Annotated in this window: 72 protein-coding genes and 1 pseudogene (2 of these 73 cut by a window edge); 45 read left to right on the forward strand and 28 right to left on the reverse strand. The window is 66.9% G+C overall.

Annotated elements, in window-relative coordinates; all coding sequences use genetic code 11:
* The 4 genes in view from ACIA8C_RS21360 to ACIA8C_RS21375 are tightly spaced (at most 41 nt apart) and all read left to right on the forward strand, a layout consistent with a single transcriptional unit that may run on beyond the window.
* On the forward strand, positions 1–876 hold the 3' portion of the coding sequence (locus ACIA8C_RS21360) for a cytochrome P450 (RefSeq protein WP_397137206.1). It extends 282 nt beyond the left edge of the window; the window shows 876 of its 1,158 coding nt (coding positions 283–1,158); its start codon lies beyond the left edge, outside the window; its stop codon occupies positions 874–876.
* Between the two features lie 41 nt (positions 877–917).
* Positions 918–13,298 carry an SDR family NAD(P)-dependent oxidoreductase gene (locus ACIA8C_RS21365; protein WP_397137208.1) on the forward strand — a complete coding sequence of 4,127 codons (12,381 nt, stop codon included), beginning with the start codon at positions 918–920 and terminating at the stop codon, positions 13,296–13,298.
* Positions 13,298–14,053 (forward strand): thioesterase II family protein, encoded by a 756-nt coding sequence (locus tag ACIA8C_RS21370; protein ID WP_397137210.1) that lies wholly within the window; start codon positions 13,298–13,300, stop codon positions 14,051–14,053. Before ACIA8C_RS21365 ends, ACIA8C_RS21370 begins: the two co-directional genes overlap by 1 nt.
* Before the next feature lie 10 nt (positions 14,054–14,063).
* Positions 14,064–15,230: an alpha-hydroxy-acid oxidizing protein gene (locus ACIA8C_RS21375; RefSeq protein ID WP_397137212.1), complete on the forward strand. Its 1,167-nt coding sequence runs from the start codon at positions 14,064–14,066 to the stop codon at positions 15,228–15,230.
* 53 nt (positions 15,231–15,283) lie between these two features.
* On the opposite strand, the gene ACIA8C_RS21380 is transcribed toward ACIA8C_RS21375, so the two are convergent.
* From ACIA8C_RS21380 to ACIA8C_RS21400, 5 genes are read right to left on the reverse strand one after another with little or no spacing between them, the layout of a single operon-like run.
* Positions 15,284–16,285: an SAM-dependent methyltransferase gene (locus ACIA8C_RS21380; RefSeq protein ID WP_397137214.1), complete on the reverse strand. Its 1,002-nt coding sequence runs from the start codon at positions 16,283–16,285 to the stop codon at positions 15,284–15,286.
* Between the two features lie 11 nt (positions 16,286–16,296).
* On the reverse strand, positions 16,297–17,469 hold the full coding sequence (locus ACIA8C_RS21385) for a pyridoxal phosphate-dependent aminotransferase (protein WP_397137216.1): 1,173 nt from the start codon (positions 17,467–17,469) through the stop codon (positions 16,297–16,299).
* Positions 17,466–18,101: a 3-isopropylmalate dehydratase small subunit gene (gene leuD / locus ACIA8C_RS21390; protein WP_397137218.1), complete on the reverse strand. Its 636-nt coding sequence runs from the start codon at positions 18,099–18,101 to the stop codon at positions 17,466–17,468. Before leuD ends, ACIA8C_RS21385 begins: the two co-directional genes overlap by 4 nt.
* The gene (gene leuC / locus ACIA8C_RS21395) at positions 18,089–19,510 is read right to left on the reverse strand and encodes a 3-isopropylmalate dehydratase large subunit (protein WP_397137220.1); all 1,422 of its coding nucleotides are present in this window, start codon (positions 19,508–19,510) and stop codon (positions 18,089–18,091) included. Before leuC ends, leuD begins: the two co-directional genes overlap by 13 nt.
* Positions 19,510–20,697 (reverse strand): LeuA family protein, encoded by a 1,188-nt coding sequence (locus ACIA8C_RS21400; RefSeq protein ID WP_397137223.1) that lies wholly within the window; start codon positions 20,695–20,697, stop codon positions 19,510–19,512. The genes leuC and ACIA8C_RS21400 overlap by 1 nt, the downstream gene beginning before the upstream one ends.
* Before the next feature lie 274 nt (positions 20,698–20,971).
* Here ACIA8C_RS21400 and ACIA8C_RS21405 point away from each other — a divergent pair, with 274 nt between their 5' ends.
* The 4 genes from ACIA8C_RS21405 to ACIA8C_RS21420 are packed head-to-tail and all read left to right on the forward strand — an operon-like array spanning position 20,972 to position 48,502.
* Positions 20,972–38,887 (forward strand): amino acid adenylation domain-containing protein, encoded by a 17,916-nt coding sequence (locus ACIA8C_RS21405; RefSeq protein ID WP_397137225.1) that lies wholly within the window; start codon positions 20,972–20,974, stop codon positions 38,885–38,887.
* Between the two features lies 1 nt (position 38,888).
* The gene (locus ACIA8C_RS21410) at positions 38,889–46,985 is read left to right on the forward strand and encodes an amino acid adenylation domain-containing protein (protein ID WP_397137227.1); all 8,097 of its coding nucleotides are present in this window, start codon (positions 38,889–38,891) and stop codon (positions 46,983–46,985) included.
* Between the two features lie 9 nt (positions 46,986–46,994).
* Positions 46,995–47,216 (forward strand): MbtH family protein, encoded by a 222-nt coding sequence (locus tag ACIA8C_RS21415; protein ID WP_397137230.1) that lies wholly within the window; start codon positions 46,995–46,997, stop codon positions 47,214–47,216.
* Between the two features lie 59 nt (positions 47,217–47,275).
* Positions 47,276–48,502, forward strand: coding sequence for a cytochrome P450 (locus ACIA8C_RS21420; RefSeq protein ID WP_397137232.1), 1,227 nt, complete (start codon positions 47,276–47,278; stop codon positions 48,500–48,502).
* Positions 48,503–48,578: 76 nt separating this feature from the next.
* Here the strand turns inward: ACIA8C_RS21420 and ACIA8C_RS21425 are convergent, their stop codons facing one another.
* On the reverse strand, positions 48,579–49,487 hold the full coding sequence (locus ACIA8C_RS21425) for a phytanoyl-CoA dioxygenase family protein (RefSeq protein ID WP_397137234.1): 909 nt from the start codon (positions 49,485–49,487) through the stop codon (positions 48,579–48,581).
* Between the two features lie 286 nt (positions 49,488–49,773).
* Between ACIA8C_RS21425 and ACIA8C_RS21430 the strand changes: the two genes are divergently transcribed.
* The 9 genes from ACIA8C_RS21430 (at position 49,774) to ACIA8C_RS21470 (ending at position 59,218) form a co-directional block, all read left to right on the forward strand.
* Positions 49,774–50,967, forward strand: a complete 1,194-nt coding sequence (locus ACIA8C_RS21430; protein ID WP_397137235.1) for a cytochrome P450 — start codon at positions 49,774–49,776, stop codon at positions 50,965–50,967.
* Positions 50,968–50,993: 26 nt separating this feature from the next.
* On the forward strand, positions 50,994–53,258 hold the full coding sequence (locus ACIA8C_RS21435; protein ID WP_397137237.1) for a DPP IV N-terminal domain-containing protein: 2,265 nt from the start codon (positions 50,994–50,996) through the stop codon (positions 53,256–53,258).
* 12 nt (positions 53,259–53,270) lie between these two features.
* Positions 53,271–54,485: a cytochrome P450 gene (locus ACIA8C_RS21440; protein WP_397137239.1), complete on the forward strand. Its 1,215-nt coding sequence runs from the start codon at positions 53,271–53,273 to the stop codon at positions 54,483–54,485.
* Positions 54,476–54,667 carry a ferredoxin gene (locus ACIA8C_RS21445; protein WP_397137242.1) on the forward strand — a complete coding sequence of 64 codons (192 nt, stop codon included), beginning with the start codon at positions 54,476–54,478 and terminating at the stop codon, positions 54,665–54,667. The genes ACIA8C_RS21440 and ACIA8C_RS21445 overlap by 10 nt, the downstream gene beginning before the upstream one ends.
* Before the next feature lie 107 nt (positions 54,668–54,774).
* Entirely contained in the window at positions 54,775–55,887 is a 1,113-nt protein-coding gene (locus tag ACIA8C_RS21450; protein WP_397137244.1) for an alpha/beta fold hydrolase, read from the forward strand.
* A 138-nt stretch (positions 55,888–56,025) separates the two neighbouring features.
* Positions 56,026–56,535 carry a hypothetical protein gene (locus ACIA8C_RS21455; protein ID WP_397137246.1) on the forward strand — a complete coding sequence of 170 codons (510 nt, stop codon included), beginning with the start codon at positions 56,026–56,028 and terminating at the stop codon, positions 56,533–56,535.
* Positions 56,536–56,582: 47 nt separating this feature from the next.
* Complete coding sequence (locus ACIA8C_RS21460) at positions 56,583–57,428, forward strand: DUF4097 family beta strand repeat-containing protein (RefSeq protein WP_397137249.1); 846 nt, start codon at positions 56,583–56,585, stop codon at positions 57,426–57,428.
* Positions 57,429–57,473: 45 nt separating this feature from the next.
* Positions 57,474–58,448, forward strand: a complete 975-nt coding sequence (locus tag ACIA8C_RS21465) for an ATP-binding cassette domain-containing protein (protein WP_397137251.1) — start codon at positions 57,474–57,476, stop codon at positions 58,446–58,448.
* Complete coding sequence (locus tag ACIA8C_RS21470; protein ID WP_397137253.1) at positions 58,445–59,218, forward strand: ABC transporter permease; 774 nt, start codon at positions 58,445–58,447, stop codon at positions 59,216–59,218. Before ACIA8C_RS21465 ends, ACIA8C_RS21470 begins: the two co-directional genes overlap by 4 nt.
* A gap of 65 nt (positions 59,219–59,283) precedes the next feature.
* Here ACIA8C_RS21470 and ACIA8C_RS21475 read toward each other — a convergent pair whose 3' ends face one another.
* A complete protein-coding gene (locus ACIA8C_RS21475) occupies positions 59,284–59,928 on the reverse strand; it encodes an FMN-binding negative transcriptional regulator (RefSeq protein ID WP_397137255.1) in 645 nt (214 codons plus the stop codon).
* 285 nt (positions 59,929–60,213) lie between these two features.
* Here ACIA8C_RS21475 and ACIA8C_RS21480 point away from each other — a divergent pair, with 285 nt between their 5' ends.
* The 4 genes from ACIA8C_RS21480 (at position 60,214) to ACIA8C_RS21495 (ending at position 64,268) form a co-directional block, all read left to right on the forward strand.
* Positions 60,214–60,573 (forward strand): phosphopantetheine-binding protein, encoded by a 360-nt coding sequence (locus tag ACIA8C_RS21480; RefSeq protein ID WP_397137257.1) that lies wholly within the window; start codon positions 60,214–60,216, stop codon positions 60,571–60,573.
* 41 nt (positions 60,574–60,614) lie between these two features.
* A complete protein-coding gene (locus tag ACIA8C_RS21485; RefSeq protein WP_397137259.1) occupies positions 60,615–61,382 on the forward strand; it encodes a hypothetical protein in 768 nt (255 codons plus the stop codon).
* A complete protein-coding gene (locus ACIA8C_RS21490) occupies positions 61,383–62,990 on the forward strand; it encodes an amino acid adenylation domain-containing protein (protein WP_397137261.1) in 1,608 nt (535 codons plus the stop codon).
* 321 nt (positions 62,991–63,311) lie between these two features.
* On the forward strand, positions 63,312–64,268 hold the full coding sequence (locus ACIA8C_RS21495) for a hypothetical protein (RefSeq protein WP_397137263.1): 957 nt from the start codon (positions 63,312–63,314) through the stop codon (positions 64,266–64,268).
* Positions 64,269–64,324: 56 nt separating this feature from the next.
* On the opposite strand, the gene ACIA8C_RS21500 is transcribed toward ACIA8C_RS21495, so the two are convergent.
* The 3 genes from ACIA8C_RS21500 to ACIA8C_RS21510 all read right to left on the reverse strand — a co-directional run bounded on the left by ACIA8C_RS21500 (position 64,325) and on the right by ACIA8C_RS21510 (position 66,149).
* Positions 64,325–64,897: an LmbU family transcriptional regulator gene (locus ACIA8C_RS21500; RefSeq protein WP_397137265.1), complete on the reverse strand. Its 573-nt coding sequence runs from the start codon at positions 64,895–64,897 to the stop codon at positions 64,325–64,327.
* A 566-nt stretch (positions 64,898–65,463) separates the two neighbouring features.
* A complete protein-coding gene (locus ACIA8C_RS21505; protein ID WP_397137267.1) occupies positions 65,464–65,934 on the reverse strand; it encodes a DUF1360 domain-containing protein in 471 nt (156 codons plus the stop codon).
* The gene (locus tag ACIA8C_RS21510; RefSeq protein WP_397137269.1) at positions 65,931–66,149 is read right to left on the reverse strand and encodes a hypothetical protein; all 219 of its coding nucleotides are present in this window, start codon (positions 66,147–66,149) and stop codon (positions 65,931–65,933) included. The genes ACIA8C_RS21505 and ACIA8C_RS21510 overlap by 4 nt, the downstream gene beginning before the upstream one ends.
* A gap of 231 nt (positions 66,150–66,380) precedes the next feature.
* Here ACIA8C_RS21510 and ACIA8C_RS21515 point away from each other — a divergent pair, with 231 nt between their 5' ends.
* Complete coding sequence (locus ACIA8C_RS21515) at positions 66,381–66,944, forward strand: DUF4142 domain-containing protein (protein ID WP_397137271.1); 564 nt, start codon at positions 66,381–66,383, stop codon at positions 66,942–66,944.
* Between the two features lie 116 nt (positions 66,945–67,060).
* On the opposite strand, the gene ACIA8C_RS21520 is transcribed toward ACIA8C_RS21515, so the two are convergent.
* Genes ACIA8C_RS21520 through ACIA8C_RS21535 form a run of 4 tightly spaced genes read right to left on the reverse strand, consistent with a single transcriptional unit; the run spans position 67,061 to position 70,436 of the window.
* Complete coding sequence (locus ACIA8C_RS21520; RefSeq protein WP_397137273.1) at positions 67,061–67,222, reverse strand: hypothetical protein; 162 nt, start codon at positions 67,220–67,222, stop codon at positions 67,061–67,063.
* Positions 67,223–67,250: 28 nt separating this feature from the next.
* Complete coding sequence (locus ACIA8C_RS21525) at positions 67,251–68,732, reverse strand: FAD-dependent oxidoreductase (protein WP_397137275.1); 1,482 nt, start codon at positions 68,730–68,732, stop codon at positions 67,251–67,253.
* Positions 68,733–68,790: 58 nt separating this feature from the next.
* A complete protein-coding gene (locus tag ACIA8C_RS21530) occupies positions 68,791–69,822 on the reverse strand; it encodes a sodium:calcium antiporter (RefSeq protein ID WP_397137277.1) in 1,032 nt (343 codons plus the stop codon).
* Positions 69,823–69,851: 29 nt separating this feature from the next.
* Positions 69,852–70,436, reverse strand: coding sequence for a hemerythrin domain-containing protein (locus ACIA8C_RS21535; protein ID WP_397137279.1), 585 nt, complete (start codon positions 70,434–70,436; stop codon positions 69,852–69,854).
* Positions 70,437–70,977: 541 nt separating this feature from the next.
* Here ACIA8C_RS21535 and ACIA8C_RS21540 point away from each other — a divergent pair.
* Complete coding sequence (locus tag ACIA8C_RS21540) at positions 70,978–71,826, forward strand: hypothetical protein (RefSeq protein ID WP_397137281.1); 849 nt, start codon at positions 70,978–70,980, stop codon at positions 71,824–71,826.
* A gap of 418 nt (positions 71,827–72,244) precedes the next feature.
* On the opposite strand, the gene ACIA8C_RS21545 is transcribed toward ACIA8C_RS21540, so the two are convergent.
* From ACIA8C_RS21545 to ACIA8C_RS21575, 7 genes are all read right to left on the reverse strand, one after another.
* A complete protein-coding gene (locus ACIA8C_RS21545) occupies positions 72,245–73,477 on the reverse strand; it encodes a VWA-like domain-containing protein (RefSeq protein ID WP_397137283.1) in 1,233 nt (410 codons plus the stop codon).
* Positions 73,474–74,715, reverse strand: a complete 1,242-nt coding sequence (locus ACIA8C_RS21550; RefSeq protein ID WP_397137285.1) for an AAA family ATPase — start codon at positions 74,713–74,715, stop codon at positions 73,474–73,476. Before ACIA8C_RS21550 ends, ACIA8C_RS21545 begins: the two co-directional genes overlap by 4 nt.
* A 45-nt stretch (positions 74,716–74,760) precedes the next feature.
* Positions 74,761–76,104 (reverse strand): hypothetical protein, encoded by a 1,344-nt coding sequence (locus tag ACIA8C_RS21555; protein ID WP_397137287.1) that lies wholly within the window; start codon positions 76,102–76,104, stop codon positions 74,761–74,763.
* Between the two features lie 400 nt (positions 76,105–76,504).
* Entirely contained in the window at positions 76,505–76,834 is a 330-nt protein-coding gene (locus tag ACIA8C_RS21560; RefSeq protein WP_397137289.1) for a hypothetical protein, read from the reverse strand.
* A 130-nt stretch (positions 76,835–76,964) separates the two neighbouring features.
* Entirely contained in the window at positions 76,965–78,224 is a 1,260-nt protein-coding gene (locus tag ACIA8C_RS21565; RefSeq protein ID WP_397137443.1) for an APC family permease, read from the reverse strand.
* Between the two features lie 349 nt (positions 78,225–78,573).
* Positions 78,574–79,359, reverse strand: a complete 786-nt coding sequence (locus ACIA8C_RS21570) for a GAF and ANTAR domain-containing protein (protein WP_397137291.1) — start codon at positions 79,357–79,359, stop codon at positions 78,574–78,576.
* Between the two features lie 1,116 nt (positions 79,360–80,475).
* Positions 80,476–80,808, reverse strand: a complete 333-nt coding sequence (locus ACIA8C_RS21575; RefSeq protein WP_397137445.1) for an LLM class flavin-dependent oxidoreductase — start codon at positions 80,806–80,808, stop codon at positions 80,476–80,478.
* Positions 80,809–81,195: 387 nt separating this feature from the next.
* On the opposite strand from ACIA8C_RS21575, the gene ACIA8C_RS21580 reads away from it, so the two are divergent.
* On the forward strand, positions 81,196–81,633 hold the full coding sequence (locus ACIA8C_RS21580; protein ID WP_397137293.1) for a ParB/RepB/Spo0J family partition protein: 438 nt from the start codon (positions 81,196–81,198) through the stop codon (positions 81,631–81,633).
* Between the two features lie 74 nt (positions 81,634–81,707).
* On the opposite strand, the gene ACIA8C_RS21585 is transcribed toward ACIA8C_RS21580, so the two are convergent.
* Both ACIA8C_RS21585 and ACIA8C_RS21590 read right to left on the reverse strand, forming a co-directional pair.
* Positions 81,708–82,055, reverse strand: a complete 348-nt coding sequence (locus ACIA8C_RS21585) for a hypothetical protein (RefSeq protein ID WP_397137295.1) — start codon at positions 82,053–82,055, stop codon at positions 81,708–81,710.
* A 213-nt stretch (positions 82,056–82,268) separates the two neighbouring features.
* The gene (locus tag ACIA8C_RS21590) at positions 82,269–83,138 is read right to left on the reverse strand and encodes a polyprenyl synthetase family protein (protein ID WP_397137297.1); all 870 of its coding nucleotides are present in this window, start codon (positions 83,136–83,138) and stop codon (positions 82,269–82,271) included.
* Between the two features lie 1,151 nt (positions 83,139–84,289).
* Between ACIA8C_RS21590 and ACIA8C_RS21595 the strand changes: the two genes are divergently transcribed.
* The 10 genes from ACIA8C_RS21595 (at position 84,290) to ACIA8C_RS21640 (ending at position 99,720) form a co-directional block, all read left to right on the forward strand.
* Positions 84,290–85,885, forward strand: coding sequence for a hypothetical protein (locus tag ACIA8C_RS21595; protein WP_397137299.1), 1,596 nt, complete (start codon positions 84,290–84,292; stop codon positions 85,883–85,885).
* Positions 85,882–88,674: an ATP-binding protein gene (locus ACIA8C_RS21600; protein WP_397137301.1), complete on the forward strand. Its 2,793-nt coding sequence runs from the start codon at positions 85,882–85,884 to the stop codon at positions 88,672–88,674. The genes ACIA8C_RS21595 and ACIA8C_RS21600 overlap by 4 nt, the downstream gene beginning before the upstream one ends.
* Before the next feature lie 374 nt (positions 88,675–89,048).
* Entirely contained in the window at positions 89,049–90,350 is a 1,302-nt protein-coding gene (locus ACIA8C_RS21605; protein ID WP_397137303.1) for a hypothetical protein, read from the forward strand.
* A complete protein-coding gene (locus ACIA8C_RS21610; RefSeq protein WP_397137305.1) occupies positions 90,343–91,344 on the forward strand; it encodes a nucleoside hydrolase in 1,002 nt (333 codons plus the stop codon). Before ACIA8C_RS21605 ends, ACIA8C_RS21610 begins: the two co-directional genes overlap by 8 nt.
* Positions 91,345–91,555: 211 nt before the next feature.
* Positions 91,556–92,617: a hypothetical protein gene (locus ACIA8C_RS21615; protein ID WP_397137307.1), complete on the forward strand. Its 1,062-nt coding sequence runs from the start codon at positions 91,556–91,558 to the stop codon at positions 92,615–92,617.
* A gap of 109 nt (positions 92,618–92,726) precedes the next feature.
* Positions 92,727–93,383 (forward strand): histidine phosphatase family protein, encoded by a 657-nt coding sequence (locus tag ACIA8C_RS21620; protein ID WP_397137309.1) that lies wholly within the window; start codon positions 92,727–92,729, stop codon positions 93,381–93,383.
* 757 nt (positions 93,384–94,140) lie between these two features.
* Entirely contained in the window at positions 94,141–95,334 is a 1,194-nt protein-coding gene (locus tag ACIA8C_RS21625) for a hypothetical protein (protein WP_397137312.1), read from the forward strand.
* Between the two features lie 841 nt (positions 95,335–96,175).
* Positions 96,176–98,095, forward strand: a complete 1,920-nt coding sequence (locus tag ACIA8C_RS21630) for an AfsR/SARP family transcriptional regulator (protein WP_397137314.1) — start codon at positions 96,176–96,178, stop codon at positions 98,093–98,095.
* Positions 98,096–98,124: 29 nt separating this feature from the next.
* Positions 98,125–98,328 carry a hypothetical protein gene (locus tag ACIA8C_RS21635; protein ID WP_397137316.1) on the forward strand — a complete coding sequence of 68 codons (204 nt, stop codon included), beginning with the start codon at positions 98,125–98,127 and terminating at the stop codon, positions 98,326–98,328.
* A gap of 774 nt (positions 98,329–99,102) precedes the next feature.
* Positions 99,103–99,720 carry a DUF4360 domain-containing protein gene (locus ACIA8C_RS21640; protein WP_397137318.1) on the forward strand — a complete coding sequence of 206 codons (618 nt, stop codon included), beginning with the start codon at positions 99,103–99,105 and terminating at the stop codon, positions 99,718–99,720.
* Positions 99,721–99,733: 13 nt separating this feature from the next.
* On the opposite strand, the gene ACIA8C_RS21645 is transcribed toward ACIA8C_RS21640, so the two are convergent.
* A complete protein-coding gene (locus tag ACIA8C_RS21645) occupies positions 99,734–100,042 on the reverse strand; it encodes a hypothetical protein (RefSeq protein ID WP_397137320.1) in 309 nt (102 codons plus the stop codon).
* 630 nt (positions 100,043–100,672) lie between these two features.
* Between ACIA8C_RS21645 and ACIA8C_RS21650 the strand changes: the two are divergent.
* The 3 genes and pseudogenes from ACIA8C_RS21650 to ACIA8C_RS21660 all read left to right on the forward strand — a co-directional run.
* Positions 100,673–100,849 (forward strand): annotated as a pseudogene (locus ACIA8C_RS21650) (DUF1214 domain-containing protein); the annotation flags it as partial.
* A 209-nt stretch (positions 100,850–101,058) separates the two neighbouring features.
* On the forward strand, positions 101,059–101,430 hold the full coding sequence (locus ACIA8C_RS21655) for a hypothetical protein (protein ID WP_397137322.1): 372 nt from the start codon (positions 101,059–101,061) through the stop codon (positions 101,428–101,430).
* Positions 101,427–101,822 carry a hypothetical protein gene (locus ACIA8C_RS21660; protein ID WP_397137324.1) on the forward strand — a complete coding sequence of 132 codons (396 nt, stop codon included), beginning with the start codon at positions 101,427–101,429 and terminating at the stop codon, positions 101,820–101,822. Before ACIA8C_RS21655 ends, ACIA8C_RS21660 begins: the two co-directional genes overlap by 4 nt.
* Positions 101,823–102,166: 344 nt before the next feature.
* Here ACIA8C_RS21660 and ACIA8C_RS21665 read toward each other — a convergent pair whose 3' ends face one another.
* Entirely contained in the window at positions 102,167–102,730 is a 564-nt protein-coding gene (locus ACIA8C_RS21665) for a superoxide dismutase family protein (RefSeq protein WP_397137326.1), read from the reverse strand.
* Between the two features lie 168 nt (positions 102,731–102,898).
* Here ACIA8C_RS21665 and ACIA8C_RS21670 point away from each other — a divergent pair, with 168 nt between their 5' ends.
* The 3 genes from ACIA8C_RS21670 to ACIA8C_RS21680 all read left to right on the forward strand — a co-directional run bounded on the left by ACIA8C_RS21670 (position 102,899) and on the right by ACIA8C_RS21680 (position 106,039).
* The gene (locus ACIA8C_RS21670; RefSeq protein ID WP_397137328.1) at positions 102,899–103,789 is read left to right on the forward strand and encodes an alkaline phosphatase family protein; all 891 of its coding nucleotides are present in this window, start codon (positions 102,899–102,901) and stop codon (positions 103,787–103,789) included.
* A gap of 265 nt (positions 103,790–104,054) precedes the next feature.
* Entirely contained in the window at positions 104,055–104,228 is a 174-nt protein-coding gene (locus tag ACIA8C_RS21675; RefSeq protein ID WP_397137330.1) for a hypothetical protein, read from the forward strand.
* A 305-nt stretch (positions 104,229–104,533) separates the two neighbouring features.
* Positions 104,534–106,039: an alpha/beta hydrolase gene (locus ACIA8C_RS21680; protein WP_397137332.1), complete on the forward strand. Its 1,506-nt coding sequence runs from the start codon at positions 104,534–104,536 to the stop codon at positions 106,037–106,039.
* A gap of 412 nt (positions 106,040–106,451) precedes the next feature.
* Here the strand turns inward: ACIA8C_RS21680 and ACIA8C_RS21685 are convergent, their stop codons facing one another.
* Positions 106,452–106,907 carry a MarR family winged helix-turn-helix transcriptional regulator gene (locus ACIA8C_RS21685; RefSeq protein WP_397137334.1) on the reverse strand — a complete coding sequence of 152 codons (456 nt, stop codon included), beginning with the start codon at positions 106,905–106,907 and terminating at the stop codon, positions 106,452–106,454.
* 371 nt (positions 106,908–107,278) lie between these two features.
* Here ACIA8C_RS21685 and ACIA8C_RS21690 point away from each other — a divergent pair, with 371 nt between their 5' ends.
* Both ACIA8C_RS21690 and ACIA8C_RS21695 read left to right on the forward strand, forming a co-directional pair.
* Positions 107,279–108,019, forward strand: coding sequence for a MerR family transcriptional regulator (locus ACIA8C_RS21690; protein WP_397137336.1), 741 nt, complete (start codon positions 107,279–107,281; stop codon positions 108,017–108,019).
* Between the two features lie 49 nt (positions 108,020–108,068).
* A complete protein-coding gene (locus ACIA8C_RS21695; RefSeq protein ID WP_397137338.1) occupies positions 108,069–108,584 on the forward strand; it encodes a pyridoxamine 5'-phosphate oxidase family protein in 516 nt (171 codons plus the stop codon).
* A 137-nt stretch (positions 108,585–108,721) separates the two neighbouring features.
* Here ACIA8C_RS21695 and ACIA8C_RS21700 read toward each other — a convergent pair whose 3' ends face one another.
* Both ACIA8C_RS21700 and ACIA8C_RS21705 read right to left on the reverse strand, forming a co-directional pair.
* A complete protein-coding gene (locus ACIA8C_RS21700; RefSeq protein ID WP_397137340.1) occupies positions 108,722–109,837 on the reverse strand; it encodes a serine hydrolase domain-containing protein in 1,116 nt (371 codons plus the stop codon).
* 250 nt (positions 109,838–110,087) lie between these two features.
* Positions 110,088–111,422, reverse strand: a complete 1,335-nt coding sequence (locus ACIA8C_RS21705) for an NAD(P)/FAD-dependent oxidoreductase (protein ID WP_397137342.1) — start codon at positions 111,420–111,422, stop codon at positions 110,088–110,090.
* A 440-nt stretch (positions 111,423–111,862) separates the two neighbouring features.
* On the opposite strand from ACIA8C_RS21705, the gene ACIA8C_RS21710 reads away from it, so the two are divergent.
* The 3 genes from ACIA8C_RS21710 to ACIA8C_RS21720 all read left to right on the forward strand — a co-directional run.
* The gene (locus ACIA8C_RS21710) at positions 111,863–112,321 is read left to right on the forward strand and encodes a cupin domain-containing protein (protein WP_397137344.1); all 459 of its coding nucleotides are present in this window, start codon (positions 111,863–111,865) and stop codon (positions 112,319–112,321) included.
* 316 nt (positions 112,322–112,637) lie between these two features.
* Complete coding sequence (locus ACIA8C_RS21715) at positions 112,638–113,864, forward strand: NAD(P)/FAD-dependent oxidoreductase (protein ID WP_397137346.1); 1,227 nt, start codon at positions 112,638–112,640, stop codon at positions 113,862–113,864.
* A gap of 12 nt (positions 113,865–113,876) precedes the next feature.
* On the forward strand, positions 113,877–115,343 hold the 5' portion of the coding sequence (locus ACIA8C_RS21720) for an LLM class flavin-dependent oxidoreductase (protein WP_397137348.1). The gene runs 447 nt beyond the window's last position; 1,467 of the gene's 1,914 nt are visible here — the first part of the coding sequence; its start codon is at positions 113,877–113,879; its stop codon lies off the right edge, out of view.

Raw genomic sequence — 115,343 nt, forward strand, 5'->3', positions numbered from 1 at the left:
GCCTTCACCGCCAAGCGGGTGGCCGATCTTGCCCCGTTCATCGAGCGGACCGCCGCCGAACTGCTGGATGCGGTCGCGGCCGGTGCGCGCCCGGCCGACCTGGTTTCCGGGTACACCGCACCGCTGCCGGTGGCCACCCTCGGTGCGCTGCTCGGGGTGCCCGCCGCGGATCGCCCGCGCTTCGAGGACTCGGTCGTCGCGCTGTTCGGCGTGGCCGACCCGGTTCCCGACGGCGAAATCCACCGCGCCAGACACGAATTGATTCTGGTCGACTACATGTCCGCACTGATCAGCCGGAAGCGCAGGGAACCGAAGGACGATTTCCTGAGCGTGCTGATCCGCGCCAATGACGGCGGCACGCTGTCGCAGGCCGAACTGATCAACTTCGGCCTCGCGCTGCTGATGGCCGGATACGAGACCACCGCGGGTCAGCTGAGCATGTCGGTGCTCGCGCTGCTGTCCGGCGGGGCGGCCCGGGACGCGTTGGACGAGAAGACCATCGAGGAGTTGATCCGCACCACACCGACCACGCCGGTGAGCTTCCCTCGGGTGGCTGTCGAGGATGTGTCGTTGGGGGAGACGGTGATTCGCGCGGGTGAGGCGGTGATCGTGTCGCTGCTGCACTGCAACCACGACGACAGCGTGTTCGCCGAGCCGGACCCGGTCGGCGGGCGGCGCCCGGCCCAGCACCTCACCTTCGGACACGGCGTGCATCACTGTCTCGGTGCTCCGCTGGCCCGATTGCAGCTGAGAATCGCCCTGCCCAGGCTGTGGCAACGGTTTCCGGGGCTGCGGCTGGCCGAAGGAGCCGGGTCGGTGCGGTGGAAGGACGGCCTGGTGACCCGCGGCCTGGCCCGGCTCGATGTCACATGCTGAGCGGGAAATCACAAGGAACGCAAGGAAGTCGAGGAGATCGGGTGACTGACGTCGTACGGGCGGCCGAGTTACGCGAGGCGGTGCTGGCCGAGGTCGCCGCGCTGCTGGACGGCGCGTTCGACGCGTCGGCCACCTTCGCGGACTTGGGCATCGATTCACTGATGGCGACGCGGCTGCGCAACCGGCTGGTCGCGGCCACCGGCGTGCGGCTACCGGTCGCGGTGGTGTTCGATCACCCGACGCCCGCCGCACTGAGTGCACACCTGGCCGCGCAGGGCGCCGCGGTGGCGGCGGCCGAAACGGCGGACCCGCCGATGAGCGATGAACCGGTCGCGATCGTGGCGATGGCGTGCCGGTATCCGGGCGGGGTCCGGTCGCCGGAGGATTTGTGGCGCTTGGTGATCGAGGGCGTCGACGCGGTGTCGGAGTTTCCGGACAATCGGGGCTGGAACCTCACGACCCTGTTCGACGAGTCGGGCGGCGCGGGGACGAGTCAGCAGCGGGCGGCCGGTTTCCTGTCCGAGGCCGATCGCTTCGACGCGGGGTTCTTCGGCCTGACACCGCGCGAGGCGCTGGCCATGGATCCGCAGCAGCGGTTGGTGCTCGAGTGCGTGTGGGAGACCTTCGAGCGTGCCGGTGTCGATCCGACGTCGTTGCGCGGCAGTCGAACCGGGGTGTTCGTCGGCGCGATGGCCCAGGAGTACGGGCCACGCTGGATGGCGGCGGGGGAGTCGGGCGGATACGCGTTCACCGGCAATACCGCCAGCGTGCTGTCGGGGCGGGTGGCCTATACCTTCGGTTTCGAGGGGCCCGCGGTCACGCTGGATACCGCGTGCTCGTCCTCGCTGGTTGCCATCCACACCGCCCGTCGCGCATTGCAGACGGGGGACTGCGAACTGGCGGTCGCCGGTGGGGTGACGGTGATGTCGTCGGCGGGCATGTTCACCGAATTCTCCCGGCTCGGCGCACTGTCGGCGGACGGCCGCTGCCGGGCGTTCGCGGCGGCGGCCGACGGTTTCGGCCTCGGCGAAGGGGCCGGTGTCGTGCTGCTGGAACGACTGTCGGACGCGGTGCGGGCCGGGCATCCGGTGCTCGCGGTGCTGCGCGGGTCGGCGATCAATCAAGACGGCGCGAGCAACGGGCTCACCGCGCCGAGCGGCCCGGCTCAGCGGCGCCTCATCCAGCAGGCCCTTCGGTCGGGCGGCGTGACCGCGGCGGAGGTGGACGCCGTCGAGGCGCACGGCACCGGGACCACACTGGGCGACCCGATCGAGGCCGAAGCACTGCTGGCCACCTACGGACGGGAACGGGAGCGGCCACTGTGGCTCGGGTCGCTGAAATCCAATATCGGGCATGCCCAGGCGGCCGCCGGTGTCGGCGGGGTCATCAAGATGGTGCTGGCGCTGCGCCACGAGCTGTTACCGCCGACCCTGCACGTGAACGAGCCGACGCCGCACGTGGATTGGGCGTCCGGCGCGATTCGCCTGCTGACCGAACCGGTCGCCTGGCCACGGCAAGAGCGGCCGCGGCTGGCCGGGGTGTCCTCGTTCGGGGTGTCCGGCACCAACGCGCACGCCATCGTGGCACAAGCGCCAGTCGCCAAGGCTGCCACGGCACGGGCGCGGCTGCCGCTGCTTGTGTCGGCGAAAACAGAAGCGGCTCTACGGGATCAGGCACAGCAGGTGCGCGCTCTGCTGGCGAACCGGCCGGATATCGACACCGCCGAGGTGGCAACGGCTTTGGCGACCACCCGGACGCACTTCGCGCATCGCGCGGTCATCACCGATACCGAGGACCCGCGCGAGCTGCTTCGCGTGCTGGCCGACGGAGATACCGATCCACGCGTACTGACCGGCGCGGCCGAGGAGAACGGCCGCACGGTCTTCGTCTTTCCGGGCCAGGGCGCGCAATGGCAGCAGATGGGCCGCCGATTGGCCGCCGCCTCACCAGTTTTCGCGAGTCACCTGCGGGCGTGCGCGGACGCGTTGCGCCCCCATATCGGCTGCGACGTGGTCGAGGTGCTGGAACGTGAGCAAGCCGACGAGCTGGCCCGCGTCGAGCTCGTGCAGCCGATCCTGTTCGCGGTCATGGTGAGCCTGGCGCGCTGGTGGCAGGCGTACGGGGTGCAACCGGACGCGGTGATCGGGCATTCGCAGGGCGAGATCGCCGCCGCGCATATCGCGGGCGCCTTGAGCTTGGCCGATGCGGCGTTCGTCAGTGCGGTGCGGGCCAAGGCGCTGACCAGTCTGTCCGGCACCGGGACCATGGGGTCGGTGCCGCTGCCGCACGAGCAGGTGCGCGCGGCGCTCGCCGGCCACCCCGGCGTGTACGTCGCGTGCGTGAACAGCCCACTGCAGACGGTTGTTTCGGGAGATCGGGCTACCGTCGAGGAGCTGATCGGGCACTGGCAGGACGCGGGTGTGCACGCCAAAGCTATTGCGGTGGACTACGCCTCGCACTGCCCGCACGTGGACGGTATTCGCGACGAACTGCTGAGCGCGTTGGCTCAGGTGACGCCGATGCCGTCGACGGTGGCGTTCCATTCCTCGGTGTACGGCAAGGCGATCGACACCACCGAGCTGACGGCGGAGTACTGGTGGCGGAATCTGCGCGAGCCGGTTCAACTGGACGCGACCGTCCGTGGGCTGCTTGCCTCCGGGCATCGCACCTTCATCGAGACGAGCCCGCATCCGGTGCTGACCATCGCGGTCGAGCAGATCGCCGAAACCGTGCCCGATATCCGGGTAGCCTCGCTGGCCACGATGCACCGGGATCGGGACACGCTCGCGGACAGCTACGAAACGCTCGGCCACGCGTACCGCGCGGGCCGATCCATCGATTGGGCAGCGGTGCACCGCGATCTGTCGGGTGCGCTGGCGCGGACGGTCTTCGTGTTTCCCGGCCACGGCTCGCAGTGGGTCGGCATGGGGCGCGAGTTGTACTCGACCGCACCGATTTTCGCGCGATGCGTGCGAGAGTGCGCGGACGCGCTCGGCGCCCACCTCGACTGGGACGTGCTGGACATGCTGCGGCACGGGCAGATCGAGGACTTCGAGCGCGACGAGATCGTGCAGCCGCTGATGTTCGCGGTCATGGTCGCTCTGGCGCGCATGTGGCAGGCGCACGGCGTGCAACCCGATGCGGTGGCCGGTCATTCGATCGGCGAGATCGTGGCGGCGCATATCGCGGGCGCGCTGACCTTGGCCGACGCGGCGGCGGTCAGCGCGGCGATGGCAAAGGCCATGGGCAGCGTCGACGGAACCATGGGGACGGTGCCGTTGCCCGAGGATCAGGTGCGTCAGCGGTTGGCCGACTACCCGGAGGTGTCGGTCGGTTGTCTGAACAGCCCGACACAGACCGTCGTGTCGGGTCCACGCTCGATGGTGGCGGAGTTGGTCGCGCGATGGCGCGCCGAGGGGGTGAGCGCCAGGACGGTGGCGATCAATTGCGCGGCGCACTCCCCGCATCTCGATGTCGCGCGCGACGACCTACTCGCGGCGTTGGCGGGCGTGACTCCCCGTCCGTCGGCGATCCCGTTCTACTCGTCGGTGGTCGGCGAGCGCATCGATACCACCCGGCTGACGGCCGAGTACTGGTGGCGTAACCTGCGCAGGCCGGTGCGGTGGGCGGCGGCGGTGCGCGAACTGGTCGTGGACGGGCACAGCCGGTTCATCGAGATCGGCGCCCATCCGGTGCTGACCGTCACCGTCGAGCAGACCGCCGAAACCGTGCCGGGGAGCCGAGTCGGTACCGTTGCGACCGCGCATCGGGGGCGGGCCGGGCTCGACGATTTCTACGCCGCGCTCAGCAGCGCCGACGCGGTGGAGATTCCGGCGGCCACGGTGCCGCACGTCGAGCTGCCCACGTATCCGTTTCAGCGGCAACGGTTCTGGCTCAACGAGCCGAGCCAGCGGGCGCAGGGCCATCCGCTGTTGCCATCCCACACCGCGCCCGCCGGGCGCGATGAATTCATTTGGGGCGGCACCATCGAGGTCGATGGCCAGCCGTGGCTTCGCGATCACGTCGTGGATGAGACGGTGCTGCTGCCGGGGACGCTTTTCCTGGCCGCGGCCACGCATGCGGCGACCGCCATCGGGTACGCGGGCGTCGACGAACTTACTCTCCAGGCATCGGCGGTGTTCGACGGTCCGCTGGAACTGCAAGTCATGGTCGCGGCGCCCGACGAGGGCGGCAGGCGTGCGCTGACCGTGCATACCCGGTCCGCCACGAAGGAGTCGGGCGTCGGCGAGGCATGGCGAACGAATGCGATAGGTCAACTGTCGCACCAGGATACGAACACGCCTGACCCTGCGCCCGAGGTGTGGCCACCGGCCGGGCAGCCGGTCGCTGTCGAGGATATCTACGACGCGCTGGCAGATCTCGGCTACGCGTACGGCCCGGCCTTTCAAGGAATCCGGGGTGTTTGGCGGGCGGAGCGCACGGTTTATCTGTCGCTCGCGCTGCCCGAGGGTGTCGAAACACGGGGCTACGACGTGCATCCGGCCTTGCTCGATGCGGCGATTCAGGTGGCCGCGTTGGACGCCGCGACCTCGGCCGGGCGAATATGCCTGCCCTTCAATTGGTCCGGGGTGCGGGTGGCCGCGACGGCGTCGACCACGCTGCGTGCTCGTCTTACGTTCGCCCGCGACGACATGGTGTCGGTCGCGGTATGGGACGAGCAGGGTCGTCCGGTGGTCACCGGCGACGAGCTGACCCTGCGGCCACTGCCCGCCCAGCCCGCTGCTCGCTCGGCGGAGGTCGTGCGGCGCAACCTTTTCCGAGTCGGCTGGGAAACGCTGCCGACGGCGCCGGGAACTGCGCTGCGCGATATCGTCGTCGTCGGCGACCCGGTGGGTCTTGCGGAGCTGGCCGATGTCACGACCGTCGCGGACCTGGCCGCCCTTGGCGATCTGATCGACGCCGGTGCGATACGGGTGCCGCGGACCGTGCTGATGTCGCTGGTCAGCGCCGAGTTGCCCGAAAAGATGTCGACCGCAACGCTTCCCGCGGACACCAGGGCGCAATTGCACACCGCCCTTCGCACGATTCAGCAGTTTCTGGCCGACCAACGGTTCGCGCAAAGCCAGCTGATGTTGCTGACCAGCCGGGCTGTCGGCGTGGTCGATGAACCCCTCGACCTCCGGCGAGCGCCGCTGTGGGGACTTGTTCGGTCCGCGCAATCGGAGCACCCCGACCGCTTCGTCCTGCTCGACGTGGACGAATCCAGCACCGGGGCCGCGCTCGCCAGGGCCATCGACAGCGGCGAGCCTGAACTCGCAGTTCGCGAAAACCAGGTTCTGGTACCACGATTGGGCCGATATCAGCCCACCGCGGATCGCACGCCACCGTTCGACCGCGATACCAGTGTCCTCATCACCGGCGGCTTGGGTGCGCTCGGCGTGCTTGTCGCCAAGCACCTCGCCCGGCGCCACGGCGTGCGTCGGCTGATCCTGGTCGGGCGTGGCGGGCCGGACAGCCCGCATGCCGACCGGGTGGTCGCCGAACTCGCGGAGCTCGGCGCGACGGCCGAGGTGCACGCCTGCGATGTGGCGGACCGGAACGCGTTGGCGCGGTTGCTGTCCGAGGTGGGTGCGCGCGGTCCGCTCGGCGCGGTCGTGCACGCGGCAGGCGTGCTGCGGGACGCGACGGTGCAGCGACTGACGCCAGAGCTGCTCGACGACGTCCTGCGGCCGAAGGTGACCGCCGCCTGGAACCTGCACGAACTCACCAGGGATCTGCCGCTGCGCGCGTTCATCCTGTTCTCGTCGATCGCCGCCACCCTCGGCAATGCCGGTCAGGCGAATTACGCGGCGGCCAATACCTTCCTCGACGCGCTGGCACAGCACCGTCGCCACCTCGGCCTGCCCGCCGGTTCCGCCGCGTGGGGCGTGTGGGGGGTCGACGACGGAATGGTCGCCGGGCTCGGCGAGGCGGATCTGCGCAGGCTGGCCCGCGCCGGATGGCTGCCGCTCAGCCCGCAGGACGGGCTCGACCTCTTCGATGCCGCCGCGGCGGCCGAGCTACCGGCGGTGGTCGCGGCTCGGTTCGATCTCGCGGCGCTGCGGCAGCGCCGAGCGCTACGGCCGATCTTCGCCGGGCTGGTCCGACGTTCCGCGCGGCACCGAGGTGGCGTCGGCGCCGACAACTCCGCATGGGTGCGCCGCGTCCTGGAGCACCCGGCCGACCGGCGCGCGGCGGTGGTGCAGCGGGCGGTACTCGCCGAGGCCGCGACCGTGGCGGGTGGCGAGCTGGCCGACCCGGCGGTGTCGTTCCGGGACTCGGGCTTCGGTTCACTGATGGCGGTGGAGTTGCGCAATCGACTGGCCTCGGTGACCGGTCTGCGGCTGTCGTCGACGGTGGTGTTCGACTACCCGACTCCGGCCGGGTTGAGCGAACACCTGCTGTCGCTGATCGGCGACGCGCCGGTCACGGCGACGGAATCAGCGGCAGCTCAGGAGAATACGCCGCCATCCGAGGATCCGATCGTGATTGTCGCGATGGCCTGCCGCTACCCGGGTGGCGTGCGCTCGCCGGAGGATCTGTGGCGGCTGGTGGCCGACGGGGTCGACGCGGTCGGGGAATTCCCGGCCGATCGAGGCTGGGACCTGAGCACCCTCTTCGATGACGGAATCGGCTCGAGTTCGGCGCGGCAAGGCGGTTTCGTCGACGGGGTCGACCGGTTCGACGCGGCGTTCTTCGGTGTGTCACCGCGCGAAGCGGCGGCCATGGACCCGCAGCAGCGTCTCGTCCTGGAAACGGCGTGGGAGGTGCTGGAACGTGCCGACATCGTGCCGGAGACATTGCGCGGGACGCAGACCGGTGTGTTCATCGGCGCGGTCGCCAGCGATTACGGGCCGCGCCTGCACGAACCGACCCGGGAGTCCGCCGGATATCTGTTGACCGGCACGTCCGGGAGTGTGCTTTCGGGCCGAGTCGCCTATTCGCTCGGCTTGGAGGGCCCGGCGATCACCGTGGATACGGCATGCTCCTCCTCGCTGGTGGCGCTGCATCTGGCCGCCCAGGCGCTGCGGTCGGGCGAATGCTCGCTGGCCATGGCCGGCGGCGTGACGATCATGTCGTCGCCGGGTCTGTTCGCCGAGTTCTCCCGGCAGCAGGGTTTGGCGGCCGACGGCCGATGCCGGGCCTTCGCCGCCGACGCCGACGGTACCGGGTGGGGCGAAGGCGTCGGCCTCCTGCTAGTCGAAAAGCTCTCGCGGGCACAGCGTTTCGGACACCCGGTGCTTGCCGTGCTGCGGGGCTCGGCGATCAATCAGGATGGCGCGAGCAACGGCCTGACCGCACCGAACGGGCTGTCGCAGCAGCGCGTCATCGCACAGGCACTCACGTCGGGCGGACTACGCGCCGCCGACGTTGACGTCGTGGAAGCGCACGGCACCGGCACCCGACTCGGTGACCCGATCGAGGCGCAAGCCCTACAGGCCGCCTACGGGCGCGACCGGGACCGGCCGCTGTGGCTCGGCTCGCTGAAATCCAATATCGGGCACGCGCAGGCGGCGGCCGGGGTCGGTGGCGTCATCAAAATGGTGCTGGCACTGCGGCATCGACTGCTGCCCAAGACCTTGCACGTCGGCGCGCCGACCCCGCAGGTGGACTGGGCGGCCGCGCCGGTGCGGCTGCTCACCGAACCGGTGGCCTGGACCGGCGCGGAACGGGTGCGCCGGGCCGCGGTCTCGTCGTTCGGCATTTCCGGCACCAACGCGCACGTGCTCATCGAGCAGGCGCCGCACGCCGACGTCCCGCGCGCGGATGGCCAACGGCCGTCGGTTCCGCTGCCGATATTGTTGTCCGCCAAAACAGATTCGGCGTTGCGGGACCAGGCCCGGCGGTTGCGCGACCTGCTCGGCGCGCGACCGGACATCGACATGGCCGATGTGGCAACGACATTGGCGACGGCCCGGACCCACTTCCCCCATCGAGTGGCGCTCACCGCCGCCGACCGCGCCGAACTCGTCGAGCAACTGGCTGCGCTGAGCGAACACGGCGCCGGTGAACCGCCGATTCGCGGCAACCGGCGCACCGCGGTAACCGTCATGTTCGCCGGGCAGGGCACGCAACGACCAGGGATGGGCGCGGAACTCTACGCGGAGTTCCCCGCCTTCGCCGAGGCGTTCGACCTGGCCTGTGCGGCATTCGACCCGCACTTGGACCATCGCCTCGCGGATATTGTCTTCGCCGAGAAGGATTCGGCCGCGGCGAAGCTGCTGCGCGATACCGCCTACGCGCAGCCCGCACTGTTCGCCCTCGAGGTCGCGCTCTATAGCCTTGGGCACGCATGGGGGCTGCGACCGGACACGGTCATCGGCCACTCGATCGGGGAACTGGTGGCCGCCCACGTGGCCGGCGTGCTGACCCTCGAGGACGCTGCGACACTGGTCGCGGCGCGCGGCAAGCTGATGGGAGCTGCGCCTGGGTCCGGCGCCATGGTGTCGGTCCGGGCTGGAATGGCCGTCGTGCAACAGGCTTTGGCCGAGGCGGCCGACCGGGCCGATATCGCGGCCGTCAACGGGGACCGGTCCATCGTCATCTCCGGCGCGGCCGATGTGGTCGCCGATATCGCACAGCGGTTGGGGGAGCAGGGTTTCCAGACCTCGACGCTCGACGTGAGTCACGCTTTCCACTCCGCGCTGATGGATCCCGTTGTCGGCGACTTCGAACGCGTCGCCGCGGGCCTGACTTATCAACCGCCGCAGCTGCGGATCATCTCCAATGTCACCGGCCGGGTGGTCGGCGGCGCCGAGCCGATGGATGCTGGGTACTGGGTGCGGCAGCTGCGGGAGCCGGTGCTGTTCGGCGCGGGCATCCGCGCGGCCGAGGCGGCCGGCGCCACCGGATTCGTCGAGATCGGGCCGGACGGCACCCTGTCCGGGTTGGCCACGGCCGCATTGCGGGATCACGACGCGGTCATTGTGCCGTTGCAACGTCGCGACCGACCGCAGGCCCGCACACTGCTCGCCGCGATCGCGCACGCGCATATCGCCGGGATCGCTATCGATTGGCAGCAGGTGGTCGCAGGCTGGCACGGGCGGCGAATTCCGTTGCCGACCTATCCATTCCAGGGCAGTCGATACTGGCTGGAGCCCGGCTCCGCGCCCGCGCGTGGTCCGCGCCGGCATCCGATTCTCGGTGCCGCCGTTGATGTTCCCGACACCGATCGGATCGTCTGGACCGGCGAGGTATCGCTGCGGGATCACCCGTGGCTGTCCGCCCACGTGGTCGGGGGACGGGTGATCCTGCCCGGCTCGGTGTATGTGGACCTGGCCGACCATGCCGCCACCGCGACCTGCTGCCACGGGGTGGCCGAGCTTGCCATCGAACGGCCGCTGCCGATTTCGCCGAGCGAGACCGTGCCACTGCGGGTCGTCGTGCACGGCGATGCCACGAAAGCCATTGCCATCTACGCGAAGTCGGATGCCGACTGGGTGCGGCACGCGAGCGGCACCCTGGCCGCCGTCGCCACACCGCCGCCCGACGCCGACGCCGCGTGGCAACCGGATTCGGTTCCGGTAAGCCGCGACGACATCTATCGCGGGCTCGCCGCGCACGGCCTGGCCTACGGTGCGGAGCTGCGGGCCGTCGCCGCGATGTGGCGCAGCGGCACCGACATCTGTGCCGAGGTCGAACTGCCTGGACTCTGGCCGCCGGATTCGTACGGACTGCATCCGGCCCTGTTGGATGCCGCGCTGCACGCTATCGAGGCCGCCGAGGTGATCTGGTCGGCCAGCGCCGGTGTGGTCCGGCTGCCATTCGTGTGGACCGGCTATCACCGGTATGCCCGCGTCACCGGGAAGATCCGCGTCCGGATCGCGCGGCGCGGGCCCGACGACTACCGGCTGGAATTGCGTGACCACACGAATTCCATTGTGGCGACGATCGATTCGCTGGTTCTCGCGCCCGCGGCCGGACTACCTGGCCGACCGGCGACGGCCGCGCTGCGCGAGTGGGCCTGCACACCCGTCGCGGCGAGCGCCGACCCCGGCAGCCCGCCGCGGGCCGTGGTGATCACCAAATCCGGCGGTGACGCGGTCGCCAGGCTCGGCGAAGCGCTGCGGGCCGAAATCCACGCCGACGTGACCGGGCTGCTCTCGGCACTCGGCGACAATGGCCGCGGCCTGCCCGACCGCATCGTGGTGCCGTACGCCGTCGACGGCCGGGCGGTGACGGAGCTGCTCACCGATCTGCGCGAGCAGGTCGAGCAGGTGCTCGCCGCACCGGAATTGGCCCACTGCCGCATCATCGTCCTCACCCGCGACGCGCTGGCGACCGGTACCGGCGCAACCAGGGTGGTGCCCGCGGCCCGCGCGGCATGGGGTCTGATTCGGGCACTGCGCGGCGAGCACGGGCGGCTGGCGCTGGTCGACGAGGACGGTGGCGCGGCCTCGGCGGGTGCGCTCGCCGCGGCTGTCGGCAGCACGGAACCTGAGCTGATCCTGCGCGACGGGCAGTCCTACCGCGCTGAGCTTGTCGACTATTCCGGTGCGGCACTGGAGATTCCGTCGGATCCGTACTGGCGGCTCGACTATGCCGGTGTCGGATCCCCGGATAACATCCGTCCGGTCGTCGCACCGTCATCAGGCCGCCGATTGCGACCCGACGAGGTTCGGGTCGCCGTGCACACCGTCGGATTGAACTTCCGCGACGTGCTGACCACCCTGGGTGTGGTCTCGCCGCGCGCGGGCACGCCGGCGGATTCGGTCGTGCAGAACGTCGAGGGAGCCGGCGTGGTCCTGGCGATCGGGGCGGAGGTGGACCGGCTTCGCGTCGGCGATCGGGTGATGGGCCTGTTCGATGTGATGAGCCCGGTTGCGGTCGGCGATCACCGGCTGCTGACCCGGGTACCCGACGGCTGGTCGTTCGCCGAGGCCGCCTCGGTGCCGATCGCCTTCCTCACCGCCTACTACGGCCTGCACAGGCTGGCCGCGCTGACCGCGGGGGAGCGCGTCCTGGTGCACACCGCCACCGGAGCCGTCGGGATGGCGGCCATCCAGGTGGCTCGTCATCTGGGTGCGGACGTCTACGCCACGGCGAGTCCGGGCAAGTGGGAAACCCTGCGCGCATGGCAGATACCCGACGATCACATCGCCTCGTCCAGGGACGGCGGCTTCGAGGACCGGTTCCGGGCGAACTCACCTGGGCATCCGGCCGTCGACGTGGTGCTGAACTCCCTGGCCGGTCCGTTGACAGACGCCTCGCTGCGCCTGCTTGCCCCTGGTGGCCGGTTCCTGGACATGGGTAAGACAGACGCCCGTGACCCGAGGGAGGTCGCCGCCCGCTACGACGGTGTCACCTACGCGCAATTCGACATTCGCGACCCGGGACCAGACGGTGTCCGTGCCGTGCTCGACGAACTGATCGACCTGTTCGACGCCGGGGTCCTCACGCCGATTCCGACCACGGTCCGGCATGTCACCGAGGCGCCGCAGGTGTTCCGCCACATGGCCGAGGCGCGGCATATCGGCAAACTGGTACTGCGCATGCGGGATTGGCGAGCCGATCGAGCGGTGCTGCTCACCGACGGGCCGGGCGCGCCGTCGATCGCGCGCCATCTCATCGGCGCGCACGGGGTGCGAACCCTCGTGCTCGTCGGCGACGCCGACCCGGATCTGGTCCAGGAACTGCGCGCGCAAGGCGCCCGAATCATCACTCGCAGCGGTGATCTGGGTAGCCGGTCGGCGGTGGCGAGGCTGCTGGCCGAGCTCGATCGGGATGGCATCCGGCTCGGTGGCATCGTGCACACGGTCGGCGCGAATGGCATCGAAACAGACTCGTCAACAGTGGGTTTCGACAGCGCCTGGCAATCGAAGGCGCTTGCGGCGGCGCACTTGGACGAATTGACGAAGCCGCTCGACCTGTCGGCGTTCGTCATTGCCACGTCCAGCCCGGGGCCTGCCGTCCATGCGGCCGTGAACGGTTACCTGGACGGCCTTGCCCAACTGCGTAATACGCGATCCCAACCGGGCGTTGCGATCACCTGGGAACCATCCGGCGAGGCGATCGCCGAGGACCTCCTGGTGCGCTTGTTCGATCGTGCGGTCGCCCGCGGCACCGGCGCCCTGGTCGCGTCGGACACCAGCGTGATCGCCCCACCCATCGCGGCACCGGAAGTTACCGTGGCCGAGGCGAAATTCGTTGCTGCCCAGAGTGACTCGGCGGATGGGCTACTCCGGCTGGTCCGTACCGCCGCGGCCGAGGTGCTCGGCATGCGAGCGCCGGACGCGATCGAACCAGGGTCACAATTCCGGGAACTGGGCCTCGACTCCCTCGGCGCCATCGAGTTGCGCGACAAGGTATCGCAGGCCACCGGCGTGCCACTGCCCGCGACGCTGATCTTCGACTTCCCGACCCCGCAGGATCTGGTCGATCACCTGCGTAGCCAGCCGACCGGCGCAGAAGGGACAGCGTGATGCGTGACAACGGATGGACCACCGTCTTCCATCGGAAACCGGACGCACGATATCGGGTGCTGTACTTCCCGCACGCCGGGGGTTCGGCCGGTTCCGCGATGCCGCTGTCGGTGGCCGCGCCACCGGAGGTCGAGATCGTCGCGATCCAGTATCCCGGCAGGCAGTGGCGGCAGGCCGAACCGGCGGCCACCGATATCGTGGCGATGGCGCGCGAGGTCGCCGGGGCACTGACGACCCTGGACGACAAACCCAGCGTGATCCTCGGCCACAGCATGGGGGCGATCGTCGGTTTCGAGGTCACCCGGCTGCTCGAGATCGCCGAACCAGGCTTGGTCACCCGGCTTTTCGCCTCCGGCAGCAATGCGCCGTCGCGCCCGCGCCGGCTGCTGTTCAGCGCGGGTGCGAGCGACGACGAGCTGATCGAGGAGCTGCGGCTGATGGGCGGCACCGTCGACGCGTTGTTCGCCGACCCGGATGTGTTGCGGCTCAGCCTGTCCGCGCTGCGCGACGACTATCAGGCGATGGCGGCCTACCGCTGTGCACCGGATACCGCGGTTTCGGTGCCGATCACCGCACTGCTCGGCCGCGACGACCCGGCCACCGACCACGCCGATGCCGCTGCGTGGCAGGCGCATACGAACGACAGCTTCGCCATGCGCGAATTCCCCGGCGGCCATTTCTATCTCGGCCAGTGCCGACACGACGTGCTCGACGCTGTCGGCGATCATTTCGCGCTGCTGGCCGGCGCCGAGTAGCGGGAGAGTCATGGCATACGGCGAGCTGACCGGCGAGATCTATCGGGCCGGTGTTTCGGGCACGCGGCCGGAATTACCTACCGACCCAACCAAATTGGCGGCAGTAGCGCGCCGCGTGCTGTCCGAGGAGGTCTTCGGATACATCGCCGGCGCGGCGGGCACCGAGGCCACCGCGGCGGCCAACCGGGCCGCCTTCGAACGCTGGCGGCTGCTGCCGCGGATCCTGCGTGATGTGCGCGAGCGCGACCTCACGGTGGAACTGTTCGGTCACCCGCTGCCCGCGCCGGTGCTGTTGGCGCCGATCGGCTCGCAGGGCCTGGTTCATCCGGCGGGCGAGGTCGAGAGTTCGCTTGCCGCAGCAAAACTCGGGCTGCCGTTCGTGCTCTCCACCGTCAGCTCGGTAAGCCTGGAGGAGGTCGCGGCGGCCGCACCGACCGCGTCCCGCTGGTTCCAGCTGTACTTCCCGTCCGACCGGGACGTGGCGACGTCGCTGGTCGGTCGCGCCGAGGCCGCCGGATACGGTGCCATCGTCGTTACGGTAGACACCCCGGTCGTCGGCTATCGTCCCACCGATCTGGACAACGCGTTCCTGCCGGTGCTGCACGGGCACGGCGCGGTGAATATCGCCGACGACCCGGTCTTCCGGGCCGGACTGCCCGAGCACGCCGACCACGCCGCCGTCATGGCCCGCTGGTCGCAGGTCTTCGCCAATCCCGGACTGTCCTGGGATGATATCCGCTGGCTGCGTGGGCAGACCGGGCTGCCGGTGCTGCTCAAAGGCGTGCTGCATCCGCGAGATGGCCTGCAGGCCAAGAATGTCGGTGTCGACGCAGTGATCGTGTCCACGCACGGCGGGCGGCAGGTGGACGGCACCATCGCCGCACTCGACGCGCTACCGGAGGTCCGCGCCGAGGTCGGCCGTGACTTCCCGGTGCTGTTCGACTCCGGCGTGCGCTCGGGTGTCGACGTCCTCAAGGCGCTCGCCCTCGGCGCGGACGCCATCCTCTACGGTCGGCCATACATCTATGGGTTGGCGCTGGCCGGGCGCCGGGGCGTCGAACACGTATTGCGTTGCCTGCTCGCCGAATTGGATCTCGCACTGGCCACCGCCGGTTACCGTGCGATCGGGGAGCTGACCGAGGAAGCGTTGCGGCACAGCGGCTCACCGGGCCGCTGACGGACAACGCGAGAGCGGGCCGGCCCATGGACCGGCCCGCTCTCGCGTTCCACTCAGTCCGGCTTCTTCGCCAAGATGATCCTGGCCTCCGGCAGTTCGGGCCGAATGACCTGTCGCACTTCGAAACCGGCGTCGGTGAAGGCCCGTCGCCAGCCGTCCTCATCGAGCAGTTTCTGCTCCATCAGCGCCTGGGTGAGCGCGTACTCCGGGGTGAACAGTTCGGGGCTGTCCTTGTCGAACTCGGGCGGGCCGACCTCGGCGGTGAGCATGTGCGCACCCTTGGGCAGGCTCTCCTGGATCTGCCGCAGGTAGGCGACGAGCACGTCGTAGCCGTGCTCGAGCACCTCGTGCAGGAAGAAGAAGGTGATCACCAGGTCGATGTCGTCGATACCCGGCACCGCCTTGAGGTTGCCCGCGTCGGCCTCGATGATCCGGATGCGGTCGCTGAGACCCGCTTTCGACACCTCGCGTTCGGCCTCGGCGCAGGCGTCCGGGCTGATGTCGACGCCCATGCCCGCCACGCCGACCTCATGGCACAGCGAGATCAGGTAGTGGCCGTTGCCGCAGCCGAGATCGGCGATGTGGTGGAACTCGAACTCGCGCACCACATCGGCGACATGCGGCCAGAGGTCCTGCTTGCCGATGATCGCGGAGCCGACCGCGACCCAGCGGACGTTGCGGTCGATGTCCTTGCCGAAGGTCTGCTTGTCGGTGAGCAGATCCGCGAACGCGGTGAGCGCCTCGCCGTAGCCGCCGGTCAGCCACACCAGGTAGCCGCGATCGGCGTGCACGGCGCGGCCGAACTCGGTCAGCCGGTAGCGGTCGCCGTCGTCGGTGCTGACGACGCCGCGCTGGGCCAGGTACTCGAACGTCGCCGTGGTGAGGAATTTGTTCGAGCCGACCTCGCTCGGCCGCAAGCCGGTGGCCGCCAGGTCGTCGAGCACCCCCGCCGACTCCAGCGCGGCGAACAGCGAGCACATGAGGTAGCCCTGCATATAGTCGAAGACACGCCGATCGGTGTCCAAAGTTGTTGTCGCCGAGGATTCGTTCGACATATTGCCTCTCCTTATCGTGCGGTGAAATGGTGGTCTCGGGCCGGATACACCGAAAGCCGGTGCCGGACCTCGTCGAGGGTTTCCAGGCGTCGGTTGAATGCGATGCGGACGAGGTGGGCACCGTCCGCCTCGGTCGCGAAGAAGAACTTTCCCGGCGCGACCATCACCCCGGTTTCCCGCAGCAGGCGGTAGGCGAACGACTCGCAGTCCTCGTCGGTGCACGCCCGGATGTCGGCCATCGTGTAGCACCCGCCGTCCGGTGGCAGGCACCGGAGGCCGAGATCGTCGAAGATCGAGACGACCAGATCCCGTTGCGCACCGAGGTTTTCGGTTGCCCGCAAGAAGCCTGGCTCGGCGGCGGCGCGAGCGACCGCCTCCTGCAACGGTGCTGGGCCGCCACCGCACACCGCCGCGTGCACGCGGCGCATGGCATGGGTCAGCGCGGGACTCGCGCGCAGGTAGCCGATCCGCCACCCGCTCACCGCGTGGCTCTTGGACAGGCTGCCGATCACGATGCTGCGCTCGCGCAGCGCGGGCAGGTCGGCGGCCGACACGTGGTTGGTGCCGTCGTAGACGTAGGACGAGTAGATCTCGTCGGAGATGACGATGGCGTTCCATTGCTCGCAGAGTCGCGCGATCTCGGCGAACTCCGCGCGGGTCAGCAGGTGACCGGTGGGGTTGTTCGGTGTGCAGACCACGATCGCCTTCGTCCGCGGGCCGAACGCGGCCCGCAACTCGGTGCTGTCGAATCGCCAGCCGGGGGCGCGCATGGCGACCAATCGCGGGACGCCGCCCGCCAGGACGATCGCGCTGAGGAAATTCTCGTAGACCGGTTCGAAGACGATGACCTCGTCACCGGGGTCGATGGTGGCCAGCACGGCCGAGGTGAGTGCCTCGCTGGCGCCGACGGTGATGGTCAGCTCGGTGTCCGGGTCGGTCGGCACCGACAGCTCGGCCGAGAGCCGTTGCCGCAGTTCGGCATTGCCCTCCGGCAGCGCGTACTGGTGGTGGCCGTCCCTGAGCGCGGCGCAGGCCAGCTCGATCAGGCCGGGTGGGGTCGCAGGCGCGGCGGGGATGCCGAGGGCGAGGTCGATCACCTCCTGGTCCCGACCCTCGGCGAGCAACCGGAACAGCCCGCTGCGGGCCAGCTTGCCGACCCGCTCGGCCGCCGGGATGCCGGTCATCGTTGCCGCGTCTCGGCGGCGCCGGTGTAGGCCAGCGGCGCGGTCGCGTTGACGCTCGGCAGCCAGTCCAGTCTGGTGCGCTCGTAGGCGCTGATGCGGCTGTCCCGGATGAGCGTCATCGCGATTTCGTCGAGTCCACCGACCAGCAGCCGACGGGCCCGGTGGTCGATGGCGAAGCCGTAACGCAGGGCGGCGCACTGGATTTCCTGACCGACCAGGTCGACGGTGAGTTCGATATCCGGCTCGGCGTCGACCTGGTCGGCGAGTGCGGCGACGGCGGGCGCGGGCAGTTCGACCGGGATGAGGCCGTTCTTCAACGCGTTGCGCCGGAAGATGTCGCCGAAACTGCTGGCGACGACCGCGACGAAACCCCAGTCCCGCAGGGCCCAGACCGCGTGTTCGCGGGAACTTCCGGTGCCGAAATTATGTGCGGCGATGAGGAATTCGGCGTCCGCGCTGGACGGCCGGTTCAGGATGAAGTCCGGCTCGGTGCGCCACTCGGCGAACAGCGCGTCCGCGTAGCCGGTCTTGGTGAGTCGTTTGCAGTACTCGGCCGGGATGATTTGATCGGTGTCGATATCGCCGCGGCGCAGCGTGATACCGCGTCCGGTATGTTGAATCAGCGGCTGCACGATGTCTCCAGTGGGGGCAGATCGCCTGGGGCGGTGAGTTTTCCGGTAATGGCGCTGGCCGCCGCGACCGCGGGTGCGGCCAGATGGGTGCGGACCCCAGCGCCCTGCCTGCCCTCGTAGTTGCGGTTCGAGGTCGACACGCAGCGTGCCGAACCGGTGAGCCGGTCGTCGTTCATGCCGAGGCAGATCGAGCAGCCCGACAATCGCCACTCCGCGCCCGCTTCGATGAAAACCTTGTGCAGGCCCATGTTTTCGGCACGCTGCCGGACTTCGATCGAGCCGGGTACCACGAGCATGCGGACGCCGGGCGCCACCGTGCGGCCGCGCAGCACCTCGGCCGCGGACTCGAGATCCGCCATGCGCCCGTTGGTGCACGAGCCGACGAAGACGGTGTCGATCTCGATCGAGTCCATTCGTGTGCCCGGCTCGAGGCCCATGTAGTCGAGCGCGCGCTCGGCGGCCGCGCGTTGCGCGTCGGTACCCGTCGCTGGGTCGGGCACCCGCCCGCCGATGGGCACGGCCTGGCCAGGGTTGGTGCCCCAGGTGACATACGGGGTCAGCGTCGAGACGTCGATGCGCACCGTTTCGTCGAAGACCGCGTCGAGGTCGGTGCGCAGTGTTTCCCAGTACGCGACGGCATCGTCGAAGTCCTTGCCGTCCGGCATGCCTGGCAGGCCTTGTAAGTACTCGTAGGTTTGTTTGTCCGGCGCAATCATCCCGGCCCGCGCGCCGAGCTCGACGCTCATATTGCACACGGTCATCCGGCCTTCCATCGACATCTGCTCGATGGGCCCACCCCGATACTCGATGACGTGGCCGTGCGCGCCGTTGGCCCCGATGCGTGCGTTCAACGCGAGGACCAGGTCCTTGGGCGTCACGTCCGGCGGCAGTTCGCCGGTGAACTCCACGGCCATGGTGCGCGGCCGGGGAAGTGACAGGGTCTGGGTCGCCAGCACGTGTTCCACGTCGGTGGTGCCGATGCCGAAGGCCAGCGCGCCGAACGCGCCGTGCGTCGAGGTGTGGCTGTCGCCGCAGACCACCGACATGCCAGGCCGGATGAAGCCGCGTTCGGGCGCGACCACGTGCACGATGCCCTGCCTGCGGTCACCGAGGCGGAACAGCTCGATGCCGTGTTCGGCGCAGTTGCGCCGCAACGCCTCGACCTGCTGTTTGCCCATCGGGTCGAGCACGAGCAGCGAGTCGGTCGGTACGTTGTGGTCCTCGACGGCGAGGGTGAGTTCCGGGCGGCGCACCGTGCGCCCGGACAGGCGAAGACCGTCGAACGCCTGCGGCGAACTCACCTCGTGGATCAGGTGCAGATCGATGTAGAGCAGATCCGGCTCGCCGGTGCGGTGGTCGACGAGGTGGCTGCGCCAGACCTTCTCGAAAAGTGTGCTGGCCCCGCCCATCAAGCCGCGCCTCCCGCGGTAGCGGCGTGGGTGGCCAGCATGAGTTCGCTCAGACCGGCCAGGTCGAGGCATTCGCCATTGGACCGGTTGGCGATCTGTTCGGTGTAGACACGGTCGACGAGTTGCTCGTCGACCGGCAAGCCGAGTTCGTCGAGGGCATGGCGCAGCACGGCTCGGCCCGAGTGCCTGCCGACCAGCAGCGAGCGCTGCCTGCCGAACCGGACGGGCTCGATGTACTCGTAGGTGATCGGGGCCCGCAGCATGCCTGCCTGGTGGATGCCTGCCTGGGTGGCGAAGGCGTTGACGCCGAAGATCGCCTTGTTGCGTGGTGGTGTCAATGCGATGGTCTCGCAGAGGATTTCGAACGCGGTGTAGAGGCCCTCCGGCTCGGCCGTTGTGGTCGCGCCGATCGCGTCGCCGTTGTAGGTGAGTACCGCGATCAATTCCTCGAGGGGCGTGTTGCCCGCTCGCTCGCCGATGCCGGCCAGGGTGGTCTGCACCTCGTCGGCGCCGGCCTCGATACCGGCGAGTGCGTTGGCGAGGGAAAGTCCGAGGTCGTCGTGGCAGTGCGTCGACACCACGATTTCCGGCGGAATCCAGGACCGGATGCGGGCGATGAGCCCGCCGTACTGGGTCGGCACCAGGCAGCCGGTGGTGTCCGCGACGGTGATCGAATCAGCGCCTGCCGCAACCGATTCGGTGATCAGCGGCCGGAGCAGCTGGTCGGTACCGCGCGAGGCGTCCTCGATGGCGAGGGTGACGTTGCGTACGCCGAGGGCTTTGGCGTAGCCGATCGCCTCGATGACCTCCGCCTGCGCCTCGTCCTGTTCGACGCCGCGTTTGTGCTTCAGATGGATCTCACTGCCGGTAGCCATGATCTGCAGATGGTGCCCTTCGGTGCCGCCGCAATCGACGGCGATGCGAATGTCCTCGCGCACCGGTCGATTCAGCGTGCCGACAGCGGCGGCGGTCAACGACGACGCCACCATCGCGATCGCCTTCTGGTCACTCGGTGACGAACTCGGGAAACCGGCCTCGACGACGTCGACGCCAAGCGATTCCAGCGCCAGCGCGATATCGAGTTTCTGCTCGGGCCGCATCGCGTTTCCCGGCGCCTGTTCGCCGTCCCGCAGGGTGGTGTCGAAGATTCGTATTCTGCGCAGTGGTAAATCGTCTTGATACAGCACGCTGACCTGCCTTTGCCGGGTGCTTTGTGTCGGCCCCCGATATGACTCCCGTTTATATTTCCCAGCTTGCTGTTCGCATATCAGAGCTGTCAATTGGGCGTGCATCATGTGCGGCGTTCGAGTCATCTGCGGTGTGCCGCACTTGTTTTGGATGCTGTCGGCCGACCTGGCGCTGACGGGCGGTGTCCTGTTGACGGGACGAGATCGCGCCGACCATGGTGCGGCATTACCGTCCCCCATCGTTCTGGCGGGTTCCCGATATTGACTGGCCGCCATGACTGCCGCGAGGGTGGTTAATGCCCACATATGCTCCGGTGGGATCAGCGATGGCGAGGGGGCAATTGTTTTGCGTTCGTTCGGTATTTCGGCGGCCCAGGAAGGCCTGTGGCTGGCGCACAAAATGACGCCCGAGGTTTCCAATAATCCGACCCTGTTATGGGAGATATCGGGTTCGATCGACCTCGACGTTCTCGCCGCCGCGCTGCGCGTGGTATTCGGCGAGACCGAGGCCGTCCTTGTCAATTTCCGGGAGGACGCCGATGGGCTGCGTCAGGTGGTCGGTGCACCGGACCGGCTGGTGCCGTTCGCGATCGATGTCAGCGCGGCCACCGACCCGGACGCGGCGGCGGTCGCGGCGCTGGTCGACGTGGTCGGCGCCCCGTTCGATCTGGCGAACGACCTGCTGTATCGGGTCGGTACCGTCCGGTTGACGTCGACCCGATTCCTGCTCGTCGTGGTTTTCCAGCATCTGGTCGCCGACGGATTCAGCGCCATCACCATGCTCTCGCCGCGGATTGCCGAGGTATACACGGCGCTGCACGACGGACGTGTCGTGCCGCCCGTTCAGTTCGGCGACCCGGAAACGTTGTCCGACACCGATCGCCGGTACCGGGAGTCGGCGCGGTTCAGCGAGGACGCACGATTCTGGCAGGAGTATCTGGCCGGGGACCCGACACCCGCCCAGCTGCCACGCCCGCGCACGGGCCCGTTCGGGCCACTCGACGTCGACCTCGAGCGGCGCGACAGTCCGGCGGACACCAGGGCCGAGCTGGCCGGTGCGATCGGGATGGTCAGCCGCGTCGTCACCATGCCGGGGTTCGACGCCGATCGCTGGGCACAGCTGGCCGACCAGCTCGGTGTGCGGACGACCGCGCTGCTGTCCGCGGCCGTCGCCGTGTTCGCGGGTCGCCGCTGCGGCCTCGACGAGCCGCTGTTCTCGCTCAGTGTCAAGAATCGGCGCGGCGACATAGCGCGGACACCGGGCCTGACGCTGAACCTCGTGCCGATCCGAGTGCGAATTCCCTTGTCCGCGAGCTTCGCCGAGGTCGCGACGGCGGTGGCTGCCGAACAGCGCCGCGTTTTCGCGCACGCCGATCACCACATCACCGATATCCGGCGTGGCATGGGTGCCGCCGGAACGGCGCGCAGCCCGTTCGGTGTCCTGATCAACCTGATGCCCTTCGTCGACGGGCCGGATTTCGCGGGCAATTCCGCGCGGCTTTCGCTCGGACCGTGGGGAATCATCGACGAATTGGTGATCTCGCTGTACTGGGACGGCGGTGCGGACGGCGAATTCCACGTCCGGATGGACGCACCGGCCACCCTGTACAGCGCGGCACAGTTGCGTCATCTCTGCGACGACCTGGTCGAGTTCATCCGCGCGGTCGTCGCCAGGCCCGAGGCTCCGGTCGGCCGGTTGGCGGTGCTGCCGCCCGCGCACGAGGGTTATCTGCTCGGTCGGTTGAACGCAACCGCGCTGCCGACTCCGCAGTTATCCATTCCGGATCTGGTTCGGCGGCAGGCGAATTCGAACCCTCACGCGATCGCCGTTGACGCGGCGGGGACCACACTGACCTACGCGGAGCTCACCGCACGTGCCCGGCGGCTCGCCGCGCTGCTGGCGCGCCAAGGCGTCGGTCGCGAGTCGCTGGTGGCCGTGCTGCTGCCGAGGTCGGTGGACCTGGTGGTCGCGCTGCTCGCGGTGCTCGAGGCGGGCGGCGCCTACGTGCCCATCGATCCGGACTATCCCCCGGAGCGGGTGGCGGCGATGCTCGCCGACGTCCGGCCCGTATCGGTGCTGGCGTCCGCCGCACACGCGGACGTGGTGCCGGATAGCGCGCTGCCGGTCGTGGTGCTCGACCAACTCGGACCCTTGCCTGCGGAGGGGATCAGCGCGGCGGGGTCGGTGGATCGACTGGCCTATGTCATGTTCACCTCGGGCTCGACCGGTGTGCCCAAGAGCGTCGGCGTCACGCATCGCAATGTCGTCGATTTCGTGGTGGATCGGAGCTGGCGCGCGGACTACCAGCGGGTGCTGCTTCGCTCGCCACACACCTTCGACGCGGCCACCTACGAGCTGTGGGTGCCGTTGACGCACGGTGGCCGGGTGGTGATCGCGCCGCCGGGCGAGCTCGACACCGCCACGCTCGCCGAACTGATCGCCGCGCACGCGCTGACCGCGGTGTGCCTGCCCTCGGCACTGCTCGACCTCGTGGTCGAGCAAGACCCCGAATGCCTTGCGGGACTGGGGAAAGTGGTGACCGGCGGGGAGCGCGTGCGACCGGCGACCATCGCGCGCGCATTGCGTGCCTGCCCGGACACGACGTTCGTCAACGTGTACGGGCCGACCGAGGTCACCGTCGGCGCGACCAGTCACTCGGTCGCGGCGGGCACGCCGGTCGGCGACGAACTACCGATCGGGCTGCCCTACGACAACATGCGCGTCTTCGTGCTCGACCATGCGCTGCAACTGGTTCCGCCGGGTCAGCCGGGTGAGCTGTACCTGGCCGGTTCCGGCGTGGCCCGCGGTTACCTCGGGCGGCCTGGGCGCACCGCGGAGCGGTTCGTCGCGTGCCCGTGGGGCGCGGCCGGCGAGCGGATGTATCGCACCGGCGATATCGTCGCGGTGACCGCGCCCGGTGCGCTCGTCTTCCTCGACCGGGCGGACGCGCAGGTCAAGATCCGTGGCTTCCGGATCGAACCGGGTGAGATCGAAGCGGTGCTCGCTACCCATCCTGGGGTCACCGGCGCCGGGGTGGTGACCCGTGCCGACCCGGTCGGCGGGGGAAAGCAGCTGGTGGCCTATGTGGCCACCGTCGGCGAGGTCGGCGTCGCCGAGCTGCGGGCGCATGTCGCGCGGCGGCTGCCGGAGTTCATGGTGCCCGCGGCGTACGGGTTGCTCGACCGGTTGCCGGTCAGCCCGAACGGGAAGCTGGATCGAGCGGCACTGCCCGACCCCGAGGTGGTCCACTCCGCGTACCGGGCGCCGCGGACCGCGGCCGAACAGGCGTTGACGACCTGGTACGCCGAACTGATCGGGCTCGACCTGGTCGGCATCGACGACAACTTCTTTGTGCTCGGCGGGAATTCGCTGCTCGCGGTGCGGCTGGTCAATCGGATTCGCGCCGAGCTCGGTGTCGAGATCTCGATCGGTGCCGTGTTCGAGGAACCGAAGGTCGCCGATCTCGCGCGGCGGCTGGCCGAGGGGCGTCCGGTACGTCCGGCGCTGACACCGAGGCCGCGCCCGGACCGGGTGCCGCTGTCGTTCGCGCAGCGCAGGCTGTGGTTCCTGCACCGGCTGGGCAAACCGACCGCGACCTACAATGTGCCGACCGTGTTCCGGCTCGCCGGCCCGCTGGATACCGCCGCGCTCGCCGTCGCACTGCGGGATGTGGTCGGCAGGCATGAGGCGTTGCGGACGCTGGTCGCCGAGGACTCCGACGGTATCGGCTACCAGTTCGTGGTTCCGGCGGCCGAGGTGGTGCTCGAGGCGCCGGTCGTGCCGGTGTCGCCCGAATCGGTCGCCGACGCGGTGACCGAATCCGCGCGCCGACTGTTCGACCTCACCGGTGACCTGCCGGTGCGGGCCGAGGTGTTCCGGGTCCGGGCCGACGAACATCTGCTGGTTCTGGTGCTGCATCACATCGCCGCCGACGGCGAATCCGTGGTGCCACTCGGCCGGGACCTGTCGACCGCCTACGCGGCGCGCTGCGCCGGCCGTGCGCCCGACTGGGCCGAACTGCCGGTGCAGTACATCGATTACACGCTCTGGCAGCACGAATTGATGGCCGAGGCGTCCGACGAGGACAGTGTGATCGGGCGTCAGCTCGGCTACTGGCGCCGGGAGTTGGTCGACCTGCGGCAGCCGCTGCGGCTGCCCACCGACCGTCCTCGACCGGCGACGGTCAGCAATCGCGGTGCCGTGCTCGACTTCGCTATCGACGCCGAGCTGCGGGCCGGGTTGGCGAACCTCGCCGACGCGCGCGGCGTGACCGAGTCGATGGTGCTGCAAGCCGCCCTGTCGGTGCTGCTGTATCACCTCGGCGGTGGTGCCGACCTCACGATCGGTTCGCCCGTCGCGGGGCGGACCGACGAGGCGCTGGCGGATCTGGTCGGGTTCTTCGTCAACACCTGGGTGCTTCGGCTGCGGCTGGCCGCCGGTCTCTCGTTCGCGGCGCTGCTCGCCCAGGTGCGCGATAAAGCGTTGGCCGCGTACGACAATCAGGACGCGCCGTTCGACCGCGTCGTCGAGTTGGTCAACCCGGATCGTTCGCTGGCGTATCACCCGCTGTGTCAGGTGATGTTCGCCTGGCAGGAGGCTCTGGAAGGGTTCGAGCTCGCCGGGGTGCGCGCGGAATGGGAACTCGTAACCACCGGGACGGCCAAGTTCGATCTGCATGTCAACGTGGTGCCCGAGGCGGGCGGTGGGTTGCGTGGCAGCGTCGAATACGCGACCGACCTGTTCGACCGGGACAGCGTGCGGCGCATCGCCGGATGGTTCGTCCGGGTCCTTCGTCAGGTGCTCGCCGAGCCGACCCGGCCGATCGGTGCGGTCGAGCTGTTCGGGCGTGGCCGGACCGTTGGCGGTCCCGTGCTGACGTTCACGCATGGCCCGGCCGAAACGGACTCGCTCGGACCGGCCTTGTCGACGGTCCGCCGCGATGACGGCATCGTGGACAGCGCCAGGATCCGCGTGCTCGGGCCGGGGTTGAACGTCCTGCCAGCAGGGGCGGTCGGCGAGGTCTATGTAGCGACCGAGGTGACTCGCGGCCATCCGGGCGATCCCGGTCGTACCGCGCGGTGGTTCGTCGCGGATCCCTTCGGCCCCAACGGGTCTCGGATGTACCGAACCGGGGACCTGGCGTGCTACGACAAGGACGGGCGGCTGGAGTATGCCGGGCGGGCCGATGAGCGGGTCAGGCTGGACGGTCTGCTGATCGATGTGGCCGAGGTGGAGGCCGCGTTGATCGCCCATCCTGGTGTGGCGAGCGCCGCGGTGGTGGCGCGCGAGGACCGTTGCGGCGAACAGCGATTGGTTGGCTACGTGGTGCCGGTCGCGGCGGCCGGCGCCGGTGCGGCGGACGTGGAACTCACCGTCGACCTCGGCGCCGATTTCTCCACCGCCGACCTCAGGACCTTGGTGGCCCGGCGATTACCCGCCGCCATGGTGCCCTCGGTGATCGTGGTGCTGGACCGGCTGCCGGTCACCGCGACCGGGGAAACGGATCGGGCGGCGCTGCCCGAGCCGGACGCGGTCGGCGGGTCCTACCGCGAACCGGTCTCGGCAACTGAGCAGGTGCTGGCCCAGATTTTCGCCGAGGTGCTCGGGCTGGACCGGGTCGGTGTCGACGACGACTTCTTCGCCATCGGGGGCGAGAGCATCCGGTCCATTCAGGTGGCCGTCCGCGCACGGACCGCCGGTATCGCGATCAACACCCGCCAGGTGTTCGAACACCGGACGGTCGCCCGCCTCACCGAAGTCGCGGGCATCGTCGAATCCGCCACCGAAACGGCCGAGCCGGATGATGACGCGACGGGCTGGGCACCGCTGTTACCGGTCGCCCGGTATGTCCGCGAATTCGGCGGCAGCTGGGCGGGTTTCGGGCAGAGCGTGCTGCTCGCGCTCCCGCCGGACGCGGACGGCGCGGGGATCGCGGCGACGGTGACCGCGGTGCTCGACCGGCACGCGGTGCTGCGCACCCGGTTGGTGGACGAACCGCAGGCCGGTCTCGTCGTCGACGAGGTCGCGAACGCGGATGACCTGATCCGGCGCATCGAGTGGGACGGTGGCTGGACGGGCGACGCGTGGGACCAGCTGTTGACGCGCGAACTGCACACGGCGGCAGCGCGATTGGCGCCGATGGACGGGGTGATGGCGCGGATCGTCTGGTTCCACTCGAGTACGTCGCCGGACCGGTTGCTGCTGGTACTGCACCACCTGGTCGTCGATGTCGTGTCGTGGCAGATCCTGCTGCCCGACCTCGCCGCCGCATGGGAGCAGGTGCGGGCCGGTCGCGCGGTCGAGCTGGCACCGGCCACCACCTCGGTACGGCGGTGGTCGCACGCGCTCGTCGAGGAGGCCGCGCGGCCGAGCCGGACCGCCGAAGTTCAACTGTGGCACGACATGCTGACCGGACCCGACCCGCTGATCGGCACCAGGCCACTCGACCCCGCCATCGACCTGATGTCGACCGTGCAGAGCGTCAGCGTCGAACTTTCCGCCGACGACACCACCGCGCTGCTCACCGAACTCCCCGCCGCGTACCGCTGCGGCGCCAACGACGGAATGCTGGCCGCGCTCGCGGTGGCGGTCCGGCTGTGGCGCGGCATCGGCGACACCTCCGTGCTGGTGCGCGTCGAAGGCCACGGGCGCGAGGAACAGATAGTCGCCGGTGCCGACCTCTCCCGCACGGTCGGGTGGTTCACCAGCGTGTTTCCCGTCCGGCTCGAGGTCGGCATCGCCGACCCCGAGGAGGTGCTTTCCGGCGCCGCGGCGCCGGGCAAGCTGCTCAAGTCGATCAAGGAGCAACTGCTCGCGATCCCCGACAAGGGGATTGGCTACGGGATGTTGCGTTACCTGAACCCGGCGACCACGGACACGCTCGCGCAGTGCCCGGCCGGGCAGATCTCCTTCAACTACATCGGTGGATTCATCGCGGGCGCCGCACCCGCGGCGGCGCGTGCGGTCGGCTGGTGGCCCGCGCCCGAAGCCGCTGCGCTCTCGGCGCCGACCGCGCCGGAGTTGCCTGCGGCGTCCGCGCTCGACGTGACCGCGGCGGTCGTGGATGCCAAGGGCGAGCGGCGTTTACGTGTCACCTTCGGCTTTCCGAGTGGCGTGCTGTCCCACGATGACGTGCGTGAACTGGCGCGGTGGTGGCAGCAGGCGGCGTCGGGGCTGGTGCGGCATCTCGATTCGCCGGACGCGGGCGGTCTCACCCCGTCGGACATCGCGCTGGTCGAGGTCGGCCAGCCGGACATCGACGCGTTGCAGGCCCGCTACCCGGGGCTCGTGGATATCTGGCCGCTGACGCCCCTGCAGTCCGGGCTGCTGTTTCACGCCTCGATGGTCGACTCCAACTTCGACCCCTACCGGGTGCAACTGGTCTTTCATCTCGCGGGTGAAGTCGACGCGGACCGGATGCGGGCGGCCGGTCAGGCCCTGCTCGACCGGCACGCCGGGCTGCGGGCCGGGTTCGCCACCGGCGCCGATGGCGAACCGGTGCAGGCCGTCGTCGCCGGGGTGCGGCTGCCGTGGCAGGAGCTCGATCTGCGCACCGCGTCCGCCGCGGCGCGCGCCGCCGAACTCGACCGGTTCTTGGCCGATGACCTGGACAGTCCCTTCACGCTGGACACGCCGCCGCTGATGCGGATCGCACTGGTGCACACCGAGACCGCGCGGGCGGAGCTGGTGCTCACCTCGCATCACCTGCTGGTCGACGGCTGGTGCCTGTCGATCCTGCTGCGCGAGTTGTTGAGCCTCTACAGCGCCGGCGGTGACCCGCGGGCGCTGCCTCGGCCGCGCGATTTCAGCCGCTACCTGTCCTGGCTCGCCGAACAGGACCACGACCTCTCGATGCAGGAGTGGGCCGAGGAGTTGGACGGCGTCGAGGAACCGACGCTGCTCGCCGCGCACGCGGCGGCGCGACCGATGCAGGAACAACCGCGACGATCCCCGATCGGGGTGGCCGAGGTACCGCTGTCCACCGCCGCCGCACAAGCACTTTCGTCGCGTGCGGCGGAACTCGGCGTGACGGTCAACACCGTGCTGCAGGGCGCGTGGGGACTGCTGCTCGCCGAGCTGACCGGCCGGGCCGACGTGCTGTTCGGCGCGACCGTTTCGGGCAGGCCACCGGCTATCACCGGTGTCGACGGCATCGTCGGGATGTTCGTGAACACCGTGCCGGTTCGGGTGCGGTGCAAGCCATCCGACACCGTGGCCCAGTTCCTGGCCCGCTTGCAGAACCAACAGGCCGCGCTGCTGGAGCACCACCACATCGGACTCACCGACCTGCGACAGCTCACCGGACTCGATGAACTGTTCGACACCCTCGTCGCGTTCGAGTCATATCCGATGGACCGGATCGGGATCAGCGACGCGCGCACCGACGCGGGGATCGAAGTGACCGGCATCCGGCCGCTCACCGGCACCCACTATCCGGTGACGGTGGTGGCGACACCCGATCCACACCTGCGAATCGCGTTGCAGTACCAGCGAAATCGGTTCGATCGGGCCGGCGCCGATGACATCGCGACACGGTTCGCGCGGGTGCTCGGCTGGCTGGCCGGTGCGCCGGATCGGCGGCTGGCCACGCTGGACCTGTTGACCGGGGCCGAGCACGACCGGCTGTCGCGGTACAACGACACCGCGGCGCCCTGCTCCGCGATGACGATGCCGGAACTGGTCGAACGGCAGACTGCCAGGACACCCGACGCGGTCGCGGTCGTCGACGGCTCGGCGACATTGACCTACCTCGAGCTGAACGCACGGGCAAACCTGTTGGCGCACAGTCTTATCGAGAACGGCGTGGGCCGGGAGAGCGTTACCGCGGTCGCGCTGTCGCGATCGGCCGAATTGGTCATCGCGATCCTGGCGGTGCTGAAAGCGGGCGGCGCCTACTTGCCGATCGATCCAGAATTCCCCGGTGCGCGACTGGAGTTCGTCCTTCGTGACGCCGAACCGCTGCTCATCCTCACCGACGCGCGGACGATATCGATGCTGCCCGACACGGAGATACCGAGACTGTCCATCGAGGAGATCGCCGCGGGACGCGATGACGATCCTGTCCGTAATGCGTTGCCGGACAACCTCGCCTACCTCATGTACACCTCCGGATCGACCGGGACACCCAAGGGTGTCGCGATCACGCACGGCAACGTCGTCAACGGTGTCGCCCAGCTGGTCGACCGCCTCGGTGTGCCCAAGGGTTGGCGGATGCTCGCGGGCACCTCCATCGGCTTCGACGTGTCGGTATTCGAGATGTTCACTACGCTGAGTACCGGCGGCTGCGTCGAGGTGGTCAGGGACGTGCTCGTACTAGGCGAGCGGCCGAACTGGACGGGCGGTGTGATCAGCACGGTCCCTTCGGCTTTCGGCGAACTCACCGATCGGCTGGCCGACCGGATCGAGACCGATGCGGTGGTGTTCGCGGGCGAGGCGTTGCCGTCGGCGCTGACCGCGCGCGTCCGCGCCGCACTGCCCGGTGTGCGAATGATCAACGCGTACGGCCAAAGTGAGACCTTCTACGCCACCGCCTTCGCCTTGGCGGCGCACGAGACACCGTCGGCCGAGGGCAGCGTGCCGATCGGCAGTCCGCTCGGCAACGTCCGGGTGTATGTGCTGGGCCCGGCGCTGCGGCCGGTGCCGCCGGGCGTGGTCGGCGAAATGTACGTGGCGGGCGCGAGTATGGGCCGCGGTTATCACCGAGCCGCCGGACCAAGCGCGAGCCGGTTCGTCGCCGACCCGTTCGGTCTTCCCGGTGCCCGCATGTACCGCACCGGCGATCTCGGCCGGTGGACCGCCGACGCGGTGCTCGAGTATGCCGGTCGCGCGGATACGCAGATCAAGATCCGCGGCTACCGGGTCGAGCCCGCCGAGGTCGAGGCGGCGCTCGCCGAGCACCCGTCGGTCCGGCAGGCGGTCGTCGTCGCCGACCACACCGGCTCGGCGGCGCGGTTGGTCGGGTACGCGGTGCTCGGCGACCCGACGTCCCCCGACGAGTTGCGGGCGTTCGTTGCGCAGCGGCTGCCGGCGTTTCTGGTGCCCGCCGCGGTAGTCGTGGTCGAGCGATTCCCCTTGACCCCCAGCGGAAAGCTGGATCGCCGGGCCCTGCCGGCACCGGAATTCGCAGGTACCAGATACCGGGCGCCACGCACGCCGAACGAGCATGCGCTGGTAGCGCTGTTCGGCGAGGTGCTCGGTGTCGAACGGGTCGGCATCGACGACGACTTCTTCGCACTCGGCGGCCATTCGCTGCTCGCCACCCGCCTCGTCGGCCGGATCAGGGCCGAGCTCGGCGTCGAGGTGCCGATCCGGACCGTTTTCGACGCGGCGACGGTGGCCCGGCTGGCGAGCGGGCTCGGTGCCGGATCGCGAATCAGGCCCGCGCTCGTGCGCGCGGCGCGGCCCGAATCGGTGCCGTTGTCGTTCGCCCAGCGGCGCATGTGGTTCATCGATCGCTTCGAAGGGCCTTCCGCCACTTACAATCTCGTGCTCGCCGTGCGCCTGCACGGGGTGCCGGACACGACTGCGCTCGGTTCGGCGATCCAGGACGTGATCGGTCGGCACCAGACCCTGCGGACCTTGATCGTCGAGGAAGAGACCGGCGCGGCGGCGTCGCGCGTACTGCCCGTCGAGGATGTGCCGCAATGCCTTTCGGTCATCCCGGTGGCCGAGCAGGAGCTGTCCGGCGCCGTCGCCGCCGTCGCGGCGCACGAGTTCGACCTGTATGCCCGCATCCCGATGCGCGCCGAGTTGCTGCGCGTCGCTCCTGACGAACACGTGCTCGTCCTGGTAATCCACCACATCGCTGCGGACGGTGGGTCCGCGGCGGCGTTGACCCGCGACCTGTCACGGGCTTACACGGCGCGGCTGGCGGGACGGACACCCGATTGGCCGGAACTGCCTGTGCAGTACGCGGATTACGCGCTCTGGCACGCCGAAATGCTCGGCGACGAGGCTGATCCAGACAGTCTGCTCGCCGAACAGTTCGGCTACTGGCAGCGGGAACTGGCGAATGTGCCCGCGCCTCTCGCGCTCCCGACGGACCGCCCCCGCCCGCCGGTCGCGAGCCATCGCGGCGGCCGGGTGCATTTCACCATCGACCCCCAGGTGATGGCCGATGTGGACACCGTCGCACGCCGCGCCGGTGCCACCGCGTCCATCGTGCTTCAGTCGGCCCTGTCCGTACTGCTGCATCAGCTGGGGGCAGGCACCGACATCACGATCGGTTCGCCGATCGAAGGCCGGACCGATGCGGCCCTCGTCGACCTGGTCGGGTTCTTCGTCAACACCTGGGTGCTCCGGGTCGGCCTGGACGGGAACCCTCCGTTCGCCGAGCTGCTCGATCAGGTGCGCGACAAGGCGATGGCGGCCTACGACAACCAGGACGCCCCCTTCGAGCGGTTGGTCGAGTTGCTCAACCCCGAGCGGTCGACCGCGTATCAGCCGCTGTTCCAGGTGATGTTCGCCTGGCAGAACACGGCGCCGTTCGCGCTCGACCTCCCCGGCCTTCGGGTCGAGCAGGAGGCGACCCCGCCGGTAGCCGCCAAGTTCGACCTGCTCGTCAACCTCACTCCCGATCCGGAGACCGGCGGTGCGATCGGTGTGCTCGAATACGCGACGGACCTGTTCGACCACGACACCGTCGCACTGATCGCCACGCGCTATGGGCGGGTGCTGCGCCAGGTCGTCGCCGATCCGGCGCGGCGGATCGGCGCGGTCGAGATCATGGACGCGGCCGAACGCGAGCGAATGGTGCAGGGCCGCAACCAGACCGCGGCACCGCTGCCCCCGGTGACCGTCGTAGACCTGTTCGAACGCCGGGTCGCCGAGATGCCCGGCGCGCTCGCCTTGGTGTCGGCCGGCGCCGAGCTCACCTACCGAGAGCTCGCCGATCGGGCCGTCCGGGTCGCCAATGCGCTGCGCGACAGGGGAGTTGGCCCCGAGACCTTGGTGGCCGTCGCGCTGCCGAGGACGCCGGACCTGGTGGTCGCCCTGCTTGCGGTGCTGATGGCCGGTGGCGCCTATGTACCGATCGACCCGGCGTATCCGAGCGGGCGGCTCGACCACGTGCTGACCGAGGCGAGTCCCAGGTTGATCCTCAGCGACGCCGACACGGCGGAAGTGTTGCCCGCCACCACTATTCCCGTAGTGCACCTCACTGAGCTGCGCGGTGCGACAGACCGGCGTCCGGTGCCGATCCGGCCGCATAGCCTGGCGTACGTGATGTACACGTCCGGGTCGACCGGCATCCCGAAGGGCGTCGCGATCACGCACGAAAGCGTCGCCAACGGGCTGCTCGCGCTGATCTCCACGGTGGGCGTGACGCGCGAAACCCGGACGTTCGCAGGCACCTCGATCAACTTCGACGTCTCGCTGTTCGAGCTGTTCACCACCCTGTGCGCGGGCGGGATCGTCGAATTGGTCCGTGACGTACTCGTGCTCGGCGAACGCGACGACTGGACCGGTGGCGTGCTCAGCACCGTGCCCTCGGTGCTGTCCGGGCTCATCGGGCAACTCGCAGGCAAGATCGACGTGGACACCATTGTCTTCGCGGGTGAGGCCTTGCGCTCCGGGCTGGTGCGTAGCGTGCGCGACGCGCTGCCCGGCACCCGGCTGATCAACGCGTACGGGCAGAGCGAATCCTTCTACGCCAGCGTGTTCGAGATCCAGGAGCTCGGCGACGTCGCGAACACCGGCGCGGTGCCGATCGGTCGCCCTCTGGCCAACATGCGGATGTATGTGCTCGGTGCGGGTTTGGCGCCGGTGCCGGTCGGCGTGGTCGGCGAGCTGTACGTCGGCGGTCTCGTCGGCCGCGGCTACCACGGTCGCGGCGGGCTCACCGCCGAGCGGTTCGTCGCCGATCCGTTCGGCACCGCGGGTGCGCGGATGTACCGCACCGGCGACCTGGCCCGCTGGAATGCCTTGGGGCAGTTGGAGTACGCGGGCCGCGCCGACAGTCAGGTCAAGGTGCGCGGTTTCCGGATCGAGCCCGGCGAGATCGAGGCGGTCCTCACCGCGCACCCGGCGGTGACCCAGTCGGTCGTGGTCGCCAGGGACAACCCGAGCGGCGGTCGGCGGCTGGTCGGCTACGTCGTCGCGGGAACGACCGGCGTGCACGACGATGTCGACCTGACGGCCGGTGTCTCGGCGGCGGAGCTGCGCGGTTTCGTGTCGGCTCGGCTGCCCGACTACCTGGTGCCGTCGGCGTTCGTGCTGCTCGACCGGTTGCCGCTGGCGGTGAACGGGAAGCTGGACCGAAACGCGTTGCCCGAGCCCGGGTTCGGCGGCGGCTCGTACCGGGCGCCGGATTCGGTCGAGGAGCGCCTCTTGGCCGGGGTGTACGCCGAGGTGCTCGGCCTGGACGAGGTTGGTGCCGATGACGACTTCTTCGCCGTCGGCGGGGACAGCATCCGCTCGATCCAGGTGGTCGCCCGCGCGCGGGCGTTGGGTATCGACCTCACGCCCCGCCAGGTGTTCGAGTGCCGGACCGTCGCCATGCTTGCCGACGCCGTGGTGTTGGACCGGAAGGACGGCGGCCGACCGGTCCTGCCGGAGCTCGACGGGGGCGGCGTCGGCCGGCTACCGCTGCCGCCCGCGGCGCGGCATCTGCTCGAACTCGGCGGCGGCTACAACCGGTTCGCCATGTCGATGGTGGTGCGGTTGCCCGGCGAGATCACCTGGGACGGTCTGGTCGCCAGCCTGACGGCCGTCGTCGAGCGACACGACATGCTGCGATCCCGGTTGGTGACCGGACCGGACGCGGGTCTGGTCGTCGACCCGCCGGACTCGATGGACCTCGCCCGGCTGGTCCGGTGCGCCGACTGGCATCCCGAGCAGTCGTGGGACGACCGCATTCGCGACGAATTGGATACCGCTGCGGGCGAACTCGACCCCGCCGCCGGAGTGATGGCGCGGTTCGTCCGGCTGGGTGAGCCGGACGGGCCGGGCTGGCTGCTGCTGGTGCTGCACCACCTGGTGGTCGACGGCGTGTCCTGGCGCATCCTGCTGCCCGATCTCGCGGCCGCGTGGGAACGGGTGCGCGACGAGCGGCCGGTCGCGTTGCCGAGCGTGACGACCTCGGCACGGCGCTGGTCGCACGCACTGGTGGACGAGGCCGCCCGGCCCGAACGAATTGCCGAATTGGCTTTGTGGCGAACCATTTTGAGCGGAACCGATCCGCTGATCGGGTCGCGGCCGCTCGACCCCGCGGTGGATGTGGCGGCCACGGTCGAGACGGTGCGGGTCGAGCTACCGGCGTCGACGACGAAGGCGTTGCTGACCGCGGTGCCCTCGGCGTTTCACGGCAGTGTCGAAGACGGGCTGCTCGCCGCGCTCGCGGTCGCGGTGCGTGCATGGCGTGGCACCGAGGACAGCTCGGTACTGCTGCGGCTGGAAGGGCACGGCAGAGCGGAACAGGTGGTGCCCGGTGCCGACCTTTCGCGCACGGTCGGTTGGTTCACCAGCATGTTCCCGGTTCGGCTCGATATCGCGGGCGTCGAGATCGCTGAGGTGCTCGACGGCGGCGCCGCGGTCGCCGGTCTGGTCAAGTCGATCAAGGAACAGCTGCTGGCGATTCCGGACAAGGGCATCGGCTACGGCCTGCTGCGCTACCTCAACCCGGAGACGGCGGCCGAGCTCGCTTCGCTTCCTGGGCAACAACTCGGGTTCAACTATCTCGGTCAGCTCGCCGTCAGCGATTTGCCGTCGGCCGCAAGGGAGGCCGGCTGGCAGGCCATCCCCGGCATCGGGGCGCCGCGCCCGGACGCGGACCTGCCCGCGATGTCGGCGCTGGAAATCGCCTCCGCCGTCACCGATTCCGATGGGGGACCGCGGCTGTCCGCCGTGTTCAGTTACGCGGCAGGGGTGCTCACGCAGGCGCGGGTTCGGGCGCTCGCGGAGCTGTGGTGTGCTGTGCTGACCGGGTTGGCCGGACACGTGGCGCGACCCGGCGCCGGTGGACTGACACCCTCCGACCTTGCCCTGGTATCGGTCGGCCAACCCGAAATCGACTCCTGGGAACGGGATTACCCGGGAGTCACCGATGTATGGCCGACCACCCCGACCCAATCCGGTCTGCTGTTCCACAGCGAGCTGGCCGGTGACTCGTTCGACGCTTACCACATGCAGCTGGTGTTGCACCTGTCCGGCGCGGTCGATCCGGCGCGGATGCGGGCGGCGGGCCAGGCCGTGTTGCGGCGTTATCCGAATCTGCGGACCGCGTTCGTGCAGGATGCCGCGGGCGGTGCGGTGCAGATCGTGCTGAACGACGTCGAATTGCCCTGGCACGACCTGGATTTGACCGAACTCGCCGAAGACGCGCGTGCCGAGGCGTTCGAACGGCTGCTTGTCCGAGACCACGCCACCCACTTCGATCCCGCGGTCCCGCCATTGCTGCGGATGACGTTGGTACGGATGGGATCACAGCAGGCGGAGTTGGTGCTCAGCGTCCACCACGCGCTGTTCGACGGCTGGTCGCTGCCGTTGCTGATGGCGGAGTTGTTGCGCCTCTACGGATCAGGCGGGGACCCGGCAGGACTGACGAGGGCGCGTCCGTACCGCGATTTCCTGGTCTGGTTGGCCGAGCGGGACGCCGCGGCGTCGGCCGAGGCCTGGGCGGCCGAGCTCGCCGGGCTGGACGAGCCGACCATGCTGCTCGCCGGGGCCAGGCAAGGCGCAATAGGGGGCCGGCCCGCCCAGGCCGAGGTCGTGCTGCCCATCGAGACCGCTCGTGAGGTATCAAGGCGCGCAGCGGAACTCGGTATTACAGCGAATACGGTCGTGCAGGCCGCGTGGGCGATCGTGCTCGGCCAGCTGACCGGACGAGCCGATGTGGTGTTCGGCGCCACCGTCTCCGGTCGCCCGGCCGCGCTGACCGGTGCCGACGCCATGATCGGGTTGTTCATCAACACGCTGCCGGTGCGGGTGCGCTGCACGCCGGGGCGCACGCTCGCCGAACTGCTCACCGACCTGCAGAATCGGCAGGCGGCTCTGATGGATCACCACCACCACGGGCTCGCCGATATCCAGCAGGCGGCCGGACTCGGCAACCTGTTCGACACCCTGGTGGTGTTCGAATCCTTCCCCGTCGACCGCACCGGTCTCGCCGACGCGCATACGGCGGCGGGGGTCTCGATCACCGGAATCCGCTCGCAGACCGGCACCCACTATCCGCTGATGGTGGTGGCCGATACGGCGCCCTACCTGCGCGTTGTCCTGCAATACCAGGACAACTTGTTCGACGAGCACGAGGTAGGCAACATCGCGGCCCGGATGGCCAGGGTGCTCGGCCAACTCGCGACCGACCCCACCGTGCCGATCAGCCGGGTGGACACCCTGGACCCGATCGAGCGGGAGCTGGTGCTGCGCAAGCTCAACGACACCGAGGTGCCGCTCCCGCCGCTGACCTACCCCCAACTGTTCGAACGCCAGGTCGCCGCGACGCCGGACGCGCTGGCCGTGCTCTGCGGCGACGTCAGCCTGACCTACCTGGAGCTGAACGCGCGGGCAAATCGACTGGCCCGCTGGCTGATTCGGCACGGCGTCGGCCCCGAGCGGCGGGTTGCGCTTGCGTTGCCGAGGTCGGCGCAGGTCGTGGTGGCGATGCTCGCGGTGCTCAAGGCGGGCGGCGCGTACCTGCCGGTCGACCCGGACTATCCGCTCGACCGGGTGCGGTACATGATCGTCGACGCAGCACCGGTGGCGGTACTCACCGACACCGCGACGGCGCCGGTGCTGCCGGAGACGGACGTGCCGTTCCTGTTCATCGATGACGCGACGGATGCGGGCACGGCCACCGCCGCGAACCTCTCCGATGCCGATCGTGGCGGCCTGCTCCGCCCGGCCAACCTGGCCTACCTGGTGTACACCTCCGGTTCGACCGGACGCCCGAAAGGCATTGCCACCACGCATCGCAACATGGTCAACGGCGCCATCGCGATGGCCGCGCTGCTCGGCGACAAACCGGCGCCGCGCTCGCTCGTCAGCACGTCGGTATCGTTCGATGCCTCGGTATTCGAGATCTTCACCGCGCTCAGCGTCGGCGGCAGCGCCGAGGTGATCCGCGATGTGCTTGCCCTCGGCGAGCTCGACCGGTGGTCGGGCGGGGTGATCACCACGGTGCCTTCGGCATTCGAGGAGGTGCTCAATCACGCGCGCACCGAGATCGCCGCGGACACCATCGTGCTCGGCGGTGAGCCGTTGACCTCGGCGATGGTCGAGCGCACCAGAACCGCCGTACCCGGCGTCCAGGTCATCAACGGCTACGGGCCGACCGAGACGTTCTACGCGACCGCCTTCCCCGTCCCCGACGCCGGGAACGGCACGGCGGCAGCGGATTCCGTGCCGATCGGCCGGCCACTTGCCAACGCGCGGATGTATGTGCTCGACGCGTGGCTGCGGCCGGTCCCGACCGGCGTCGTCGGCGAGTTGTACATCGCCGGTGCCGGTTTGGCGCGCGGATACCTCGGACGGCCAGGGCTGACCGCGGCACGGTTCGTCGCCGACCCGTTCGGTTCGGACGGGTCGCTGTACCGCACCGGTGATCTGGTGCGATGGACCGCGGCGGGGGTACTCGAGTACTCCGGGCGTGTCGACGACCAGGTGAAGGTGCGGGGTTTCCGCATCGAACTAGGGGAGGTCGAGGCCGCGCTCACCGCGTATCCCGGTGTGGCACAGGCCGTTGTGGTGGCGCGCGAGTTCGCCGGTGCCGGTGGCAAACGATTGATCGGCTACGTGGTGCCCGAGGCAACGGGCACCGCGCTGGACGGTGCGGCGGTGCGTCAGTTCGTCAACGAGCGGCTGCCCGACTTCATGGTGCCCGCGCTGGTGGCGGTGATCGATGCCCTGCCGCTGACCCTGAACGGGAAGCTCGATCGTAAAGCGCTGCCCGAGTTGGATTTCGCGTCCGCGATGCAGTATCGACCCCCGCGTGATCAGCGGGAGCGGGCGCTGGCGGCGCTGTTCGGCGAGGTGCTCGGCGTCGAGCGCGTCGGCATCGACGACGACTTCTTCCTACTCGGCGGCCATTCGCTGCTCGCCACCCGGCTGATCGGCCGGATGCGCGGGGAGTTGGGCGTCGAGCTGCCGATTCGCCTGGTGTTCGAATCCCCGACCGTCGCCGGGCTGGCGGGCCGCCTGGACAGCGCCGCCCCATCGCGCAGGCCCAAGCTGCGCAGAATGACCGAGGAGTGACATGGTCCCGCTTTCCTACGCCCAACGGCGGTTGTGGTTTCTCTACCGCTTCACCGGGCCGTCGCCGACCTACAACTTCCCCGCGGTGTTCTGGCTGCGCGGCACGCTCGATGTCGAGGCGCTGGTCGCCGCGATCGGCGATGTCGTCGCCAGGCACGACAGCCTGCGGACGCTGATCGTCGAGGACGACGCGGGTACGCCGATGCAACAGGTGCTGCGCGCGGACGACGTGCGGTTGGACGTGCCGATGCGGCCGGTGCCTGCCGACGAGGTGGACGCCGTGATCGCCGAGATGTACGAGTGCCCGTTCACGCTGTCCGACGAGATTCCGATCCGGGCGCGGGTGCTGCGCTGCTCGGCTACCGAACACGTGCTGGTGCTGATGATCCACCACGTCTCGGTCGACGGCGGTTCGATCGTGCCGTTCGTCAGGGACCTCGCCACCGCCTATCAGGCCCGGCTCGCCGGTGCCGCGCCCGGCTGGTACCCACTGCCGGTCCGGTACGTGGATTACACACTGTGGCAACAGGAACTGCTCGGCAGTGCCGCCGACACCGACAGCTTGCTCGCGGCTCAGGTCGGCTATTGGCGGCAGGAATTGGCGGGCATACCCCAGCCGCTGCGGCTGCCGGTGGATCGGCCCCGGCCCGCCATCATGGGCAATCGCGGCGGTTCGGTCGACGTCGTCGTCGAGCCGGAACTGTTCGCGGCCGTGCGGGATTTGGCACATCGTCAGGACGCGACCGTGTCGATGGTGTGCCAGGCCGCCGTCGCCGTCCTGCTGCACCGGCTCGGCGGCGGTGACGATCTCACGATGGGCTCGCCGATCGCGGGCCGCACCGACGAGGCGCTGGTCGACATGGTCGGGTTCTTCGTCAACACCTGGGTGCTCCGGGTCGGATTGGCCGGGAATCCGTCGTTCGACGAGGTACTGCGGCAGGTGCGGGAGAAGGCGCTGACCGCCTACGAGAACCAGGACGCGCCGTTCGAACGCCTGGTAGAGCTGCTCAACCCGGACCGATCGCTGGCATACCATCCCTTTTTCCAGGTCATGGTCGCGTGGCAGAACTTCACCAGGCTCGACCTGGAATTGCCCGGCCTGGTGATCACCCCGCAGCTGTTCGCCGCCACCACCGCGAAGTTCGACCTGTTCTTCAATTTCGGCCCGGACGCCACCGGGGCGGGTGCGCGTGGCGTCATCGAGTACGCGGCCGACCTGTTCGACCGGTCGACGGTCGAGCTGATCGGCGCGCGACTGTGCGATGTGCTGCGTCAGATCGTGGCCGAGCCACGGCGCACCGTAGGCGCGATCGACGTGCTCCAACCCGGTGAGACGGACTGGTTGCTCGGCACGCTCAACGACACCGCCGCTCCCGCATCGGATCTGACGATTCACGCGGCGTTCCGACGCCGGGCCGCCGCGAACCCGGACGCCGTCGCGGTGCAAAGCGGCGACGCGACCCTGACCTATCAGGAACTCGACCGGCTCGCGGACACGCTGGCGGGCAACCTGATTCGGCACGGCGTCGGTCCGGAGTCGCTGGTGGCGGTTGCGCTGCCGCGCTCGCCCGAGCTGGTGATCACTTACCTCGCGGTGCTCCGGGCGGGCGGGGCGTACCTGCCGATCGACCTCGACTACCCGGCCGACCGAGTGGCGTTCATGCTGCGTGACGCCGCGCCCGTCGTCGTGGTCACGGACGGGACGTTCACCGCACCGGACGGGCAGCCGCAGCTGCGGATCGACCAATTGCGCTGCACCACCAACGAATTGGTTCCGGAGATCTCTTGCGGCGGTGACCGGCTCGCGTACGTCATGTACACGTCGGGGTCGACCGGCGTACCCAAGGGGGTGGCGGTGACGCACAAGGGTGTGGTTGGTCTGGCGCAAGACCAGCGGTACCGCGGCGGTGCCCACGAGCGAGTGCTGTTGCACTCACCGCACGTGTTCGACTCCTCGACCTATGAGTTGTGGGTGCCTTTGCTGGGTGGCGGCCGGGTGGTCGTCGCCCCGGCCGAGATGCTCGACTCAACGAGGTTGGCGGCGTTGGTCACCGGTCGGCAGCTCACCGGATTATGGCTGACCGCAGGGTTGTTCGGTGTCGTGGTCGATCAGGATCCGGGGTGCCTGGCAGGCGTGCGTGAGGTGTGGGTCGGTGGCGATGTGGTGTCTCCGGCCGCAGTCACGCGGGTGCTGGAGGCGTGTCCCGGCCTTGTCGTGGTGAACGGTTATGGGCCAACGGAGACAACGGTTTTCGCTACGTGTCATCGGGTGGCACAGGAGTCGCTTGGTACGTCCGTGCCAATTGGTCAGCCGATGGACAACATGCGGGTCTATGTACTCGATGAGTGCTTGCGGCCGGTGCCACCGGGTGTGGTCGGCGAGTTGTATGTGGCGGGTTTCGGTGTAGCGCGCGGTTACCTGGGACGGTCGGGCCTGACCGCTGAGCGGTTCGCGGCCTGTCCGTTCGCCGCTGGCGAGCGAATGTATCGGACCGGTGATCTGGCGGCGTGGAATTCCGTGGGCGCGTTGAACTTCCATGGCCGGGCGGATAACCAGGTGAAGGTGCGCGGTTTCCGCATCGAGCCGGGGGAGGTGGAGGCCGTGCTGACCGAGCATCCCGCGGTGTCGGGCGCGGTCGTGGTCGCCGGTGCGGACAAGGAGAACGACGCGCGGTTGGTCGCCTATGTCGTGCCGGACCTGACCCGCACCGGCGCACCGGCCGAGCAGGTGCGCGAATGGCGCGAGGTCTACGAACGGATGTACGAGACGGGCGTTGCCGAACTGGGGGAGGACTTCTCGGGCTGGAATTCCAGTTACACCGGCAAGCCCATTCCGCTCGACGAAATGCGGCAGTGGCGCGACGCGGCGGTCGAGCGAGTGCTGTCGACCGCGCCGCGCCGGGTGCTCGAGATCGGTGTCGGCTCCGGACTGCTGCTGGCACACCTGGTTCCGCACGTCGACGAATACTGGGGAACGGACTTCTCCGCGACGGTGATCGACCGGCTGCGCAGGCAGGTCGCCGAGGCGGGCTTGGCGGACCGAATCCAGCTGCGCTGCCTCGCGGCCGACGATGTCTCGGGTCTGCCCGCCGGGTCCTTCGACACGATCGTGCTGAATTCGGTTGTCCAATACTTCCCGGATGCGGGCTATCTCGATCGAACGCTGAGCGCGGCGATGGGGCTGTTGGCGCCGGGCGGCCGCGTCATCGTCGGCGACGTGCGTAATGCCCGCACGCTGCGCCTGCTGCACACCGCGGTGCATCGCGCGCGCTACCCGGGTGCCACCGAGGCCACCGTGCGGGCCGCCGTCGAGCACGCCGTTTTCCTGGAGAAGGAATTGGTGCTCGACCCGGAATGGTTCACCAGGTGGGCGGCGGACGGTAAGGCGGCCGGCGTGGATATCCAGCTGAAATCCGGTGCCGCACAGAACGAATTGACCCAGCATCGCTACGAGGTCGTCCTGCACAAGGCGCCTGCCGCGCCGGTTTCGCTCGGTGACCTGCCGGTGCTGACCTGGGGCGAGCAGGTGCGTGAGCTGGCGGACGTCGAGGCGTTCTGCCGGAACGGGGCTGCCCGCGCGACGCGGATCGCGGCCATCCCGAACGCGCGCCTGACCGGCAGCGCCGTCGATCCGCAGGAGCTGCGAGAGTTGGCTGCCGGACTGGGTTGGGGTTCGCTGGTCACCTGGTCCGAGGCGGCCGAGAACTTCGACGCGGTGCTCTGGCCGGACGGTGCTGCCGATCCGAGCCCGCTATCCGGCGGTTATTTCCCGGGCAACCGCACCGATCGACTGCTGACCAACAATCCGGCGGGCGTGCGCGACGTCGGCGCGGTGCTCGCGGCACTGCGCGAGTACCTGCGCGAGCGACTTCCCGACTACATGGTGCCGTCCGCCGTCGTCGCCATCGGCCGAATCCCGTTGACGCCCAACGGAAAGCTGGACCGACGGGCACTGCCCGCACCCGACTACGCCGGGTCCGGCGGCGGACGTGCGCCGCGGACCCCGCAGGAGGGCGTGCTCGCCGGGCTGTTCGCCGAGGTGCTCGGGTTGAGCCAGGTCGGCGTCGACGACGACTTCTTCGCCATGGGCGGGCATTCGCTGCTTGCCATCCGGCTTGTCGGCCGCATCCGGGCCGAGCTCGGCGTCGAGGTGCCGGTGCGGGTGGTGTTCGAAACCGGGACCGTAGCCGGGCTGGCCACCGCCGTCGAGACCGCGCAGCAGGCGCGACTGCCGCTGACTCCGCAGGCCCGTCCCGAGCGGGTGCCGCTGTCGTTCGCCCAGCAGCGGGTCTGGTTCCGGCACCTGTTCGAGGACTCGTCGACCACCTACAACATGCCGACGATGCTCCGATTACGCGGCAGGCTCGATGTCGCCGCGTTGCGGACGGCGGTCCGGGATGTGATCGGCAGGCACGAGAGTCTGCGCACGCTGATCGCCGAAGACGACGACGGTATGCCCTACCAGCACATTCTGTCGACTGAGCGGGCGCAGGCCGAGGTGACCGTCCATGACGTCGAGCCGACGGATCTTCCCGCCGCGCTGGCCGATGTGGCCGGCCACCGGTTCGACCTCTCCGCCGAGATCCCGTTGCGTGCCAAGGTTTTCCGCATAGCCGACGACGACAACGTACTCGCGCTCGTGCTGCACCACATCGCGGGCGACGGCAGCTCCGCCGCCCCGCTGGTGCGCGATCTCGCGCTGGCGTACCAGGCCCGCACGGCGGGACAGCCGCCGGATTGGCGGCCGCTGGCTGTGCAGTACGCCGACTACGCCATCTGGCAACGGTTGATGCTCGGCGAGGAATCCGACCCGGACAGCCCGGCGGCGATCCAGGCCGAGTACTGGCGCCAGGAACTGGCAGGCGCGCCCGAACCGCTACCGTTGCCGCTGGACCGACCGCGCGGCGCGCAAGCCGGAAGGCGGGCCGACCAGGTCGAATTCGACATCGGCGCAGAGCTTTTCGCCGGTATCGAAGGACTGGCGCGGGATCGGGGCGTGACGGTCTCGATGGCACTGCAGGCTGCGCTTGCCATCCTGCTGCACCGGATGGGCAGCGGCGCGGACATCACGATCGGCGCACCGCAGGCGGGCCGCGTCGACCACGCGCTGACCGACCTGGTCGGCATCTTCGTCAACATCTGGGTGCTGCGCGTGCGGCTCGGCGGTGACCCGTCGTTCGCGCGACTACTCGACCAGGTCAGGGACCGGGCGCTGGCCGCGTACGACAACCAGGACGTGCCGTTCGACCGCCTCGTCGAGCTGCTCAACCCCAGCCGTGCCGCGGGCTATCACCCGCTGTGCCAGGTCGTGCTGGCCTGGCAGAACAGTACGGCCGCCGAGCTGCGCCTGCCGGGGTTGGCGGCGACGGTCGAGCCGGTTTCCGGTAGCGGCACACCGAAATTCGACCTGTTCTTCAATCTGGCTCCCGACCCCGCGCGCGGCGGTGCCGTCGGCTATGTCGAGTTCGACGCGGGCCTGTTCGACCGCGCGGCCATGGTCGAGCTCGTGCACCGATTCCAGCGGGTGCTGGCGCAGGCCGTCGCCGATCCGGCGTTGCCGACCGGCGCGTTCGATGTGCTCGTACCCGGCGAGCACGACAGGGTGGTCACCGAGCTCAACGACACGGCAACACCGCTGCCGCTGGACACGATCCCGGCGATGTTCCGCAGGCAAGCCACCGCGACACCGGACGCGATCGCGGTAACGGCCGACACCAGATCGCTCACCTACCGGGAACTCGACCGCCGCTCCGACCGGATGGCGGCCAACCTGCTGCACCGTGGCGTCGAGCCGGAATCGGTGGTGGCCGTTGCTTTGCCGAGGTCGCTGGACTACGTGATCACCGTGCTTGCCGTGCTGAAGGCCGGTGGCGGGTATCTGCCGGTCGATCCGGGATATCCGGCCGAGCGGGTGGCATTCATGCTGCGCGACGCGCGCCCGCTGATGCTGGTGTGCACCCTCGACGACGCCGATCCGCGGGACGGCGACCACTGCCCGCGGGTGGCGGTCGACGAGCTCGGTGCTGCGACGGACCAGCAGCTGCCGAATGTGGTTGCACAGGGCGGCTGCCTCGCCTACGTGATGTACACGTCGGGATCCACGGGCGTGCCCAAAGGCGTTGCGGTGACCCATCGAGCGGTAGTAGGTCTGGCCGCGGACCGCCGGTACCGCGACGGCGCCCACGAGCACGTGTTACTGCACTCGCCGCAGTCGTTCGACTCCTCGACCTATGAGCTGTGGGTGCCGTTGCTCGGCGGCGGCCGGGTCGTCGTCGCCCCGGCCGAGGTGCTCGACGTTGCGACGTTGTCCGCGTTGGTCACCGGTCGGCAGCTCACCGGATTGTGGTTGACGGCGGCATTGTTCGCGGTTCTTGTCGACCAGGACCCGAAGTGCCTGGTCGGCCTGCGCGAGGTGTGGGTCGGCGGCGACGTGGTTTCCGCGTCCGCCGTCACGCGGGTGCTCGACGCGTGCCCCGGACTCGCCGTGGTCAATGGCTATGGGCCTACGGAGACAACGGTTTTCGCTACGAGTCACCGGGTGTCGCCGGAATCGCTTGGTACGGTCGTACCGATCGGTCGGCCGATGGACAACATGCGCACCTACGTACTGGACGAGCGCCTGCGGCCGGTGCCGCCGGGGGTGGCCGGTGAGCTGTACGTCGCCGGTGCCGGTGTGGCGCGCGGATATCTGCGGCGTCCGGGACTGACCGCTGAGCGTTTCGTGGCCTGTCCGTTCGGTTCAGGCGATCGGATGTACCGGACCGGCGATCTCGTCAGCTGGAATGCAGTGGGGGAGTTGGTATTCCGTGGTCGAGTCGATGATCAGGTGAAGGTGCGGGGTTTCCGGATCGAACCGGGGGAGATCGAGGCCGCCCTGACGGCGCACCCCGGAGTCGCCCAGGCGGCGGTGGTCGCCCGCGACGGCGGCAGCCGCCTGGTCGCCTACGTGGTCGCGACGCGGCCCGAACCAGGCGACCTGCGCGCATACTTGGCGACCCGGCTGCCGAGTTTCATGGTGCCCGCGGCGGTCGTCGAGCTCGATCGATTGCCGTTCACCCCGAACCACAAACTGGACCGGGCCGCATTGCCGGACCCGGAATTCGCCGCGACGGAGTATCGGCCGCCGCGCACCGAGGACGAGGTGCGGCTCGCCGCGCTGTTCACCGAACTGCTCGGCGTAGACCGGGTCGGCCTCGACGACGACTTCTTCGACCTCGGCGGTCAATCGCTGCTCGCCATCCGGCTGGCCAGCCGAATCAAGGCGACCATGGGGATCGCGGTGCCGGTGCGGACGGTGTTCCAGCATTCGGTCGTCGCCGACCTCGCGGCCAACCTCAGGACCGACACCGGCGACGCGGCGGCGGATCCGCTCGCGCCCGTGCTGCCGATGCGCACCACCGGGCAATGGCCGCCACTGTGGCTGATCCGGGCCGGAGGCGGATTGTGCTGGCCGTACTTGGGATTCGTCAACTATCTGCCCGATCGGCAGCTGTACGGCATCCAGGCGCGTGAGTTCGACCGCACGCGCCCGAGACCGAGTTCCGTGGGGGAGATGGTCGACGACTATGTGGCACAGGTGCTGTCGATCCAGCCCGAGGGGCCGTACCGCCTGATGGGCTGGTCCGCGGGCGGCGCCTACGCGCACGCGATGGCCGTCGAACTGCGCCGCCGCGGACACGAGGTCGACCTGCTCGCCATGCTGGACGCCGCCACCAACGGCGGTGGCGGGGCGATGGCCGAGGTCTCCGACGACGACGTGCTCGACGACATGCGCAGCCGCGACATGATCCGGGACTTTCTCGGCCCCGCCGAGGACGAGGCCGAACTCGAACAGCTGCTGTTGACCGTCGCCGCCATCACCAGGGAACAGGCGGTACTGCTCGACGAGTTCGCCAACCCGGTCTTCGATGGGGATGTGCTGTTCTTCACCGCGACGGTGGACGACCACGCCTTCGCCACCGACTGGAAGCCGTACGTGCACGGCGAGATCCACGAACATCGCATCCGATGCGCGCACCGCGACATGTCCCAACCGGCGCACGCGGCCGCCATTTGCGCCGTGCTCGAGCGCGCCCTCGCCGACCGGGCGCACGACTAGGAGGAAATTATGAGCACCAACCCCTTCGACGACGAGGACGGCGAGTTCTTCGTCTTGATCAACCTCGAGGAGCAGTACTCGCTGTGGCCCGCGTTCGCCGAGGTGCCCGCCGGCTGGCGGGTGGTACTCGGCCCGGACAAACGCGAGAACTGCCTGGACCACATCGAGCGGAACTGGACGGACATGCGCCCGAAAAGCCTGCGCGACGCGATGGCCGCGGACAGCGCGTGACACCGGGCCCTGTCCTGTCGACGAGACACCTATTTACCTGACCTCGAAGAAGGTATTCGATGACAAGCACTCCGATGACAAAATATCCGATGATCGACATGGCCGAGCGATGGAATATTCACCCCGATCATTTCTGGCTCCGCGGGCGGCAACCGGAAGATCCCGTCGTTTTCGACGAGGCGACCGGGGTGTGGAATGTCTATCGCTATGACGACATCATGAAGGTCTTCGGCGATACGGTGAATTTCTCGTCCGATATCAAGCGGCTGTTCGATTCGGCGGAGGTCAACGAGCACAAGGAGGGCAACCTCATCCAGCTCGACGGCGAGGAGCACCGCAGGCTGCGCGGCACGGTCAGCAAAGCCTTCACCCCGAAGATAGTGGCCGATCTCGAGCCACGGATCCGCGATATCACCATCGAACTGCTCGACGCCGTGACGGGTAAGGAGGAGATCGAGCTGGTCGCCGATCTCGCGTATCCGCTGCCGGTGATCGTCATCGCGGAGCTGCTCGGCATACCCGGCTCCGATCGTGACCTTTTCAAGAAATGGGCGACGGCGATTCTGGACAGCACCTACAAGATCTCGCTCGCGGACGCCGACCAGCCGGCCACCCCACCCGAGGGCGAGCGGCTGATCGACAAGGTGCAGCCGATGTTCGACTACATGCGCGAGCACGCGAACGAGCGCCGGCGGGCACCCCGCGAGGACCTGTTGAGCCATCTCGTCGCCGCCGAAATGGACGGTGTCAAGCTGACCGACACCGAGCTGGTCAATTTCGCCGTCATGTTGCTGCTCGTCGGGCACGTCACCACCACCATGATGTTCGGCAACACCGTCCTGTGCATGGACGCGCAGCCGGACTGGACCGAGCGGGTCCGCACGGACCGCTCGATGCTGCCCGCCTTCGTCGACGAGACGGTGCGCCTGGTCAGCCCGCTGCCCGCGGTCGCGCGATCGACCATCGCCGAGGTGGAGATCGCGGGGCGCCGGGTGCCGAAGGACCAGATGATCATGCTGTATCTCAGCGCGGCGAACCGGGACGAGGCCAAGTTCCCGGACCCGCATCTGTTCGACCCGACCAGATACCCCAACCCGCACCTGGCCTACGGTCGCGGCTTGCACGTCTGCCTCGGCGCGCCGCTGGCCCGGCTGGAAGCCCGTGTGGCCCTTAATGTTCTGCTCGACCGCTACCCCGTGTTGCGCGCCGATCCGGACAACCCGCCGACGTTCATCCCGAACCCCGGCATGACGGGCGTGCATACTCTGCCGCTGCGCACCGGGTGACCCGCACGGTCGCGGCGGTGGCGGAAAACGAGCGAGCCCCTCTCATGATCTGAGAGGGGCTCGCTCGTTCGTGGGGTCACCTGCTGACCGTGCCCTCCTGCAACCGCCGGACCATGCGGTGCGTGGTCTCCAGTGGCGTTTCCCCCGCCGCCGCAGGCACGAAACCGCCGCGGGTGTTGATCTCGGCGATCCGGTCGTTCCACCGCTCGTGGCCGCGGAACGGGATCGACTCGTCAGGGGAGTAGGCCGGATAGTTGCGGTAGTTGTTGGCCGCGGCATCGGCCTTGCCACGCACCAGGATCGGGTCGAGGTAGAGGCCTTCGTTGGCCACCGCCGTCGACGTCGCGATATAGCCGACGTCGAGGCCGCAGCGGCGGGTGTCCGAGGTGTTCGGCTCGGAGCAGTGCAGGATATTCGGGTGATGGATGGATACATCGCCGGGGGCGAGTTCGATATCGACAACGCCCGCCTTCGCCACCCATTCGTCGACGAGGTCTTGATTCGTCTGTGAATAGAGCATGTTGGGTGTGTCGGTGCGGGTGCGCGGGGGAATGATCGGCACCCGGTGGCTGCCGGGCACGATACGCAGGCACCCGTTTTCCCGGGTGGACGGATCGATCGCCACCCACACGGTCAGCGCCGACATCGGCTGCAACTTCCAGTAGGCGCCGTCCTGGTGCCACAGCACCGGCCTGCCGTCCCTCGGTGGCTTGCACACGTAGTGCGCGGTGAAGCAGGCCAGATCCGGGCCGAGGAACAGCTCGGCGATATCGACGAGCCGGTCGTCGGTGACCATGCGCACCCAGAAGGCGTCGTTGCGCATCAGCGGATGGTGATATTCCTCCGGCCGCAGGTGTGGATAGCGTCGGCCGAGCCACTCGACGTGGGCGCGGCCCTCTTCGATCAGTTCGGTGTCCAGGACGTCGCGAATAATCGCGAAACCATTCGTTTCGTATTCCCGGACAATTGTATCGGCGTCGAACATCGTGCAGTCCCTTTCGACTGTTCGGTACGCGCGCTATTCTGTCGAATCCTGAACTACCGGGTCAGGCGCGCGATTCTGTGATTCAATTCGGAAAATACGAGGGCCGCCAGCCCGGTGTCAAACGTCGCGCTGTCCTGGCGCCGGGACATCGGAGAAAGCCGTGGATATCGACAGGAGCGAAGACGGCCTGAAAGAATCGAGCTTAATTCCGCGTATTGCGACGGCAGCGGAAACAGCAAGCGAATTCGATGGAATATGCCGTTGAATCGGCGGTCAGGGAGAGGTCATGTCCGTACTGGCGCAGCGATGGAAGCTGGATGAACAGCGGTTCTCCTGGATGTATGAACAGACCAGGGCGCCGAGAGGCGTCGAGCGGGACGAGAAGACCGGCATCTGGAACGTGCACGGTTACGCCAACGCGCTGCAGGTGCTGAACAATCCGGCGGTCTTCTCGTCCGGGACGGGCCGCCTCATCCCGGAGAACAGCGAGTTCGACGAGGGGGCCATCACCCAGCTCGATCCGCCGCGCCACACCGCGCTGCGCAAGCTGGTCTCGTCCGCCTTCTCGCCCAAGGCGATCGGCGAACTGGAACCGCGCGTGCACGCCATCGTGGACACCCTGCTCGCGAAGGTCGCCGACCAGCCCGCCTTCGACCTGGTCACCGACTTCGCCTATCCGCTGCCCATCACCGTGATCACCGAACTGCTCGGCGTACCGGCCAGCGACCACGGGCTGATCCACGGCTGGGTCGACGCGATGATGAGCGGCACGATGGAGTACTCGCTGGTCGAGCGCGACGAACAGCTCGACAACGAGATCGACTATGTGCTCGAGCAGGCCAGGCACATCACCGACTACCTGCGGGTGCTGCTGAAGGAGCGGATGACCAACCCGCGCAAGGACATGCTGACCAGTCTCGTCGAGGCCGAGATCGATGGCGAGCGGCTCACCGAGGCCGAGATCGTGAACTTCGCGAACGCGTTGCTCGTCGCCGGGCACGTCACCACGACGGCGCTGATCAGCAGCACCGTGCTGTGCCTCGACGCGTTTCCCGAGGCGGCGGAGCGGGTGCGCGCGGATCGTCGGCTGGTGCCGACGTTGATCGAGGAGTCGCTGCGCTACTTTCCGCCGATCGGCATGATGGCCAGGGTCACCAACGTCGAGGTCGAACTGGACGGCGTCACGATCGGGCCCGATCAGCTTGTCGGAGTGTGGATTCCGACGGCCAATCGGGATGCTTCGATCTTCGCCGATCCGTTCGTCTTCGACCCGGCGCGCGAGCCGAATCCGCACATCGCGTTCGGCCGTGGCGTGCACTTCTGCATCGGCGCCGCCCTCGCCAGGCGCGAGGGACGCATCGCGATGAACGCGCTGTTCGACCGATTCCCCGGGCTGCGCGTCGACCCGCACGGCACGCCGTCGTTCATGATGAGCCCCAATCTCAATGGGGTGTCGAAGCTTCCGGTCGTCGTCGAGTGAACGCGCAGACTGGAGGGACCAGGATCGTGCTCGACGAAAGCGCCTACCGGACCGCCGAGCAGCTGCTGCGGCACAATCGGCGAAACCTGGTGCGCGGCGGTAAGGTTCAGCCGCGTTGGACGACGGACGGCTTCTGGTACGCGGTGGATACCGAGCAGGGACGGCGGTTCATTCTCGTCGATCCGGCCGAAGGCAGCAGGCGGCCCGCGTTCGACCACGAGCGGCTCGCGGCGACGCTCGCGGCCGCGGCCGGTCAGGACGTGGACGCGGCGGCATTGCCGTTCGCGGCGTTCGAGCCGGTCGGCGACGCCGTCGAGTTCGACGCGTTCGGCGCGCATTGGCGTTGCGCGCTAACCGATTACACGTGCGCACCGGCCGAATCGAAGCCGGCGGGCAGCATGCTCGAGGTCGTCTCACCCGACGGTAAGACCGCGGTGTTCCTCGACGGGCACGACCTGCGGGCCCGCTCGGTCGACGGTGGTGAGGACTGGGCGCTGACCAAAGACGGCACCCGCGAACAGGATTACGGCTCCAACCCCGACTACTTCATGTACTCGACGCTGCTGTCCAGGATCGGCATACCGCACCTGCCGCCCGCGGTCGCCTGGTCACCCGATTCGAGCCGGGTGCTCACTCACCGCACCGACCAGAGCGGCGTTCGCGAAACACATCTGGTGCGGGCGATGCCCCCGGACGGCGGTGCCCCGGATTTACTGACCCAGCGTTTCGCGCTACCCGGCGACGAGCGGCTGCCCATGGCCGAGCTCGTCGTGCTCGACGTCGCCACCGGCACCGCGGTGCCCGCGCGGGCCGAGCCCATACCGATGTCGATGATCTCGCCGGTCAGCAGGCAGTGGGCGTGGTGGGCGAGCGACGGCACCGCGGTGTATTACCTGAACACGACGCGGGACACGAGAACGCTGAGCCTGCATCGGCTCGATCCGGGGTCAGGCGAGGTGCGCACGATGGTGACCGAGTCCGCCGCGACCAGGGTCGAGCCCGCGCAGCGCTTCGCGCAGGCCCCCATGGTCCAGGTGCTCGGGTCCGGCGAGGTCCTGTGGTATTCCCAGCGTGACGGCTGGGGTCATCTGTATCTGTACGGTGCGAACGGCCAACTGCGGCACCAGGTCACCTCCGGGGAGTGGGCCGTGCAACAGATCCTGCACGTCGATGAGGACCGGCGCCTGGTCTACTTCGTGGCATCAGGTCTCGTTGCGGCAGATCCCTACCGCCGCACCGTATGTCGCGTCGGGTTGGACGGTGCCGGATTCACCAGGCTGGTCGACGACGACCTCGACCACGTCGTCACGGTGTCGCCGGATCGGTCGTACTTCCTCGATTCGGCGTCGACCAGCGACATTCCGCCGGTGATCACGGTGCGCGGCTGGGACGGTGCCGTGCTCGTCGAGCTGGAACGGGCGGACGTGTCGCGGCTGGCGGCAACCGGATGGACCGCGCCGCAGCGATTCCGGGTGACCTCGGCCGACGGCGCCACCGATATCCACGGAATGCTCTACCTGCCACACGGATTCGACCCGGCCCAGCGCTACCCGGTGCTGGATCATCCGTACGGCTTCCCGATCGCGAACCGGGTCAGCCCGTGTTTCGATCCCGGCTACTACGGCTCGGACGCGGAAGTGCTCGCGGCACTTGGATTCGCCGTGGTCGCGATCGACGGCCGCGGCTCGCCCGGCCGGAGCAAGGCGTTCCACGACGACTCCTACGGGCGAGTCGGGAACGGTTGCGGCCTCGACGATCATGTCGCGGCGTTAGGCGAGCTGGCCGCGAGCCGGCCGTGGCTGGACCTGGACCGGGTCGGCGTGTTCGGGGTGTCCTCCGGCGGATTCGCCGCGGTGCGGGCCATGCTCGACTTCCCGGAGGTGTTCAAGGCCGGTGTCGCCGAGGCGGGCATGCACGACATGCGTTACGTCGACCTGGGCATCGCCGAGATGTACAACGGACCGCTCGGCGCCGCGTACCCAGAAGCGTCCAATGTGGCTGCGGCGGAACGGCTCACCGGCAAACTGCTGCTGATGCACGGCGGTCTCGACGACAGCGTCTCGCCGCAGCTGACATTGCGACTTGTCGAAGCACTCGTCTTGGCGGACAAGGACTTCGAGCTGGTCATCATCCCCGGCGCCGACCACTACGGCAACGGTTACGAGCACTACATCAACCGGCGCAGATGGGACTTCCTCGTCCGCAACGTCATGGGTGCCGAGCCGCCCGCCGGATACCGGCTCGCGCCCATCCCGATGGACATGGACGCCGTAGCCGAGCTGTTCGGCTGAAAGGAAAACGACATGACCGAATCCCTCTCCGCGCCCGTGCAATTGCCGGTTGAGCGACCCGCCGACCGGCCGTTCGATCCGCCGACGGAGCTTGCCGAACTCCGGGCGCGCACTCCGCTGCGCAGGCTGGACTTTCCGGACGGACATGTCGGCTGGTTGGTGACCAGTCACGCGCTGGTCCGTGCCGTGCTCGGCGATCAACGGTTCAGTGCCAGACACGAATTCATGCACTCGCCGTTTCCAGGCACCGAGGACATCAAGATTCCCGCGGCACCGCCGGGGCACTTCAGCGCCTTCGACCCGCCGGAGCACACCCGCTTCCGGAAGCTGCTGACCGGCAAATTCACCGTCCGCAGGATGGCGCAGCTGACCGCGGGCATCGAGCGGTTCACGGCGGACTGCCTCGACGCGATGGAGCGCGAGGGGTCGTCGGTGGATCTGGTGCGTACCTTCGCGAGACCCATTCCGACACTGACGATCTGCGACCTGCTCGGCGTGCCCGATCAGGACCAGGACGTGTTCCAGCGGGTGGCCAGGCTCAACGAACTCGACGTGACCCCGGAGGAGACCGTCGAGATCATGACCTCGCTGGACAAGTACATGCACGAGCTCGTCCTCGCCAAGCGCGCGGCACCGACCGACGACCTGCTGAGCGACGTCGCGGCAAGCGATCTCACCGTCGAGGAACTCACCGGTGTCGGTACCCTGCTGCTCGGCACCGGCCTCGACACCACGGCCAACATGATCGCGCTCGGCGTCTTCGCCCTGCTGACCAATCCCGACCAGGTCGCCCCCCTGCGCCGCGGTGACGGCGATATCGACCGGGTGGTCGAGGAGCTGCTGCGCTACCTGAGCATTCAGTTCTTCTCCGTCCGGACCGCGCTCGCCGACGTCGAGCTGGGCGGCGAGCGGATCAAAGACGGTGACACGCTGGTGCTTTCGCTGCACGCGGCCAACCGTGACCCCGACCGGTTCGCCGATCCCGACACCCTTGACGTCGAGCGGCGCGCCGCCGGGCATCTCGCCTTCGGATACGGCATCCATCAGTGTCTCGGTCAGCAGCTCGCCAGGGTCGAGATGCGCGTCGCTATTCCGGCGCTGCTGGCGCGATTCCCCACCTTGCGGCTCGCCGCCGCACCCGAGGACGTGCCGCTGCGAACCGGCGCCATGTATGGCGTGCACCGGCTGCCCGTCACCTGGGGCGAGGAGGAAGCGCGATGCGGCTGAGCGTGGATCGGGAACGTTGTTGCGGTGCGGGCATGTGCGCATTGACCGCGCCCGGAGTGTTCGACCAGGACCAGGACAGCGGGCGGGTGGTGTTGCTCGCCGCGGAGCCGCCCGCCCACTTTCACAAAGCGGCACGGCTGGCTATCCAGGTGTGTCCCTGCCTGGCCATCACGGAAGGCTAGGTGGTCGGATGCTCGGCAGAGACGCGAAAGCGGCCGTAGGACAGCTTGTTTCGGCGGTCCTGTCATCGAGGCCGCTAGTCGAGGGGATAGGTGCGCCGGTTCGGGTCGTGCCGTATTTCCGTGCGGGTGATTCGTGCGGTGACTGGTCTGTCGGCCACCGCAAGGCGGTGCGGCGATTGTTCGACCGGATCACCCAGCGGGCCGGCGTGGACGGGTTGGTGCTGTCGTACGACGAGTCATTCGACGGGCTCGAGGTGTTCGAGCGCGTGCTGAGCGAGCGGCTCGCGATCGGCGACCACATGACTGTCGTCGGGGTTGTTCCGGCGGATCGGCTCGGCGAGGTCGACGCTGTCGTTGCCGAGACCGTGCGGAACAGCTTCGACGCGTTCGCCCGCAAAGCACGAGCCACTTCCTTCGATGGCATGTCGCTGAACGTCTACGACGCGGGGGAGGGTGCGGAGACCGTCGTGCTCGTCCCCGCCTGCGGCATGCCCGCCGTGCTCACCGAGTCCTGGGTGCGTTTTCTCGCGCGGGACCGCCGCGTGCTGACCTGGGAAACGCGCGGATTGTTCGGCGCGGCAAGTCAACCCGGCGATTTCGCCGTTGACAGCACGGCACAGGCCGCCGACCTGCTCGCGGTCATGCGCCACTACGGCGTGTCGAACGCGCACATTGTCGGACTCTGCGGCGGGGCGGTGATCGCGCTGATGGCCGCCGCACTGCGGCCGGCCGGCGTTCGCTCGCTCAGCCTGTGGCACGGATCGTATGGATTCGGTGACAACGGTCCGATGACCGAACACGAGAAGGGCATGGTCGAGCTGATGGCCACCGCCGCCCGCGATCGGTCGGCGGCCCGAGCCGTGCATGCCGCCTTCTGTCAGGCGATGCTCACCAACACCCCGGCCGACGTGGCCAATCTTGTGCTCTATCCGTATGCGAGTCCGGAATCGCTGTACCGGTACTGCCGACTGAACAGTTCGCTCGCTACGACCGATGTCGGCCGATATCTGGCCGAGGTGACCCAGCCAACGCTCGTCGTCACCAGCCGGGACGACCGCACCGCGCATCCGGCTGCCTCGGAGCGGGTGGCGGCCGGACTGCCGAACAGTGAGTTGCTGATGCGCGAGCACGGAGATCACCTCTCCGTGTTCCGTGCCGACCACTCGGTGCTGCGAACGGCTGTGGATTTCATGGCGCAGAGCGCGGCTCAGGCCGTCTAGTGCGTACCGGCTACTCGTCACCGATTCAAGCATGTGGCGCCATCATGGCGCCATGTTATCGAGCGATTTCGGCGCTCGATATCTACTCATGGCGCCATAAGTCTTGACGTGGCGCCATGATGGCGTTACTGTTGCGCCATGGACCTTACGCCTTATGTCGACAACCTCCAGCAAGAACTTCTGGCGGCGGCTGATTCGGGCGAGGCTGCCGCGTTGGCACAGCGACTGGCCTCGTCGGTCGCGTCCGCCACCCGGTTGACCATGCTCGATGTGTTGTCCGCCGCCGCTGACGAGATCAGCAAGGACCTGGTACCCGGTTCGGTCGAGGTCCGATTGCGCGGCCGCAACCCGCATTTCGTGGTCACCCCCGGCGAAGAGGCCGAGGACGACCAGGCGTGGGCGTGGTCGGCGAGCCCCGGCCAGGACGCGCCGGTCGTCGCCGACAACGACGGCGCCGTGTCCAGGATCAATTTCCGGCCACCGGAGCAACTCAAGCAGCGCATCGAGGCGGCCGCCGGTGCGGCGGGGATGTCGGTCAACGCCTGGCTGGTCCAGGCGGTCGGCGCGGCACTCGCCGGTGACCAGCGTTCGAAGCGGGCGCGCAAGGACGGCAACCGATCGGCTCGGTTCACCGGCTGGGTGGGCTGAGTAGCACAGGTACGAAAGAAAGCACAACTGAGACAAGGGGATTCGTCATGCCAACATTCGAAACGCCGGAACCCATCGCGGTCACGCTCGTCGCGGGCAGCGCCGAGGTGCGCCTCGCCGCGAGCGCTCGCACGGACACCGTGGTCCGGGTGGAGCCGGGCAACAGTGCGAACGGGACCGACGTCAAGCTCGCCGAGAACGTCACCACCGACTTCTCCGCGGGTCAACTATCGGTCACCGCACCAGGCGGGTCGGGCGAGCGGAGCGCGATCATCGTCACGATCGAGCTGCCGGTCGATTCCGGCCTGACGGCGAAGCTGGCGAACGCTCAGGTACACGCGGTGGGCTCGCTCGGAGCCATCGACGTGCGCATGGATGCGGGACTGGTCCGGCTCGACAGCATCGGCACGCTGCAGGCGCGCCTGTCCGCCGGTGACCTCGTGGTCGGGCACATCACCGGCGCCGCCGAGATCGGCGGATCGGCGGGCTCGGTACGGATCAGCGAGGCCGACGGCAACGTCCGGTTCCGCAGCTCCGACGGGCAGATCTGGATCGGCGACGCCGCGGACGACCTCGACCTCAGCACCGTGAACGGCGGCATCGAACTGGGCAGCGCCGGCGGCAATGTCACCGCGAAGACGGTCGACGGTGCCATTCGGGTCGGCCGGTTGACGCACGGCCGAGCGGACCTGATGAACAGCGAAGGCAACATCGAGATCGGCATCAGCGAGGGCACCGCCGCGTGGGTGGACGCGAGCAGCACCAAGGGGTCGGTGCACAGCGTCCTTCCGGCACAGCCGAACCCCGACGAGTTCGACAGCACGGTCAAGGTGCGGGCGCGCACTCAATTCGGAGACATCGTCGTTCGGCGCGCCGCCGACGGCAGCGCATAGCTGGACGACTACTCCAGCTGATCACAGGAATGAAAGGAGGGAGAGATGGCTGACATCTCTCCAATGGCGATCACGGCGACCGGCCTGCGCAAATCCTATGGTGAGCAAACCGTGCTCGACGGGATCGATCTGCGCGTGGCCCCCGGCACCGTCTTCTCGCTCTTGGGCCCCAACGGCTCCGGTAAGACCACCACCGTCAAGATGCTCACCACCCTGATCCCGGCCGACGGCGGGGACATGTGGGTCGGCGGGCACAACGTGATCAAGGACGGCCCGCAGGTACGCGCGACCATCGGTGTCACCGGGCAGTTCTCGGCGGTGGACCGTTTCCTCACCGGCGAGGAAAACCTGCTGCTCATGGGCGATTTGAACCATCTGCCCCGCGCCGAAGCACGACGGCGCTGCGCCGAACTGCTGGAACGATTCGAGCTGGTCGATGCGGCGAAGAAGATCATCAGGACGTATTCGGGCGGCATGAAACGCCGCTTGGATCTGGCGATGAGCCTGATGGGCAAGCCGAGCATCATCTTCCTCGACGAACCGACCACCGGCCTCGATCCGCGCAGCAGGCACACCCTCTGGCAGATCATCCGTGAACTGGTCGGCGACGGCGTGACCATCTTTCTGACCACGCAGTACCTGGAGGAAGCCGACCAGCTTGCCGACCGCGTCGCGGTGCTCGACCAGGGCAAGCTGGTCGCCGAGGGCACCCCGGCCGAGCTCAAGCAGCGCGTACCCGGCGGGCACATCAGCGTGCAGTTCCCCGACGCCGATGCCCTCGACCGTGGCGCCCGCCGACTCGGCGCGACCACCCGCGACAACGACGCCTTCACCTTGCAGATCGGCGGTGGCAGTAGCGCCGCGGAGGTAAAAGCGGTGCTGGACAAGCTGTTCGACGACGCCATCCCGGTCGACACGGTGTCGGTGCACACGCCGGATCTCGACGATGTCTTCTTCGCGCTGACCGGCCACGCCAAGTCCGAGACCGAGACCGAGACCGAGAAAGTGAGCGCATCATGACCACCGTCGCCAGCGCGGTCGCCGATTCGTCGACCATGGTGCGCCGGGAACTTCGGCACACCTCGCGTAATCCGGGCCAGCTCATCCTCGCGATGCTGGTTCCGCTGATCATGCTCCTGTTGTTCAACTACGCGTTCGGTGGCGCCATCGGCACCGGCGGCGTCAAATACATCAACTATGTGGTCCCGGGCATCGTGCTCATGGCCGTGAGCTACGCCGCGCAGGGCACCGCCATCGCGGTCAACACGGATATGACCGAGGGCATCATCGACCGGTTCAAGACGATGGCAATCGCGCGACCCTCGGTGCTGTTCGGCCACGTCATCGGCAGCACCCTGCGCTCGCTGCTCGGCATCGCGATCGTCGTGATCGTGGCGCTGGCGATCGGGTTCCGGCCGAGCGCCAACGTCCTGGAGTGGCTCGCGGCGATCGGGCTGATCGCACTCACCTTGTTCGCGGTCGCTTGGCTCGCAACGGCTTTCGGTCTGATCGCGAAGAATCCGGCGGGCGCGTCCAGCATGACGCTGCCGCTGGCACTGCTCCCGTTCCTCAGCGGTGCCTTCGCGCCGACCGACGCCATGCCGGGCTGGCTGCGCGCATTCGCCGCCAATCAGCCGATGACCCAGATCATCGAGACGCTGCGCGCGCTGCTGCTCGGTGGGCCGATGGGCAATCACGCGTGGCTGTCGGTGATCTGGTGCTGCGGTATCGCCGCGGTCGGCGCCGCATGGGCCGCCTCGGTATTCACCAGGCAGACCGCCGTACAATAATCGCTGAAATTCTGTGCAATACGCTTCCGGTGTCACCACATGGTTGGTGGCACCGGAAGTTTCTTTCAGGCAAGCCGTTTCATCAGTTCGGCTGTTTCGCGATGCGGACAGGAACCCCGGTCCATGAATGCGGCAACCACGCGTTCCCTGACCATCGGGTCCTGCTCCTGACTCAACTTGAACATGCCATCGGTGTGCGAGACGACGAACCGGAACGCCCCGACGGCAGGCAGCAGTTTCTCGAAATACTCGATCGAGCCCGACATATCCCAGCCCGCGCCGAACTCCGCCTCGTAAGCGCGCACGGTCGACTTGACGACCTCGAGCGTCTCCACCGCCGTTCCTATCTTGTGCAGTCGGCCGTGCACGTGCACGGCCGTGTAGTTCCAGGTCGGTGCCGCCGGTTCGGTGCGGTAGACGGTCGGCGAGACATAGGCGTGCGGACCGGTGAAAACGAGCACGGAGTCGGTGCTCGACCGCAACGCCCGCCAGTGCGGATTCGCCCGATTGAAGTGGCCGAGCAACACCGTGCCCGACAGATCGGGCGACGGCTCGGCGGCCGGTGGTTGCCCGAAGATCACCGGCAGATGCGTCGCGTAGGGCACCTCGCCGGGGCTGCCATTCGTCAAGAGCATGGCAAGCGGATTGCGCCGCAACAGCTCGATCAACCAGCTGCTGTCCGGCGTGCGGTATTGCGCGGGAACGAACATCCGAAGGGTGTCCTTTCGGGATTATGAATCCTGGCCATTGCGGAACGAGCCGGGTCGGCCGCCGCGAATAGCGACCGGGTAAGTCGCGGATGACGCGATGCTGTCACAATCTCCGCTGAAATCGCTCCGCGCGACCGTGGAATGTCCTGCCGACAAGACATCGTTTGGCACGCATCGCCTTTCGCTTGCCAGCGCACGACGGGTCCGATGAGAATCGACAACATCAGTCAATTCCCGTGTCGGGAAAAACAATTCGGCTGAGTCCAGAACAAATGGAGCACGACTATGCCCGCTGACGACCTCTCCGCCCGGCTGGCCAAGCTGTCACCGGCCAAGCGGGCCGTGCTGGAACGCATGTCCCGCGAGGTGGCAGACCGCGCCATCGCCACCGCGCGCACACCGATCGAGACCGAACTGGTCACCATCTGGCGCGAGGTGTTCGACAACGCCGAAATCGGCGTGACGGACAGCTTCCATGTGCTCGGCGGCGACTCGATCACCAGCCTGCGGGTCGCGGTGCGGGCCGATGCCGCGGGCATTCGGATCACCTCCCGGCAGATTCTGGAGGAGGAGACGATCGAGCGCCTCGCCCGCGTGGCAGGCACCTCGGACGCGTGGACGCGCCGAGCCGACGAGACGTCGTGAACCGACTGGGCAGCACCCACTGAGAACATCACGGGGAGAGCATGATGTGGAACCTGGTACGCGCCGAGAAGCTCGACGCGGAACTGCTGAAAGCACTGCTGGACAACGAGATAGCGGCCGTCTCGGTGCCGGAATTCCTGTCCGAGCAGACGTGCCGCGACGCGGTCGAAGGCATCGAGCGCAGCGGGCTCGACTACTACCTCAACGTCGAGCCGCCGGTCGGTCGAATCGGCATCACCCAGTACGAGCACCGGCGCGGCGAGGAAAACCGGCGCGCCTATTTGGCGGCGGCGCCCGCGGCCAACCAGCGTAGGCGCGCGGTGTTCGCGCAGAGCGGTGACCTCCTCGAACTCGTGACCGACGCGATCGCGGCGGCGTGGCCCGGCACGGTCGGCCTCGCGTACGAGGGTGACCAGCAGTACTTCGCCGGGCTGGTCCGGGTGATCCGCAAGGGTCTGCTGCACTGCGACTGGGCGCCCAATGACGCGCCGGGCTGGGCGATCGGATCGGTCGACGCGCAGATCACCTGGAACGTCTTCTGTCAGGTCCCCGAGAGCGGCGGGGTCACCAACGTGTACAACCGGCCCTGGGATCCGGACGCCGAGCAGTCGCTCGTCCCCGACAGCTACGCCTACGACGCAAGCCTGGTCGACGGTTGCGCCCACGTGCGCATCGAGCCGTCGCCGGGCGAGCTCGTCCTGTTCAACAGCCGTAACTTCCACAGCATCGAATCCAGCGAGGGCGTGGAGCGGATCAGCGTGAGCTCCTTCGTCGGCCGGATCGGCAGCGACCTGGTGCTCTGGTCCTGAGTGGGCGCACATCAGGTAGGGCCGCGGCTGGCGGACGACGGCGCGGACTGGCTGCCGGTGCACACGATGGTCGAGCGGTGGGCCGAAAAGACCCCGGACGCACCGGCGTTGTGGCACGAGGGCAGCGAGATCGGGTACGGCGAACTCAACATGCGCGCGAACGCTATTGCCGCGGAACTCATTCGGCGCCGCATCGGCGCGGAACACCTCGTCGGCATTTCCATCCCGCGCGCACCCGAACAGCTGGCCGCGGTGTTAGGGGTGCTCAAGGCCGGCGCGGCGTATCTGCCGCTCGACCCGGCCTACCCGGCGAAACGCCGCGAGTACATGGTGCGTGATTCCGGCCTGCGCACCGTGCTCACCCGCCGCTCCACACTGCACGCCGGCCAGGTCGGGGCGGACATCATCGACATCGACGGCATCGAAACGCACCGAGAGCTCCGCGATCCGGGCATCGCTGTCCGGCCCGATCAGCTCGCGTACGTGATCTATACATCGGGTACCACCGGCCAGCCGAAAGGCGTGGAACTCACCCACGGCGGCCTGGCGAACGTCATCCGCGCCTCGCTGACCGACTTCGCGCTCGACCGGTCTTCGCGTGTGCTGCAATTCGTTTCGTTCAGCTTCGACGCCTCGGTGTGGGAGATGTTCATGGGTTTGGGGTCCGGCGGCACGCTCTGCCTCGCGCCGCCGGACCTCGCGACGGCCGAGCATTCGATAGACCGCACCATTCGGGACAGCCGTGTCACGCTGATCTACCTGCCGCCCGCGCTACTTTCGACGATCGATCCGGGGACAGTCCCGGACATTCGCACGGTGATCACCGGCGGCGACCGTATCTCGGCCGAGTTGCGCAACCGGTGGGCCGAGACAGCCAGGTTCTTCGTCGGCTACGGCCCGACCGAGGGCACCATCGTGCAGACGTGGCAGGAGTGTGCGGTGCGGTCGCCGAGCGTGCCGTCGATCGGCCTGCCGATCGAGAATGTGCTGCTGTACGTTCTCGACCAGCGCGGTGATCCGGCGCCGCCCGGAGTGGTCGGCGAGGTGTATGTCGGCGGCATCGCCGTCGGCCGCGGTTACCGGCATCGGCCAGCACTCGCCGCCGCCCGCTTCGTCGCCGATCCGTTCTCGCCGACCCCCGGCGCGCGAATGTATCGCACGGGCGATCTGGTCCGGCGCACCGAGGATGGGGCGATGATGTTCGTCGCGCGGGCCGACCAGCAGATCAAGATCCGCGGCTATCGAATCGAGATCGGTGAGGTCGAGGCCGCGCTGCGGGCGATCGACGGGGTGCACGAGGCGGTGGCCGTCGCCGAACCGGGCGTGAGCGGCCTGCCGCGCCTGATCGCCTATGTGGTTGCCGAGGCGACCACCGATTTCGGCAGGTCGGTGCGGGAAAGGCTGCGCGATCGGCTGCCCGAGCACATGGTGCCGTCGGTCGTGCACGTCGTCGATCATTTCCCGCTGACGGTCAACGGAAAGATCGACCGCAAGGCCTTGTCGTCGCTGATCCGCTCGGCGCCCGCTGCCGTGGAGCAGGCGCTCGCGCGGGTGGAGGCGATGTCGGACGAGCAGGCTCGCGCGCTGCTGGACAGCCTCGGCCACTGAGACGAAAGGACCCGCGTCGGGAGTTGGCTGAATTCGCCGAATGATAGCGACCGAGTGTGTTGTCCCGGTTTTTCGAGAACCGCGTGAATGCTGGAGGATAACCGAATAATAAGAAAACCGTAAAGAATTAGAGCTTCGCCCAGGGGCCTGTTTCTTGCCCGGTAAGTTGTATACCGGCGCCGACACGGTGCCGTATAGCTGATCGAGATCATCGGGGCACGGGGAAGCATTGTGGTTGCTACATTTTTGCCACCGCGAGCATTGGGGGAGCTCGCGGCGGATCAAGCCGTCAATTTGTCCGATCTGTCCGCTCTTTCGAAGGTGCCCAAGAGTACGTTGTCGCGACTGTGGCGCGACGAGGCATGGCTCGATCGCGCCATGGGGCCCACCCTGCAACAATTGATCGCCGTATTGCCGGGGTTGGGGGAGTACGTCATGGCTCGCAGCTACGCGGCACGATTGTCGGACGTGCTGCGGGCGTGCGATGCAATCGGCCTTGCCGTGCGGCCGGACCGGATACGCACACTGGCTGAATCGTGTCCTATTCAGTATGTGACGAATGTGTTGGCGGCCGCGGTAGCCATTATGAGGCTCGATACCGCCGGTGCCTTTTCGCAGCTGGCTCGGCGCTGGGGGGATAAACAGGATATCGCCATCGACGCACTCTTCGATCGCTCCCCGAACGGGCTGCTCGACGATCCAGCGCCGTTGACAGCGCAGAGTGTGCGATTAGTCGAGCTGTCCGATATTCGGGACAATTCCATGTATTCGACGGTCGGCCACGGCATCCTGGTGCACAAGCTGACAAAGTTGAACGAAATGGGAGCCGCGGAGATATCCTCCGGGTGTCGCGATCGGCGTTCGGCCTTCACCTATCGAAGCGCGGTTATCGGCAGGCTGTTGCGGGCCGAGGACATAGCCGCGGCGGACGCGTATCGGGCGCAGGTACAGGACAATGATCTGTTGCTGCGTACCGAATTATGGTCGCTTGCCTCCTACAGCGCGGACGTCCCAGTGACGCCGGATTTCTCGTTGCCGCCGACGATCCTACGCGGCACGGCCGAGGATGTAATGCGCGATATTTTCATCAGGAACAATACGTATCTGCATTATCTGCTCACCAGCGCCATACCGGTACTGTTGCGATACGACCCCAGCTTCGGCGGTAAACGGCTGGAGCTGGTCAGCGCGATCACCGATCGAATCGAACGAGGCGCCTATCGGCGGACCGAATCGGCGGGGATGGTGTTGGCGCGATCGGTGCTTCACGATTGCTGACCAGACGGGCCCCCACCGGACGAGTTGGGCTGCGTCGGCCGGTGCGGGGCGCGTGATCAGGCTGGTATCGCGGTGGTTCGATCGAAGGTCTGCTCGGCCGCGCGATCGAGGGCGAGCAGCACCCAATCGTCGAAGTCGATCCCGGTGTGGGCGGCCGCTCGGCGCCATGACGGCAAATGACTGCTCGCGATCGGGAGTCGCGCGATGGCGGCGGCGACCACGTTGTCCTGCGGCTTTTCGCGTTTGGCAGGCTCGACCTGTTCCTCGCGAATGCGATTGCGCAGTTGTTTGGTTGTCCACGTCTCTTGTTCGGTCTGGTCGAGCCACCAGTCTTGTTCCTCGACCGGCAGCGAGGCGACCTCGGCATGATGTTGAAAGCTCAGCCGGGAGCGACGCCGCTCGAGCGGGAATCGGCGCGCGACCCAGGCGTAATTACGCAGGGTTTGGTATTGCAATCCGGCGGAGCGGATGGCGCGCTGGTAGCGGTCCGGAAAATGACGCTTTCCGTATACGAGCCAATCGCCGAGACACCAGGTAGACGAGTCCACAAAGCCGGAGAGGCGACGGCCGGCCTGCTCCCATGTCTCGAAGCACAATTGGTCGGTGATCTGGAGTCCAACCGAGGTCATCAGCATATACTCGTCAGCGGTTTCCGACCCGTTCGGGACACTCGCGAATGCCGCGGGTGTTTGCGGCAGCGATGTCACGTGGTTGGAAGGTGATCTGTTGAGTCTGTTCATAACGAAACTCCGAACTCTCTTGTCAAAGTGCGGTCGCGTTCGCTGTCTATTCGCGGGTATAGTCGCTGACATCTTTGGCAGTCGGCGAACGACTGGATCAGGCAGAACCCTCGATGGCCCGCAATGCAGATGCCTGATCCATGGTCGGGTAGTTAATTGGTGATATGTTTGCCCCCGTTGCTGCCCCCGCGTCGACTGTGGGATAGCAGCCGACGATCTGTGGCGAGTCGAACTCAAACGCTCCGGTTGGAGATTTCCCGACTGTATACGTCCCGGCAGGTACGTATCGATGGGTGTACCGCGCGCGCATTGCCTATTGCCTTTTGGCTGCGTTCATGGTATGCGATCCGATAAGGCCTGGTCGATGGGCCGCACGCCGAGCAGCCGGGTGGGAAATTGTGATGTGAGTTTGAATGTCCGGTAAAGCGATGGTAAATGACCTCGATGACTCTGGATCAGCCCTCCGCTACCTGCTGAGCTTTCGCGTAAGCGAGGTGCAGGAAGTCGGCACCGGCCAGCGCGGCCATGGCGTCCGCCACCATCCGGGTCGCGCGCGGGGCGAAGACGTGCCCGATGGTGAATCCGGTGATCGCCCAGACATCGAAACAGAAAGGGCAGCTCAGCAATTCGCCGATGCTGTGCTGGACGCCCGCCGCGGACTTCGGCTGCTCCATGATTTCGCCCGGCCCGCCGTCGCCGGTCTGCCGGGTGAAGGGGGCCCGCACAGGTCTGGTGACCGCGTCCTTGGTCACCGTCCGGGAGAGTTTGTGCGCGGCCAGCGCGGTAATGACGAGTTCCCGCGCGGTCATGGCGCGCGGGAGTTGCCGGTGAGTGAGACTGCCACACAGCGCGGTCACCGCCACGGTCACGGCGTACAGCGCCATGGTCGCCACATAGCCGCCCAGGCGGCGCTGATCGACGCTCATGGGCGGAACACCGCCCGGACACGCCCAGTCCCCGGCCTTATCGAGGTGATTCCCGGAATGTCCTTTCGAGCACCAAGTAGGTGCGTCAGGTGCGCGTGGTGCGATGGCCCAACGACAGCCCGCCGCAGCGGTTTCGGCGCGCTGGCCGCCTTGCGCAATGCCTGTGTGTCGAGCGCGTCTTGCAGCTTGGGCAGTTCGGCGAGCGAACGCGACATCGGATCTCCTTCCCTTTGCGGCAACCGAGTTGCCGAGCACCTACCCGGCAGTCGATACGCCAAACCACGCCCCGCGTGTTCGTGGCGGCGTTTCCGTCATGAATGTGGCTGCGGCACCGGTGCGGGCCGGCGCGCGACCCGGAAGCGATATGTGTCGGCGTGGCGTCGCGTACCGCCGCGGAAACGGGGCACTCCGGGGGCGGTAGAGCTCGCCCGACAAAGGAGTAAACAATGGGTTCGTTACACCGCGCACTCCGGGCCACTGCTGTGGCCGCTGTTCTCGGATTCAGCACCACCGCAGTCGGATTCGGCACCACGGGGATCGCCGCCGCGCAACCGGCCGACCAGCTCGCTCCGGTGGCACTATCCGCCCAGGACAGCACCTATCTGATGGTGTCGCATCAGGCGCATATGTCGGAGATGATCTCCGGCAGCCGGGCCGCGCTGATGAGCAGCTGTCCGCAAGTACGCCAGATCGGTGCCATGCTGGTCGCCGATCACACCCGCCTCGACGCGATGGGTGCGGCGGTCGCGCTACCCAATGCGGTGCTGCTGCCGTTGACACCGAATCCGGAACAGACACAGCAGATCTGGGATACGAGCAGACGGACCGGTCAAGACTTCGATCTGAGCTGGTTGCAGATGCAGGAGCGCTTTCATATCGAGTCACTGCAAGCCGGAGACCGCCAAATCCAGGCAGGCCAGTCCGATCAGATCACCGAGCTCGCTCGCGACGCCGCGCCGGTCATCGAGGACCACCTCATGCTCGTCCGTGAGGCGATGACTCGCTGCTGACGGTCGACGGCGGCGGGATCGCAGAAGCTTCCGCCGTCGCCAGCGGCCGACGGTGACCCGGCAGCGATTCGGTGGTGGTTCCGTCGGCCGGTTCATGCTGTTCGCAACCGGATCGTTCAGTCCGGCGGTTCCTGTGGTGTGGGTTTTTCGTCGTCGGGGGTAGTCAATTCGGGAGCGTTCTCCCGTGTTGCCATACCCCCATCGCGGCCCTGATCGGTCGGCCCCGGTCGGCCGCCCTTGGGCTCGTCAGGGTCTTCGGGATCGTTCTCGCGTGACATCCGTTGTCCTTTCAGCGGCGCGACCGGATCAGGGCAGGTCTCGTGGAGTGAGTGCCCGGGTCGCGGGTCCTTCGAGGACGCTGCCGTCCGGAGCGAATCGCGAGCCGTGCAGCGGGCAGTCCCAAGACTTCTCGGCGTCATTCCACGCGACAACGCCGTAGAGATGCGGGCAAATCGCCGACACCGTGGTGGTCTTGCCGTCCACCGTGCACGTGGCGACCGGTCGCACTCCAGAGCGCCCGACATGGCCCGCGCCCTCTGCCGGTGCGACACCGTCGCTGTGCAGTTCGGCGCGCAGCCAGCCGTCCGCCATCGCGAGGCCGACGCCACCGTTGGCCTTTGCGGCGGTCAGAAGCCCGGTCAATTCACGAGGCCGCCATGTTTCGAGGACACCCGCCCAATCGGCGCGGCCACCGAACACGCGCCCCGAGATGGCGAGCGCGGCGGCGACCGCGTTGGTCATACCCCACTTCGAATAGCCGGTCGCCACGAGAATATGGTCGCTTCCGGGCAACAGGGGGCCGATGTAAGGTAAACCGTCGATCGGCGAATAGTCCTGAGCCGACCATTGATGCGTCAATTTCGCTCCGGGCCAGTATGTTTCGGTCCACTCGACCAGATCGTCCACCTTCGATTGCGTCGAGCGTTCCCGTCCGACGACATGGCCGTTGCCGCCGACCAGGAGCAGATCACCCTGCGGGCCGGGTGCATAACGCAGCGAGCGGGTCGGCTCGTCCGCGGACAGATACATGCCACGCGGCACAGGGCCCGAAACATCGAACGCGAGTGCGTACGACCGCTTCGGTTCCAGCCGGGCGAAGAATCCGCCCCGGTCGAGAATCGGTGTCCCGGTCGCCAGCACCACCGTTCCGGCCTGCACCGGCCCGTGCTCGGTGTTCACCGCGTCGCCGCTGACGCCGACGACTCTCGTATTCTCGAAAATCAGCGCGCCCGCGCGGACCGCCGCGGCAGCCAGTTCCTGAAGCACCGCCATCGGGTCGAACTGTGCTTGATTGTCGACCCGCACCGCGCCATACGTCGGAAAGGGCAACTCCAACTCATCCACCCACTCGGCATCGAGCCCTGCCGCGCGACAAGCCGCGAGTTCTTTCTCGACCTGTCCGGTGCCCGCCCTCGACTGCGCGTATGTGAACGCCGCCGCACGCTGAGTGGCTATGCCGTTTTCGGCACAGAACCGCAAAAGCCACTGCTGCCCTTCACGATTGGCTCGCACATAGGCGCGTAGCGTCGACTCCGAGTGTTTCGCCGCGATGCTCGAAAGGTGCGTCCCCTGCAGCAGACTGAGTTTCGCGGTGGTGTTCCCAGTGGCCGCGGCACCGAGCTCGCGTGCCTCGACCAGCGCTACCGACACGCCGCCACGAGCGAGCAGCAACGCCGTGGTCACTCCCGTCAAGCCGCCTCCGACGACGACGTAATCGAATCGCGATCCTGGTGGGAGCGTCGGGTAAGCGGTCCGCGAGGTCGCCTGATCGTGCCAGAGGGAAGTCACGTGTGCCGGATGCCCTCGCGTGCGGCCACCAAACCGCCTGTTCGAGGAGCACGCCGAGTCAGGCCGGGATGAATGCCAAGCCGATGATGCCCAGAAGGTAGATCGCGAGGACGGTGAGGGAGTCGGGGCCCATCCGGAACCATTGGCGCCGCGGCCGGAATACCAGCCCGGTCATGTACACCAGGGTCAGCACACCACCGAGGGCCGTCAGATAGATGTCGGTGCGATGCGCCTCGGGTAGCACGGCCGAGCCGGAGAGCACAGTCGCGAGTAGGAACAGCACCGGCAGGAAGGCGTTGCCGCCGAAGATGTCGCTGACGGCGAGCTTGTAGTCGCCCATACGCGTGGACGTCAATCCAGTCGACAGCTCCGGCAGGGAGGTGGCGGCGGCCAGGACGGTGGCGCCGAACAGCACTCCTGACATTCCCCACCGGCCGAACAGTTCTTCGCCGCTGTGCTCGATGCATACGCCCGCAACCAGTGTGACCAAGGCGGCGGCGGTGAAGACCAGTGTTATCCGGCCGGTGCTGATGCCCTTGCGGGTGGCATGGTCTTCCTTGGTGACGGTGGAGTGCCCCGCGGGTTTGTCCTGACTGTCGGGGGCGTTGCCTGCCCGGTGCCAGGGCAGACTGCGTCCGGCACGACGCAACAGGAGTAACCCGCAGGCCCACACCACGGCGATGATGACGCCGCCTGGGGTAACGCGCCACGCGATGAGCGAGCCGGGCAGTTGGGTCGACATCACGACAACCAGAAGCAAGGTCACTACCAGCGCGCCTTCCAATAACAGAGTCAGCGAGGCGGCCAGATAAGTCAGCGGCGCTCGTGGGCGCACTCCTGCGGCGTCGAGAGCCGCGAGCACGACGGTCTGTAAGGCGATTCCGCCGAGGATGTTGCCGACCGCCACATCGAGTTGATGGGCCAGCGCGGCGCTGGCGGTTATCGCGATCTCGGGCAGGTTCGTGGCGATGGCCAACAGGATGACACCACCCATCGCCTCCCCGAGGCGCAGGCGCTTCGACAGCACGTCGGTGGTGTCCGACAGCTTGATGCCGGCGAACCAGATCGCGGCCGCGCAAGCGATGAACACTAGCAACAGGATCGGAGAGGGTAACGAGCTCACGATCGGAGGGCACTCCTGCTGGAAGGGGTTGGCCGGGTGTCGAGCTCCGCCTGGGATTTTCGGTTGCCGAGGCCCGCGTCAACGGCTGCGCACAGCCGGGAGAACAGGGATAGCGGCGGTACCGCTCGGTGCGGTTCCGGTTCGACCGGTCGGTGCACGCAGGCAAAGGTTTCGACCAATTCGACCGCAGCGGTGATGCGGGAGGCGTAGGCAGGGGAAGCGCAGTTGCGCACCAGCGGTAGTTCGCGCAGATTCTGGTGCGTGAGGTGCGTTGACATCAGGTCGGTGAATTGGGCGAATTTGCGGTCGAACTCGGGGTGCTGCACACCGAGGTCGTAGAGTTCGGCCAGGGCGCGCAGCAACTGGTGCTGTTCGCTGCGCCTGGCCGCGTCAGTGGGCGGGTGGGCAATCGGATACACCAACGATTGCTCCACACTTTCATGCGCGACGATCAGTCGAACCAGTTCGGCGAACGCCGCCGCGCGGTCGCGTCCGAGTCGGACGTCGGTGAGCAGTGCCTGGATCCGTCGATGTTGCCGCTCGAGTAACGCGGCGGCGTGCTCTGCTGCTGCCCGGGTCATGTCCACCACCCCTGAGTCGTGTCGTCGAGGTTGTCTTTTCGCTGTACCCCGTCGCGCGACCGGTAATCGGACCGGACGAGCAGGCGCCTTGCGCCACCCGGTGCTCGGCCCTGCCCCCCAGTCTCCGATGTGGCCCAATGCCGCACTGCGACCTGGCATCTGGCACCGCAGCAGGTCGCACCGACGGGACCTTCAACCACTGCGACGATGCGCCATCATGCCCTCGCTCACTAATTGAAATAGATTCATTTATCAAGCACCGGCGATTAAATGGTGAAGTTTCAGATTTGGTTTCTTGATCTTTACTGCCGGGGGCCTTCAGCGGCCATGTCGGCATAAGGGGGAGACCGGAAAAATCGGGGGTTGCGCGTCCCTGGACGGATGGATAGCCTGGTTTTGGGGTCGGACAGTATCTTTTCTGAAGCAGGGGGTCTGTCATTTGAGATTTTCAATACGCAAATAATGCCAATTCTCTGTGTTCATTTTTCGTGAACAATATGAGAATAGTCCACAATGAATGGGGGACGTGATGGCTCGTACTATGTACGATTCCACTTCTGCGCAGGATATTCCGGCCGATGCGGTGATGGTGGCCGGTTATATCGACGGGAGACACAAATGGTCCCAGGCGGACTGGGATCGGTTTCCGAATGCTATCAAAGTACATATCGCCGTTGATCCGCAAACCAATGACGGCGAGGTGCTCGATATCGAACAGGGCGCCAGCCGCCCTGATCAAGCGCCGGGCTGGATTCGGATGCGGCAGGCGGCAGGCCTAGAGCGGCCGACCATCTACTGCAACAAGTCGACCTGGCCTGCGGTGCAGACCGCGTGCCAGGGACTCACCTATGCGTCATGGATCGCCGAGTGGACGGGAGCGGCGCATGCCATCGAGGGAGCGGTCGCGTGCCAGTGGGCGGACCCGGCCCACGGATCGCCTGGTCACTACGACATCTCGCTCGTCACCGACGACAACTGGCCCAAACCCGGTACGCCACCCCCACCCTCGCATCTTCCCGCAGCGACAGGAGACACTCACATGGCACTCGTACAGCATCCTTCGGACAAGAATCGTCTCGATGCGCTGGTTATCACGCCCGACAACACCGTGGTTCAGTTCATCAGCCGCAACGGTTTCCAGGGCTTGGTTTCCGGCGCCCCGGAGGTGAATTGGGGTGTACCGGGCGGAGGTGAGGACCCGGTCGCGGGTTCACTGAGTGCGACTTGGGATGTCGAGGGTAAGAACCTCGAGGTCACCGTGGTGGTGCATCGCGACAATCGGGTGTTCGCCCGAGTCGTGGACGTCGACGGCAAGGTCGGCTGGGACTGGGTGGCGCTGCCGAACATGAAGGCCAAGATCCCCTTGCTCGGACTGCAGTCCGAAAGCTGACAGGTTGGCTTCGGCACCGCCATTTCCCCGCCAATGCGTTTGCCGCGCAAGCGAACCACGCCGGCCGGCGCGGCAAACCAAGGGGCGACTGGCGAACCAGCGGTGCACGGCACCGCGCCGGTAGGTCTCGGCGAGCATTCTCGTCCAGCCGCACACCTGCTGACCTCCCGCGCCCCGACACACCGCGCAAACACCGTCCCGGCACACCTCAGCTGGGGTTGCCAGACGCGGCACCGCCGCGACCGAGGCGAGTCAAAGGGTCGCTTGTTGATCTTTGACAGCGACCTTTTGACTCGCCTCGATGAGGTGAACAACCTTTTGACTCGCGTCGATGCGCCGGTCGAGGTCGTCGAGATCGGCGAGGCGGTATCAACGTCCGCACGCTCCTGGATAAGTGTTGGCCGACAAGATGTTCGCGCTAGCCGATCTCGACCACCCGGGTCCATTCCGGCGGCGAATCCGGAACGTAGTCGGGATTGTTCTCGCTCCACGAGTCGGCGACCTGCCGACGGAACAGGCCGACCACCGTCCGGCACGCCGGCTGTCTGCTCGGCCAGGGTGTCTGGCCGTCGGTCAGCACCACGAGCACGTCGGGGGCGGGCCGGGTTCGCAGCGCCTTCGCGAACCCGGCCCGCAGATCCGTACCACCGCCGCCCACCAGCGGTATCGCCTCGGCCCTGCACAGCGGGTGCACAACCCCCGCCGCCGCGTCACACGACAGCACCCGCACCAGGTCTCGCCGCCCGCCGACGGCACGGCTGATCGCCGCCACTTCGAGCAACGCGGAGCCCAGTTCGGCATCACTGACCGAACCCGAGGTATCGATCAGGACCGTGACCCGCGGCGGCGTCCGGCGCAGGCTCGGCAGCACAACACCGGGCACCCCGGCCGAGCGACGAGCCGGACGCCCGTAGGTGTAGTCCTCGCCGACGCCAGGGCTGGAGACCGCGGCACGGAGGGCCGCGCCCAACAGCTCGCGCCACGGCTGCGGTGGATGAAAGGTCTCCTCGGCCCAGCGTTTCCAGCCTTGCGACGCGTTCCCGGGACGCCCGATGATGCCCTGCGCCACCAGGAATCGGACCGCGTCCCGTTCCTGTTCGCTGAGGCCGTCCGCGCCGTCCGGGCCCAGTTCCCACGCACGGTCCAATCCGTCTGCGCCACTACCACAGTCGAGCCAGGCCATGGCGTCGGTCAGCGGACCGAGCCGGAACTGGCGCAGGTAGTCCTCCATGAGTTCGCCCGCGCCCAACCCCAACGCCGATGGCACCACAGCGTCCTCCGGTTGGGCCAGTCCGTGGCCGAACGCGTCGTCGTTGATTTCGCAGTCCGCGGCGATGTTCATGCGCAGGCGTTCCGCCGGGCCGGTCAGTCCGTGCTGCTTGGCGAAGCGGTCACTGCGACCGTGATGGTCGCGCAGCAGATGCGACACCTCGTGTACCCACACCGCGGCCAGGTCCTCCACCGGCGTGCGGTCCACGAAGGCCGGTGAGACATAGCACCGCCAGTGCCGATCGACACCCATCGTCGGTACGCGGCGCGACTCGACGACGGCCAAGGCGAACAGAGCCGTCGCCAGATAGGGCCGGACGTGGGCGGCATGTAATCGGGCGGCGAAGAGCTTGTCGCGATCCAGGGTTCCCGGCGCGGTCATCGGCCTGCCTTCGCGGCGACGCGGGTAGCGGCTTGATCTGCTTCCCTGGACACCGCTACCACTCCGGCGAGTTCCTCGATAGCCGCGGGAACGTCCCAGTCGCCCTGCCGCAATGTCGCGAGAGTTGTTGCGGGAACGACGATTAGATCCGGCGCTCCGCTTTCGAGGGCTTTCCCGAGTAGCGTCCATGCCGCGTCCCAGCGGGACCGCTCCGGACGTTTCCGGACTGCCGCCACCACCGCGTCGAGCACCGCTTGGCGCAGGTCGCCGCGCTCGGGCAGGACGGCGCGGGCCGGATCGGCGAGCAGTTCCTCCGGGTCGGGCAGATCCATCCGGTCCAGGCTCGCCAGCAGTTCGAAGCCCGGCCCGTCGCCAACCGTGCCCCGAACCAGCAGGGAAAGCACGTCGCGGGAAGAGCCTGCCGCGGTAGCGAAAGCTATCAGCCACAACGTCATCTCCCAGCTTCGAGGCGACGGCCACGGACCACCGCGGCGTGTTTCGCTGGTGGGAATCTGATGCACGAGAGCGGGTCGACCCGCGAGCAGGACGCACACCGCGCGGCGCGCGAAAGCCACTGCCGCAGTGAGCTTCTCCGGCGCCAGCCGAGGCAGCGTCGCGTGCGGCCAGGTCCCGCCGAGTCCACGGACGACGACATCATGATCGTGCGTCCACTGCAGGTGCACGAACCGGTTGGCCAGCGGCGGACTCAGTTCCCAGCCGTCGGCCGCCGAGGATCGCGGGTTGGCCGCCGCCACGATGCGGACATCCGGCGGCAGCTGAAGGGTGCCGATTCGGCGTTCGAGGACCAGACGAAGCAGCGCGGCCTGCACCGCCGGCGGCGCGGTGGACAGTTCGTCGAGGAACAGCAGTCCGCGCCCGGCCCGGACGAGTTGGACGGCCCAGTCCGGCGGCGCCATCGGGACGCCCTGTACCGCCGGATCGTCTCCGATGATGGGCAGGCCCGAAAAGTCCGACGGCTCATGGACACTCGCGATCACGGTGGTCAGTGGGAGGTCCAGGTCGGCGGCGAGTTGGGTGAGGGCGGCGGTCTTTCCGATGCCCGGCTCGCCCCACAGGAGAACTGGTAGGTCGGCGGAGACGGCCAGGGCGAGGGCTTCCAGCTGGTTGTTGGGGCGTGGCTCGGTGGTTACCTCGCGCAGCATGGTCAACAGTTCGCCTGCGACATCGAGTTGGGCGAGCGGAACGGGGTCAGCGGACGTGCGGACAGCAGTAAGCATGTGTGGGTCACCTTGGGGTCGACTGAGTTTCGAGTGAGTGTCGGGTCAGTGCGCGTTGCGCGGGTGGGTGCGGTGGCGGCCGGGACGGACCCGGCCCGGCGGGGGCACGCGGTACCCGCCTGCAACCGAAAGACCTGCCTTGAACAGCCCGTACGTGATGCGGCGATGCACGGCGGCCTCCAGTTCGTCGAGCAACGCACCGTGGCGCAGCGACGCGTCGGAGCCGAGCAACCCGGTCACCACGGCCAGCGCGCCCGCGGTATCGCCGTGGTCCAGTCGTTCCCGGACCCCGGTGAGACTGTCCGGACGGCGGTGTATCGCATCGATGGCCTGTAAGCAGGGCAGCGGCGTGCCGGTCAGCGCGACCAGCAGTTCCTCCCGGCGGAGCTCGTCCGGGTCGTGGTCGAGCGCGGCCAAAACGCCGTCGACGAGACCGATTCGGTGTTGTTCGCCTCTGCACTCGACGATGCGTGGTCGCCCTGGCGGGTCCTGAATCCGGGGCGCATCGCCCGGCGCGTGGTCAGGGACCAGGGCTGCCGCGACCAGCGGATGCAATTGCTCAGCCGAAATCGCACCGGAACGCAGCAGTTCCAGATCGGGTAGCACCCAGGTCGCCGCATCGGGCAGGACCGGCAGCGCGGAGACACGACCGGCCGGATATTCCGAAGCGATCCGCAGTTCGGGGCCGTCACGGTCCAGCACCAACCGCTGCTTGGCCCGGAACCGTACGACGAACGTGTTGGACGGCAATCCCTCTGCACGGCAAAGTATCTCGCCCTCGTCCGCCCATCGGTCGACGGCGCAGACCTCCGGTGCCATCGCGAGCAACCCAGGATCCAGCGTCGGTCGACGATCCGCGGCCCCGGACCGTATTCGCAGTTCATCCGCCCTGCGCGCATCCCACAGGTGGCGATGCAGATCCATTCGGAAGCGCCGGTCGGGCCAGGGGTGTGGATGCGGGCCGGTCGCCGATCCGTCCCACAGCGCGAGGCTGATCCGTTGACCCGCATCCGCCCAGGTCGGCGCGGTACGCACCACCAGTTGCATGGGACATCGGCCTGCCCGCTCGTAGTGCATCAGCGTGACGGTCAGCCCTGGTCGCAGCAATCCGTCAGGCGCGACCCGCGGCATATGCCAACGCAGCAGGTCAGGAGCCAGATAGCGGAGGTCGGCGCGGATCCGGGACGCGAGTTCGGCCCCGTGTTCGCGCGCCACGGATCGCAAATCGAAATCCACGTCGAAACCTGCTGCGGCACAGGCGCCTGCCCAGTCGCCCGCGCAACGGCGAGCGGTAGCGGTCCGGATCATGTCGGGCGGCACGGCGAATTCGCGCACGCGCGGCCAGAAGGAAAAGCGGGAGTGATCTCCATTCGCGTTGTCGGTGAGCATCAGCACTCACCTTGCACGAATGGGACCCCCAATCTTTGAACAGAATGAGTAGTCATCGCATTGATCATATAGGCACTTCCGGACCGCGGCCAATCGAGGCAGGTCAGCCTAGTTCGGTCATCGGCGGTGGCAGGGTGGAACGTTCGTCCGGGGGAGCCGACATGGCTGACGGAAAGCGTTGTGGGACAACGAGGGCGGCGTTGCTTCATGGTCTGGACCGCCGATGTGCTCGCCCGCGGTGTCCCCACCGTCTCGCCGCGCGCGGCACTCGACGTGCCGGCCGACGAACTGAAGGACTTCCCACGCGCATACCGCGCGGTTCGAGGCGGCCATGCGGCACGCTCGAAAGATCAACCTGCCGAGATCATCTCGTGGACCTCGACCCACCGTATTGCCGATGTCAGGGCGATGGTCTGGGTTTCATCTCAACCCCTTCGAGGGCGGCCAAGGCCAAGGCCATGTCGTGCAATCGTCCGAAGTACTCCACTTCGTACTCGTCTTCGAAGTGGGGCATGATTCTTTCCAGATCACCAATACATTTGGTCAGGACCCGGCGACGCCAATCGTCCAGCGCCCGCGAAAGCGCTACGGAGACGCATGCTGCGACGTCCGCATCGACCAGTACCAGCTCCACATTTTCGATGTCCACGCCTCGGCAGCGTGGCGGAAATGGCGCCGACCAGTGTTCGGCCCACAGCTGCGCGAGCAGCTGGCGATTCGGATCGTCCATCTCAAACTCCTTGTCTCCCAATGTGTGACCGCGACATACAGGCTCCCATGAGTCGTCCGGTCCGGGGGCGGTACGCACTTCGCTCGGCCCGGGGACTTCCCCGCGATGCCTTGCGACTGTGAGCGCGCCGCTATGCGCAACACGAAGAGCCGCGTGTGCGGTACTTGCGGCGGACAAGGTAGATCCCGGCGCCGATGGCGACGACGGCCGCGCCGGTGAGCACCGAAGTCATCGGTAGCGTGAAGGCGAGGACCAGGCATCCGAGCATGCCGACTGCGGGGATCACCCGGGCCGGTCGTCCCTCGGATGCGGGCAGCGTCCAGGCGGACAGGTTGGCTACGGCGTAGTACAGCAGTACACCGAAAGACGAAAACCCTATCGCCGTACGGATATCGGTGGTCGCGGCAACGACAGCCACGATGACGCCGACCGCGATTTCGGCGCGGTGCGGGACGGCGAATCTGGGGTGCACGACCGACAAAGCGTAGGGCAGGTGGCGGTCACGAGCCATTGCCAAGGTGGTGCGCGAGACACCGAGTATCAACGCCAGCAGCGAGCCGAGCGCGGCGACAACGGCGCCGACCCGCACCACGGGTTCGAGCCAGCCGACACCGGCCGCAACTACGACCCCGGAGATCGGCGCGGCCGCTTCGGACAGGCCGTGCGGCCCAAGCACCGTCAGCGCGGCGACCACGACCGTCGCATATACGAGCAAGGTAATGCCGAGCGCGAGCGGGATCGCGCGCGGAATCGTGTGGGCAGGATCGCGCACCTCCTCACCGAGGGTGGCGATCCGCGCGTATCCGGCGAAGGCGAAGAACAACAGTCCTGCCGCTTGCAACACCCCGGTCACGGTGATGTCGGAACCGAACTCCAGCCGTGCGGCATCGGCCGTTTCGGAACTGAATGCCGCGACGGCGACCGCGATGAGCACGGCCAGCACGATCGCCACGCTCACCCGGGTGAGCGATGCCGACCGCTGGACCCCGCGATAGTTCACCGCCGTCAACGCGGCGACCGCAGCCACGGCGACAGCGTTGGCGTGGGCGGGCCACGCGTACTCGCCGACGGTCAACGCCATCGCGGCGCAGGACGCGGTCTTGCCGACCACGAAGCACCACCCCGCCAAGTATCCCCAGAACTCTCCGAGCCGTTCGCGCCCATAGACATACGTGCCGCCCGACGCCGGATATCGAGCCGCCAATCGTGCCGACGATGTCGCGTTGCAGTAGGCGACCACCGCCGCTACCACGAGCCCCAGCAACAACCCCGAGCCCGCCGCCCGCGCGGCGGGCGCCAGTGCCGCGAAAACCCCCGCCCCGATCATGGCGCCGAGTCCGATCACAACCGCGTCGGTGATCCCTAAGCTCCGGCGCAGCTCGTCTGGCATATCAGTCGGCGTTGTCCTGGACACCCATGCTCCTGTCGCTACCCGATCGTCCGAGCCGCCGCCACCGAGATCGACGCCCGCGTCCGTCGATCGCTGCCGAGGAGACGATAGCGGCACCGGCGAATCCGATCGACCCATCGTGCGACGACTCGTCGCCGACGCGGGAGTAAACAGCGGGGTCACCGGAACGTCGGCGGGTGTCGTTTCGACCTGAACGTCACAGACTTTCCGGCGGCCGGCTATGTGGCAGCGTGCGGCGCTTCGTCATCTGTCGTGTGCGAGGTGCTGCGATCGCGCACCGCGAGGATGGTCGTGGTGTCGGCCTTGCCTTCGACGACGGCGGTGACCGCTAATGCCGGCCGGGGCTGGTTTCGATGCCGTTGCCGGGGGCGAAACGTAGCCGCCGCGCCAGCACATCGACGGCGACGTCGGCCAGCGGCTGTTCGCAGCCCACCGCGTGCGCGACCAGACGCGCATAGGCGGTGGCGACGTCGCAACGTAGTTGCGCGGCCACCATCCCGGTCGCCTGATGGATCTCGCGGGTGGAGGCCGCCGGTTCCCACCAGGACCCCAACACGGTGTCCTGGAGTCCGCTCATCGGCTCCGCGGCGGCGGGGGTATCGCCGGTCTGCGGGTGGGTTGGGTGCAGCGTCGCGAGCAGGATCACGGTGATGAGCTCGGATACCTGCACCGCCGCGTCGAACCCGGTGCGGTCCAGTGTCATCGGCGTATCGGTATACAGGTCCAGGGTCCCGATCCGGATCGCGCCTTGATGCAGCGGGAACGCGAACACCGCCCCGCCGTGCTCGGCGACACCGGAGGCCGCGAGCAACGGCCACTGCCCGCCCGCCAATGCGGCACCGTAGTCGGGGACCAGCAGTGGTGCGTCGTTCAGATAGGCTTGCGGGCCGGGTCCTTCCCCGGCCGCGACCTGCACCTGCGCGCATTGCGCCGCCTGCGTGTCCGAGGCTCCCAGCAGGTCCCAGCCGCTATCTGGCAGCCAGATCATGATCGCAGCGTGCTGCGCAGGCAAGACCGCTACGCACGCTGCGCTGAGCCGGTCGGGACCGGGTCGTGCACTGGGTTGATGCACCGCGGCCAGGAACCGCGCCGTGATCGTTTCCGTATCGGTCATCAACGTACCCACCAGAATTCGACGTTGCTGCCAGCTACGTGTCTTTGCTGTCCCGTGTGCGGTCGCTGGGGCATCGGCTTCGGGATACCGCGAATTACCATCGATCCTGGTCCTTCATACCCGTGGTGTCCGCACGCCGGCGTTGCTTGTCGGTGGCGGGGATCCATGCGCCCGGCACGGCCGCGTCAGTGCCCGGGGCGCGGTGGATCGGGGCTGGCACGGACACCGATCTGTGCGTGCGGTCCATCACGCGGCCCACTTCCCGAGGCCCACCGACACGGCTCCGGTCTCAGAAGGTTTCCGCCACCCAGCCGCGCCGACATACTCGACTCACCCGGACCTCAATTGTAGTCCGAAGGTCTTGCCCTCCTGAAGATTCCGGCCCGCGACGCGCACCCCCGCCTATCGGCCCGACCGCAATGCTCGGTGCCCGCGAGTATGGCCGCCCGTGCCCGCACCAACGCCGACCCACCTGCGCAAACAGATTCAACTAGCGGGCGATTACCGTCGCAACGGGTGGCGGTCCGCGCCGGACAGTGAGTGCCGGGCCGGAGAAAATCCCGCGTCGATCCGGCCTGACAGCTACCGTTGCGAACGGGTATCCGTGGGGGAGGCTTTTTCACTCCCGCTGGCGGCGCGACAGTCGAGTTCCTTTGCCGCACCGTATGTTTCGAATACCAGGGACAAGGTCGCGCGGCGTGCCCGGACCGCGTCGCACATCGAGCCAAGCGCTGTCACACGATCGAGGTCGGACGCGACCTCCGAGGAACGAACCTGATCGCTCCGTAGTACCGCACGGCGGGCGCAGGAGGGCTGGGTTTCCAGGCGCAGTACGGCTCGGACCCAATACGTCCGCACCGTCGTCGTTCAACCGATGACGCGTCGCAGTTGAACGGCGTGCGCGTTGCCCGAGGATGGCGCCGTCATCTGGCGGGTACTACCATCGTCGATGTTCGAACGCGGTATCCGGGGAGTGCGTATCGAGCGTCCGGTGCGGTGAATTGCGTTGCATGTCTGCGGGTTACAGGTTCGTGGACCTCGGCGACCGATCGCGCTCGGCTCCGTATCGACGAGGGGAACTGCCGGTGGCCCGAATGCTCGCCTTGGGCGATAGCGTCACGAAGGGCGTGGGAGACGAACTGCCGGACGGCACCTGTCTCTCGCGATGCGCTCGGCGACGCGCACTGTCGGATTGACCTGCTGGGGCAGGACCATGATTCCGTGCCCGAGCCGGATCCTGTTGGTGCGCTGGCTGGCCGCGCCGAGCAGGACCTCGGGCGCCGAGCAGTGACTGTATTCCTCCAGAAAGTGATGTTCGACCATCCAGGCGTAGTCGTAACCGATCTGATCGGCGAGCTCGATCTGCGCCAGCGTCTCGTGCACGGCCCGCAGCTCCGAGTCCTGCGCCCACGGCCGCGGAATCTGCAGCTCGTAGAACTTACTCGCTATTTATAAAACTGTAATTACATCGCCCACGTTGTATCGTGGAAATATCTGAAAGCGGAAGCCTGCAATCGGAAGCGTCTGACGGTAGGATGACGGTGACGCCGGATGATGAATCGTCGATGCTCCAGTGGACGTCATCGCCGGTTGTCGAGGTTTTCTTCTAGGGGGTCTAGCTGACGCGTTAAACCGCCGGCCGGGCGGGGCCGGTTTCTCGACGAATGCGTCGATCGGCACTGCCTTTGTCGGCACTGTTATCTCTGATTGTTTTAGCGTGTTCGCAATACGGGCGCAAGCTGTCTGCGATTGTGATTAAAGGGAGGATATTCCATGAAGCAGGTTGCCGGGGCTTGGCCGGAGTCACCAGGAAACGTAGCGTATTCGCTCCGATCGGTGCCAGAAGTCGATTATCGGTCCGCCCAGGACTATTCACTGTCCGACTCTCAGTCGGTACCGATCTCGGAATTGCAGATCACCGATTCGCCCCGGTTCGTCGGCGTCGATACCGATCACATTCGCGTGCTCGCCGAGGTGGAGGAGTCATTACCGCCGATCATCGTTCATCGGTCCACCATGCGCGTGCTGGACGGTGTGCACCGACTTCGCGCGGCGCAACTGCTGGACCGGACGGAAATCGTCGCTTGTTTCTTCGACGGCGACGACGCGGACGCGTTCGTGCTGTCGGTCGAACGAAATATCAGCCATGGTCAGCCGCTGTCCCGGCCGGAACGTGGAGTTGAACGTCCAGGCGCAGATCGGCTTCGACTGAAGCGCGGTGGATTGCGGTTGGGGGTGTGCGCGTCGGTGCCGAATCGGGTGGTCGCGTCGTAGGACAATGAGGCCGCCACCGAATCTTCCCAAAGTCGAGCTACCGACGTCTCATCCGATGGTGGAGGGACGGGCTATCAGGCCCCTACGCAGACCGCCATTCCGTCATTGAGGTCAAGGCCGGAGACATCTAACCCAGGGTTCAATTTCTGCAGCTGGTCGAATGTAAGGTGGTACTTTGCATCCAAAGTGACGACGTCGTCGCCCGGTTTCGCTATGACTACCTTCGTGCAGCCCTCGACAGGTTCAGCATTGGCTGATGTGTAGTTCGTGACGGTTAGCAGGATGGCCCCTACCGTGACACCAGCCAACACGGTAATACGATAACCGATCCGAGGCAGAATGCGCGTTCGCCCTGCTGAAGGGAAGCCCGAATATGCGGCTGGGCGAACGTAGGGCGATTCGGCGATCCGCTTGCTGTTCATGATAAACGTTCCTTCCTTCCGGTGGGTCGATAGGCCCACTCGGCGGGCGAATGTGGGCCAGCTCCGCTTTTCCGGCGTTGGCTCGATACTGATCTTGTCGCCAACGGTGTGGGCTGCGTTACCTTTATCGCGTAACAGAATAGTCGCGGTGCCAGGTCAGTGTGCCGTCGAAATCGAAGATGTACGCGGCATATCTGCCACCGACGCTGCGCATTACCGGGGCTGATCCTGCGAACGGCCGGCACCCACCGACGAGCAGCGCGCTATGAAGGCGGCGTAGTCGAGCAGATGTTGTCGAGCCTGCGGGTGGGGTGCGGCGCGGTCCAGGCAGTCGTGTGCCGCAGCCAGCTCCTCATCGATCCGCAGATCGCACCAGACACGAGCGCCGCATATCTCCAGTAGGCCCATCAGGTAACGCAGCTCATCGCGGTCGGGAACGTGCTTGCTCTGGTAGTAGCGGGCGAGTTCGTCGCGTTCGGGTCGAGTCGAGGACAGCGCGGCCACCACAGGGAGGGAGCCCTTTCGTTTGAGCAGGTCTGCGCCGAGGAGCTCCGCCGAGTCAGTGGGATCACCCCAGATATCGGCCAGGTCGTCACGCAGTTGCATGATCATCCCCAAGTGGTGGCCGTACTGGCCCATCGCCGCGACCTGTTCCGGGCCCGATTGTGTGTGCAGCGCACCGAAACACGCACCGCAGCGTAGGTAGCTGCACGTTTTGGCGACTGTCATGTCCAGGGCAGCGTTCAGGGCGTTCGGGGTAGGGGCCTGCGCGGTGACGTCCATGATCTGCCCATTGGCGATATGCCGGGTGGCGGTGGCCAGCATCCGTGCCGCGGGTGCGGTAATGGCGCTGGGCACCTCGGTGAGTAGTTCGAAGGCCGCACCCACCAAAGCGTCCCCGGTGAGGATCGCCTCCGGTATGCCGTACCGGACCCACAAGGTGGGACGTCCCCGCCGCAGGCGATCGGCGTCGACGATGTCGTCATGGATCAGGACTTGTCCGGCCAGCATGTACCACGCTGCGGTCGCGTCGCCTGCGCGGTCCCAGCCACCACCGTCGATGGTCGCCGACAGCAGCGGCAACAGCAGGGTCCGCCCCAGGCCGCGAACGAGGTGAGATTGCCCTTTTCATCACGCCAGCCGAAGTGATAGAGCGCTAGTCCGCGCACCGGCTCGTCCAGCCCTTCCAGATGACGCTTTATCTTGGGCAGCACCAGATTTCGCGCTTGATCGAGCAGATCGACGAGATCGTCGGCCGGGGATACATCAAGAGAATCAGTGGTCATTGCTAGGACCTTCGATGGCAGTGCGGTGGGTGGGGTGCCTGCCGAATCCGACCACCAGATGCCGCCCACCTGTTTGCGGATGACTGCTGCGCCATCGAATTCATCTGCTTACGGCCGGATTCCGCCGCGGCACCGGCCACGGCGACGTAGCGGCGGACGTATTACGCGGCGTGCCAATGCATGCCGCGTCCATCAATCGTCCCACGCGAACAGCCACCAAATCGGCAATTCTGGGATCTGCCGGAATTGGACCGTGTCATCGGCGGATTGTCGTTGCAGGGTGGTTCCATTGGGCAGCGAATGCTGGCCGGTTGATCATATGGGGGCTGCGCCGTTACCGGTTTCGGTGTGTCTTCGCGCATGGTGGGCTGTGGGCGGTGGGCTGAATTCATTGTGGTGACTGCGTTGTAGGAGTGTGCACATCGTCCTCCGGCACCTGCACGATCAGCAGATCACACCGGAAGCTGTGGCCGTGCTTGCGGTGGCGGCATTGGCGAGTATCCCAGTTCAGTACTGCTTGCTGGGAATTCGCGGTGTGAGTGGCATGAATGTAGTTCGACGTCTGATCGTTACATTCGATTGGCCGGTTCCTGGAGTGGCGTTATCGAACCGTTTCGGGTATTACCCTTATTTATCTGGGCAGATGTCTGCCATGTCGCTGGACGGATCGTTATTCTTAGCTAGCAGTGAGGATTTCGTCCCTGCCGTGCATCGGGGGCGGTGATGCGTCAGCTATTGGTCAGCAAGAGCGACGCTCTGGTAGCTCGGTTGTTCGTGCCGTGTGAACGCTGGGGGTGGGAATTCAGCGTTCCCGCTCCGCTGTCGGCAAGCCCGTTGCTCGGCGCTGAGCCGAGATGGTCCGAGCCCCAGGTTCCTGCGGATCTGCACCGTTGGGAGGGCAGATCGCGAAGGTCGTTGACGACGTTCGGGATCGGGACGGTGGCTTCGGTGTTGGCTGCTGTGTGGGCTGCCGCGTGGGGGATGCCCGGGTGGATCGCGATCGCCCCGGCGGGAATGATCGCGACGGCTGGCTGGTGTGGATGGCTGCTGGTGCGGTCGGCTGCCGAACGCAACCGATTCACGGCATGGCGGGACGCTCAGTTCTCGAAATACGAACGGGCGCATCAGGTATGGACGCTGCAGGTCGGTGAACATGATCGCCGCGAACGGTCACGGGTGGCGGCGACGGCATTGTGGCGACCGCTCGTGGTGAGCACGCGGTTCGCGCGCGTGGACGTGTTCGGTGGAACGATGACAGGCTGGTCTGCGCTGCTGCGCACCTGGGGATCATCCCTGTTGGCCGAGGCGCGCGGAATGCTGGTGCTCGATTTCACCGAGGATCGGATTGCCGCAGGCCTGGTAGCGATGGCGTCGATCGCGGGACACCCGGCGCGGACGGTGGAATTTCCCGACGCGCCCACCGGTGTGAGTCTCCTGCAAGGCTTGGCCGCACCGGAAGTGGGTGAGGTTATCGCCGAATCGTTGTGGGCGTTGCGGCGCGGCGAGCCCGGCGCCGAGCAACTGCGGGGATTGGACGCGGAGTTGATCGAATCCGTCGCCGCGTGCCTGAGCCCGCGGATTACGTTCTCGCGACTGGCCGCCGGTCTGCGGTTGCTGCGCAGGATCTATGACGCCGAATGCGAGTCGGTGCTGTCGGCGGCTGAGATCCGCCGGATCAACTCGCTGCTGGATTCGATCGGTGCGGCGGGTCCAGCGCACGAGGAATTGCGGTTCCTGACTGCGACACTGGGGATGTTCGCAGAGGATGAACCTGCGGCCGACCGATCGCCGGTGGCGTGGCCCCAAACGGGATTGACCGTGTTCAGCACTGTCTCACCCCATCCTCGCCGCAAACGGCTGATCGACCAACTGTTGTTTCATCGAGTGCTGCACGCGGTGCGCTGCGGTCGTCCCAGCGCCGATGCGGGCAGTGTGCTCGTCGTCGCCGGTGTCGATGATCTCGGATTGCCGGCCGTGGAGGCACTCACCCGGCAGGCCCGCCGCGCCGGCGTCCGATTGGTGGTGCTGGTCGAACATCTGCGTGGCGAACTCACCCAGTTGCTCGGGGGCTCCGACAGCGCCTCGATTCTGATGCGGATGGGCAACGCCGCCGAAGCGGCGCAGGTCGCCGAATTCGTCGGGCGCGGATTCAGTTTCGTGCTGTCGCAGTACACAGAACAGTTCGGGCAGAGTACTGGTGAATCGACCTCGGACACCCACGGTGATTCGGTGACCTCGACCACCGGCGCGAACGTGGCCGGCACATCGGTGACGAGCACCGACTCGGTCGCACAGGCCACGTCGTGGTCGCGGACCATCAGTTGGTCGCAATCGGACTCGACCAGCACCGCGCGGACCGTGGCGCGTGCCTACGAATACACCATGGAACCGACGACCTTCCAGTCCTTGCCTGCGACCGCGTTCGTGCTTGTCGATACCTCGGGCCGGGACCGCAGGGTCGTTGCCGGAGACTGCAACCCCGACATCGCCCTGTCGGATCAGGTCGCGGACGGCGGGCTCACCGGCGGAATCCCGCGCCGGTGAACACGTTGGCGGGGTTCAGCTTTCACCGGGTGCTGACGACACCGGCATCGGTGCACGAGCGCGGCGACAGCGCCGACAGCCGGGTACAACTTTTCGCCGCACTGGCTGCGGCGCACGCGGAGCTCCTCGGCCGAACGGATGCCGCGTTCGCGGTGGCGTGGGAACGAACGACACGTCATTCCGATATCCGAGTGCTCATCGGTGGCAGGCCCAGCTCGCCTGTCGCCGAACCAGGAGAGGGTGTTGTGCCGGTGATGTATCCGCCGGGCGGCACCGGTCATCGGCTGGATACGGAGGCGGTGGTAGCGCGCTGGCGGCAGCAGCCGGTGTGGTTGCGATGTCCGGGGCGCTCGGATGCGCTGTGGTCACGCAACGGCTCCAGCACCGCGGCGGTGCCTCGGCGCGGCTGCTTCGAAGACTATGTCGCGCATCTGCCCGGCGTATTCGTATGGCTGGTGATCGCCGAACCACTACCGGCCTCGGCAATCGAAGCCGAACTCGCGCAGCTGGAGGTGCGGTTGCCGCAGATGCGGGCGCGGGAGAACTCCGAACCCGACCGCGTCGCGTTGCTGCGCGGGGAATCGCGCTTCCGTGAGCTGACGCGTTCGATTTCGGCAGGCATGTGGTCGGTGCACGTTCTCGTCGGCGGCGTCGATGATCGTAGCGTCCGCCGCGCCGCCGGGTTACTGTGCAGTGCTTCGGATCTGGATGACCTCCCGTACGTGCTCACCCCGGACACGACGACCGGCGCCCTGGACCAGACCTGGCCAACCCGGACCGGTACCGCCGGGTTCACCTCGCCCTTTACCGCCAGCGCTGAGTTGCTGGCCGGGCTGGCGCGACCGCCGCGGCGCGAGCTGCCCGGTATCAGGGCTGTGGAGCCGGCTTTATTCGATCTGACTCCCGAACACGACGGCGAGATCGCCCTCGGTGCAATCCTCGACGATGCCGACCAACCAGTCGGACAGCTCGATATCAGCCTCGACACGCTCAATCGCCACACCTTCATCGCGGGCGCGACCGGATCAGGCAAGTCGCAGACCGTCCGGCATCTGCTGACGGGGCTGTCCAGCGCCGAAATCCCGTGGCTGGTCATCGAACCGGCCAAAGCAGAGTACGCCGCGATGAGCGGGCGCATCGGTGCGCCGGTCGCGGTGATCCGTCCTGGCGATCCGGATGCGATCCCGATGGGACTGAACCCGCTCGAACCCGAGCGCGGGTTTCCCGTGCAGACACATCTGGATCTGGTGCGGGCACTGTTCTCGGCGGCGTTCGACGCGGCAGAACCGTTCCCGCAGGTACTCTCGCATGCGCTGACCCGCTGTTATACCGAATTGGGCTGGGACACCGTGCTCAGTGCGCCCAGCCGCGACGGCCCCGAACCCAGGTTTCCCCGGCTGTCGGACCTGCAGGCGATGGCGCTGACGGTGGTCGACGGAATCGGCTATGGCCGCGAAATCACTGACAACGTCCGAGGATTCATCGATGTCCGGATCGGTGCCCTACGCCTGGGAACGCCGGGGCGATTCTTCGAGGGCGGCTATCGGCTCGACATCACCGACTTGTTGCGACACAACGTCGTGCTCGAGATCGAAGACATCGGAAACGATGCGGATAAGGCCTTCTTCATCGGTGTCATCCTGATCCGCGTTTTCGAGAACCTGCGAGTACACCGCAGCCTCAGCGGGAACCGGCTGCGCCACGTGATGGTGGTCGAGGAAGCCCACAGGCTGCTGCGCCGCGCCGAGCCGGGCACCCCGGCCGCGCACGCGGTGGAACTCTTCGCGTCGTTGCTGGCCGAGATCCGCGCCTACGGGGAAGGGATCATTGTCGCCGAACAGATCCCGGCCAAGATCGCTGCTGATGTGGTGAAGAACAGCGCTCTGAAGATCGTGCACCGGCTCCCCGCTGCCGAGGACCGCGAGATCGTCGGCGCCACCATGAATCTGGACCCTCCACAATCACGACACTTGGTGACGTTGCCCCCCGGACGCGCGGCGGTCTTCACCGATGGCATGGACCGGCCATTGCGCATCGAAGTGCCGCTCGGTCACGACAGCAACCTCGGTGAACATCCGCAACTATGGGCGGCGTTGCCGGGCCGGTTGACGCTGCGGGATCTGCATAGGGCCCGCCGCATACGCGAGCAACCCGACGTCGCCTTATGGATCGAATTGATGGTGCTGGCGCACCTGGTCGGCCGCCCTGCACCGCGCCCGCGGGAGGAATGGCTGCACACCCTCACCACCAACCATCCACCGATCCTGCTGACCGAAGCCGTCACCGGGGCGTTGGAAGAGGCGATCGATGCCCGCTACGCAGGACTCGCGCACTACTTTCCGCCAGAAGAACTCATCGCACATCTGCAATCGACCGCGACGGCCGCACTGAACGGTGCACCCACCTGTGACGGCACCGAAAACCATTGGCAGGCAGGCTCATTCCGGTGGGCTGATGTCGAACGCGCACTCCACGCACCCGACCTACGCGCCGATATGCCCCATCCCATGACACCGGAGTGGGCACGGCGGGGCCTGGTCCTCGACGGTGCCACCCTGAAGGCGCAACTAGACATACTGCACGCTCATCCGGACTCGTGGGCGGATCGCCGCATCGTCACCGGTCCCGCGCGAACACCTCGGCTGGCCGAGTTGGTGGCCACACTGAGCCACGCCACCAGCCCTGATGCCTGCCTGCACGCGGCGACGCGCCACCTGGACCCATCGTGTCGATGGGCACTGACACTGCTCGAGAGTCCCGATCGCCCGAATCCGCAGGGCGAACCATGAGCATCGACGGCTCTGTGCACTTCGACCCCGATGATCCTGGCGATCGACCGGGGACGGCCTCGACCGAGTTCCCGACCCCGCACCCCCCGGTTTCCGCACCCACCACCGACGCCGAGCGGATGGCTCGAATCGAAGCCACAGACCAACCCGCACCCATCGAAGGATCCGAACCGGCAAGCGAAATACCCGACGTCGCACGGATGACCGCCGGCGAACCGAGCACCCACGCCGGTGCCGACGGCATCGACACGCGCAGTGTCCCAGGCGATTCCGGTGATCAGAGGGTCCCTGAGCCCGCCGGCCCGGGCCGGCCGAGCGAGGACCGGAGCCTCCCGACAGCGTCGGACTCCACATCCGCGGCCGGCGAGAATGCCGTGCCCCCCGAGGAACTCCCAACCCTCGACGGTGCGGCACCCACCGACTTGGCGCAGCGTCGGCTCGACGCTACGGCCGCGGTATGCGCCGACCACGGGCTCGAGGACCCCGAAGCGATCGAAGCGGTCGCGCTGGCCCACCAATTAGTTTGCGACAACCACGCCCCGTTCATCGTCGACCGCACGCTCGACATGCTCGACCACATCAAAGCCGACGTCGAGGCCCATCCTGGCACTGTCGTGGTCTTCCTCGGGCGTGACGGCGACGCCATCGGGTTGGCGGCGCGCGAACTCGATCCCGAGTTCTACGAACAACACTGCACCCACGTGACGCTATCGCGATGCCTGGCAGAATCCGCCGTCCAAGACCTGGAGAAGAATGCGAACAAGACCTTCCCCGAACTGAAGGAGGAAGAGTTCCGGAACGCCCGATCCGAGGTAAACCCCGAGCACGTCGACGGTGCCCGAGCACGGCTGACCGAGTATCTCGAATTGCGCGGAGTACCGGTCGGCGAGCCCGGCGCCAGGATCATCCTGGTCGACACCAGCTTCAAAGGCACCGTGCAGAACCTGCTCACCGCGACCTACCCCGGAGCTGACTTCCACGGCAAGTATCTGTTCTACGACCAATCCTCGACAGATCCCAACGCCGGACAGAAGACCGCCTTTGCCCTGCATCGTGATCCCGAAGGCACGATCACCGATCCACGCGCCGAAGCAAACCAACCCGGTGGAACCGGGGCGAACCCGCTGGAAATCTTCGTCGAAAAGGACCCGGTATTGGCCATCGAACAAATACTGCGCGGATCGCTGTCCAAAGCGGTACACGTCGAGAACGGCGTTCCTGACCAGCACCCGGAATCTCCGCCGCTCGAGGAGATCAACCCGCTAGAAGTCGCGGAGAAGTACCTCGACGAGCCGGTGCGCCTGGCGGTCATGGACATCAACCAGTTGGCGGTGGCCGACTTCGCCGCCACCGTCGCGGTAGCACGCCGGGAGGGCGGACCATGGCGAGCCGACTTGGATGCCAAGGCCAAGGAATTCGTGAACAAATTAGGAGCATGGTCGCGACGTGAACCCCTCACCGAACCAGCCTTGGCCGAATTCCTCGGATCCTTCGTCCGCCGCGAAGACAAACGCTTGGTTGCGCAACTGCACAGCTTGATCGAGGACCGCGGCCTCGATAGCACAGCAGTGTGGCGGGACTACCAACAATGCGGCACCCTCGCCGCCCAGAGCGCCTTTGTCGAGGAAAAACGCAACGACACCACCGCGTCAGGAGGAGAAGCCAGCTATGGGTGATACAGACAGCATCGAACCGAACGAACCCCTCGAATCGCAATGGGGGTCGCTGATCGGGTTCGCCGAACGCTACCGCAACCTGGGTTACGGGACCCTGGCGGACAAGCTTCGCACCGGGGGGCCGCCCCCGCCGCCGGTGCTGGGCACACCCCTCATCCACGACACCGACATCGGCGGTGACCCCGACGACGCCATCGCCTTGACCTGTGCCGCACGCAACCTACCCGAACTCGCGCTCGTGCTTACCACCGACGAACACCGCGGGGGAGACCGAGCACGACTGGCCCGCCATCTGCTCGACCTGAACGGGCGCCCCGACGTGCCCGTCGTTGCTGGCGCCGAGCTCGGCAACAGTCGCTACTGGGTCGCCGACGGTCTCACCCCGGCACACGTCCCCGCCCAGCACACCGACGTTCTCGCCGCGGTCCACGCAGTCTGTTCCCGCGTCGAGACACCGGTGCGCTGGCTCGGAACAGGACCGATGACCAACCTGTCCCACGTCTTGCGCCACTCGCCCGAACTCGCGTCGCGACTGGCGATCACCCAGATGGGTGGCGCCATCGACCACCCCGACCCGGCCCGTGTCGAACACAACTTCCGACTCGACCCCGACGCCGCGCGCCATGTCGTCGCGACTGCCCAGCGGCTACTGCTGGTGACCGCGGAGGTGACATTCCGTGCGGAAACCGCCGTCACCGCGGACTCTGAGCTCGTTCAATATCTCACGGCACCACACGCACCGGCGTGGGCCGCGCTACTCGGAACCCACCTCGAGCGCTGGTTCACCGACATGCACCCCGCCAGCATGCAACACGACCCACTTGCACTCAGCGCCGCCCTGCAACTGCCTTTCGTCGACTTCACCCGCGCCACCATCACCGTAGATTCCGACGCCCGGATCCGCCCCGACACCGACGGCCACCCGACGTGGCTGACCACCCGAGCCGACTACCCAGCGTTCTGGGCGTGGTTGACCAAACAACTCCACTACTGAGCTACCCACTACCGCGGCATCTCCACCGACACTCGAGCCCATATCGATGGCGCGCGATGGCCGTCGCCACACCTGTCCACGGACCGACCGCACCGAGTCGCGCTGCCGCTGGACAGAGCTTACGACGCTCCGATGCCGAAGGGAGAGCGGATGTTTCGGCCATCTTTCGCGCACGCCATTCTGATACCCACCCGCGCGGCATCATGATCAGGTGCCAACACCACATACCGACAAACCGCTGAAGGACGCTCTTCCCGACTTCTGCCGCACCAACGGCCGGCGACTAACCGCTGACAACCTCGCAGCACACGGCACAGAGGTGCTGGAGGCCCTTACCGGTGCGCCGGCTCCGGCAACAAAGAGTGCTCGTCTACCGCTCGCGTACTGGACGGTCGAAAACCTCGACGAGCTGATCCAGCAACTGGAAGACCGCCAGGATCGATGGATCGCCCGGGTCGCCCTCGCCGCACTATCGGACCAGTACGGCGACTACGTCGGTGAGCGCGTCCGCGTCGGCGTAGCACGCCAATGGTTTACGAGGGACCAATACTGGTCTAACCGTCGACGCGTCATCGACCAGATCGCCGCGGACCTTGCGCTGGCATACCGGGAACACAATTGGTCTTCGCCGTACACGCCAGCCGAGCAGCCAGTGCCGGTAGACACAACCGGCCATATAACAGTTCCCCGTATCTTCGTCGCCGCCTACCACCAGGATTCGAGGTACGAACACCTCGGTCATGTGCTCGGTGTGGCTATGGCGAAACGCTATACCGGTGGTGTCCATCTTGTGTCGATGGCATCGAGGACCGCCCTCACGATCGGGTACGCCATGGCCGGCCAATCGCGGATGATGAACACTTACACACCAGCGCTCTACAGCATCTACCGGCGCACCGAATCCCCGCGACCTGCCCCGATATGGCGCAACCTCGGCCAAACCTTCTGCCTCGATGGCAGTCGTAATCACATACGCCGACAGATCATCGGCGACTGCGATATCGCCATCGTGCTCGCCGGCGACAACGGCACAACATACGAAGCACAGCTCGCTTACCACCTCGGTAAGCCCGTGCTGCCGATCGCCGCGACCGGCGGAAGCGCGCGGAAGTGCTACGACCCGAACGCATTCAGCGGACTCGCCGGTCCGGCAACGATCGCCGCATACCGAGACTTAGCGAAGTTCGATACGGAGACTCTGGTACCGGCAGCAATCAGCGTCCTCGACCACTTACTCGACAATCTGATCGCGTCCGGGCCTCGCCGGCGATAACTGCTCAACTCCAACTCGATTCGAGAAAGCGACATCTATGGCCACGACGTCTTATCCACCTATTTCGCACTCTGCTCCGATAGACAAACAACCGAAATCGGAGCGGGTCGTGCGGCTGATACTGATTCGGCACGGCGAAAGCTTCAGCAACATCGATGATCTGTTGGCTGGTGAGCAATCCTGCGCAGGTTTGACCGAGCACGGGCACCGGCAAGCTCGCGCCACCGCCCGCTACCTCGGCACCGAGAAACATCGCCTCGGCACCGTCACGGTGTATTCCACACCGGTTCGAAGGGCCAGAGAAACCGCCGAACCTATCGCCCGCGAACTCGATGTGCCGGTTCGATCGGAGTTTCCCTACCACCAGCTCGGCGCCGCAGAGGGACGCCCACGACGCGAGAGCGTTCCCGGGCGCGCACTACCGCTGAGACTGTCGCCGGACTATCCGCTCGGTCCGGGCGCCGATTCCTGGGCGGAGGCCGCCAACCGGGTCGGCCGCGCGCTCGACGCCTTGACGCACCACACCGAAGTCGACACGATCGTGCTGGCCTGCCACCGAGAAACCGTGCTCGCCGCCGCGCAACATGTGCAACGCATTACCCCGACCCTGCATTACGCCACCGCCGAGGTCGACTACACCGGAATAACCGAATGGGAACACCGGCCGCGAACCTGCAACCCTCGACATTGGCGATGGGTACTCATCCGCCACAACGACACACGGCATCTCACCGACGGATCCGATCTCAGTGGAGTGGTGAACTAGCGTGAACTTCGTTGGATACGGGCTCTGGTCCTCGGAAGCGGCACAGCGGGATCGGCACCTGTAATCGGAGCCCTGGTACGACCCTGGTTCTGCGGGTGAGCCAACCATCTGGGTGGCAAGGGTCAGCACGACGCTTGCCACCCACATGGGGACCGACATTCGCCCGACCGTGACGGAGCGGGGGAGCACCCACGGACCTCAGCGGCCTACCCACAGCCGAACGATTGACCTGTCAAGATTTGCGCCTACGTCGGTGTGATCGCCCGGACGACGACCCGCTCCAGCCGCCGCTCCAGCGCAGGACTCGACACAGCGATCGCCTCACGAACCGCCGAATCGCGGGCAACCTCCACCAGGAACGCGCATTACCAGCGGATCATCGACGGAGCCGGGAGGCAGCGGTCCCGGCGACGACGCCGACAGCAAGGTCAGTCGCGCCATCCCGAAATCGGCTGCACGGAACTGCGATTCGAGCGACGCAGTCAAATCCCACCTCCACCGATGACTCGTCAGTCAATCACATCGCCTCGCGGCACAGTCCTCGAAAGATCCTGGCACGATGCCACCGATGACTTTCTATCCGGTTCGTTACCCGCTTCGGGCTCACGCGGTGCACGCCGAGCGCACACTATGATTGGTGAACGCACGTCAGCGCTTGGATTTCCGCTCTGCGCGAATCTCGAGTGTCGGGGACATTGCGGACTGGCCTGCGGTCGACATCCGCCGGCTCCGCCGTCGCGATCGCATGTGGTGCGGCGTGCCGGTCGTGAAGGTGATTCGGTCGATCGTGACGCCAGGCGTCGAGGAGGTCCGGGCCTGGCTCGCCGAGTGGGCTGCCGCCTACCCGTACGACGCCAGGGTGCGGCTGCTATGTGTCGAGAACGGCCACACTGGCCGCCCGGCCCCAGGCTGGGAAGCCGCGTTTCTGCGTGCGCTGGTCGCCGGGTCCGACGAATGCTGCCCGGCAGACGACTCGCTGGATCCGGTCGGGCTCGACCTGGGCGGGCTGCCGTTCCGGCTCACCCTGGGCCGTGACTGGGCACAGTTCTGTTACTCGCACGCGCTTGGTGACGGCACCGCCACATGGTCTTTCCTCGGAAAGCTTTTGGCGCTGGACGATCGACAACGTACCCGATCTGGTCCGGTGACCGGCCCGCCACTGACCCGCGGACTGCTGAGGGCGTTCAGCCCGCCCGGATCACGACTTCCGCACGCGATCGCGGTCCAGCGAGAACTGATGCACCTGCGAGCCCCGGGCACCCAGCACGCGGTCGAAGGCGCCGCCCGCCCGTACTCCTTCTCGGTGGCGACAGCCGTCAGTTCCGATTCGTTTACCCAGCGGGTCCGCATGTTTCGTGCGGCGCGGGGTTCGGCGGCGTCGGTGATGTCGATCATGACGATGCGGGCGCTGCTTCTGTGCCGCCATCACGGGCTCACGGTCGACGACATGGTCGCGTTCATGGTCGACCTGCGGCGGTATCTGGTGGCCGACGCGTCGGTCGACGGCAACTTCAGCTGGTCGAAGTCGGTTCCGATCCTGGACTCGGACACACCGACCCAGCTGAGCGCCCGAATCGGCAGCATCCTCGACAGCGGGCTGCCGCTGCTGATCTTCGGTGCTGCCTTGCGACACTTCGCAATTCCGCGTTCCGGCCGGCCACCGGCGGGGCGTCACGGAGATCGCACTGTCGGCTTGCTGATCTCGTACGCGACCAGGTGGGTATCCGCGCCACCGCCCTCCGGCTCGACACCACCGCAGATTACGGTGTCGATCGCACCGCCTGGCCCGAACTTTGTTGGCTTCAACGTCGTCGAAGCCTATGGGCGCATCCACGTGTCGGTGAACTGGTGCACGGCGACCCTTGATCGGGCGGTTGCCGAGCGGATCGCTACGGAATTCGTCGCCGACCTGGGCACCGGCACGATCGACGAGTCGCTCTGGGAGCGCTGACGCAGTCGATACGCCGCCAGGGCGGCATTGCGATCGACAGCCAGCGCGTGCGCCAATTCAGTTGCAGGCGGGAGATCCTGGCACAGCGAATGACGGTGCAGTGCTACATAGGCAGTTTGACCTTCGAGGCGAAGAAGAACGGAGAGTCCGCCCTGGCAGCGCCTTTCCCATCACGACTAACGCGATCGGGCCGAAGCCTGCGGTGAACTTCGGGTCTTCGCGACGGTGGCGGGCAGGATTGCGATGGCAGATAACTGTAGTCCTCGTCACCGGTCACCCACCCGCATGGCACCCCGGCATCCATGGCGCGGGCCAGCATCCGGGTGGCCAACTGGGGTTGAGTGGCGACTACTTAAACCACAAGCCAGGTATCGAATTCGTACTATCGATACCAGCAGGGGGCAGCGGCGGAGTGTGGCGGGGGAGCGTCAGCGACGATGAAAGATACCGACCTGTATGTGACGCCGTCGCTATCTTGCGCAACGATTTCGGAGTCTGGCTTTGGTGCGCGGTATCGGGATGGTGGTGCTCGGAATGGTCACCGGCATTCTGCGGCGCTTCTTGCCATTGCTGGCGGTCGCCCATTCATTACTGTCGCTCATCGGACATTCGGGAGGATCAGGAAGGTCCGGAGATCGGCGGCGAAGCGGCCCAACGCCGCGTCCGGAGTGTCCAGCGGCCGCTCTTGTCGAGGCACAGCCCCGCCCTGCGTCAACCGTCGCCGCCCCGACCGGACATTGTCGTTGTGATCGAACAGACGACGGAGGAAATGGTTCGGCGATCCCACCGGGGGTTCGCCAACACGCACGCTGAGGTTCATATCCTCGGCCCGGTTCGAGTGATGAACGGTGGTCGTATTGTCGGCGTCGATCGACCGCTGGAGCAGGCGGCGCTGATCCGACTGGCACTGGCGCGCGGAGTCCCGGTCCCGGACGGACGACTGGTAGCTGATCTGTGGGGCGCAGCGGACCTGCCGCGCCCGATCCAGCGTCTGCGGGTACTGATTTCGCGCCTGCGGACGGCGCTGGGTGAACACGGCGCGGCGGTGACGCGGTCGCCTTCGGGCTACCAGACCACCGTGGCCGTTGCCGATCTGATCGCCGCCGAAGCGGCCGCGGCCCAGCTGCACGCGGCACAGCGCGCTGGCCGATATGCCGCGGTGCGTTCGGCCGCCGAGGCGGCCCTGCGGTGCTGGCGCGGCCCCACTCTGGTCGATGTGACGGCCGCGCCATTCGCCCACGCGGAATCGGCCCGGCTCGATCAATGGCGGCTGGATTTGACGGTGGCCAGGCTGGACGCGGCGCTACACCTCGGTTCGGGCGCCGAAATCGCCACGGAGCTGGCCGCACTGGTACACGAGCATCCGCAGCACGAACCCCTCGCACGGTTGTCCGCGCTCACGCTGTATCGGACCGGCAGCCAGGCCGCCGCCCTTGATCGGCTGCACCGATTACGCCGGGAGCTCGCGGACGAGCTCGGAGTCGATCCCACGGAAACGGCCGAGCTGGAGCTGCGAATCCTGCGCCACGATCCGACACTGCAACCGCCGCGTGCGGCGCAGCCCGTCGAGATCGCCGTAACGGCCGCGGATGCGACGTGTCCGATGCCTACGGATGCTTTCATAGGCAGGCGCAGGGAGCTGGCGGCAGTGGTAGACAGTCTGCGCCGACCCGCTGTGGTGACGCTTCTCGGCGGCCCGGGTAGTGGCAAGACCCGGCTGGCGTTAGAAGCCGCGCGCAGAGTTGCCGCGTCCGGCCGTCGCGCGGTCTTCGTCGAGCTAGCGTCTGTGCAACGCAGAGACACGATCGACCAAGCGATCGCGGTCGCCGTCGGCGCGGCGCCGGAAGGCCGCCCCGAGGCAGTCTGCGCGGCGTTGGCCGGCGCGGTGCTGGTGCTCGACAATGTGGAGCACATAATCTACGAGGTCGGCGTGATCATCGAGACCCTTGCGGCCCGGGTGCGTGGGCTGACCGTCCTGATCACCTCGCAGCGCGCGCTCGAATCGCCGATGGAGATCCTGATCCGGATCGGCGCACTGGACCACGCAGTTGGGCTCGAGTTGTTCGCCGAACGAGCGATGTGCCCGATCATGCCTGCCGAGCTTTCCGACGTGACCGCCGTGTGCGCGGCGGTCGACTGGCTCCCACTCGGCATCGAACTGGCCGCCGGTATGACCCGCACATTCACCATTTCCCAACTCGCCCAACGGATCGACGGGCGTATCCGGCTGCTCATGGGCAGTCGCCGAACCGTCGGCTCCAGCAGGCACAGCAGCCTGCGAGCGGCCCTGGACTGGAGTCACGAACTACTCGATCCATCGGAACAGGCGGTACTGCGGCGGATTTCGGTGTTCGCGGGCGCCTTCGGGCTCGAAGCCGCCGAGTCGATCGTCCCGGGTGGAATTCTCGAAAAAGCCGATGTCGCAATGGTGTTGGCGGTTCTGGTGGATCGTGGTCTCGCCACGGTGCTGGTCGATGGAGCAGAGCGCCGTTTCCTGCTCTTGGAGACGGTGCGCGACTACGCGTCGGCCAAGTTGGCGGCCGCGGGGGAAGCTTCGATCGTCCGGCAACGACACGTCGAATGGTGCCTGGATCTGGTGCGTGCCGCGGGCGACGAGCCCGACTCCGCGGCTTCGGTCGCCGCGGTATTCACCGAGTGGTCCAACGTGCTCGACGCACTCGAGCATGCGGCGGGTTCGCCATGGGCCCGCAGCGGTCTGCACACGCAAACACGTTGCGCAGCTACGCCTTCCACCTCGTGATGCTCGGTCGATTCGACGAATCAGCGCGCTTGCCGGCCACTGCGGACGAAGCCGCCGACAGCCTCGGCGACGACGCACTCTCCCTCGACATCCGCTATCGCCGAGGCATTCTCGACATCGAGCGCGGTCGGCTCGGGGCGGCGGTGGCCATGCTCGAAGCAGCGAATTGCGCGCGTGCCGGGTCGGCGGCCGGACCCGAACCGCATCCTTCGCGAACGACCCCGGTGCCGTGAACGGCGCCAACCCTCCAGACATCAATGCTGGCGCAGGCCAAGCGAATCCGGCAATCCAGCCACCCCGGAGGCCACAACCGAAGCGCCCCAAGGCACCGCGCCGGACCCTTCCGCGCACCTTGCACCCAACCGGCTGGTGCAGCACCAAGCGATACAACACCCGCGGGTGCCCGACCACCGGAGAGCACGCCCAGCGGTCCTGGCACGACAACTGCACCAGCGAGTGTGGTAACCAGCCCCGGATCACCAAGCACCCCCGCACCACCCGGGACGCCTGGATTGACCGGACCCGGACGAGGGCCGACTGGCCTCGGCGTTCCGGGGCCACGTCCGAACCCGCGGCCGGGCGGCCGGGCACGATCGCCACCCCGTCAGGTTGGCCGACACATCACCTAGGCTGCGGGCGCAGTCAACAGCTCAACATCACAAAGCCCTACTGGAGTCTTGGCCGGATATCGCATAACTCCGTCTGGGGAGTATCTGGGGAGTCTCGAAGCTTCCGGACAGCGAACTCATTAGTTTACGTTTGTAAAGTCGTGTAGAAAATATTGGTGAGAGTCGGAAAAAGGCTTCTCCGAGGTACGAGGATGACGCGGGTCGGATGGTGATCGAGACCGGCAGTGGGCAATTACCTGAACCGGCAGCAAGCACCATGGAGACCATCCATCGAGCGACTATTCGGCAAATGTGATGCCACTCACTTAGTGTTTACAGTGAGCCATGTATAAAAAGTTAGCCGCTGTAGGCGCTGCTGTATTCGCGTTCGCTCTACCGATGTCGGGTTCACAAGCTTTCGGGGCACCGGCACCGGAATTGAACACTCCCTCTCCGCCGGACAAGATTGTCATCGACGTGGTGACCGTCAACGGATCTGGTTGCCCGAATGGAACTGCGGCCGTAGCGGTCGCGGAGGACAACACGGCCTTCACGGTGACCTACAGCCGATACACCGCACAAGTGGGTGTGGGGGCTGGCCCGATCGATTTCCGGAAGAATTGTCAGCTCGACCTGAGAGTGCATATCCCGCAGGGCTTTACCTACGGGATAGCGTCGGCGGATTACCGTGGATTCGCGCATTTGGAAGAAGGAGCGAACGCACTGGAAAGGGCCAGGTACTATTTCCAGGGCGACTCGCCGACCGCGTACGTCGACCACACGTTCAATGGTCATATGAATGATGATTGGCAAACGACGGACTCGACCCCGGTCGGGGCGATCTCTTTCCTGCCCTGTGGCGAATCTCGCGACTTCGATATCAATACCCAGTTGCGTGTGAAAGCTGGCACATCGGACCCGAACACGACCACCAGCTTCATCACGATGGATTCCACGGACGCAAGTATTGTCACCGTCTATCACTTCGCGTGGAAGCGATGCCCGACCAAGCCGTGATGGTGATCTCCGCCTAGTATCGACGGGCTCCGCCGCAGTAGCCGGGCCTGAAGCCTCGGCGATTGCGGAAGAGGGCCAAGAACAACAGTGGGAACACGAAGAACGGAACGAAGTGCGTCGTCACGACCACTGTGGCGAACATCAGCGCGGCAACCACGGCGACCGGGAGCAGCCTCCACGGGCGCCCTGCGGGAGGGGTTGCCGTGACTGGCGGAGCAGGCGGCGGTAGCGGCCGGGGTAGATCGGTGAACAGCACTGCCAGTTCTGCGGTGCCGACACGCAGGATTGGCGGCCCGAACACCGTGGGATCGGAATCGGTCATGTCAACCGCCTCACCAGGGAACGAATCATGCTGTCCCCCAGAGTTTTACGTCTGCGGAGGCGCCTTCGTCCGGGGCGCGATGGGGGTGGCCCTGGCCACTCCCATGCAAATCAGCCAGAGGGAGCAGCGGTACTGGGCCCCATCGACCCTGACAACCGGCTAGGGGACTCTGAAGTTCGAGACCCCGGTCGCGCAGCTGTCAGCAGGGCGGAAGACATGGCAGTTCAACGATCGCGGGGAAGCGCCGGGCGGATCACCCGGCAGGTTATCTACTTGGGAGTACAACGTGGATTGGCAACTCCAAATCAACCCCGGGGTAAGTGCTTCTCACAGCAGCTGGCAATTTGATACTTCGCAGAAGCGCGCATCCCTTCGGGTGCGCGCTTCTCGGTAGAAGAGGATGTACTGCGCAGCAGAAGGTCTCGGATGCTGGCCGCGCGCACCGGCATGAGCGAGCGCGTGCGTGTGACATTGGTTTTCGAACCGAACGGTTTCGCCGCCGCTAGCCGCAGTGACCCGGTAACTACCGGCTGGATGAGGGCGCCAGCTCGGCTCACACTTGTGGTATGAAATTCACAAAATCTATTTGGCGCAAAATGGCCGTCGGCAGCCGAGGGGGACTACGCTGTCGGCCACGACGTCCCGCCGGTGGCGGGCCCCGACGGTTCGGTGGAGTTCGCGCTGCAAGGCGACGGCCTCGGACCGGCTGTGCCGCAATATAATTGGCTGCCCATCCCGGTGTCAGGCGCCCTAGCGCTCACGATGCGCCTGTATGCGCCGAAGGCCGAGGCCATAGACGGACGCTGAAGGTGCGGCCCTGACGCCGGTCAAGTGACCCCGTTGGAAGCAGTCTTCTATTGGTGGGACATGTCGCCGCGCAGCCAGGTCGAGCACGACTTCTACCTTGACTTCCTGTCCATCGAGGACGTCTACTGATAGGCGATATGCCGCATCCGGATGGGTAGGTCTGGACGGCTGGTAACGGGGTTACATGATCGAATAAGAATGGGGGAGGTATGGATATTTCGAATACGCGGTTCGGTGTAGAACTGTACGAGCTGGAGAAAGTGGCAAGGGGGGATTTTCCGAAGATTTCAGGGGACTATAGTAATGCGATCGATGACTGTGACCACGTCCATAGTGACGTGGCGCAGGCTATGCAGCGTCCGGAGAATTTCGGTGGGGGGCCGTGCGGTCCGGTGTATCAGCACTATCTCGACCTGCACGAGGCGGTGGTGGGTTTCCTGAAAGAAACCAAGACAAATCTGGACGACACGGCGACAGCACTGGACAAGGCGGCGCGGTATTTCGCGGGGACCGATCGAGCGGCGGCCGCCGAGATGAACCGCCGCGTGCACGGCGATCCGGAGATGGACGGTAAGCAATGAGTTTCGACCAGCTCATGCAACATGCGCATGACATTGTGGAGAAGGCCGCCGCCTTGGAGGCGAAGGAGGCCCACGAGCATGGCTCCGGTAAAGCGAGTGGGGAATTCCCTGCTCTGCAGCAACCGAGCTTAGACTTCGTCGTGCCGATGTTCGAGCCGTTCTCCAGTATGCCTGATCCGGCGCACTACGACCCGCTGATCGCTGATCTGAGCGCAGCCATGGGACGACTAAACTCCGGGTCTGCCCCTCGGACCAAGCTCACCGACGATGTGATCTGGTCGAATCCGGACCTGGACAAGATGACGACCGACGGTGGTTATCTGAGTGGCTGGACGGGCGACTCGGCGATGGCGTTCAAGGCCAATTTCATCGACACCTTCAAGACGTTGTGAATTGTCAGAAAAACAGTTCTGTGCGAGCATCGCCGACGCAGCTGGGAATTTGATCCAGGATTTCCGAACCAAGGTCGAAGAGCTCAAGAAGCGGTATTACGGCTGACCCGATTCGAGTTACCGGTCGCTTGCTCGGGGCTGGACCACGTGCCCACCACAAATCGAACCTGCGGGTTGCGATCAGCGCTTGTCAGCATCACTCGTCCGGCAGCCGATGCTCTCGTGCTGCCAGGAGATCAGGACCGGGCCGCGGGCGCCGGGCAGTGCCGCGACCAGTTCGGCCTCCTGCATGCGGCGACGCTAGCAGAGCCTTGGTTCACCACACCCGGCGATTACAGGCGCGCTCAGGGGAGCGGGATGCTCAGGCAAGCGACCCTGGCGCCGGCCATGCCGGCGTTGCCGTCGGTGGTGTCGGTCTTCTTCTCGTGCACGACGATCGAAGCGGGTTCGCTCTTGCGGAAGGTCCACTCGACGGTGGATACCTGTGTGGCGTTGCCATGCTCATCGGTGGTGAAGTCGAGCCAGAGCTCGTTGTGCGGGTTGGCGTATTTCGCGTCCATGGACATCTTGCCGTTGGCGTTCGGGTCTTCCACATTCTGATAGTGGAAGCCGGAGTCAGCTGGTTTCGCGCCACAGGACTTCAGGTGTGCGTGTGAGCCGTATACGCGGTTGGGGAGCAGGCCGGTGACGGTCAGGGTGGCCGTGGTCGTCTCGTCGTCACTGTCGATGACGACCTTGGCATGGCTGCCAGCGGGGGCGAGCGTCTGATCGTAGGTCACGGCGACGGCGCCTTCCTGCCAAGGCGCGAAGGTTCCTTCGGACACGATGGGTCCGCAGGCACTCGCGGGTATCGGAGGAATCAGCAGGGCGGTGGCAATGGCGCCGAGGAAGAATGGCTTGTAATTCATGCGACCAGGCTCCGCCGAGGTAACAGACCACGTCAATGCGCCCATGTGGGGAATCTCCGCTCAGGACCGGGACCACAACTTCCCCACTCGAGCCGGGCTGGACGCGGAAGTGGTGACGCGCGAGGCTATTGACGACGATCGCGGATCGCCGCAGACGCGAGGAGTGTCATGCTACGGATTCCCCAACTCGCCCAAGTAGTTTCCGTCCTCGCCGGGGCCGTAGCCCTGGCCACATCGGCCGCCCTGAACCCGGTCGCCGCCGGTGCGGACGCCACGACCGTCCCGAGGTTCGATCACATCGTTCTGGTGATGTTCGAGAACACGGGGTACGACGCCATCATCGGCAGCACGAACGCCCCCTACTTCAACAAGCTCGCCGACAACGGCGCGTTGTTCACCGACGCGCACGCCCTGACCCATCCCAGCCAGCCGAACTACATCGCACTGTTCTCCGGCGACACCCAGGGCGTCACCAGTGACAGCTGCCCGCACAACTTCAAGGGCGTCGACAACCTCGGCCACCAGCTCAGCAAGGCCGGGTTGCGGTTCATCGGCTACTCCGAGGACATGCCGAAGGCCGGCTACACCGGGTGCAGCGGCAGCGGCGGCAGCTATCGGCGCAAACACAACGGCTGGGTGAACTTCGACAATGTCGCGGCCACGTCGAATGTGCCGTACTCGGCGTTCCCCTCGGACTACGCCCAGTTGCCCACCGTCTCGTTCGTATCGCCGAACATGTGCAACGACATCCATGACTGCCCGGTGGCCACCGGCGACAGGTGGTTGAACCAGAACCTGTCCGGCTACGCGGAGTGGGCCAAGGCCAACAACAGCCTGCTGGTCGTCACCTTCGACGAGGACGAAGGCACCGGCGTCAACCGCATCCCGACAATCTTCTACGGCGCGGGCGTGAATCCCGGTCGATACAACGAGCGAATCGATCACTACTCGGTCTTGCGCACCGTCGAGAACGCTTACGGCTTACCGCCGCTGGCGAACGCGGCCAACGCAACCCCCATCACCGACGTATGGAGGACCGTCGTAGGCGCGCCACGATAAACGATTTCCGACGAGGCCGGTCCCACGCGCCCGGACTGGTGAATGTCGTTCCCGGTTTCGGTACCTCGACGCAGCTGGTATGTCGCGAATCCGCTTCGGCTATCGCATAATTGAGCCGGAGGATGATATGGGTTTCAACAGCTCGGGTCGGGCCCTGCGCCGGAGGCGCCACCCGCGGCGATCCTCACCCGCGACGCGTCCGTCGCCGTCGCCATGACTGACTTCTTCAATCTGCTCCGTTACGAGACCAGGCGAGAGGCTCGTGATGTCGGCTGCCTTGCTTGCGGCCGTTACCGGCGTCGTCGGTCTGCTAATCGGTCGCTATTGGGACTCCCGGTCCGAGGTGAAGCGGTGGCAGCGTGACCAGAAGGTACTCAGCTACCGATGTCTGGCCGACAGCTTCGATACCGTGCTCGGCGAGATTCGGAAGCCCTTGTGACGGAGTCGAGTTCGGATGTCTACCAGTCGATCTGGGTCGAGCGAAGGTCCGTATGGTCTCAATGGCTCAGCGCGGTCGCCGGCGTCTGGCTGCACGGATCAGTTTCGGTCGTAGAGGCCACAACGGTCGTCGACAAAGCTCGCCTGCCCCCGTGACGGTTCGCAGCAGCCAACGCTGCCGCGGCCACAGGCGATCCGAACCAGCTGCTGGCTGCCAACCGTCGGCAAGCCGGTCATGTCCTCCAGTACAGGAGCGGCGAATCGTTAGGGTGCGCGCGATAATCGGACAAATAGGAGGGGACTTCGATGAGATTCATTGGCGCGCGCAATATGCGGCTGCTGGTGGTGCTCGGTTGCGGCGCACTGGTTGCCGCGTGCACCGCCATACCGGGGGGCACACGTGCGGAACCGGACCTCGACAAGTACTACAGCCAGCGGGTCGAGTGGGGGTCGTGCGCCGGGTTCGCGGGCACCGAAGATACCGGTAACGAGGTGCAGTGCGGGCGGGTGCAGGTGCCGATCGACTACGACAAGCCCGAGGGCAATACCGCGCAGATCGCCGTTTCACGGATGGCCGCGCGTGGGAAGCGGATCGGGGCGGTGGTCGTAATCCCAGGCGGTCCGGGCCAGCCTGGGCTCGGCGTGCCCGCGGTCTTCGGGAAATCGGGGCTCGGTGCGAAATTCGATGTCGTCAGTTTCGATCCGCGCGGGCTCGGCGCATCCACCCCGCTGGTGCGCTGCGTCTCGCAGGAACGGCTCGAGGCGATTCAGCTGCGGGCGATGACGGATATGTCGCCGACCGGAATCGAGCGGTCCGAGCAGGACAATCGCGACTATGTCGCCGAATGCGTCGCGAAGACGGGTACCGAACTGCTCGGACATCTCGGCACCCGCGAGGCAGTCCGGGATCTCGATATCATCAGGGCCGCGCTCGGTGCGAACCAGCTCAATGCGCTGGGCGTCTCTTACGGTTCGCGAGTGGGCTCGAGCTATGCCGAGCGCTTCCCCGACAAGGTGCGCGCCCTGGTGCTCGACGCCTCACTCGATCCGGCGGCCCGGATGTCCGACCCAGTTAAAACCAATGCCTCGCTGCAATCGGCGTTCCAGACATATGCCGACAGCTGTGTCCAGGAGAGCGCCTGTCCGCTGGGAACCGACAGCGCTGCGGCGACCGACCGGCTACGTAGGCTGATCAACCCGCTCCTGGATCGGCCCGCGGCGACCCGTGACTCGCGGGGACTGAACTATCTCAACGGATTATCCGCAGTGGTCTACTCGCTCTACATCCCCCAGCTGTGGCCGCAAGTCACCACGGGGCTGCGCGAGCTTGCCGGCGGCAACGGCGATACCCTGCTCGAACTCTCGGACCAGTTCCGCGGCGTGGTCGAACGCTCGGCAGGGCAGGCAACTCTATGCCTCGACGAACCGCGTACGACGGATCGAGCAAAGGCCGCCGAAGAGATCAAGCTCGGCATCGACGCGGCGCCGTTCGCCGACACCGGCCGCTTCCAAGGTCAAGCGCCACTGGATGTTTGCGCGTTCTGGCCGGAGCAACCGACCAGCCAGCCGCATCAGGTATCCGGGATCGAAGCTCTGCCAAAGGTTCTCGTCGTCGCCACCACTGGCGATCCGGTAGCGCCCTACCAGGGCGGAGTGAATCTGGCTCGCGCACTGAACGCTTCGCTCATCACAAACGATGGTCCCGGGCACAGTGGATTCCTGCGCGGAATCCACTGCGTGGACAAGCTTGTCCTCGCCTACTTCGAGCAGCTGACCGCACCGGGCGATATCACCTGCCGCAAGGGCTCATAGTGATCGTCACGAATCGCACCGCGTTGTCATCACATCTACCGATCTGTTGCGCGAGCGGCCGCCGAGGCCTGGCCCGCGTCCTGCACTAGGAGTGTCCATTTGCGGGGTTCAGATGGGCGGCCTCGCACCGCGATTGGAGAGGTGTCACCCAGGCGTCAGCTCGGTGGCGATGGGCTCGACATCGACTCTGGCCATCGGTCGAGATTGGCAAGGTGGGCAAAACCGATCATCATCGAAACCCCTGGTGGTGGCGATAGCGGTAGCGACATCGCGGCCGAGGTCGGAAATAGTCATCGACAACACCGGAGTCAGCTGCCGAGACCGGTCTCAGGTCAGGAAACACCCTGCCCGGGTCAGCATTCCGTCCAGCGACACCGCCCGCGGATCGCACTGGCCGCGTGGCAAGGCGTCGTCATAGTCGGTCGTAGATCGCGATCAATCGGTCGAGGACCTCGGTGGCCGATCGCAGCGCGTTGATGTCCTGGTCGGCGAGTTCCTCTCGCAGGGCGGCGGACATCGCCGCCATACGTTCGCGGTGGCGGGTGCGTCCAGCATCGGTGAGGGAGACCAGTACCGAGCGCTTGTCATCCGTGCAGCGTTCCCGGGTGACGTAGCCCGCCGCGACGAGGCCGTTGATCAGTTGAGTCGTTGCGGCGCCGGTGGTTTCCGTACCGGCGGCCAGCTGGCTGATGGTACGGGGGCCCTGCTCGGAAAGTACGCGCAGGGCCCGGGCGTGGGTGAGGGACAACGCCTCTGGTGACCTGGTCGCGCGCCCGCGCAGGCGGGAGTCCGCCGCGCTGAGCCGGTAGGCCAGGCGAGCGAGCTGGTCCAGGGCGGCCGCGCGGGCCGGACCGGACGGTTCGGGCACTGTGTCTCCTGTCGCAGGGTCGGGAGGTCGACAGCTATCATAACATAAGTACTTACTGGATAAGTACTTATGTATGTGTGGTCCACCACGATGACCGGACCACCGACAGCACCGGCGATCCCTAATGGTGGTCGGGCGCAGTCCCATTCGCGCTCGAGCGGCTACGAGCCGAAATCGATGAGAAGGAACGGAATCAACAGAGTGCGCACGCTCGGACCCATTAGCGATGAAGACGTCCAGCACATCAGCCCAGGGATTCGCTGGTTGGGAGCATTCCATGAGTTGCTGGTTTGACTGTGCCGTGGCGACACGGTGTCTGCTGGTGTGGTGTGTTCGCGGCGGGTGGATCGGGTTTCGAAGGAGGGATTGTGATGGCTTGGAGTACGCGTGAGATCGCCGATCTTGCCGGTACCAGTGTGCGGGCGGTGCGGCACTATCACGAGATCGGTTTGCTGGCCGAGCCCGAGCGGCGGTCCAACGGTTACAAGCTCTACGGTGTGCCGCACCTGGTGCGCCTGCTGCGGATCAAACGCCTTGTCGATCTGGGTTTCTCACTGGCCCGGATCGCGGAGATGGGCGATATGACCCACCATCCCGAACAAGCACTGCGCACCTTGGACGCCGAGCTCGCCGCGACCATCGAACGGCTGCAACGCATCCGCACCGAACTAGCCCTGACCCTGCGCCAGGCCACACCGACCGACCTACCACCCCCACTGGCCACAGCCGCGGTCGAAGTGGACCTCTCCGACGCCGACCGCGCCCTCGCGGTCGTACTGACCCGCGTACTCAGCCCCACAACACTCGACACCTACGCCGACATGCTGCAGTCCTACTTCACCCACCCCGCGGTCACCGAATTCGGCCGGCTACCCGCCGATGCCGACAACCGCACCCGGCACGAATGCGCACAACGCCTGGCCCGGCTCGTGCGCCAACTGTTCGGAAGCCACCCCGACCTCGCAGACCTCACCGCCGGAGCACCCCGGGGAGCACAGGTCGCCACCGAAACAATCGGCCTAGCCCTGAACGAGCTCTACACCCCCGTCCAACTCGACGTACTCCACCGCCTCGCCGAACTACTAGCCCAGGATTCCAGCGAGGAGCACTGACCGGACTGTGCAATTCAGCCACCACCCATCAAGACGAGGAAGTACCCGTATGACAGTGACATTCGATGCGATCAAAGACGATTTCTTTCGGTTCACCCGGGAGATCGTCTGGTCCACTATCACTTCGGTAGGCAATGACGGCTGTCCGCGTTCACGGATTCTGCATCCGTTGTGGGAGATGGACGGCGACCGACCGGTGGGGTTCATCGCAACCGGTAAGACGTCGGTAAAGGTGCGCCACTTGGCGGCGAATCCTGTCGTGGCGTTCTCGTATTGGAGCCCCGCCCAGCATGTCGTGCAGGGCGAAGCCGTCGCGACATGGGTAGAGGACGCGGTGGTGAAGAAGCGCGTCTGGGATCTGTTCATGACCACGCCGCCGCCGCTCGGATACGATCTGCGGCTGTTCTCACCGGGCCCGGACAGTCCGCAATTCTCGTTGCTGCGACTGGATCCCGAACGCGTCCAGGTGCTCGACGGGGCAGGCTTTCTCCCGACTTTCGTGCCTGGCACGTCGGATCGCGTCTGCTCGACTGCCTGCTCGGCGAGGCCGCGCGACGAGGAATGACCACCGTGCGGCTCGACACCGCCCGGTTCATGGTGGATGCCCAACGGTTGTATCGCTCAAGCGGATTCGCCGAACGGTCACCCTACCCGCAGACGGAAATACCGCAGCGGCTCCAGGACTACTGGATCTTCTTCGAGTTACGGACGCATGGCCTCGTCGACGAGGGCGGCGATGACATCGTCGATGCCCGGACCCGACTCGGTGGGAAGCTGATTCAGGATGATCGTCACCGCGCGGGCGCGGGTAGCGCCGTTGGCGGTGTAGAAGCCGGGGATGCTCCCACCGTGGCCCCAGGTTTGGACACCGGAGACGGTGGTGCGGCCGAACAGCCCTAATCCGATCCGGTCCGGTGAGTGTGGGTCGGCAACCGTACGTTGCATCTCGGCCAGTTGCGCTGGGGGTACGACCGTTCCAGACAATAGTGCGATGAAGAAGCGGTTCAGGTCGCGGCCAGTGGAAACCATGGCCCCGTCGGGCAGACCACCGTTGGGGTCGATATCGGTGATGTCCACGCGCCCCCCGTCGGCCTCGAGATAGGCCCGCGGGTGGGGGCCGCGGATGACACTGTCGATCGGGTACTGCGGCCAGTAGGTGTCGTGCAGTCCCAACGGGCCGATGATCCGTTGGGCCACTTCGACATCGACTGCCACGCCGGTCACCCGTTCGATCAGTTGTCCGGCCAGCAGGTAGTTGGTGTTGGAGTACTCGAAACTGGTGCCGGGGGAGAACGCGGTGGGTTGATCCAGACCGAGCCGGATCAGGTCGCTGATCGAGTGGGATTGCGTGAGTGCTTCGACGGAGTCGAGATCCATTCGCGAGAGATAATCCGGGATTCCACTGCTGTGCTGCAACAGATTTCGGACGGTCACCCGATTGCCGTCGCCGCCGGGTCCGGTGACGATGCCGGGGAGATAGCGCGCCACGGGAGCGTCGAGTTCCACGCGGTTCTCCGCGACCAGTTGCAGCACGACCGAGGCGACGAATGTCTTGGTATTGCTCGCGATCCGCGCGCGGGCGGCGTCGGGGAAGACGGCTCCGGTGGTCGTGTCGGCGACACCGCTGGTGAGTTGGACGTCATGGCCGTCGCTGGTGAGCACCAACTGCGCTCCGGGAACACCGGCGTCGCGCACGAGCTGATCCAGCAGTGCCTGCAGACGTGTGGGTGATTTCGGTATGCCGCCGGAGGCACACGCACCGATGCCAGCGGGTACGGCCAGCACTAAGACTGCCGCCACGGCGATGGGCCACTTCAATTCTCTTTACCTCCAACACATTCCAACGGCACGCAAGAAGGTTTGCGTCGCCGCCACCTGCCGGGATGACGTTGGCCTCGAGCCGTTCGAGCAATGCCGTAGCTCTCGGCATTCGCGTACGCTGTCGGCGATCTGCTGTGGTGTGCCCGCCATACGGTCACCGAGGAGTCGTTATCTCGAAGCGCTGATCGGCAAGCCCGGCGCGATGGCCGGGCGGTGCCGATGTTGTAGCGCCAGAAGAAGTTACGGCTCAGCCGACCCGAGCGGCGTTGCTCATATGCCGCAACACTCGTCCCAGCACTGCGGGAGCGAGGATCGTGTCCGGGGTTTCGGTCAGCTGGAGCACGCTGATGACCGCGGCGGCGACCACTTCGTCGGTCGCCGCCGCGCGGGCCAGGCGTGTGATGTAGCGGTCGAGCAGTCTGCTCTCGAGGGTCGGCGTGACACCGGAGGCGGTGAAGCGCATATCCGACCTGGTCGCGAGCGTCCAGGCGGCGTCGACCGGGCCGGCGACCGCGCGAAAGAACCGCTGCGCCACATCGTCGGGGCCGGCTTCGAGCAGATCGCGCAGGAGCGCGGCCGAAACGGCGGCGATCGTCATCCCATGCCCGTACACCGGGTTGAAGCTGCACACCGCGTCGCCGACGACCAAATATCCGGCCGGGAATTCGTCGAGTTCTTCGTAATGGCGGCGGACACTGGCCGGGTAGCGCATCTTCACCGGATCGGTGATACGCGTCGCGGTGCGCAGGAATTCCGGGAAATCCTTGCTGGGGAGCGACTCGGCGAAAGTCAAAAGGGTGTCGTCGTCCATCGGTGGTTGTTCGCCGAAGAGGCCGCCGATCGTGAGGATGAACTCGTCGTGCTCCTGGGCGAGCAGGAATCCGCCACGGGGGGAGCCGGGGAACGGGCTGATGATCGTGCCCGGCCTGCCGTCCAAGTGGTGCGGCTCGCGTCGATACGATCGCGTCACATACGTCGTGTCGACGGTCATCTTCGTTTCCCGCGGCGCCTGGAAACCCAACTCGGCCAGCCAGATAGCCGACCGTGACGCGCGGCCGCTCGCATCCACCACGAGATCGGCCGCCAGCTCGGTGGGTGTGGCGCCGGGCGCGCGCGACGCGACACGCACACCGGTGACACGGCGCCGGTCCACCGACGCCAGCGGGTTCAGCACGTCACAGTTGTCGACGATGGTGACATTCGGCAGGGCGGCAACACGTTTCCGCAGTACCGATTCGAGAAGCGGGCGGCTCGACACCACGCCACGTCCCCGCTGCGGCAGAGCCTGGATCCGGTGCCCGTCGAGATACCAATCGACACCGGACCGGAACGCGAACGCACCCGCGGCCACCATATCGTCGCCGAAGCCGGGAAACAGCGTCTCGAGCGTGACCGAACCCCCTGCGAGCAAGGAATGCACGTGCTTGTCCTGCGGTACGGCACGCCGGTGCTCGGCGCCGCCCGGGAGCACGTCCCGCTCCACGACGGTGACCTTCGCGTAGGTCTCCGAAAGTGCGCGCGCGGCAGCCAGTCCCGCGATACTGGCGCCGATCACCACGGCGCTCTCGGTAGTTTTGATCATTGAGGCATCACTGGCCATTCGAGCTCGGTTTCCGTTCCGTTCGTAGCGGTGACCAGCAGCCTGTCGAAAGGGCGTCACGGCGACGCCGGGTTGTCGTACGCCCTGGCGTGTGAGCCGCGCAAAACCAACTGGTCGTACGCAACGGTATTGCGGAACAAAGGTTTCGGGGCCCGGCCGAACAGCTGGATAAGCCATCTACTCGGCCGGAACGAATCGGCACCCGGTGGGCGCGCCGGTGATTCGGCCGGGTGGTGGCGGTCTGTGGCGTGATGGGGGATGGAAACATCTCATCAAGTTGGCCTGGCTTGACCACGCCGTCGCGGCATGGTGTGCACTCCCGCAAGAGGTTTCCACGACGACCAGGAGTCACCATGAATCAGTACCCCGCTCCGCCCCCGGTATCGCAGGACCGTCAATTCGCCCTCGGTCAGCATCTTCGCTTGTCCATCCTCATCTCGGCCGAGGAATCCGGTGGCCAATTCGACCTGAGTGATGTCACGTTGCCCGGCGGAGCGTGGACTCCGTTGCATCTGCATACGCGCTACGAGGAGCGGCTTTGGGTGATCTCCGGTGCGCTGACCGTGTGGGCGGGGCCGGACACGTTCACACTGGGGCCGGGCGACTTCTACGCGATTGCGAAGAATACTCCGCACACCATCAATGCCGGCCCTGATGGTGCACGTGCGATCAATCTGACCAATCCCGGTAAGTTCGCCGAACTCATCAGCCGGAGTGGCACACCTGCGCACTTGGCGACGCCGGAGACCGAATGGGATATGGCTTCATTCCAAGCGGTGACCGACGAATTCGGCGACGTTATACTCGGCCCGCCCGGAATGACCCCGGCCGAGCTGGATTCGACGGGCGTCAATAACGAGCCCGGCACGACGAAAGCCTGAGGGCGACAGCAAGAATGAGGAAGCGGTCTCCAGATAGGCGACCGCATCCGCGGTGTCGCTGGGTTCTCCTATCCGGCCGCTGGCGAATGCAGTGTCAGGGTGCGGCTCTAATACCGAATGTGGGGGTGCGCTCGCCCCAAAATAGAAATCGACTACGTGCCCCCGGTTTCGGGGCCAAGCGTCTGTTCGCGCAGTGGCCACCGCATCGACGCCGGGGAACCCATCAAGTCGAGTTATCCAGTGCGCGTCTTGACGGTGCCCCCACGGCATACCAGACAGTGTCTTTCGGGACAGGAACGACAGGAGTCGAATTTTCATGTACGACGTCATCGTGGTCGGCGCGCGCTGTGCTGGTTCACCATTGGCCATGCTGCTCGCCCGCCGCGGGCACCGGGTGCTGGTGGTCGACCGGAATGCTTTTCCCAGCGACACTCTCTCCACGCACTACATCCAGCAGCTGGGAATCGCTCGGCTGCGCGATTGGGGTCTGCTGGACAAACTCGTGGCCACCGGCGTACCGCCGCTGCGCCGATTGAACTTCTCGCCGACACTGCGCGGATTCGCCGAGATCGAGGGCGTCACCGAGACCTACGCGCCACGTCGGACCGTGCTCGACGAGCTGCTGGTCGATGCCGCGCGCGCCGCCGGCGCCGAAGTGATCGAGAGGTTCACCGTCACGGACCTGATCTGGGACGACGGACGGGTCGTCGGTGTCCGAGGCTCTTCCGGCGACACCGGCGAGCAGCAATTTCGTGCGTCCTTCGTCGTCGGCGCGGACGGCCGCAATTCCACCGTGGCGGAACTCGTCGGCGCTGAATACCACCGAGTGGTACCGGCTTCCACTTTTTGCTCCTACACCTATTACGACGGGCTGGACTGGGAGCCACAAATCAGGGCCGGATCCGAGCCGCAGGCGTTCGGCAGTTGGCCCACCAACGACGGCAGGCACATGGTCTCTGTCGTGCGTCTGCTCGACCGGTACCCGGAATTCCGCGCCGATGTGGCAGGCAACTTCCAGCAGGTAATCGATCAGGTCCTGCCCGAGTACGGCGCCCAGCTACGCGACGCCGAGCGCGCCGAACCGTTTCGCACACTTCGCTATCCGGACAACTACTACCGTCGCTCCGCAGGCCCCGGCTGGGCGCTGGTCGGCGACGCCGGTTACCACATTGATCCCCTGACCGGGTGGGGTATCTCCGACGCGCTGGTCTACAGCGAACTGCTTGCCGACAGACTGCATGCGGGCCTGTCCGGCGCGCAACCCATCGATAAGGCGCTGCGAGAGTACGAACGACTCCGCGACGAACGCACCACCGACACCTTCCAACGCACCTGCACGCTCGCGCAAATGAAACCTGCGCCCCTCCAATCGGCCGTGGTCAAGGCTGCCAGCCGCAGTGAACTGGGACGGAACCAGTACCTCACCCTGAGCGGCGGCGGTATGAAAAGCACCGAATTCTTCGCTCGCGACAACCTGCAAGCCCTGTACGAGGCGGCAGGCATGCCCGCCGCCGATCGTCTGTTTCCCACCGAATCCCGCTAGGAGGAATCTGCCGTGCGCATCGGCATTACGCTCGACTACCAACAGACCGGGCCGGACGGAATGTCGCGGTTCGTCGACGATCTGCGACAAGCCGTCGAGGAGGGTTTCGAATCCGCTTGGCTGCCACAGATGTTCGGCATGGACGCGCTGACCGCACTCGCGGTGGGCGGCAGCCAAGTTCCGGGAATCCGGCTGGGCGTCGGGGTCGTGCCCACCTATCCGCGCCATCCCGGCGTACTCGCGCAACAAGCCCGCACCACCGCGCTTGCGGTCGGGCCGGGGCGGCTGAGTCTAGGTGTAGGGGTGTCGGGCAAGTTCGTTGTCGAGCAGATGTACGGCTACGACTACGCCAGACCGGTGAGGCACCTGAGGGAGTACCTGTCGGTGCTTTCGCCGTTGTTGGACGGACAGGCGGTGTCTTACACCGGCGAAACGATCCGTGCCAACCTTGCGCTGGATGCGATGGGGGAGGAGCGGATACCGGTGCTGGTGGGTGCGCTGGGCCCGCAGATGCTCGAGCTGGCCGGTCGCCACACGCACACGCGCCTTGCTCGCGGAGCTGGCCGCCTGAATCGGTCGAAGTTGAGGCGGGGCGCCGCCCGGCACCGGGCGCGGGGAGCGGTGAGTAGCGGCCGCGGCAGTCATGATCGGCTGGGACACGGCTGCGACATGATGGAGACGCCGTTTCGACACTGGTGCGGCAGAGTGCATGTCATGACGCGGGTTCGGTCATCGCGGGATGTTCGGGACAGTACGCGAGGATCGCATCTGCCTGCGTTGGACGGTTTGCGGGGTCTTGCGATACTCGGGGTGCTGTTGTTCCACACCGGTCACCTTTCCGGAGGTTTCCTCGGCGTGGATCTGTTCTTCGTGTTGTCCGGTTACCTGATCACAGATCTGCTGTTGCGGGAGATCGCCGTGAGTGGCACGGTATCGCTGATCGCGTTCTGGGGCAGGCGGATTCGCCGACTGCTGCCCGCGCTGGCGACGATGTTGGTGGTCATCACGCTGCTGGTGTGGGCGGTAGGTCCGGTGGATACGGTGCGGACGACGCTATCGGACGGCCCGTGGGTACAGCTGAACCTGATCAACTGGCATCTGCTCGCGGAGTCGGCTGGTTACTGGGATCGTTTCGGTTCCGTAAGAGTGTTCGAGCATCTGTGGAGTATCGCGATCGAGGAGCAGTTCTACCTCGTGTGGCCTGTGCTGGTGCTGATATCGGCTCGCTGGATACGGCGGCCGCACCGAGCGGTTGCGCTCGGTGCGGCGCTCGGCTCGGCGGCCGCACTGGCTGTGATGATCTGGCTGGCCGATCCGGCGGATCCGACGCGGGTCTATACCGGCACCGACACCCGCGCGTTCGCACTGTTGCTCGGCGCGTTGGTAGCGACGGAACCGGTGCGTGCCGCGCTGGCCCGAATGTCGGGTGAGTGGACCGGTGCGATTCTGGTGGTGGGGGCGCTAGGGATCGGCGCGATG

The sequence above is a fragment of the Nocardia sp. NPDC051321 genome, assembly GCF_044455225.1.
In the GTDB taxonomy this organism is placed as follows: Bacteria; Actinomycetota; Actinomycetes; order Mycobacteriales; family Mycobacteriaceae; genus Nocardia.

Excerpts from the sequence above, each read along its gene's own strand:
- ACIA8C_RS21515 (WP_397137271.1), top strand. The coding sequence starts at position 66,381 with ATGGGTTCGTTACACCGCGCACTCCGGGCCACTGCTGTGGCCGCTGTT.
- ACIA8C_RS21695 (WP_397137338.1), top strand. The coding sequence starts at position 108,069 with ATGACAGTGACATTCGATGCGATCAAAGACGATTTCTTTCGGTTCACC.
- ACIA8C_RS21475 (WP_397137255.1), bottom strand. The coding sequence starts at position 59,928 with ATGTTCGTTCCCGCGCAATACCGCACGCCGGACAGCAGCTGGTTGATC.
- leuC (WP_397137220.1), bottom strand. The coding sequence starts at position 19,510 with ATGGGCGGGGCCAGCACACTTTTCGAGAAGGTCTGGCGCAGCCACCTC.
- ACIA8C_RS21565 (WP_397137443.1), bottom strand. The coding sequence starts at position 78,224 with ATGCCAGACGAGCTGCGCCGGAGCTTAGGGATCACCGACGCGGTTGTG.
- ACIA8C_RS21705 (WP_397137342.1), bottom strand. The coding sequence starts at position 111,422 with ATGATCAAAACTACCGAGAGCGCCGTGGTGATCGGCGCCAGTATCGCG.
- ACIA8C_RS21640 (WP_397137318.1), top strand. The coding sequence starts at position 99,103 with ATGTCGGGTTCACAAGCTTTCGGGGCACCGGCACCGGAATTGAACACT.
- ACIA8C_RS21430 (WP_397137235.1), top strand. The coding sequence starts at position 49,774 with ATGTCCGTACTGGCGCAGCGATGGAAGCTGGATGAACAGCGGTTCTCC.
- ACIA8C_RS21440 (WP_397137239.1), top strand. The coding sequence starts at position 53,271 with ATGACCGAATCCCTCTCCGCGCCCGTGCAATTGCCGGTTGAGCGACCC.
- ACIA8C_RS21480 (WP_397137257.1), top strand. The coding sequence starts at position 60,214 with ATGCCCGCTGACGACCTCTCCGCCCGGCTGGCCAAGCTGTCACCGGCC.
- ACIA8C_RS21470 (WP_397137253.1), top strand. The coding sequence starts at position 58,445 with ATGACCACCGTCGCCAGCGCGGTCGCCGATTCGTCGACCATGGTGCGC.
- ACIA8C_RS21485 (WP_397137259.1), top strand. The coding sequence starts at position 60,615 with ATGATGTGGAACCTGGTACGCGCCGAGAAGCTCGACGCGGAACTGCTG.
- ACIA8C_RS21630 (WP_397137314.1), top strand. The coding sequence starts at position 96,176 with ATGAACGGTGGTCGTATTGTCGGCGTCGATCGACCGCTGGAGCAGGCG.
- ACIA8C_RS21385 (WP_397137216.1), bottom strand. The coding sequence starts at position 17,469 with ATGACCGGCATCCCGGCGGCCGAGCGGGTCGGCAAGCTGGCCCGCAGC.
- ACIA8C_RS21410 (WP_397137227.1), top strand. The coding sequence starts at position 38,889 with ATGGTCCCGCTTTCCTACGCCCAACGGCGGTTGTGGTTTCTCTACCGC.
- ACIA8C_RS21660 (WP_397137324.1), top strand. The coding sequence starts at position 101,427 with ATGAGTTTCGACCAGCTCATGCAACATGCGCATGACATTGTGGAGAAG.
- ACIA8C_RS21675 (WP_397137330.1), top strand. The coding sequence starts at position 104,055 with ATGTCGGCTGCCTTGCTTGCGGCCGTTACCGGCGTCGTCGGTCTGCTA.
- ACIA8C_RS21555 (WP_397137287.1), bottom strand. The coding sequence starts at position 76,104 with ATGCTCACCGACAACGCGAATGGAGATCACTCCCGCTTTTCCTTCTGG.
- ACIA8C_RS21455 (WP_397137246.1), top strand. The coding sequence starts at position 56,026 with ATGGACCTTACGCCTTATGTCGACAACCTCCAGCAAGAACTTCTGGCG.
- ACIA8C_RS21680 (WP_397137332.1), top strand. The coding sequence starts at position 104,534 with ATGAGATTCATTGGCGCGCGCAATATGCGGCTGCTGGTGGTGCTCGGT.
- ACIA8C_RS21550 (WP_397137285.1), bottom strand. The coding sequence starts at position 74,715 with ATGCTTACTGCTGTCCGCACGTCCGCTGACCCCGTTCCGCTCGCCCAA.
- ACIA8C_RS21505 (WP_397137267.1), bottom strand. The coding sequence starts at position 65,934 with ATGAGCGTCGATCAGCGCCGCCTGGGCGGCTATGTGGCGACCATGGCG.
- ACIA8C_RS21670 (WP_397137328.1), top strand. The coding sequence starts at position 102,899 with ATGCTACGGATTCCCCAACTCGCCCAAGTAGTTTCCGTCCTCGCCGGG.
- ACIA8C_RS21370 (WP_397137210.1), top strand. The coding sequence starts at position 13,298 with ATGCGTGACAACGGATGGACCACCGTCTTCCATCGGAAACCGGACGCA.
- ACIA8C_RS21520 (WP_397137273.1), bottom strand. The coding sequence starts at position 67,222 with ATGTCACGCGAGAACGATCCCGAAGACCCTGACGAGCCCAAGGGCGGC.
- ACIA8C_RS21405 (WP_397137225.1), top strand. The coding sequence starts at position 20,972 with ATGACTGCCGCGAGGGTGGTTAATGCCCACATATGCTCCGGTGGGATC.
- ACIA8C_RS21560 (WP_397137289.1), bottom strand. The coding sequence starts at position 76,834 with ATGGACGATCCGAATCGCCAGCTGCTCGCGCAGCTGTGGGCCGAACAC.
- ACIA8C_RS21465 (WP_397137251.1), top strand. The coding sequence starts at position 57,474 with ATGGCTGACATCTCTCCAATGGCGATCACGGCGACCGGCCTGCGCAAA.
- ACIA8C_RS21535 (WP_397137279.1), bottom strand. The coding sequence starts at position 70,436 with ATGACCCGGGCAGCAGCAGAGCACGCCGCCGCGTTACTCGAGCGGCAA.
- ACIA8C_RS21415 (WP_397137230.1), top strand. The coding sequence starts at position 46,995 with ATGAGCACCAACCCCTTCGACGACGAGGACGGCGAGTTCTTCGTCTTG.
- ACIA8C_RS21610 (WP_397137305.1), top strand. The coding sequence starts at position 90,343 with ATGGGTGATACAGACAGCATCGAACCGAACGAACCCCTCGAATCGCAA.
- ACIA8C_RS21655 (WP_397137322.1), top strand. The coding sequence starts at position 101,059 with ATGGATATTTCGAATACGCGGTTCGGTGTAGAACTGTACGAGCTGGAG.
- ACIA8C_RS21445 (WP_397137242.1), top strand. The coding sequence starts at position 54,476 with ATGCGGCTGAGCGTGGATCGGGAACGTTGTTGCGGTGCGGGCATGTGC.
- ACIA8C_RS21570 (WP_397137291.1), bottom strand. The coding sequence starts at position 79,359 with ATGACCGATACGGAAACGATCACGGCGCGGTTCCTGGCCGCGGTGCAT.
- ACIA8C_RS21510 (WP_397137269.1), bottom strand. The coding sequence starts at position 66,149 with ATGTCGCGTTCGCTCGCCGAACTGCCCAAGCTGCAAGACGCGCTCGAC.
- ACIA8C_RS21545 (WP_397137283.1), bottom strand. The coding sequence starts at position 73,477 with ATGACCGCGCCGGGAACCCTGGATCGCGACAAGCTCTTCGCCGCCCGA.
- ACIA8C_RS21585 (WP_397137295.1), bottom strand. The coding sequence starts at position 82,055 with ATGAACAGCAAGCGGATCGCCGAATCGCCCTACGTTCGCCCAGCCGCA.
- ACIA8C_RS21690 (WP_397137336.1), top strand. The coding sequence starts at position 107,279 with ATGGCTTGGAGTACGCGTGAGATCGCCGATCTTGCCGGTACCAGTGTG.
- ACIA8C_RS21715 (WP_397137346.1), top strand. The coding sequence starts at position 112,638 with ATGTACGACGTCATCGTGGTCGGCGCGCGCTGTGCTGGTTCACCATTG.
- ACIA8C_RS21500 (WP_397137265.1), bottom strand. The coding sequence starts at position 64,897 with ATGACCTCGGTTGGACTCCAGATCACCGACCAATTGTGCTTCGAGACA.
- ACIA8C_RS21540 (WP_397137281.1), top strand. The coding sequence starts at position 70,978 with ATGTACGATTCCACTTCTGCGCAGGATATTCCGGCCGATGCGGTGATG.
- ACIA8C_RS21665 (WP_397137326.1), bottom strand. The coding sequence starts at position 102,730 with ATGAATTACAAGCCATTCTTCCTCGGCGCCATTGCCACCGCCCTGCTG.
- ACIA8C_RS21420 (WP_397137232.1), top strand. The coding sequence starts at position 47,276 with ATGACAAGCACTCCGATGACAAAATATCCGATGATCGACATGGCCGAG.
- ACIA8C_RS21425 (WP_397137234.1), bottom strand. The coding sequence starts at position 49,487 with ATGTTCGACGCCGATACAATTGTCCGGGAATACGAAACGAATGGTTTC.
- ACIA8C_RS21645 (WP_397137320.1), bottom strand. The coding sequence starts at position 100,042 with ATGACCGATTCCGATCCCACGGTGTTCGGGCCGCCAATCCTGCGTGTC.
- ACIA8C_RS21375 (WP_397137212.1), top strand. The coding sequence starts at position 14,064 with ATGGCATACGGCGAGCTGACCGGCGAGATCTATCGGGCCGGTGTTTCG.
- ACIA8C_RS21460 (WP_397137249.1), top strand. The coding sequence starts at position 56,583 with ATGCCAACATTCGAAACGCCGGAACCCATCGCGGTCACGCTCGTCGCG.
- ACIA8C_RS21380 (WP_397137214.1), bottom strand. The coding sequence starts at position 16,285 with ATGTCGAACGAATCCTCGGCGACAACAACTTTGGACACCGATCGGCGT.